At 71.0% G+C, this 115,343-nt stretch carries 77 protein-coding genes and 1 tRNA gene (2 of these 78 only partly in view); 36 read left to right on the forward strand and 42 right to left on the reverse strand.

All coding sequences use genetic code 11. The features are described 5' to 3' along the window. On the forward strand, positions 1-101 hold the end of the coding sequence (locus IPG72_13040) for a trypsin-like peptidase domain-containing protein (GenBank protein MBK6769908.1). 1,360 nt of this gene lie to the left of the window's left edge; only the last 101 of its 1,461 coding nucleotides appear in the window; its start codon lies off the left edge, out of view; it ends in the stop codon at positions 99-101. Positions 102-300: 199 nt separating this feature from the next. Here IPG72_13040 and IPG72_13045 read toward each other — a convergent pair whose 3' ends face one another. Beyond that, complete coding sequence (locus IPG72_13045) at positions 301-1,416, reverse strand: threonylcarbamoyl-AMP synthase (protein ID MBK6769909.1); 1,116 nt, start codon at positions 1,414-1,416, stop codon at positions 301-303. 42 nt (positions 1,417-1,458) lie between these two features. Here IPG72_13045 and IPG72_13050 point away from each other — a divergent pair, with 42 nt between their 5' ends. The 6 genes from IPG72_13050 (at position 1,459) to IPG72_13075 (ending at position 7,593) form a co-directional block, all read left to right on the forward strand. After that, entirely contained in the window at positions 1,459-2,079 is a 621-nt protein-coding gene (locus tag IPG72_13050) for a hypothetical protein (protein MBK6769910.1), read from the forward strand. Positions 2,080-2,258: 179 nt separating this feature from the next. Then, positions 2,259-4,334 carry an elongation factor G gene (locus IPG72_13055; protein ID MBK6769911.1) on the forward strand — a complete coding sequence of 692 codons (2,076 nt, stop codon included), beginning with the start codon at positions 2,259-2,261 and terminating at the stop codon, positions 4,332-4,334. 22 nt (positions 4,335-4,356) lie between these two features. After that, a complete protein-coding gene (locus IPG72_13060; GenBank protein ID MBK6769912.1) occupies positions 4,357-4,758 on the forward strand; it encodes a DUF2251 domain-containing protein in 402 nt (133 codons plus the stop codon). Between the two features lie 290 nt (positions 4,759-5,048). Then, complete coding sequence (locus IPG72_13065) at positions 5,049-6,212, forward strand: ATP-binding protein (GenBank protein MBK6769913.1); 1,164 nt, start codon at positions 5,049-5,051, stop codon at positions 6,210-6,212. 47 nt (positions 6,213-6,259) lie between these two features. Beyond that, positions 6,260-7,081 (forward strand): class I SAM-dependent methyltransferase, encoded by an 822-nt coding sequence (locus IPG72_13070; protein MBK6769914.1) that lies wholly within the window; start codon positions 6,260-6,262, stop codon positions 7,079-7,081. A gap of 56 nt (positions 7,082-7,137) precedes the next feature. Then, the gene (locus IPG72_13075) at positions 7,138-7,593 is read left to right on the forward strand and encodes a hypothetical protein (protein MBK6769915.1); all 456 of its coding nucleotides are present in this window, start codon (positions 7,138-7,140) and stop codon (positions 7,591-7,593) included. A gap of 50 nt (positions 7,594-7,643) precedes the next feature. Here the strand turns inward: IPG72_13075 and IPG72_13080 are convergent, their stop codons facing one another. The 13 genes from IPG72_13080 to IPG72_13140 all read right to left on the reverse strand — a co-directional run bounded on the left by IPG72_13080 (position 7,644) and on the right by IPG72_13140 (position 41,612). Further along, positions 7,644-8,849, reverse strand: coding sequence for a cation:proton antiporter (locus tag IPG72_13080; protein MBK6769916.1), 1,206 nt, complete (start codon positions 8,847-8,849; stop codon positions 7,644-7,646). Between the two features lie 5 nt (positions 8,850-8,854). After that, positions 8,855-9,343 carry a crossover junction endodeoxyribonuclease RuvC gene (gene ruvC / locus IPG72_13085; protein MBK6769917.1) on the reverse strand — a complete coding sequence of 163 codons (489 nt, stop codon included), beginning with the start codon at positions 9,341-9,343 and terminating at the stop codon, positions 8,855-8,857. A gap of 21 nt (positions 9,344-9,364) precedes the next feature. After that, the gene (locus IPG72_13090; GenBank protein ID MBK6769918.1) at positions 9,365-10,117 is read right to left on the reverse strand and encodes a YebC/PmpR family DNA-binding transcriptional regulator; all 753 of its coding nucleotides are present in this window, start codon (positions 10,115-10,117) and stop codon (positions 9,365-9,367) included. 279 nt (positions 10,118-10,396) lie between these two features. Further along, positions 10,397-12,967, reverse strand: a complete 2,571-nt coding sequence (locus IPG72_13095; protein MBK6769919.1) for a hypothetical protein — start codon at positions 12,965-12,967, stop codon at positions 10,397-10,399. Between the two features lie 16 nt (positions 12,968-12,983). Further along, the gene (locus IPG72_13100) at positions 12,984-14,327 is read right to left on the reverse strand and encodes a hypothetical protein (GenBank protein ID MBK6769920.1); all 1,344 of its coding nucleotides are present in this window, start codon (positions 14,325-14,327) and stop codon (positions 12,984-12,986) included. 66 nt (positions 14,328-14,393) lie between these two features. Further along, on the reverse strand, positions 14,394-16,661 hold the full coding sequence (locus tag IPG72_13105; GenBank protein ID MBK6769921.1) for a hypothetical protein: 2,268 nt from the start codon (positions 16,659-16,661) through the stop codon (positions 14,394-14,396). A gap of 63 nt (positions 16,662-16,724) precedes the next feature. Beyond that, positions 16,725-17,126, reverse strand: a complete 402-nt coding sequence (locus tag IPG72_13110; protein ID MBK6769922.1) for a hypothetical protein — start codon at positions 17,124-17,126, stop codon at positions 16,725-16,727. 220 nt (positions 17,127-17,346) lie between these two features. Next, on the reverse strand, positions 17,347-19,074 hold the full coding sequence (locus IPG72_13115) for a VWA domain-containing protein (GenBank protein ID MBK6769923.1): 1,728 nt from the start codon (positions 19,072-19,074) through the stop codon (positions 17,347-17,349). Positions 19,075-19,169: 95 nt separating this feature from the next. Further along, the gene (locus IPG72_13120) at positions 19,170-19,745 is read right to left on the reverse strand and encodes a GNAT family N-acetyltransferase (protein MBK6769924.1); all 576 of its coding nucleotides are present in this window, start codon (positions 19,743-19,745) and stop codon (positions 19,170-19,172) included. Positions 19,746-19,833: 88 nt separating this feature from the next. Beyond that, entirely contained in the window at positions 19,834-21,078 is a 1,245-nt protein-coding gene (gene gcvT, locus IPG72_13125) for a glycine cleavage system aminomethyltransferase GcvT (GenBank protein MBK6769925.1), read from the reverse strand. Positions 21,079-21,111: 33 nt separating this feature from the next. Beyond that, positions 21,112-28,629 carry a DUF11 domain-containing protein gene (locus IPG72_13130; GenBank protein MBK6769926.1) on the reverse strand — a complete coding sequence of 2,506 codons (7,518 nt, stop codon included), beginning with the start codon at positions 28,627-28,629 and terminating at the stop codon, positions 21,112-21,114. 410 nt (positions 28,630-29,039) lie between these two features. Beyond that, positions 29,040-39,359, reverse strand: coding sequence for a DUF11 domain-containing protein (locus IPG72_13135; protein MBK6769927.1), 10,320 nt, complete (start codon positions 39,357-39,359; stop codon positions 29,040-29,042). Between the two features lie 363 nt (positions 39,360-39,722). Then, positions 39,723-41,612, reverse strand: coding sequence for a cyclic nucleotide-binding domain-containing protein (locus tag IPG72_13140; protein ID MBK6769928.1), 1,890 nt, complete (start codon positions 41,610-41,612; stop codon positions 39,723-39,725). Positions 41,613-41,908: 296 nt separating this feature from the next. On the opposite strand from IPG72_13140, the gene IPG72_13145 reads away from it, so the two are divergent. Then, positions 41,909-43,336 (forward strand): hypothetical protein, encoded by a 1,428-nt coding sequence (locus IPG72_13145; GenBank protein ID MBK6769929.1) that lies wholly within the window; start codon positions 41,909-41,911, stop codon positions 43,334-43,336. On the opposite strand, the gene IPG72_13150 is transcribed toward IPG72_13145, so the two are convergent. From IPG72_13150 to IPG72_13175, 6 genes are all read right to left on the reverse strand, one after another. Beyond that, a complete protein-coding gene (locus tag IPG72_13150) occupies positions 43,234-43,974 on the reverse strand; it encodes an aquaporin (GenBank protein MBK6769930.1) in 741 nt (246 codons plus the stop codon). The genes IPG72_13145 and IPG72_13150 overlap by 103 nt on opposite strands. Before the next feature lie 3 nt (positions 43,975-43,977). Next, positions 43,978-44,679 carry an arsenate reductase ArsC gene (locus tag IPG72_13155; GenBank protein ID MBK6769931.1) on the reverse strand — a complete coding sequence of 234 codons (702 nt, stop codon included), beginning with the start codon at positions 44,677-44,679 and terminating at the stop codon, positions 43,978-43,980. A gap of 44 nt (positions 44,680-44,723) precedes the next feature. Further along, positions 44,724-45,419, reverse strand: coding sequence for a helix-turn-helix domain-containing protein (locus IPG72_13160; protein MBK6769932.1), 696 nt, complete (start codon positions 45,417-45,419; stop codon positions 44,724-44,726). Positions 45,420-45,451: 32 nt separating this feature from the next. Continuing rightward, positions 45,452-46,636, reverse strand: coding sequence for an ATP-binding protein (locus tag IPG72_13165; GenBank protein MBK6769933.1), 1,185 nt, complete (start codon positions 46,634-46,636; stop codon positions 45,452-45,454). A 162-nt stretch (positions 46,637-46,798) separates the two neighbouring features. Further along, the gene (gene uvrC, locus IPG72_13170) at positions 46,799-48,856 is read right to left on the reverse strand and encodes an excinuclease ABC subunit UvrC (protein MBK6769934.1); all 2,058 of its coding nucleotides are present in this window, start codon (positions 48,854-48,856) and stop codon (positions 46,799-46,801) included. Positions 48,857-48,938: 82 nt separating this feature from the next. Continuing rightward, entirely contained in the window at positions 48,939-49,382 is a 444-nt protein-coding gene (locus IPG72_13175) for a DUF4399 domain-containing protein (protein ID MBK6769935.1), read from the reverse strand. Positions 49,383-49,571: 189 nt separating this feature from the next. Between IPG72_13175 and IPG72_13180 the strand changes: the two genes are divergently transcribed. From IPG72_13180 to IPG72_13245, 14 genes are all read left to right on the forward strand, one after another. Continuing rightward, a tRNA-Val gene (locus tag IPG72_13180) sits at positions 49,572-49,645 on the forward strand. 459 nt (positions 49,646-50,104) lie between these two features. Continuing rightward, complete coding sequence (locus IPG72_13185; GenBank protein ID MBK6769936.1) at positions 50,105-51,988, forward strand: threonine--tRNA ligase; 1,884 nt, start codon at positions 50,105-50,107, stop codon at positions 51,986-51,988. Positions 51,989-52,170: 182 nt separating this feature from the next. Then, positions 52,171-53,061, forward strand: coding sequence for a translation initiation factor IF-3 (locus IPG72_13190; GenBank protein ID MBK6769937.1), 891 nt, complete (start codon positions 52,171-52,173; stop codon positions 53,059-53,061). 167 nt (positions 53,062-53,228) lie between these two features. Beyond that, complete coding sequence (gene rpmI / locus IPG72_13195) at positions 53,229-53,438, forward strand: 50S ribosomal protein L35 (protein MBK6769938.1); 210 nt, start codon at positions 53,229-53,231, stop codon at positions 53,436-53,438. A 12-nt stretch (positions 53,439-53,450) separates the two neighbouring features. Next, positions 53,451-54,122: a 50S ribosomal protein L20 gene (gene rplT, locus IPG72_13200; protein MBK6769939.1), complete on the forward strand. Its 672-nt coding sequence runs from the start codon at positions 53,451-53,453 to the stop codon at positions 54,120-54,122. 279 nt (positions 54,123-54,401) lie between these two features. Further along, complete coding sequence (locus IPG72_13205) at positions 54,402-54,974, forward strand: LemA family protein (protein ID MBK6769940.1); 573 nt, start codon at positions 54,402-54,404, stop codon at positions 54,972-54,974. Then, positions 54,971-56,005, forward strand: a complete 1,035-nt coding sequence (locus IPG72_13210) for a DUF3137 domain-containing protein (protein MBK6769941.1) — start codon at positions 54,971-54,973, stop codon at positions 56,003-56,005. The genes IPG72_13205 and IPG72_13210 overlap by 4 nt, the downstream gene beginning before the upstream one ends. A gap of 184 nt (positions 56,006-56,189) precedes the next feature. Next, positions 56,190-56,495 (forward strand): hypothetical protein, encoded by a 306-nt coding sequence (locus IPG72_13215; protein ID MBK6769942.1) that lies wholly within the window; start codon positions 56,190-56,192, stop codon positions 56,493-56,495. A gap of 75 nt (positions 56,496-56,570) precedes the next feature. Further along, positions 56,571-57,125: a DUF1697 domain-containing protein gene (locus tag IPG72_13220; GenBank protein ID MBK6769943.1), complete on the forward strand. Its 555-nt coding sequence runs from the start codon at positions 56,571-56,573 to the stop codon at positions 57,123-57,125. Positions 57,126-57,281: 156 nt separating this feature from the next. After that, complete coding sequence (locus IPG72_13225) at positions 57,282-58,631, forward strand: amino acid permease (protein MBK6769944.1); 1,350 nt, start codon at positions 57,282-57,284, stop codon at positions 58,629-58,631. Between the two features lie 17 nt (positions 58,632-58,648). Next, positions 58,649-58,894, forward strand: a complete 246-nt coding sequence (locus IPG72_13230) for a hypothetical protein (protein ID MBK6769945.1) — start codon at positions 58,649-58,651, stop codon at positions 58,892-58,894. Between the two features lie 33 nt (positions 58,895-58,927). Beyond that, positions 58,928-60,151 carry a GAF domain-containing sensor histidine kinase gene (locus tag IPG72_13235; protein MBK6769946.1) on the forward strand — a complete coding sequence of 408 codons (1,224 nt, stop codon included), beginning with the start codon at positions 58,928-58,930 and terminating at the stop codon, positions 60,149-60,151. Further along, positions 60,148-60,798: a response regulator transcription factor gene (locus IPG72_13240; protein ID MBK6769947.1), complete on the forward strand. Its 651-nt coding sequence runs from the start codon at positions 60,148-60,150 to the stop codon at positions 60,796-60,798. The genes IPG72_13235 and IPG72_13240 overlap by 4 nt, the downstream gene beginning before the upstream one ends. Before the next feature lie 119 nt (positions 60,799-60,917). After that, entirely contained in the window at positions 60,918-62,639 is a 1,722-nt protein-coding gene (locus tag IPG72_13245) for a hypothetical protein (protein ID MBK6769948.1), read from the forward strand. Positions 62,640-62,673: 34 nt separating this feature from the next. Here the strand turns inward: IPG72_13245 and IPG72_13250 are convergent, their stop codons facing one another. Both IPG72_13250 and IPG72_13255 read right to left on the reverse strand, forming a co-directional pair. Next, positions 62,674-63,030, reverse strand: a complete 357-nt coding sequence (locus IPG72_13250) for a DUF5615 family PIN-like protein (GenBank protein ID MBK6769949.1) — start codon at positions 63,028-63,030, stop codon at positions 62,674-62,676. Then, the gene (locus tag IPG72_13255; GenBank protein ID MBK6769950.1) at positions 63,031-63,279 is read right to left on the reverse strand and encodes a DUF433 domain-containing protein; all 249 of its coding nucleotides are present in this window, start codon (positions 63,277-63,279) and stop codon (positions 63,031-63,033) included. It abuts the gene before it with no gap. 208 nt (positions 63,280-63,487) lie between these two features. Between IPG72_13255 and IPG72_13260 the strand changes: the two genes are divergently transcribed. Then, positions 63,488-64,606, forward strand: a complete 1,119-nt coding sequence (locus tag IPG72_13260; protein MBK6769951.1) for a VWA domain-containing protein — start codon at positions 63,488-63,490, stop codon at positions 64,604-64,606. 19 nt (positions 64,607-64,625) lie between these two features. Here IPG72_13260 and IPG72_13265 read toward each other — a convergent pair whose 3' ends face one another. Both IPG72_13265 and IPG72_13270 read right to left on the reverse strand, forming a co-directional pair. Further along, positions 64,626-65,057 carry a PIN domain-containing protein gene (locus tag IPG72_13265; GenBank protein ID MBK6769952.1) on the reverse strand — a complete coding sequence of 144 codons (432 nt, stop codon included), beginning with the start codon at positions 65,055-65,057 and terminating at the stop codon, positions 64,626-64,628. Further along, complete coding sequence (locus tag IPG72_13270) at positions 65,038-65,310, reverse strand: CopG family transcriptional regulator (protein ID MBK6769953.1); 273 nt, start codon at positions 65,308-65,310, stop codon at positions 65,038-65,040. The genes IPG72_13265 and IPG72_13270 overlap by 20 nt, the downstream gene beginning before the upstream one ends. Before the next feature lie 193 nt (positions 65,311-65,503). Here IPG72_13270 and IPG72_13275 point away from each other — a divergent pair, with 193 nt between their 5' ends. Further along, positions 65,504-66,967: a YHYH protein gene (locus IPG72_13275; GenBank protein ID MBK6769954.1), complete on the forward strand. Its 1,464-nt coding sequence runs from the start codon at positions 65,504-65,506 to the stop codon at positions 66,965-66,967. Here the strand turns inward: IPG72_13275 and IPG72_13280 are convergent. Then, the gene (locus IPG72_13280) at positions 66,943-69,387 is read right to left on the reverse strand and encodes a hypothetical protein (protein ID MBK6769955.1); all 2,445 of its coding nucleotides are present in this window, start codon (positions 69,385-69,387) and stop codon (positions 66,943-66,945) included. The two genes, IPG72_13275 and IPG72_13280, sit on opposite strands and share 25 nt — an antisense overlap. A 384-nt stretch (positions 69,388-69,771) precedes the next feature. Here IPG72_13280 and IPG72_13285 point away from each other — a divergent pair, with 384 nt between their 5' ends. From IPG72_13285 to IPG72_13295, 3 genes are all read left to right on the forward strand, one after another. Beyond that, complete coding sequence (locus tag IPG72_13285; GenBank protein MBK6769956.1) at positions 69,772-70,446, forward strand: collagen-like protein; 675 nt, start codon at positions 69,772-69,774, stop codon at positions 70,444-70,446. A 376-nt stretch (positions 70,447-70,822) separates the two neighbouring features. Further along, positions 70,823-71,494, forward strand: coding sequence for an RNA polymerase sigma factor (locus IPG72_13290; protein ID MBK6769957.1), 672 nt, complete (start codon positions 70,823-70,825; stop codon positions 71,492-71,494). Beyond that, positions 71,491-72,543 carry a hypothetical protein gene (locus IPG72_13295; GenBank protein MBK6769958.1) on the forward strand — a complete coding sequence of 351 codons (1,053 nt, stop codon included), beginning with the start codon at positions 71,491-71,493 and terminating at the stop codon, positions 72,541-72,543. The genes IPG72_13290 and IPG72_13295 overlap by 4 nt, the downstream gene beginning before the upstream one ends. A 57-nt stretch (positions 72,544-72,600) precedes the next feature. On the opposite strand, the gene IPG72_13300 is transcribed toward IPG72_13295, so the two are convergent. Beyond that, complete coding sequence (locus tag IPG72_13300) at positions 72,601-73,836, reverse strand: hypothetical protein (GenBank protein ID MBK6769959.1); 1,236 nt, start codon at positions 73,834-73,836, stop codon at positions 72,601-72,603. Between the two features lie 96 nt (positions 73,837-73,932). Between IPG72_13300 and IPG72_13305 the strand changes: the two genes are divergently transcribed. Both IPG72_13305 and IPG72_13310 read left to right on the forward strand, forming a co-directional pair. After that, complete coding sequence (locus IPG72_13305) at positions 73,933-75,051, forward strand: ADP-ribosylglycohydrolase family protein (GenBank protein MBK6769960.1); 1,119 nt, start codon at positions 73,933-73,935, stop codon at positions 75,049-75,051. A gap of 239 nt (positions 75,052-75,290) precedes the next feature. Further along, positions 75,291-75,554 (forward strand): GlsB/YeaQ/YmgE family stress response membrane protein, encoded by a 264-nt coding sequence (locus tag IPG72_13310; protein MBK6769961.1) that lies wholly within the window; start codon positions 75,291-75,293, stop codon positions 75,552-75,554. A gap of 228 nt (positions 75,555-75,782) precedes the next feature. On the opposite strand, the gene IPG72_13315 is transcribed toward IPG72_13310, so the two are convergent. The 5 genes from IPG72_13315 to IPG72_13335 form a co-directional block, all read right to left on the reverse strand. After that, on the reverse strand, positions 75,783-76,271 hold the full coding sequence (locus IPG72_13315; GenBank protein MBK6769962.1) for a LysM peptidoglycan-binding domain-containing protein: 489 nt from the start codon (positions 76,269-76,271) through the stop codon (positions 75,783-75,785). Between the two features lie 112 nt (positions 76,272-76,383). Continuing rightward, the gene (locus IPG72_13320; GenBank protein ID MBK6769963.1) at positions 76,384-77,061 is read right to left on the reverse strand and encodes a hypothetical protein; all 678 of its coding nucleotides are present in this window, start codon (positions 77,059-77,061) and stop codon (positions 76,384-76,386) included. 98 nt (positions 77,062-77,159) lie between these two features. Continuing rightward, complete coding sequence (locus IPG72_13325) at positions 77,160-77,939, reverse strand: PIG-L family deacetylase (GenBank protein MBK6769964.1); 780 nt, start codon at positions 77,937-77,939, stop codon at positions 77,160-77,162. Between the two features lie 365 nt (positions 77,940-78,304). Beyond that, positions 78,305-79,804: an HAD-IG family 5'-nucleotidase gene (locus IPG72_13330; GenBank protein ID MBK6769965.1), complete on the reverse strand. Its 1,500-nt coding sequence runs from the start codon at positions 79,802-79,804 to the stop codon at positions 78,305-78,307. Positions 79,805-79,891: 87 nt separating this feature from the next. Beyond that, entirely contained in the window at positions 79,892-82,213 is a 2,322-nt protein-coding gene (locus tag IPG72_13335) for a VWA domain-containing protein (protein MBK6769966.1), read from the reverse strand. A gap of 213 nt (positions 82,214-82,426) precedes the next feature. On the opposite strand from IPG72_13335, the gene IPG72_13340 reads away from it, so the two are divergent. Beyond that, a complete protein-coding gene (locus IPG72_13340) occupies positions 82,427-84,907 on the forward strand; it encodes a CotH kinase family protein (GenBank protein ID MBK6769967.1) in 2,481 nt (826 codons plus the stop codon). Positions 84,908-85,192: 285 nt separating this feature from the next. Next, entirely contained in the window at positions 85,193-86,977 is a 1,785-nt protein-coding gene (locus tag IPG72_13345) for a VWA domain-containing protein (protein MBK6769968.1), read from the forward strand. Between the two features lie 81 nt (positions 86,978-87,058). On the opposite strand, the gene IPG72_13350 is transcribed toward IPG72_13345, so the two are convergent. The 3 genes from IPG72_13350 to aspS form a co-directional block, all read right to left on the reverse strand. Further along, positions 87,059-91,453: an efflux RND transporter permease subunit gene (locus IPG72_13350; GenBank protein MBK6769969.1), complete on the reverse strand. Its 4,395-nt coding sequence runs from the start codon at positions 91,451-91,453 to the stop codon at positions 87,059-87,061. 238 nt (positions 91,454-91,691) lie between these two features. Next, positions 91,692-92,693, reverse strand: coding sequence for a hypothetical protein (locus IPG72_13355; GenBank protein ID MBK6769970.1), 1,002 nt, complete (start codon positions 92,691-92,693; stop codon positions 91,692-91,694). A 107-nt stretch (positions 92,694-92,800) separates the two neighbouring features. Then, positions 92,801-94,564: an aspartate--tRNA ligase gene (gene aspS / locus IPG72_13360; GenBank protein ID MBK6769971.1), complete on the reverse strand. Its 1,764-nt coding sequence runs from the start codon at positions 94,562-94,564 to the stop codon at positions 92,801-92,803. 452 nt (positions 94,565-95,016) lie between these two features. Between aspS and IPG72_13365 the strand changes: the two genes are divergently transcribed. After that, entirely contained in the window at positions 95,017-95,436 is a 420-nt protein-coding gene (locus IPG72_13365; protein ID MBK6769972.1) for a hypothetical protein, read from the forward strand. Beyond that, entirely contained in the window at positions 95,433-96,311 is an 879-nt protein-coding gene (locus IPG72_13370) for a hypothetical protein (protein MBK6769973.1), read from the forward strand. Before IPG72_13365 ends, IPG72_13370 begins: the two co-directional genes overlap by 4 nt. 31 nt (positions 96,312-96,342) lie before the next feature. On the opposite strand, the gene IPG72_13375 is transcribed toward IPG72_13370, so the two are convergent. Together IPG72_13375 and secA are read right to left on the reverse strand one after the other, a co-directional pair. Further along, positions 96,343-99,402, reverse strand: a complete 3,060-nt coding sequence (locus tag IPG72_13375; GenBank protein MBK6769974.1) for a hypothetical protein — start codon at positions 99,400-99,402, stop codon at positions 96,343-96,345. 66 nt (positions 99,403-99,468) lie between these two features. After that, positions 99,469-102,363, reverse strand: coding sequence for a preprotein translocase subunit SecA (secA, locus tag IPG72_13380; protein MBK6769975.1), 2,895 nt, complete (start codon positions 102,361-102,363; stop codon positions 99,469-99,471). A 123-nt stretch (positions 102,364-102,486) separates the two neighbouring features. Between secA and IPG72_13385 the strand changes: the two genes are divergently transcribed. After that, positions 102,487-105,993 carry a VWA domain-containing protein gene (locus IPG72_13385; protein ID MBK6769976.1) on the forward strand — a complete coding sequence of 1,169 codons (3,507 nt, stop codon included), beginning with the start codon at positions 102,487-102,489 and terminating at the stop codon, positions 105,991-105,993. A gap of 115 nt (positions 105,994-106,108) precedes the next feature. Here the strand turns inward: IPG72_13385 and IPG72_13390 are convergent, their stop codons facing one another. The 4 genes from IPG72_13390 to IPG72_13405 all read right to left on the reverse strand — a co-directional run bounded on the left by IPG72_13390 (position 106,109) and on the right by IPG72_13405 (position 111,287). Continuing rightward, positions 106,109-108,523 (reverse strand): BACON domain-containing protein, encoded by a 2,415-nt coding sequence (locus IPG72_13390; protein ID MBK6769977.1) that lies wholly within the window; start codon positions 108,521-108,523, stop codon positions 106,109-106,111. Positions 108,524-108,724: 201 nt separating this feature from the next. Continuing rightward, positions 108,725-109,537, reverse strand: coding sequence for a polymer-forming cytoskeletal protein (locus tag IPG72_13395; GenBank protein ID MBK6769978.1), 813 nt, complete (start codon positions 109,535-109,537; stop codon positions 108,725-108,727). A gap of 100 nt (positions 109,538-109,637) precedes the next feature. Beyond that, on the reverse strand, positions 109,638-110,630 hold the full coding sequence (locus IPG72_13400) for a peptidoglycan DD-metalloendopeptidase family protein (protein MBK6769979.1): 993 nt from the start codon (positions 110,628-110,630) through the stop codon (positions 109,638-109,640). A 120-nt stretch (positions 110,631-110,750) separates the two neighbouring features. Continuing rightward, a complete protein-coding gene (locus IPG72_13405; GenBank protein MBK6769980.1) occupies positions 110,751-111,287 on the reverse strand; it encodes a DUF4446 family protein in 537 nt (178 codons plus the stop codon). Positions 111,288-111,415: 128 nt separating this feature from the next. Here IPG72_13405 and IPG72_13410 point away from each other — a divergent pair, with 128 nt between their 5' ends. Continuing rightward, positions 111,416-112,345 carry a glutaminyl-peptide cyclotransferase gene (locus tag IPG72_13410; GenBank protein MBK6769981.1) on the forward strand — a complete coding sequence of 310 codons (930 nt, stop codon included), beginning with the start codon at positions 111,416-111,418 and terminating at the stop codon, positions 112,343-112,345. After that, positions 112,342-113,352 (forward strand): glutaminyl-peptide cyclotransferase, encoded by a 1,011-nt coding sequence (locus IPG72_13415; GenBank protein MBK6769982.1) that lies wholly within the window; start codon positions 112,342-112,344, stop codon positions 113,350-113,352. The genes IPG72_13410 and IPG72_13415 overlap by 4 nt, the downstream gene beginning before the upstream one ends. Positions 113,353-113,442: 90 nt before the next feature. On the opposite strand, the gene IPG72_13420 is transcribed toward IPG72_13415, so the two are convergent. After that, positions 113,443-114,648 carry a methionine adenosyltransferase gene (locus tag IPG72_13420; GenBank protein ID MBK6769983.1) on the reverse strand — a complete coding sequence of 402 codons (1,206 nt, stop codon included), beginning with the start codon at positions 114,646-114,648 and terminating at the stop codon, positions 113,443-113,445. Positions 114,649-114,764: 116 nt separating this feature from the next. Then, positions 114,765-115,343, reverse strand: partial view of a carbohydrate kinase family protein gene (locus tag IPG72_13425; protein ID MBK6769984.1) — the 3' portion only. It continues 411 nt past the right edge of the window; 579 of the gene's 990 nt are visible here — the last part of the coding sequence; its start codon lies off the right edge, out of view; its stop codon occupies positions 114,765-114,767.

Consider the following 115,343-nt stretch of genomic DNA (forward strand, 5'->3'; position numbering starts at 1 on the left):
TGACGGTACTCCGGGGCGGCGAGCGCGTGAGCGTGCAGGTGACGCCGGGGGAGCGGCCGCAGGATGCGGGGATGCCGCGGCAGCAGCTGCAGCAGCCGTAGGTAGGTGCTGGGCCGCCGTTTGGGGTACGGCTCGGCGCGGCCGCTGGGTTCGTGCATTTCGCAGGGGGGCGCCGGCCCCCCTGCACCCTCGGCCAGGGGGCGCAGCGCCCCCCTGGACCCCCCGCATCGGAACGGATTGGGATCGTCGGAGGCGGTCAACAAGCCTTTTGCGGTTGGGAATGGCGCAGTCCAGGTCCGGTTAGGAGCGTGCCATGACGGGCGCCGCGGTGCCGTCGGCGAGGACGGTTCCACCTTGCGCCGCCCGCCGCAACCGGTCTTGCAGTGCGAGGCCGAGGTCGCGGGCGGGCCAGTCGCGGGCCAGGATCACGTCGACATCCTGCGCGTCGAGGGCGTGGAGCGCGGCGAATAGCCGGTGGGCGGCCAGCGACGGGTCGTCGAGCGGGGCGAGGCACACCGCGACGATTCGCTCGGCGTCCACAGGCACTTCGTCGCCCGCCGCGACGAGCAGGCCGACGCGCTTGCCGGCGGCGGCCAGCCGGACGGCGGCGGCGCGGATCGTCGCGACGATGTCGCCATCGTTGCCGGTCACGAGGACGAGGCGGGCACGCGGCGCGTAGTGGCGCAGCTGCGTGCCCGGGGACGGCGAGGCGGCGGCGGCAGCCGGGACGGTGCCCGGTGCGATGCCGTCCGGTGCGATGGCGTCGGGCGCGATGGCGTCGGGCGCGATAGCTCGGATCGCCTCGATCGGGATGCCGCCCGGGCGGAGCACGCGGATCGGGTCGGTCGTGCAGTCGACGACGGTCGACTCGACGCCGATCGTGCACGGACCGCCGTCGAGGACGAGGTCGACGCGGTCGCCTAGGCCGGCGATCACGTGGGCGGCGGTCGTCGGGCTCGTGCGGCCGAACGGGTTCGCGCTCGGCGCGGCGATCGGCACGCCGGCAGCGGCCAGCAGGGCGCGCGCGACGGGGTGGGCCGGGGCGCGCAAGGCGACCATGGGCAGGCCCGCGGTGACGATCGGCGGGATGGCGGGGCCGCGGGGGACGACGACGGTGAGCGGGCCCGGCCAGAACGCATCGGTCAGGCGCGCCGCGATGGGCGGCCATGCGGCCGCCAGGGAGCGATCGCTGGCGCCCGCGGCGTCGAGGACGTGGACGATGAGCGGATCGTCGGCGGGACGGCCCTTGGCGATGAAGATCCGCCCGACGGCGTCGGCATCCAGCGCGTTCGCACCCAGGCCGTAGACGGTTTCGGTCGGAAACGCGACGAGGCCGCCGGCACGGAGGATCCGCGCGGCCACGGCGATGGCGGCGGGGTCGGGGTGGGCGGCGTCGACGACGATGCAGCGGGGCATGCGCCCATTGTACGGCGCGCCGCCACGATATAATCGGCGCCGATGAACAGCATGCCGCTCACCGGACCCACCCCCGACCGCCCGCGCCGCTGGCCGTATGTGCTCGCGGGCGGCATCGGCCTCTTGGCGCTCGTCATCGCGCTGTCGTCCGGTGGCGACGAGGGACGGTACGGCGCCCGCGCCGGGGTGTACGCGCTGAACGCCGAGGATCTCGCGGCGGCGGGCCGCTGGGTGCCGAGCGCCGGTCCGGTCGATTTTGGGCGCGTCTTTTCGGCGGCGAGGGCGCTGCCGGGCGTCGCCGCGCCGGATGACCGACACGTGGCGGCCTTTCGATCGGCGGACGGTTCAGCCGAGGTCTTCCAGGTGACCTTGCTGTACGACGAGGCGGCCGACGCGGAGTCGCTCGTGCGCAGCGGCGCCGTCGCATCGCTGTCGAGCGCGTTCGGGCTGGAGAGCGAGCCGTGGGCGCTGGACGGAGCGGACGACGTCAGGCGCTGGCGCGGGCCGGGCGTCGAGGCGCTGTCGTTTCGGATGACGGGCGCGGTCGTGTTCGTCGGCGCCCTCGGCACGGGCGCGCCGCCGATCGTCGAGCTGGCGGCGGCGACGGTGCGCGACCGCCTGGCCACTGCGCCGCCGGCGACGGTGACCGCCGACACCCCCTGAATCGGACGGTGCCGCGCCGGCAAACGGGCGTTCGCGCGCCCATCGCACCCGTTCTATACTTGCGCCCGTCGTTCAACCCCCGTCCGCGCCGCGTACCGTTTGCCCGGTCCGCGCGCGTCGCGATCGGCGCATGACGGACGGAACCCCCGACGTACCTGCCAGGAGGTCAGCGGTCCCGTATGAAAGAGTACAGCGCGGACAAGATTCGCAACATCGCCTTGGTGGGGCACAGCGGCGCGGGCAAGACGCAACTCACCGAGGCGTTTTTGTACCTGACGAAGGTCACGACCCGGATGGGCCGGCCCGAAGAGGGCAACACGGTGTCGGACTTCGACGCCGAGGAGCATCGCCGCGGGATCTCGATCTCGTCGAGCGTCATCCCGGTCGAGTACGAGGGCCACAAGCTGAACTTCCTCGACACGCCCGGTTACGCCGACCTCGTCGGCAACGTGAAGAGCGCGCTCACGGCCGCCGAGACGGCGCTGCTCGTCGTCGATGCCGTCGCCGGCGTCGAGGTCGGCACGGAGTTGGCGTGGCAGATGGCGGACGAGCTCGGGCTGGCGAAGGCGGTCGTCCTGAACAAGATGGACCGCGACAACGCGAACTGGAAGGCCGTCCTCGGCCAGCTGCGGGAGAGCTTCCCCGACGCACGCTTCGTGCCGCTCCAGGTGCCGATCGGCCAGTCGGCGACGTTCAACGGCGTCTACCGGCTGATCAGCAAGACGGCCAGCATGGGCGCCGAGGGCAAGGCCGGCGACGCGCCGCCCGATGTCCTCGCCGAGGCGGACGACCTGCGCGAGCAGCTCGTCGAGGCGGCGGCCGAGGGGGACGATGCGCTGATCATGAAGTTCCTGGACGGCGAGACCCTGACGCCGGACGAGATCCGCCACGGACTGCAGGAGGGCGCCAAGGCGGGCAAGTACGTGCCGGTGTACTTCGCGGCGGCGGACAGCGGGATCGGCATCCATGCGTTGCTGCATCAGATCATCACCGCCGCACCGTCGCCCGTCGACGCGCGCCCGGTGGCGGCCGAGCGCGCCGGCAAGCCGGTCGAGCTGACGGCCGACGGGTCCGGGCCGCTGGCGGTGCGGGTGTTCAAGACGATGGCCGACCCGTACGTCGGCAAGCTGCAGTACCTGCGCGTGGTCTCGGGCACGCTCACGGCGGATTCCAAGCTCTGGAACGCGAACCAGGGCGAGGAGGAGCGGATCGGCCCGCTGTACGTCGTGCGCGGCAAAGAGCAGATGACCGTCGGGCGGCTGGTGGCGGGCGATGTCGGGGCGGTGGCCAAGCTGCACCACACGCACACGTTCGATACGCTGACGGACAAGGACGGCGCGGTCACGCTGCCCGCCATTTCGCTGCCGCAGCCGTTGTACGCCGTGGCACTCCACCCCGAGTCGCAAGCCGACGGCGGCAAGATCGGCCCGTCGCTCCAGCGGCTGGTCGAGGAGGACCCCACCTATCGGACCGAGGTGAACGCGCACACGCACGAGCTGACGCTCTCCGGGATGGGCGAGGCGCACATCGACGTCGCGGTGCGGCAGCTGAAGGACAAGTTCGGCGTCAAGGTGACGACGACCGTCCCCAAGGTGCCCTACATGGAGACGATCACGCGCACCGCCTCCGCGCAGTACCGCCACAAGAAGCAGACGGGCGGCGCCGGTCAGTTCGCCGAGGTCCACCTGCGCGTCGAGCCGGCCGAACAGGGCGCCGGCTTCAGTTACGCCAGTCAGATCGTCGGCGGGTCGATCTCGCACTCGTTCATCCCGTCCATCGAGAAGGGCATCCGCCAGGTGCTCCCGCTCGGCGTCATCGCCGCCTGCCCGGTCGTCGACGTCAAGGCGATCGTCTTCGATGGCAAGGAGCACCCGGTCGACTCGAAGGACATCGCCTTCCAGATCGCCGGCCGCGAGGCCTTCAAAGCCGCCGTCCGCGACGCCGGCCCCGTCCTGTTGGAGCCCGTGTTCGACGTCTCGGTCGTCGTCCCGTCCGCCCAGATGGGCGACATCCTGTCCGACATGAACACGCGCCGCGGCATGGTCCAGGGAACCGAGCAGATCGGCAACAAGGCCGTCGTCAATGCCCAGGTGCCGCTCGCCGAGATCCAACGCTACGCGACGGACCTTCGGTCCATGACGCAGGGCCGCGGCTACTTCACCGCCGCGTTCGCCCACTACGCCCGGATGCCGCATGGCGCGGCCGAGCTTGTGATCGCCGAGCGCAGCAAGGATCTGGTGCACCACGACGATTGAGGGGGAGCGGGCGGAGGGTCGCGTGCCGTCAGCCGTCGTTGCGGAGGTGTCGATCACCGTAGGTGTACCTGTCGTCGTCGAGGCGCCGGCACCGAGCACGCACTACGGGGCGGTGTTCGAGGACGACGGCGACACGGGGTACTTCTACGGGCTGGACTTCACCCTTGAGGACCAGCCGGTCGTGGACGCGCGCCACATCTACAACGTCGCGCAGGTCACCGACCGGGCGACGCCATCGGTGGTCCAGATCGTGTGGTCGGCGGACGGCCTGAAGACGGCGCTCATCGTCAACCGCTTCCCGCACGCGGTCATCGACTTCGCCGCCCGGCGATCGTACTGCCGGACCGAGTTCCCGCCGCCGAGCGAGGCGTGGTCGGCCAATGGGGTGGCATGGGACGACGCTGCGCTGGATCTGTTCCGCTGATTCGATTCGCGCGCTCGTCCTGGTGAATCAGCGGCTCAGAGACAAGAGCTGCGGGTCAGTGTTCGACGGCTGACGATTCGAACGCGAATCGTCTAAACGATTGTACGATTCGCGATGGATTTCGGCGCCCGACACCGAGGCATGCTCTGGAGTGCCGCTGACCGGCATTGGCAGACGAGCGGCTTCGGGCACAGGCGGCGAGGGCTATCTGGTCACGCGTACGGCGCCGACCAGCCCTCGTCCATGAAGATCTAACGGGTCGCGTTAGCTTTTCATGGTACACTTCCCTCATGATCCTGGATCGTCCCCGCCTGCTAAGCACCCTACGAGCCGCGCTCGAGCGCCGGCCGGTCGTGGTATTGACCGGGCCGCGGCAGTGCGGGAAGACCACGCTCGCGCGGCAGTTCCTCGATCCGACGGCGCCCACGTACTTCGACTTGGAAGATCCGCGTACACGTGCCCTGTTCGAGGAACCGATGACGGCGCTCGAGCGGCTCAGCGGTCTCGTGGTCATCGACGAGGTGCAACGGGCTCCGGACCTTTTCCCCCTGCTGCGCGTGCTCGCGGATCGGCGTCCGCTGCCGGCGCGCTTCCTCATCCTCGGGAGCGCGTCGGGAGAGCTGCTGCATCAGAGCTCCGAGAGCCTCGCTGGCCGCGTGGAGCACGTGCGCATGGGGGGCTTCACGCTCGACGAGATCGACCCCGGGATCTCCAACGACCTCTGGCAGCGCGGCGGCTTCCCGGAGGCTCTGCTTGCGCCGAACGAGAACGGCTCCGTCCTCTGGCGGCGCGCCTTCATCGATACCCTGGTCGAGCGCGACCTGTCGCAGTGGGGAGTGCGGGTCCCGGCCACCGCAATGCGCCGCTTCTGGACGATGGTGGCGCACTACCATGGCCAGGTGTGGAACAACGCCGATCCAGCGCGTGCCCTCGGCGTGAGCGAGCCCACGGTGCGCCGGTACCTAGATGTGCTGACCGACGCGATGGTCCTCCGCCAACTGCAGCCGTGGCATGCGAACCTGCGCAAGCGGCAAGTCAAGTCCCCCAAGGTCTACGTGCGGGACTCGGGGCTGCTCCACGAGCTCCTCGGCATCGAGGACCACGGCGCACTGCTGCACCACCCCAAGCTGGGGGCCTCGTGGGAGGGCTTCGCCATCGAGCAGGTGCTGGCCACCGAGCCCCACACGGAGGCGGCGTTCTGGGCGACCCACCAAGGCGCCGAGATCGACCTGTTGCTCCGATGCCGGGGTATGCTGTTCGGCGTCGAGTGCAAGCGCATCGACGCGCCGCGCATGACGCCGTCCATCCGGATCGCCTTGGAGGACTTAGGGCTAGATCGTGTGGCCGTAGTGTATCCCGGGGACCGGCGGTATTCCCTGGCGGACCGAGTGGAGGCCGTACCGCTGGCGACGCTCGCCCGGCCGGGGCGGCTCTTTGAGGAGGAATTCGGGTGAACGCCGACGCGCCCAGCGGCGTAAGCGGGGAATCGAGCCGCACCGAAGTGCCGCCACCGAGCCTTTGGCCCCATGCCGCCACCCCCCTCTACGACACCATCGGCCGCACCTACGCCCACCACCGCCGCCCCGACCCCCGCATCGGCGCCCGCCTGACGGCCGCCCTCGCCGGCGCCCGCTCGGTCCTCAACGTCGGCGCCGGAACGGGCTCCTACGAGCCCACCGACCGCCCCGTCGTCGCGGTCGAACCATCGACCGTCATGCTCGCCCAGCGCCCGCCCGGCACCGCCCCGGCCGTGCGCGCCCGCGCCGAGGCGCTGCCGTTCCCGGACCGGGCCTTCGACGCCGTGCTGGCCGTCCTCACGCTCCACCACTGGACGGATCGTGCGGCCGGGCTCGCCGAGTGCGCGCGCGTGGCGCGCGAGCGCGTCGTGCTACTCACGTTCGACCCGGAGGCCGGCGGCTTCTGGCTCACGCGCGACTACCTGCCGCAGTTCGCGGCGGCGGACCGGCGGGTCTTCCCGCCCATAGCGGCGTACGCCGAGGCGTTCGGCGCCGGCGTGCGTGTCGAGGTCGAGGCCGTACCGGTCCCACGTGACTGCGTCGACGGCTTCCTCGGCGCGTACTGGGCGCGGCCCGCGGCGTACCTCGACCCGGCGGTGCGGGCCGGGATCTCGTCGTTCGCGAGCCTGGGGACCGAGGCGGGCTTGGAGCGCCTGCGCGGTGATCTGGCGTCCGGGGTGTGGGAGGAGCGGCACCGGGATGTACTTGGGGTGGACGAGCTGGACATCGGGTATCGGCTGGTCGTGGCCGAACGGAGGTCTCTGGCGGACGGGGCGGCCCGGACATCCGCCAAGCCGCGGCAGTAACGGTTCGTGACGCTGCGATGGCGGGAGTCATGACCTCGGGCAAGATGGAGGGTAGGATGGCCGTCAGCTCCGCTGATACGAAGGACACACCGGAGGCCCAGCTTCGATCCCTGATCGAGAAGTTCGATCCCAAGGACCAGACGCTCATCCGCGCCGTCCGTGCCGCTGTGCGCAAGCGGCTGCCGACCGCCAACGAGCTGTTGTACGACTACAAGAGCCACTTCGTCATCGGCTATTCGCCGACGGAGCGTCCCACGGATGGAATCGCCTCCATCGCTGCGCGCGTCGACGGCGTGCGGCTGTACCTCATGCATGGACCTCAGTTGCCCGACCCGAAGAAGCTGCTGATGGGATCGGGCAAGCAAGTCCGCTTCATCCGGGTGGAGGCGTCCGGCACGTTGGCGGATCCGGACGTTGAGGCGCTGATCGCCGCTGCGATCGACCTGGCCGAGGTTCCTCTGGCAACCGAGGGGTGTGGCCGGCTCATCGTTCGGACGACTGCCGTTAAGTAGCGGACTCAGATGGGCGGCCCCGCTCGCTGCCGCCCGGCCGATCGTTGCCCTCAGACGCCCCCCGGCCGCAGGAGCCACCGCACCGCCGGCCCCGTCATCCCCGTCGTCACCACCGCCATCACCACCAGGATCGCAAAGAGCGTCGGCGACAGAATCCCGAGCGCGAGGCCGACGTCCAGGACGATGAGCTCCATCAGCCCGCGCGTGTTCATCAGCGCGCCCACCAGCGCCGCGTCGCGCCACGCCAACCCGCCCAGCCGCGCGCCGGCCAGCGCGCCGGCCACCTTGCCGGCGGTGGCGACGGCGATGACGACGGCCGTGACGAGCCAGAGGTCGGCGCCCGTCACGAGGTCGATGCGGGTGCGCATGCCGGTGGACGCAAAGAACGCCGGCAGCAGGACGCCCACGACCGCCGGCGCCAGCGCGCGCGGCAGGGCGCGCGCGGCCGGGGCGTCGTGGGGCACGACGGCGCCGATGGCGAAGGCGCCGAACAGGGCGTGGATCCCGATCGCCTCGGTCACCGCCGCGGCGGCAAGGGCGAGCGCGACGAGCACAGGGACGGCCGCGCCGTCGGACGCGTCGGCGGCGGACCGCCCCAGCCAAGCCCGCAGTGCCGGGCGGACCAGCCCGACGACCGCCGCGACGAACACGGCCGCCCCCGCCACGACCGCCAGTCCCTCGCCCGGCCGCGCCGTCGCCAGGCCGACGACGACGGCCAGCAGGCACCACGCCGCCACGTCGCCCAGCGCCGCCGCGCCGAGGGAGATCCGGCCGATGTCGGTGTCCGCCAGGCCCCGATCGGCCAGGATGCGGGCGAGGACCGGGAAGGCCGTCACGGCCAGTGCCACGCCGAGGAACAGCGCGAACGGCAGCAGCGTGACGCCGGACGGGGCGAAGCGACCGTGGAGCACCACGGCCAAGCCGGCGCCGAGGATGAACGGGACGGCCGTGCCCAGCGCCGCGACGAGCCCGGCGGCCGTCCGCTGCCGGCCACGGAGCGCACCGAGGTCGAGCTCGAGACCAACGAGGAACATGTAGAGGACGACGCCGAGCTGGGCGACGATCCCCAGCGCCGGCGCCGCTTCCGGCGGGAGGAGCCGGCCGGCGAGCGCCGCCCCGAGCACGGACGGCCCGAGGACGATCCCGGCCACGATCTCGCCGATCACGGGCGGCTGGCCGACGCGGGCGAGGAGCCGGCCGAAAACGCGGCCGACGACGAGGATCGCGGCGAGCGTGAGCAGGACGTGGAACAGGATGGACGTCAACGCGGAAGCCGCCCGAGCTGCACGTGCGCCAGCGCGATCGCGACCGCGTCGGCCGCGTCGTCCGGGCGGGGGATGCTGCTGAGCCGCAGGAGCAGCTTGACCATCTCCTGCATCTGCCGCTTGTCGGCCGCGCCGTAGCCCGTCAGCGCCTGCTTCACAACGTTCGGCTTGTACTCCGCGATGTCGAGCCCGGCCTGCGCCGCCGCCAGCAGGATCACGCCGCGCGCCTGGCCGACGGTGATGCCGGTCGTGATGTTCGACGAGAAGAACAGCTCCTCGATCGCGACGACGTCCGGGCGGAGGTCGACGATCAGCGACTCGACGGCGGCGTGGATCTCTCGCAGCCGATCGGGCATCGGCGTGGTCGGCGCCGTGCGGATGACGCCGTGTTCGACGAGGATGATCTCGTCGGGGCGCTGCGGCATGCCGTCGAGGAGGGCGTAGCCCGTCGTGGCGGTGCCGGGGTCGATGCCCAGGACGCGCATAACGCTACGGAGACGCGGGTCTCACGCCGCGTCGAACGCCATCGCCGCCTCGTCGCTGATGTTCAGGTTGGACCAAACGCGGTCGACATCGTCCAGGCTTTCGAGCTTGTCGATGAACTTCAGGATCTGGAGCGTGTCGGGCACGTCGAGCTCGACCATGACGGAAGGGATCATCGCCAGCTCGGCCTCGGTGGTGTCGTAGCCGGCAGCCGCGAGGGCATTCTTCACGCGCGCGAAGTCCTCGACCTCGGTGTAGACCGTGACGACATCGTCGTCCGCCTCGACGTCGACGGCGCCGGCGTCGATCGCCGCCATCGTCACGACCTCGGGATCGAGGCCCTCGGCCGGGATGGCGATCGTGCCGCGCTGCGCGAACTGCCAGGCGACGCTGTTGGACTCGCCGATGCTGCACGAATGGCGGGAGAAGACGCTGCGGACCTCGCCGACCGTGCGGGTGCGGTTGTCCGTCGTGCAGTCGACGAGGACGGCGACGCCGTTCATCGCATAGCCCTCGTAGATCACGCGCTCGACGATGATCGACCCGCCCTCACCGGTTCCGCGGGCGATCGCGCGGTCGATGTTGTCCTTGGGCATGTTGCCGGCCCGCGCCTTGTCCATCGCCAAGCGCAGGTTGAAGTTCATATCCGGGTTCCCGCCGCCTTCCCGGGCCGCAACGGTGATCGCACGTGCCAGCTTGGTGAAGCCGGCGCCGCGCGCCTTGTCGTTGCGCTCCTTCTTGTGCTTGATGTTCGCCCATTTGGAGTGACCGGACATGGCATGAACCTCCCGAAGAACGATCGACGGGGGATTCTACGGTGGGGGCGGGCGGATGCCAAGGCGTGGCGCGCCCAGGCTGGTACGGGTGCTTGAATCGCCAAGCGTTCATCACGCTCCGATGAAAGCTTCACTTCTCGCGGAATCACGTTGCGCGTCCCAGCGATGAAGGCTTCATCGCTGCCCTTTGAAAACCTCATCGCACTACGGAGTCGAAGGACGTTCCGGTCGGCTCCGAGCACCGCGGTGCGGACGTCACGGGCGACGCATGCGTCGCCCCTACGTGTCGTCGTTCACCCACGACAGGTCGTCGTCCCCGCCTTCCTCGTCGCCATCGCCATCCCCCCCGTCGTCGCCCCCCCGCGCCCCGAACACGCGCGGCCGTCCCCCCTGTTGTCCCCCCTGTTGCCGCCCCGCGGACGCCACGTACCCCTCCCCCGCCAGCCGCTCCATCAGCTCCTTCGCCCGGCTGAACGGCACCTTGAGCCGCCGCTGCAGGAGCGACGCGTTCACCCCGGACTCGCGCTCGGCCACGGCGACGGCGGCCTGGTAGAGGTCCTCGTCGGGGTCCTCGCCCGGGATCAGGTCGAGCCACGGCGGCAATCGGCCGGGGGCGGGCCAGGCACCGGACGACCAGAAGGCCATCAGGCGCGCCTGCTCGTCGTCGTTGATGAACGCGCCCTGGATCCGGCGCGGCCGCGGCGCGTCGGGCGCCTGGAAGAGCATGTCGCCGCGGCCGAGGAGGGCTTCGGCGCCCGGCGCGTCCAGGATGACGCGCGAGTCCGTGGCGCTGGCGACGGCGAAGGCGATGCGGGCCGGGAAGTTCGCCTTGATCGTCCCGGTCAGCACGTCGGTCGACGGGCGCTGCGTGGCGACGATCAGGTGCAGGCCGACGGCGCGCGCTTTTTGGGCGATCCGGACGAGCTCGGGTTCGACGTCGGCACCGAGCTGGAGGATGAGGTCGGCCAGCTCGTCGATGACGGTGACGATGACGGGCTCCGGCGGCGTGCCGGCGGGCAGCGCGCGGTTGTAGGCCTTGAGGTCGCGCACGCCGACGCGCGCGAGCGCCTCGTAGCGGCGCTCCATCTCCGCCACCAGCCAGCGCAGCGCCCCGACGACCTCCGGCGCGTCCGTGATCGCCGGCGCCAGCAAGTGCGGCGCCTTGCCCCAGCGCGAGAGCTCGACGCGCTTCGGGTCCACGAGCACGAGGCGGAGGCTCTCGGGCGTGTTCCGGAAGAGCAGGCACGCCAGGATCGTGTTCAGCCCGACGCTCTTGCCGCTGCCCGTCGAGCCAGCGATCAGGAGGTGCGGCAACCGCGCCAGGTCGGCGACGGCGACCGCGCCGGCGACGTCCCGCCCGAGCGCGATGAGCAGCGGGTTGTCGCGCGCCGCCTGACGGTACGTCCGGTCCTGGAGCAAGGCGCGCAGCCCGACGGCGGCCGTCTCGGCGTTCGGCACCTCGATCCCGACCATCGCCCGCCCCGGGATCGGCGCCTCGATGCGGATCGTCGGCGCGGCGAGCGCCAGCGCCAGGTCGTGTTTGAGCTGCGCGATCCGCGCCACCGGCACCCGCCGCTTCTCGCCGCCCCGCTCGACGTACCCCGGCACGACGCCGAACCGCGTCACCGTCGGCCCGACCTCGATGTCGACGACCTCGGACGGCACGCCAAGCGAGGCGAGCGTCGTCTCGATCTTGCGCGCCGTCGCCCGCAGGCCATCGGCGTCCGTCGCGACACCCGTCGCCTCGTCCAGGAGGGAGAGCTCGGGCAGCGCGTCGCCGCGAACGACACGGCGGATCCCGCTGTCCGCGGCTGCAGAGCCCATGGCGGTGCGGACCTTCAGCGGACGCGAGGGGGATGACGGTGCGGCGGTGCCCGTCGGCGGGGTCGCGGGGGAGGCGGGGCTCGTCGACGGACCGGAGGGTGTGGCGGACGGTCCGGTGCCGGTCGGCGGTGCCGCCGTCGGATGCGCCACAGTCGGATGCGCGGCAGTCGGATGCGCCGCAGTCGGCTGAACGGACGGCCCTTGGCCCGCACCGGAACGAAGCGCTGGGGCGGGTCTCAACCCCGCCCTCCTCGCCTCCTCCGCCGGCAAAGTGCCTCGCGCTTGCTGGGCCAACGTTCCGTGCGACGCGCTCCTCGACGCCGGGCCGCCGCCCGACTGAATCCCGCCGGCCGGCGGGAGGGCCACCTGTCGTCCAGCCGCCGCCGGCGGCTTGGGCGGCGTCCAATCCGCCTCGTCTTCGTCTTCGTCGTCGTCGTCGCGCCCGCCGGCGACGGTGTCCAGGTAGGCGGCCACCGCCGCGCCGCCCGAGAACGCAAGCAGCGTCGCCGCGACGCCGACGAGCATCCAGAGTGCGACGGCGCCCAGCTGGCCGGCCAGCCGGCGCGCGCCGAACAGCATCGCCCAGCCGAGGCCGCCGCCTGCCCCCCAGTCGCCCGGCACATCGCTGCCGGTGGCGGCCGACAGCAGCGCCAGCGCCGCCAGGGCACCGACCTCCGCCGCCAGCGCCCGCCCCCACGGCACGTCGATCAGCGGCGCGTTGCGGCGGCGGACGAGCCAGACGCCCGCCACGACGGCCGCCAGCGCCACCGGCAGCGCGCCGAGGCCGAAACCGACGCGCAGCGTGCGGTAGGGCGTCGTCCAGGCGGTGAACAGGGACACGAGCGGCACACCGCCGATTGCGACGAGCGCCGCGCCGAGGCATCCGAGCGCGGGCGGCCGCCCAGCGGCCTCCGGCGGGGCACCGCCCGGTGCCATCGTGCCCGGTGCACCACGGCCCGGTGCCGCCCCGCCCGGCGCGGAGCGGGGCGGTTGGACGGCCGGCGGTGTGGCGGCGGGCAGTCGCATCGTGGTCCGGCGGCGTTCAGTCGGCCTGGAAGAACATGTCGGCCAAGGCGCGGCCGAACGCACCGCTCACGAACTGCGGCGCGATGCCGAGGGCCACGATCAGCACGATGAGGACGATGACCGCGCGCTCGCCCCCGACATCGCGGCCTTCCGGGACACCGGTCGCCTCGAGCGGCGCGTCCCAGCGACGGACCGCGGTGGCGAAGAGCAGCGCGCTGGCCGAGAGGAGCGCCAGATGGGCCGGTGTGCCGAAGGGCACCTGCACCGCCGTTCCACCGGCCTCGCCGGCCAACTTCTGGAGGATTCGCCACAAGCCGGGGAAGCCGGCCAGCCCGGGCGTCCCGGCCAGCGTCAGGAGCGCAACGGCGGATGCCGCCCGCTGGAGCATGCCGGTTACACGGCGGCCGACGCCAAGCAGCACGAGCGCCAGCACCCGCGCGAACAGCATGAGCACGACGCCGAGCGCCGCCGCGCGCGACTGCGTGCCGAGACCGACGATCAACATGCCGCTGTTGGCCACGATGGCGTACACGAGCCAGTCGTCGGGGTCTTCGATGCGGGCGGAGAGGGCAAGCCATGCGCCGAGGCAGGCCGAGACGGCGCCGCCGAAGACGAGCGGCGCCGTCGCGGTGGCGGTCAGCCACTTCAGGTCCTCGAGCGTCCGCAGGAGGAGCGCGAAGCCGGCGGTCTGGACGAGCGTCAAGACGCCGAAGAGCATCGTGCGCGGCGCGCCGCTGGCCAGGGTCAGCACCCAGGCATGCATCGGGATCAGGCCGAGCAGGAGTGCGAACGCCGGGACGACGAGCGCCAGGACGAGGTGCTCCAGGTCGCCCTTGTCCACGGCGGCCGGTCGGAGCTCGGCCAGACGGTAGGCCGACAGCAGGAGCGGGATGACGAGCGCCAGGAGCGCGGCGTAGCGCAGAACCGCGCCCATTGCCGCGCCGCGCTCGCCCTCGGGCAGGCCGAACGCCCAAAGCAATGCCGCGGCAACGAACGCGATCAGGCCGATCGGCAGGCTGTTCACCAGGAGCGCGGCCGACAGACCGGCCATGCTGGTCCAGGCCACCGGCAGCCAGCGTGTGACGGTGTCCGGCGGTGCGCGGTGGAGGCCCATGACCAAGCCGAGCATCGCCAGCGCCTCGAGCTGGATGCCGAGCTGGGCGATGCGCGTCATCTCGAGCGCACGGAGGCCGACCAACGGCACGGTGGCGTCGACGACGGCCAGCGTCGCGGCCGCCACCAGGACGAGCGCAACGACGGTGCTCATCCGGAGCGCCTGCGCCGCGCGCAGCCGGACGCTCATGCCGGCCGCGGCGAGCGGCAGCAGCAGCGTGGCCACGAGGAGCAGCAGACCGGTCACGCCCCGCGCACCCGCGCCGCCGGCTGCCTGCCGGCAGGATCACCACACCACGCGCACGTGCCCAACTCACACCACCTCGGGCTGGACGCTGGCGGCCTCGCCGCGCGCAGGCTCATTCGGCGCACCGCCGGCCAGCGGCGACTGGCCGATGAAGAACGACGCCACGATCGTGAACAGGAGCTGGAGTCCGGCCAGGCCGCCCGACACGAGCAGGCCGGCATCGAGCGACGCATAGATCGCCTCGCTGCCGATCAGCGCCAGCAGCACGGAGGCCGCCAGCTGGAGGGCGCTGCCGGCGAAGACCGTTCCGATCACCCCGCCCCCCGCCAGGACGATGCCGATCCGCAGGACGCCCGCCCCGACGTAAGGCGCAAGCACGCCGGGCTGCATGCCCAACCCGACGAGCGCGACGATGGCCAGTGCCAGCGCCGGCACGAGTCGATCGCTGCGCATGCGGCCGGCCGTGCCCGTCACCTGCCGGAGCCGCCGCGCCGTCGACACGATCTGCCGATCGATCCGCCGTTCCGTCCGCCGATCCGTCTGCTGATCCAGTGGCGCCTGCAGGATCGAGAGAGACAACATCGTCACGACGATGAGGCCGACGATCAGCTTGATGGCCGCGATGACGCCCCGCGCTCCACCGTCCCCGCCGAACACGACGACGGCGCCGAGCACGTAGGCGGCGCCGAGCCCGCCGAGCGTCAGCGCCGGCGCACGGGGCAGGATCACGGTGGCGCTGATCCCGATGGCGAGCGCCAGCAGAGCGATCTGGCCAACCGGCGGCCAAGCCGGAGCCGGGCCTGCCGCATCCCCGCCCACGAGGGCGACGCTTGTGGCGACGACCGCCAGGAGCGTGAGGGCCAGCGAGCGACGCCCGGCGACGAGCCCGCTCCTGAGCTGGAGGAGCTCGCCGCTCCGGACGAGGACGCGACCGGTGGCGTTGATCGGCTCGCGGAGGCGCAGGGCACGGCGCGTGCGCTGGCTGCGGTCGCGCATCCCGGTGCGTACCTGCAGCCGACGCGCCAGCCAGCCGATCGCCGGCCCCGCGACGATGAGCAGAAGGACGCTCGGCCGAGCCGTGATCAGGCGCATCGGGTCGGGCACGTCGCCCCCTGAGGCCGCGACGATCGGGCCGAGCCAGCGAAAAGCCAAGCCGAGGCCGAGGCTGAGCGCGACGAGGACGAGCGGCACGGCGACGGCAGCGGTGGTGGCGCGGCGCGCGCGCGGGCTGGGCAGCCAGTTCGGATGGTCGGGCGCGACGAGCAGCGCGCTCATCGCCATCACCCAGATCAGCGGACCGAACGCTTGGCGTTCGACAAGCTGGTGGTAGACCGTCCAGCGGCCGACGAAACCGAGCGTCGGCGGCAGCCCGACGAGGCTTGCCCATGCGCCGAAGCGCACGAGCCGGACCGCGCGCCCGGCGCCAAGGCCCTCGGCGGCGTAGCGGGCGCCGAAGATCAGGGCCAGATCGACCATCAGGATGAACGCGACGGCCTGCCCGGCCGGATCGACGAGGCCGATCGCCAGCATGGCCAGGCCGGCATGTGCCGTGACGGTCCAGTCGAGCGCGGCGCCGCGCTCGCGGGCGAAGAACGCCAGGAGCGCGCCGAACGTCAGCGCCACAAGCCCTGGTCCGAGCGTGGCGGCCGACATCCCGGCCTCGGAGCGCGACGGGGTGATCACCTGCAGCGCCATCGCCAGGCCGGCCACGGTCGGCGCGAGGCGGATGCCGATCGCTTGCCACAGCGCTGCCGGACGGCTGCGCGGGACGGACCACCACAGCGGGTACATGCCGGCGCGGACGAGGCTGGCGGCCTCCAGGTAGAAGCGCCGCGTGCCGGTCAGGCCTGCAAGGAGCATGAACAGACCGGCCTGACCCGCCAGCAGCCCCTGCCGGCCCCCGCCGACGACGGCAAGTGTCGCGTCGAGGACGATCCAGCCGAACACGAGGCCGAGCCGCTCCGTGCCGGCCGACGCCATCAGCGCGGCGGCGGCGCAGACGGCCAGCGGCGCGGCCGCCGTGCCCTCCTCGGCCAATGCCCGCAGCGCGGCGACGAGGCCGAGCAGGCCGATCACGGTGAGCGCGATCGCCACGAGGGCGTTCGACTCGAGCGCCGGGCCGTCGCCGTCGAGCCATGGCGACAGGATGAGGCGGACGGGCGGCGCCCCGCGCAGGCCGAGCGCGGCGAGGGACAGCGCGGAACCGAGCGCCGCAGTCGCTGCCGCGACCGGCGCGAGGCGGCGCAAGCGGTCGGCCAGCGGCCACGGGAAGGCGGCGACGAGCGCGGCGATCCCGAGCAGAACCGGCGGGGCGGCGAGGAGGGCTCGGATCATCGAGGGCCGAACGTCATCCGCCGCGCGGACGGTGCACGAGCGTGGCCGGCCCCTCGCACGTCGTCACGGTGCCTCGCCGCGCATCACCATGCGGAACGTGCTCGCGGCGTGCTGCAGGGCACCGATCGCCCGCGTGAAGACGGCCTTGAAGTCCTCCGGTGGATCGACGTAGATCTCGACGGCCGCGATCGTGTCCGTCTCGTCCGGGCGGACGTACACCTTGGCCACCTTCGTCGTCGCCGTCGCGTGGTTGGCAGCGGCCTTGGCCCGCAGGAGCTCGTCCGGGTTCTCGATCGACCAGAAGTTCGGGTAGACGACGCGAAAGTACACCGCATCGTCGGCATCGACATCGATGTAGTAGAGGCCACCCTCGACCTTGAAGACGACATCGCCATCATTGTCGATGGTCGGGCGATAGCCCTCGCCGCTCAGGAAGTCCATGTACAGTTCGGCCGGTCCGCTCACCGTCAACCCTCCTCTGACAACCGATCGTCGTTCCCGCGGTCACGTCCGCACGGCCGCGTCTGCTCGACGCATGGCGCGGCGCCGGATGGCCCCGGCCGGCATCGCGACCGGATCATAGCGCGACTGCCCTCCGGCGCGGTACCCGGTGGCGGCGATCCGCTGCGCGGAGCCCGCACGCGTCGCGGGCGCAACAGGCGCATGCGCCTCCGGCCGGCCCGGCTCACCGCACTTCCGCCCACCACCCGTGCCGCCCGGGCGGGCAGCGGATCGCCGCCGCGATCACCGCGTAGATCCGGCGGAGGTCCTCGGCATCGGGGGCGTACGCGTACAGCGCCGGGTCGCTGGCGATCGCCTCGAGCAGCGCACCGTCCAGCGCACCGGGCGCGCCGACGCCGACGGTGTGGACGCGCACGCCGCCCGCGCGCACCTCGGCCGCAGCGAGGAGCACCGCTTCGGTCGTCACCCCGCTCGGCAGACCGTCCGTCAGGAGGACGACGACGTCGGCACGGCCGGCGGACGGCGGGCCGTCCGCGGTGACGGCGGCAGCGGCTTGGCGCAGCGCCAGGTCCAACCGCGTGCCGGCGTCCAGTCGCTGCGGCAAATCGTCGAGCGCCGCACCGAGCACGTCCGCATCCGCGGACAGCGCGGCGGCGGTGAAGGCGAGCTGGTTGAAGCCGACGACTGCGGCGCGGTCGCCGGGCGCACCATCGGCGCCGGGCGCCAGCTGAAGCAGCCCGACGAACGTTCGCGCCGCCTCGATGGCCGCATCGAGCTTCGTGCGGCCCCCTCGGCCGAGCTGCAGCATGCTCTGCGAGACGTCGATCGCCAGCGCGACATCGACGCGCGGCTTCGGGCAGTCCTCGCGGAGAGCGAGCGGCAGGTAGATCGGCACGGGTACGCGCGTGGCGGTGGCCGTCGGGGTGGCGGTGGCGGTGGCCGTCGGGGTCGATGTCGGCGTCGGCGTGCGGGTTCGGGTGGGCGGGCGTGTGGCGGTCGGCAAGGACGTCGCGGTGGCGGTCGGCGTGTCGGACGGCACCGGCGTCGGCGTGGCCGTCGGTGTCGGCGGCGGGGGGAGGGCCAGGGACGGGCCGATGAAGCAAAGGTGTTCGGCGTTGCCGTCATCGCTTTGCGCCACCGTGTCGTCGTCGCCGACGACGACGAGCATCTGGGCGACGGGCGTGCCGAGCGCCGCCCCGAAGCCGATCCAGCGCGTCGTGCCGTTGCCGCAGCCCTCGAATGCATCGTCGGCGGGCGATCCGCAGCGGCTCTGGTCGGCCGTCGTCGGCTCGAGACGGACGTCGACACCGATCCGATTGCCGCGCGCGTCGATGAGCCGCAGCACGGCCGCCGTGCCGCGGCCGTCCGTGCGCGTCTCGACGTCGCCGAACCAGGCGCCGAACGCGGCTGCCGGCGGCGCAAACGTGAACAGGAGCCCGTTCCGGCTGTCCGTCTCGCCGGCCGACTCGTTGTAGTACGGCGCCTTGGCCTGGTAGCGGGGCTCCGGCTTCGGCGCGCCGCCCTGCATCGTCGCCGACGTCCCCGACGCAGCTCCGCCCTGCGTCCCGGCTGCCCGCCCGACGCCGCTCGGCCGGGCCAGGTCGGCGCGCACGACATCCCGCAGCGAGAGCGTGACGCGCTCGCCCGCCGGGCCGCGCACGACGAGCGGCAGCTGCGCGTCGTCGATGTCGCCGACGATACCGACCGTCAGCCCGGCCGCGAGCGCCGCCGCGTGCCAATCGTCCGCCAGGTCCGCCACCGCCTGCCGGGACGGCTGGTTGCTGCCGGCCACCTCGGCGCTGACGAAGATGCCGGGCGGCAGGAGGGTCTGGGCGTACGCACGGGGTGCGGCGTCGGAGGGGTGCGCGAGCGCGAGGAAGGCGGCGATCGCGCTGGCGGCGCGGACGCGGCGGGCGGAGGTGCCATCGGGGCGCCGTTGGGAAGCGGTCATGTCCGGTCTCCGGGGCACCGTCGTCCTGGGGGCAACGGATCCATCGCGTGCACGAGCAGCCCCATGATGCCGCCGTCGCGCGGCGGCGGGAAGGCTCATTGCGACGCGTTGGCGACAGCTTCCCAGACCATCTCGATCACGTCGTGCGCCCCCATCTCCAGACTGAAGCGCCGCACGGTGCGCACCTTCCGGAAGCCGGCGCTGGCGAAGGCGCGTTGGGCGCGTTCGTTGCTGGGGTAGGTGAAGAGCACGATCCGCGTCAAGCCGAGGTCCTCGACGCCGTATCGGACGAGCGTGCGCACGGTGTCGCGTCCGATGCCCTGCGCCCAGCGGTCGCGCCGGCCGATGACGATGCCGAGCTCGGCGCGATGAAGGGGTGGATCGAGGCGGTAGAGGCCGGCCCGGCCGACGAGCTCGCCTTCAGCGTCGAGGATCACGAAGAGCTGCTCGTGCGGACCATTGTGACGCGGCAGCTGGGCGAGGAACAGCGCCTTGAAGTGCTCGAAATCGAGCGTCAACGGCAGCCCTCCGGCCAGCGCGAGCACCTCGTCGTCGCGCGCCCAGCCGTAGAGTGTCCGGAGCTCGTCGTCGCTGAAACCGGCGCCGTACGGGCGCAGCGTGACGTGCGCACCGCGGAGGGTGGGCGTCGGCGGGGCCGCGGGAGGGGTCACAGGACGCACGGCATCCGGATGTCGCGCCTGGGGCGGGAGGCGGTCACGGCGTGCGGGACAGGCGGCGGGGCGGCCCGGCGGGTCGGGATCAGGTGCGCGGGCGCTTGTAGAACGGACGGCGGACGATCCGCGCCGGCACCGCGCGGCCGCGGATATCGACGGCCACGACGGTGTCGACGGCGCCGTTGGCCGGCGGCACGTAGCCGAGCGCGATCGCCCGGTCGAGCGTGGGCGTCAGCGCGCCGCTCGTGACGCGGCCGACCGGCTGGCCGTCGACGAGGATGCCCATCCCATCGCGGGCGATGCCGCGGTCCTCGAGGACGAGACCGACGAGCTTGCGCGGCACCCCTTCGGCCGCTTCGCGCGCCAGCCGCTCGGCGCCGACGGCCGGCCCATCGAGTCCCTCTTTGGCGACCTTGACGAAGCGCGCGAGGCCGGCCTCGAGCGCGCTCGTCTCGTCGTCGAGTTCATGCCCGTAGAGCGGCATCGCCGCCTCGAGGCGCAGGCTGTCGCGCGCGCCGAGGCCGCAGGGCTGGATGCCGTGCGGCGCGCCGGCCGCCAGGAGCGCGTCCCAGACGGCCGGGGTGTCGTCGTTGGACAGCATGATCTCGTAGCCGTCCTCGCCGGTGTAGCCGGTGCGCGACACGAGCGCCTGGCGGCCGGCCACCGGGCCGCGGTCGAACGCGTAATAGGCCATCGTGCGCACGTCGAGGTCGGTCAGGCCGGCCAAGACGTCGGCGGCCTTGGGGCCTTGCAGGGCGATCAGGCCGTGCTCGTCGGAGCGGTCGTCCAGCTTGGCGCGGCTGCCGATGCGGCGCAGCTGGTCGAGCAGCCAGACGCGGTCCTTGTCGATGTTGCCGGCGTTCACGACGAGGATGTAGACCTCGTCCTCGAGCCGGTAGACGAGCAGATCGTCGACGGTGCCGCCCGACGCGTTCGGGAGCAGCGTGTACTGCGCCTCGCCCGCCTTGAGTTCGGCGCAGTCGTTCGTCAGCAGGCGGCGCAGCGCGGCCGTCGCGCCCTTGCCGTGCACGACGAACTCGCCCATGTGGCTGACGTCGAACAGGCCGACGGCGGTGCGGACGGCGGTGTGCTCGGCGGCGATGCCGGCGTACCACACCGGCATGTCCCAACCCCCGAACGCGGTCATCCGCGCGCCGAGCGCGACGTGCTGGGCATGGAGCGGGGTGCGCTTCACTGGGTGGGCTCCTGAGGGTGATTCGGGGCGGCAGGCGGCGGATTGTAGTCCGCGATACGGCACGTGCAATGAACCATGCAACGGCCGCGCGGATATCAGGCGACGGACGGTATGGGCGCACAGCCGTGCGCCCATACCGTGTCCGTTTCGCGAAAGACGTCCGCCCGCCTACCGCCCGGCGATCCGCTCCTTGTTCGCCACGATCGGCAGCCAGATCGTCCGTCCGTCGAGGCCCGGCACGCGGATCGTGCTGCCGCTGACGTTGGCGCCGAGGTTGCGGGCGCGGCGATCGAGCAGGCGGGCGCTCTGCAGCTGCCATGCCCCTACGAGGTCCGCCGGCTCGGCTTCCGGATCGATCGGCACGACCCGCAGCGTGGCCAGCACGACGCGCCCGCCCGCGATGGCGGCGGCAGGCTCGATGCGCGTCGCGGCCATGCGCCACTGGCTGCGGGCGCGGACGGCATCGTTCACGGCCTGGAAGCTCTCCGCGCCCCAGACGGCGCCGAGCTCGGCCTGCGCGCCGGGGACGATCGGCTGGGCGTCCAGCACCCGCACCTTGGCCGGGTCGAAGCCCAGGACGATGTCCGCGCCGTACAGGTCGTGCACGCCGGTGGCGACGATCTCGACGGCGATGCTCCCGTCGTCCTGTTGCGTGGACTGCACGCCGAAGCGGTCGTCCGGTGCGGTGGTGTCGAGCGGTTCGCGCAGCCAGCGCACGTCGTTGCTCGCGCCGCGCAGCATCAGATCGAGCATGGCCGGGTTCACCGAGGTGGCCGTCGTGCCCCATGGCGTCGGGCCGGTCTTGTCAAGGTTCGCACCGACCAGAACGAGGTCCGTCCGGTTGATCGCGGCGTCGCCGTTCACGTCCGACCAGAGGCGGTCCGGGTTCGCGGCCAGCTGGGCGGCCAGGGCGCGGGCGTCCTCGACGCTGACCTTGCCGTCGCCGTCGAGGTCCGGCGTGAACGTGCGACCGTCGTAACCGGCGGCGGCGCCGGCCAGGACGAGGTCGACGATGTCGATCTGCTGGTCCCGGTTGATGTCGCCGCCGACGAGCGCCAGGTCGGGCAACTCCGCCACCGCGCCCTCGCTGAGCGTGACGACGCGTTCGGATGGGAGGTAGCCGCTCTGCCACGCGCTGACGGTGCGTGCGCCGGAGCGCATGCCGCAGATGTGGAACGCCCCGCGCCGCTCACTGGCGCCGACGGGCAGGCCATCAATGCGCAAGACGGCGCCGTTGTGCCTCGAACGGCCCTCCATCACGAGCTGGCCATCGATGCAGGCGGTCCGGGCCGCCGGCAGCACCGACGCCATGAGCGGTTCATCGGTCCGCGCGAGCGGGATCCAAGGACCACCCCGGCTGTCGCGGGCGTTGATCCGGAAGTGGTAGGGCAGGCCCGGCGGCAGTGCCTTGGACTGCCAGCGGACGGTCTGACCCATCCCGCCCTTGCTCGTGCTGGCGACGATCTCCACCGGCACCCACGGTCCGTCGGACACACGCGCCTCGATGACGTATGCGTCCTCCACCGGCGTCCGGTCCGTCCACGACAGGGCCGCCTCGTCCTGCGGCGTCAGCGTGGCCGTCATGCCCGACTGGGCTTCCTCCGCGGCCAGGGCGATCGGGAGGATGCCGGCCGCCTGCGCCGCGGACGCAGCCAGCGGGGACCCGCCGAGCGAAATCCGCAGCACCGAGTCGATGTTGTCGACGGGGTTCGGGTCGAAGTTGTCGGCGCCGACGATGACGGTGTTGAAGATCTGCGTCAGCTCGGGCACGCCCGCGTTGACGAAGGCGGTGATCACGAAGCTGACGTCGCCGCCCGTGGGCACGTCCGGCAGCGTGCAGCTCACGACGTTGCCGACGAGGATGGCACACACGGCCGGTGCCGACGCCGAGACGAACGTGGTGAACGGGGACATGACGTCGAGCACGAAGATGCCCGTCGCCGTGCCCGGGCCCGTGTTCGATACCGTGAACGTGTAGTCGAACGGCACCCCGTTGTCCGGCAGGGGGAGCTGGGTGTCCTTGTCGATCTTCAGATCGGCGTTCGGCAGCTGCGTCGGCGTGGCCGTCGCGGTGGCCGTTTCGGTGGCGGTGGACGTGGACGTGCTCGTCGAGGTACTCGTCGTCGTCGCAGTCTCGGTCGGCGTCGATGTCGCGGTTGGGGTCGACGTCGATGTCGATGTGCCCGTTGCCGTGCTCGTTGTCGTGGCGGTCGATGTCGACGTGCCCGTCGCCGTGCTCGTCGTCGTCGAGGTGCTCGTCGGGGTCGACGTCTCGGTCGGGGTCGACGTTTGCGTCGAAGTGCCGGTCGCCGTCGAGGTCGACGTCGTCGTCGACGTCGTCGTCGGGGTCGACGTCGTCGTCGCGGTCGACGTGGTCGTCGCAGTCTCCGTGGCGGTCGATGTGGCGGTGCTCGTCGTCGTCGAGGTCGACGTCGACGTTCTGGTGGGCGTCGACGTGGCGGTGGAGGTCGGGGTCGGCGACGGCCCGTCCGTGGCCGTTGAGGTCGCGGTCGCGGTCGACGTCGAGGTCGACGTCGCCCCGTCCGTGGCCGTTGAGGTCGCCGTTGAGGTCGCCGTTTGGGTCGGCGTGCTCGTGCCCGTCGATGTAGAGGTGGTCGTCGACGTGGTGGTGACGGTCGGCGTGCTCGTGTTCGTCGGCGTCTCCGTCGGCGTCGACGTTGAGGTCGCCGTCGAGGTCGAGGTTCGCGTCGCAGTGCTCGTCTGCGTGCTCGTGGAGGTACTCGTCGAGGTGCTCGTTGGGGTGTTCGATGGCGTGAAGGTCGGCGTGCTCGTCGAGGTACTCGTGACCGTCGGTGTGCGCGTCGGCGTCGAGGTGGTCGTCGGCGTGCTCGTGTTCGTCGGCGTCGACGTCCGGGTCGGCGTGTTCGTGCTCGTCGGCGTCGGCGTCGGGTCGGTCACCTCGATGTCCTCGACGTCCGTATTGTCGGCCGGGGTCGCGTCGAAGCCGCCCGAAACGTAGGCCGTCACGGCGTTCGAGAGCACGGTGCCCGGCGGCACGCTGGGGTCGACCTGTGCCGTGAGCGTGAACGATCCGTTGCCGCCGGCGGCGATCGGACCGACGGTGCACGTGTACTGTTGCGGGTCGGACACGGACTGGACGCACGTGTCGCTGTCGGCGACGTAGTTCAGGCCGTCGGCCAGCGTGTCGACGACGACCGCCGTCGCGGCGTCCGGGCCGGCGTTGTGGACGTTGATCGTGTAGATGACGAGCGCGCCCGGCACCGGGAACGGGTTGTTGGCGGTCTTCGTCACGGAGAGGTTCGCCCGGACGAACGGCAGCGTCACCGGCACCGGGTTGACGTACGGGTCATCCGTGTTCGCCGGGTCGTAGAAGATCTTGACGCGCGCATCGAGGGCCGGATCGCACTCGGCGTCGAAGTACGGGACGATCGTGGCGACATCGGGATCCGTCGGCGCCGGCGGGTTCACGCGGTTGACCGGCGGGATAAGGCCGGACGGCGGCGCCCAGGTGTCCGCAGCGTCGATGATGTCCTGGTGGTCGATCTCCGGGATGTCGTCCTCGGAGAACGGACCGGGCGCGCTGCGGGTGCAGCCGTAGAACGCCAGCCGGCTGATCGGCGAGCGCCAGTTCATCGTCAGGAGGTACTGCTGGCCGATCGGGACGTTGATGTCCGTGAAGTGGTGCGGCACGATCTCGGTCTGATGTGTCTGCCAGCCGTCGCGCGTCCGGACGGCCTCGAGCGCGGGCAGCGACGCCGCGTCGTAGTACGTTTCGCGCAGCTCGGAGAGCAGGCGCGGCTCGTCCGTCTCCTCGATGATCGTCTCGCGCAGCGCCGCAGCCGCGGCCAGCGTGCCGACGCAGCTGTCGAATCGGTCTTGGTCGGCAAACTCGCTGGCCGGCATGCGCTCGACGTCTGTCGCGATCGTGTGCGCCGCGTTGAAGGGCGGCAGGACGCTCATCAGCGCCGGCTGTCCGCCGAGGAAGTAGCCCTGCTGGAAGAGCGAGTCCTGCGGGTTGAAGTAGTTGCCCTTCGGCACCGGGGTGCGGATCGTGAGGAAGCCGAAGAGGTCGTTGCACAGCCCGGCCGTGCCGCTGGAGTACGTCATGACGGCGACGACGTTGTACTCGTGGCCGTCGACGTAGAAGCGCTTGAGGTACCACGGGTCGCCGGGCGTCAGGTCGTGCTGGCTGGCATTGTTGTCGATCGCGCTCCAGGTGTGGCCGAGCGCACGGCCGACGGAGACCGTGGCCTGACGGAGGGTCGGGTTCACGTCCTCGACGAACAGGAACCAGGCGCCGTCGACTTGGCCAAAGTTGCTGTCGCCGGGGCTGAGCACGGTTACGCTCGTCTGGAAGCGGTCGACGATGACGAGATCGCCGATCTGGAGCGTGCGCGGGCCGCCGATCAGCTCGGGGCGGGCGTTGGCGATCGAGCCGCCGGTGAAGAAGAAGCGCATCGTGATGAGTCCGACCGGGCTGACGCTCTGGAGCGTGCCGAGGTGGTCGAGGAACATCGCACTGTCGGTTTCTGCCGTCGCCGGATCGACATCGATCACAACGCTCTGCGCGCTGAGCACGACCATCTCGTTGCCGTTGAGGGCCGTGCAGTCCTCGTCGAGCGCGTCAACGAGCGCGTCGCCGTCGAAGTCGGCGATCGGGCCGGGCAGCGGCGCCACCGGGAAGCCGGGCGGCGGCGGCGGGCGGTTGGCCTGCCACGTCGTGTCGAAGAAGTCGTTGACGGTCTGCTCGGAATGGATGACCGCCGCTTCCTGCTCACCGTCGAAGTTGGCGTCGAAGTTCGTCAGGCCGAAGCCGAACTGGCCGCCGGCCGGCAGCGAGCCGTTCGAGTTGGGCTTGGGCAGCTCGGACGCGCCCGTGCCGATCGGGAACGCGATCCGGCTCGTACCGGCCGGGACGCCGATGGGCGTGTCGAACACGTCCATCATCATGTAGGTGAACTCCTGCACGACGGCCGGGAACGTGAGGTCCCGCTCGCAGTTGTCGGCCTCCCGGATCTTCGTGACGTAGTTCGGGTCGTAGTACAGGCGGTGGTAGACCTTCTCACGCGCGTTCTGGGCGCCGTTGGAGATCTGCTGGTAGAGGAAGCGCAGGTCCTCGCCGAAGTTCTGGAACTCGTCCAGATAGGACGGGTTGAACGTGAGAGTGTCGACGTCCGGCGCATGCGGGTGCTGCGGGTTGAACGGGGCGAACGGATCGGTGTAGGGCAGCACCTCGACGGGGTAGTTCGCCCCGCCGAACGTGTCGGTGATCGCCGCGAGGTCGCCCGGGCCGAAGACGATGCCGGGGCGGTCGAGGACAGAGCCACAGCTGTCCGGGCACTCGGCGAACCCGCCGTACACCCGCACACCGCGGCCGTCGAGGGTCATCTTGCGCGCGTCGTCCGGATCGTACTGGAAGCTGACGCGCCGCGTCGCGCCGTAGCCCGTCACGGGCTCGGTGGCAGTGATGGCCTGCGTGCCCGTCAGGTCGGTCGTTAGATCGACCGGCGGGAACGGCGGGATGTTGCTGGAGACCGGGCCGTCCGGCATCGTCCACGTGCGGTAGCGCGCGGTGCGCGTCGTGAAGCCCGAGGTAACGTAGTAGTTGTCGGGATCGCAGCCAAGGCCGGCGCTGTCCGGCTGGTTGGGCAGGTAGAACTCGGTGTAGTGCCACGGCCGGGTGAAGATCTGCTCGTTGTAGAAGAAGGGGTCGACGGCGCCGAGGTCGGGCCCGGCGATGTCGTTCGTGGCGCCGACCTTCTCCTTCAACTGCCCGACGAAGCTCGGGTTCGTCGCCTCTTCGGTGTAGAACCAGCGCGTGGCGAGCAGTTCGGCCTGGCTGTCGTACGGGCCAACGGGGCGCTCCGGGAAGCGGCCGAAATACGGCAGCGGGTCCTCGGCGTTCATGATCGGCGGCACGGGGCCGATCGGGCCGCCCATGTAGAGGATGTCGGGACGCGGCAGCGGGCCGTCGGCCGGGTCGAACGGGCACGGGTCGAACGGGTCGAGCGGGTTCACGTCCTCGAGGATCGTGTGCTCGTGGTTGAACGGCGGCGGGAGCACGAGCGGCTCCTCGGGCGCGTACGGCTCGAGGCGGACGGAATGCTGTTCGATCGTCACCGCCACCTTGGGCAGCGGCGCGCGCAGCGTGATGTACTGGAACGTCGTCGGGCTGCAGCTCATGAGCGCGACGACGTTGTACTCGTGGCCGTCGACGTAGAAACGCTTGAGGAAGTACGGGCCGCCGGCCGAGAGGTTCGGCTGGTTGGCCGCGTTCTCCATCGACGCGCACGGCGCGCCGAGCGCCCGGCCGATCATGAGCGAGGCGGAGCGATCGGCCTGGTCGACGGACAGGACGTGGACGAACCACGGGCCGCCCGGCACGGTGCCGAGGTTGTTGCCGCCGACGCCGATCGAGGTGAACACGGGCCCGTTCTCGCCGGCCAGGATCGTCGAGCCGACGCCGACCGAGCGAACGCCGATCAGGCGCGGCACGAGGTCGCCGGTGTACCAGATCTCGAGTGTGGCCGAGCCGCTGCCGGCGGTGCGAACGCGGACGAAGTGATCCAGGAACTGAAGAGTCTGGCCGGGGCCGACGGACTGCGTGTCCAGCGTGAACACGGCGAGCTCGTCGCAGTTCAGCGGGATGCCGTCCGGGTTCAGGTTGTCCACGAGGCCGTCGCCGTCAAAGTCGATCGTCTGGCCGAGCTCGGCGGCGAGCGTGACCTCGGAGTGAACACGGACTTGGTCGAGCGTGCCGTCGAAGTTCGCGTCCAAGCTCGTAAGGCCGCGGCCGGTCAGCGGTCCGGCCGGGTTCAGCTGGTTGTCGAACGTGCCGACCGGGAAGATGATGCTCGTCTGTCCCGCCGTACCGCACGCCGGCCGCGGGGCGGAGTCGTCCAAGTTGGCGCCGGTGGGGTTGGCGCGGGGCAGCTCGTTGTCGAGCAGCATGTACGTCATCTCGGTCATGATCGCCGGGTACCACTCGTCGGCGTTCGTCGGGAGCGGGTTCGCCGGCGCGTCCGGGATGCCGTCGTTGTTGTTGTCCGTCAGGCAGTCGTCGCTGTTCAGGTCCTTGTCCAAGTGGGTCGGCTCGTACCAGTGGCGCAGCCAGACCTTCTCGGAGCCGTTCACGCCGCCGGCGCGGATATTCGCCACCGCCGAGATCTCGTCCGGCCCGCCGAGGCAGTTCCACTCGGCCTGCAGCGCCGGGTCATTCAACCGTTCCGAGATCCAGGCCGGGTCCCACGTGACGTAGTCGAACGGCGGCGCCTGGTCGGACAGCGGGCTGAACGGGCCGCGCGGGTCCGTGTATGGCCGGTCCTCCGGCACGTTGCCCGTGTTCGGGTCGATGACGGCGTTGTCGCCCGCCGAGGCGGCGCCGTTGCCGCCGGGGTTATTGCAGTTCGAGCAAACGCTCGTGTTGCCGTAGAGGCGCAGCGTCGACAGGTTGGACGCCTGGGCGAGGGGGGCCTGCGCGGGGGCGGCCGCCGGTGCGGCCACCGGCGCCTGGGCGGGCGCGGCCTGCACCTGGCCCGAGCGCACGCCAAGCGCCATCGCCGCGAGGACGATGAAGACGGAGACGAGGGATTGGGCGATGCGGGCGATGGGGGGGACGGCAGTGGTTGGGACGATGTGGTGCGGGACGATGCTTGGGGAAGCGTCCACAGGGCGGGGGGAGCGGTCACGGCGGTGACAAGACATCCTCGACTCCATGACGAGAGCGCTTGCAGGCGTGCCCCGTGGGGAGGGGGCGGGCTATGCAGCTGGGGCGATCAAACAGGCTGGCGGGGAAATACAGCGCAGAAACGAAGACAGCCCTGGGGTGGACGACGGATGGTACACGGTGGTATCGGGGGCGGCAAACGCCGCCTGCCGACTGGCCCAACGCCCCCCGCCGCCGAACCCGCGCCTCCCCGCGGCCGGCAGACGACCCCTTGTACCTCGAATAGGACGCGGGGCGACGGGATCTGGTTACGGTGAACGTGCCGGGCTGCCGTTGGAAGAACGAGAGGCGGGCCCGAAAGCCCGCCCCTCGTTGCTTCAACCTGTCCTCGCCATTGCCGCCACGGTCGCCGCCCGCTGCGGCCCAACCAAGGCGCCGTATTGCGGCGTCAGCGCACCGCGTGCCCGCGATAGAGCGCCGGCAACAGCGCCCGACCGACGAACGCGTTGCGGTCCAGCACCGCCTCGATCTTCTGCCCGTCGATCTTCGTCTCGATCGCGTTGCCGCTCGGATCGGCGAGCAGCGCGCTGTCGACGTTCCAGGCGCTGTCCACCGAGTCCTTCAGGACCTCGAACTGGATCGTGAAGAGCACGACGTCGCCGTACAGGCCGTTGGCCGGCCGCATCCGGGCGGCGGCGAAGCGAATCTCGCCGGCCGGGTCGACGACGTTCATCGCGACGAACGACGGCCCGTCCGTCTGCCATGCCGCGCCGGGCTTCACCTGGACGCCGCTGCCCTCGAGGGCGTCGATGACCTTGACCTTCTGGGTGTCGAAGCGGACCTTGATGTCCGCGCCGTACATGTTCCAGACGCCCTTGGCCACGACGTCGACGGCGACGGTCTCCTCGTCGACCGCCCGGACGCTGAGCGCGACGTCCGTCGGCCCATCCGGCCGCTCGGCGGGCGCACCCTCGGGCAGGCCGGTGGCGCGGAGGACGGCCGTCGGCAGCACACCGCGCAGCGCCTTGGCCACCGCACGCTCCGTTGCGGGCGCGGTCGGATCGCTGAAGAACGCGGCGCCGTTCTCCTCGCCGTTGTAGCCGAACGGCACCGCGCCGCTCCGCCCGTAGTTCGTGCCGACGAGGACGAGGTCGAACAGGTTCACCTCGTGGTCGGCGTTGCAGTCGGCGCGGATGTCGGACGGCGGCGAGGTGCGGTAGTTCGCCCCGACGCGGACGAGGTCGAAGAGGTTGATGTTCGTGTTGTTGTCCGTGTCGCCGCCGGGCAGGGACGTGAACGGCAGGTCGAACGGCTGGCCGCCCGACACCCGGAACATCTGGTCGGCGCCGAGGTAGCACGCTGCGTCGGCGCTGAGGCGATGCTCGCCCTTCGGCACGCCGCAGATGCTGAAGTAGCCGTTCGGTCCCGAGACGCCGGCCGGCACGCCGTCCACGTACACGACGGCGCCGGTGTGGTCACTGCGCCCCTGCAGGTTCATGTACCCGCGGATGCAACTCGTCTTCTCCGCCGGCTGCGGTGCCGTCGTGCAGCCGTCCGTCGGCACGCTGGCCGCCGAGACCTGACCGGTCACCGCGTCGCGGGCCGACACGCGGAACGTGTAGGACGTGTTGGCCAGGAGATCCGGCGTCTGGTAGCTGTAGGCCGTGCCGGTGCCGACCTGCGTCGTGCTCGGCACCGTGGCCAGCGGGATGTACGACGATCCGTTGAAGCTCACCTCGACGTTGAACTCCGTCTCGAAGTTCGAGCTGTCGACCCAGGTCACGCGGATCTGCGCACCACCGGGCAGGACGTTGCAGGCGGCGTTCAACGGCGGCGGCGGTGCGGCGGTGACGGTGAACGTCGCCGCCGACGTGTTGTTCGCCGCGTTCGGGTCGGGCGTCTGCGCCGCGACGTGGGCGGTGTTGGTCACCTGCATCCCAGCCGCAACGTTGGGGCCGATCCGGACAACCACCTGGAACGTGCGCGTCTGGCCGCTGTTCACCGTCCCGAGGTTGCACGTCAGGGTCTGGCCTGCGATCTGACAGCCGGTCGTGTTGCTCTCATGGGTCACCTGCGCCGGCAGCTGATCCGTGACGACGACGTTCGTCGCCGCGCCGGGGCCGGCGTTGTGAACCGTGAAGTCGTACGTCACGAGGCCGCCCTGCTGGGCCGGCGACGCGCCGTTGACCGCCTTGGTGATCCGGACGTCGGCCGCCTGCGCGACGGTGATCTGGACCAGCACGCTGTCGTTGTTGTTCGCCGGCACCGGATCCGTGGCCGGGGAGCTGACGGACGCCGAGTTCGTCACCGTGCCCGAAGCGCCTGCCCCGACGCCGGCCGTCACCTGGATCGTGGCGAAACCGCCGGCCTGGATCGACGGGATCGTGCACGTGAGCGTCTGGCCGCTGACGTTGCAGCCGGCGCTGTTGCTGACGTGCGTCAGGCCGGGCGGCAGCGTGTCCACCACCGTCACCGGACCGGTGTTGGACGGGCCGAGGTTGTCCACCTGCAGGCCGAACACCACCTGGCCGCCAGCCGTCACGATCGCCGGGTTCGCGCTCTTCTCGATGCTCAGGTCCGCCACGCGGCGCGCCGTCACGGTGTTGTTCACCTGGTTGTTGTTCGGATCCGTGTCCGGCGACGACGTCGCGACGGCGGCGGTGTTCACGAACTGCTGGCCCTGCGTGGCCGACGCCGGGATCGCGACGTTCACGTGGATCGTGCGCGACGAGTCGTCCGCGACGCTGCCGAGGTTGCACGTGAGCGTCTGCCCAGCCGCGGTGCAGCCGCCGTCGTTGTCGACGAGGCTCGTCCCGGCGGGCAGGTTGTCGGTGAGGACGACGTTGTTCGCCGTGCCTGGGCCGAGGTTCGTGACGACCAGCGTGTACTGGATCGTCGTCCCGGCCACCGGCTGCGAATCAGAGGCCGTCTTCTGCACCGCCAGGTTGACGTTCTGGCTGGGCGTCTCGACGACGAGCGCGACGGTGTCGCTGTTGTTCGCCGGCGCCGGATCGGGCGTGCCGCTCGTGACCGTCGCCGTGTTCGAGAACTGCGTGCCCGCTGCGAGCCCCGCACCGACCGTCACCGGGATCTGGATGACGACCGTCGTGCCGTTGGCGACGTTGCCGAGGTTGCACGTCACCGTGCCGGCGGCCAGGCTGCAGGCCGGCGGGAGCGTGCCCGCCGTGACCTGCGCCGGCAGCGTGTCCGCCACGACGACGTTCTGCGCGGCGGCCGGGCCGTTGTTCGTGACCTTGAGTTCGAACGTGATCGCCTCGCCCGACAGCGGCGTCGGGTCGGAGGCCGTCTTGTCGATCGCCAGGTCGGCATCGTTCGTCGGCTGGGACACGATGACGAAGGCGCTGTCGGCGTTGTCGGTGGCGTCGGGATCGGGCTCGGACGACGTCGCGCTGGCGTTGTTCGTCAGCACGGTGCCCGGCTGCACGTTCTGGCCGACCTGCGCGACGATCGTGACCGTCTTCGACTGGCCGTTCGTAAGCGGCCCGATGTTGCAGCCGGCAGCCAGCGCGGCCGCGCCGCACGTCTGGTTGTCGGAGACGTAGGTCATCCCGCTGGGCAGCGCGTCGGTGAGCGTGACGGTGGCCGCGTCGGACGGGCCGCTGTTCTTCACCTGGACGGAGAAAGTGACCTGCCCGCCGGGCGACGGCTGGACGTTCGAGGCGTCCTTGTCGACGCTGATGTCGGCGCTGCGGACGGCGTCAACGGTCACATCGTCCTGGTTGTTGCCCGGGTTCGGGTCTTCGACGAGCTCGGCGTCGGGCACGTCAGCGTCGTTGGCCGCCACCAGCGAACCGCTGAGGGCGACGCTGGCGACGTTCGTGAGCTGGGCGCCGTTCGGGACATTGGCGTTGATCAGGACGTTGATCGTGAACAGCCGCGATTGCCCGCTGTTCAGCGCACCAAGGTTGCACGTGAGCGTCTGCGGCGGGCCCTGGACACAGGCCGATGTGGCGCCCGGTCCGGCCGTGTCGCTCTGGTAGGCCATCCCTGCCGGCAGGTTGTCGGTGACGACGACGCCGGGCGCGTTCGCCGGGCCGAGGTTCTCGATAAGCAGGTTGAAAGTGTGCATCGTGCCCGGGGTGACCGTCACCGTGGGCGTGGTCTTCGTGAGTCGCAGGTCGGCGCCCAGACTGACCCCTGTCACCGTTGTCGTCGCACTGTCGCTGTTGTTGCCGGGCGTCGAGTCGACGGTGGCCGAAGAGACGGCGGCGCTGTTCACGAGCTGCGTGCCTGCGGCGACGCCGGCGTCGACGGCAACGATGATGTTGAACTGCGCCGACTGGCCGGAGAGCAGGTTGCCCAGCGCGCAAAGCCGCGTCGAGCCGCCGCCAGACGTGCAGCCGTTCGGGTTGCTCGTCGAGACGAACGTCGTGCCGAGCGGCAGGACGTCGTTCACCAGGACGCTGTTCGCCGTGTTCGGGCCGTTGTTCTCGATCGTCAGCTGGTAGGCCAACTGCTGCCCGGCCAAGATCTGGGCCGGCGCGGTCTTGTCGATCTCCAGGTCGGCCGATGTCCCGCTTGGCGGCGTGATCGTCGTCTGCGCCGAGGCGTTGTTGTTGCCCGCCACCGGGTCGGGCGTCGACGACGTGGCCGAAGCGGTGTTCGTCAACGTCGTGTTCGCCTGGCCGATCGTCGTCTGGATCGTCACGACGACGCCCGCCGAACCGCCGGAGACGATGTTGCCCATCACGCACTGCAGGTTGGACGACGCCGGCGGGTTCAGGCTGCACACGGCCGGGCTGCTGCTGATGAACGTCGTCCCGGCCGGCAGCGTGTCGTTCAGCGTCACGCCCGTCGCGGTGCTCGGGCCGGCGTTGTTCACGGCCAGCGTGTAGTTGATCGTGTTGCCGGCCTGCGTCGTCGACGGCCCGGTCTTGGTCAGCGAGAGGTCGGCCGACGAAGCGCCGCCGACGGTCGTCGTCGTCGTGCTGCTGCTGTTGCCGCCGTCCGGGTCGGGCGTGTCGCTGTCGACGGTGGCGATGTTCACAAGCTGGGTGCCCTGCGCCAGCCCGCCGACGGTCACGGTGATCGTGAACGTGCGCGTCGCGCCGGCGGCGATGTCGCCGAGCGTGCACGTGAGCGTGCCGACCGGCGCCTGGACGCAGCCACCCGTGTCGGAGACATAGGTGACGCCGGCCGGCAGCGTGTCGACGACGACGACGTTCAGCGCGTTCGACGGGCCGGCGTTGAGGACGTTGATCGTGTACACCAGCGACCCGCCGGGCACGACACTCGGCGGCGCCGACTTCGTGATCCGCAGGTCGGCGCTTGTGACGGCCACGACGGTTGCCGACGACGTGTTGTTCGCCGGCACCGGGTCGGATACGCCGGCGGCGCTGACGACGGCGGTGTTGTTCAGGCTCGCCCCCGGCGCGATGTCGGCATTGATCTTGGCCACGATGTGGAACGTGCGCGAGCCGCCAGAGGCGATGGCCCCGAGGCTGCACGTCAGCGTGCCGGGCGGAGCCTGCACGCAGCCCGCATCATCGGAGACGTACGTCATTCCGGCCGGCAGGACGTCCGTCACCTGGGCGTTCGCGACGGCGCTCGGGCCGAAGTTGGAGGCCACCAGCGTGAACGTCACGTTGCCGCCGGCGACGTAAGGGCCGGCCGAGGCCGTCTTCTCCAGCCGGAGGTCGGCCGCGGCGGCGACGATGACCGCCGCCTGCGCCTGGTTGTTGCCGAGCGTCGGATCCGGCGTGTTCGACTGGACCGCGGCGTTGTTCGTCAGGATCGTGCCGGTCAGTGCGCCCGGCGCCACCTGGACGGTGATCGCCACGCCGGCCGACGCGCCGGCGGCCAGCGTGCCGATCGTGCAGTTGATCGTGTTCGGCGGGCCCTGGACGCACGCGCCGTTCGAGGCGACGTAGATCAGCCCGACGGGCAGCGTGTCGATGATGTGGACGTTTGTGGCGTCCGAAGGCCCGTTGTTCGTGACCAGGAGCTGGAAGACCACCTGGTCGCCCGGGCGCGGCGTGATGATCGACGCGCTCTTGGCGATCGCCAGGTCGGCCGCGCGTGTCGTCGTGACGACGGCGGTGGCCGAGTTGTTCGCCAGGTTCGGGTCGAGCGTGCTCGTCGATGACACCGTGGCGGTGTTCACGAGGACCGTCCCGACCGGGATCTCCATGTCCAGCCGCACCGTGACGGTGAAGGAGCGCGTCTGGCCGACGGCGATGCTGCCGAACGTGCACGTGAGCGTCCCCACCGGACCCTCGACGCAGCCGTCCGTGTCGGAGACGTACGTCACGCCGTCGGGCAGGATGTCGCGGACCGTGACGTCGGTGACCGCGTCCGGGCCGTTGTTCGTGACCGAGATCGTGTAGACGAGCTCGCCGCCGGCCACCGGGGCCGCCGTCGAGGCCACCTTCGTGATCGAGAGGTCGGCCAGGTCGACCGGCACCGTCACGTCGCGGGTGTTGATGTAGATGTCATCCGTGTTCGCCGGGTCGTAGAAGACCTTGACGCGCGTCGGCTGACCGAGCGGGCAGGCGCCATCGAAGTAGCCGACGGTGATGTTGTCCTCGTCGTCGAAGACGTGCACCTGCGGCGGGTTCGGGTTGTTCACCGGCGGGATGATCCCGAGCGGCGGGGCCCAGGTGTCGCCGGCGGCGCTGATGTCCGTGTGGTCGAGCGCCGGCGGGTTGAACTCGTTCGGCCCCGGACCGGGGAAGAACGGACCGGGCTCGTCTCGCGTGCAGCCGTAGAACGCCAGCTTGCTCACGGGCGACGTCCAGCCGAGCGTCAGGAGGTACTTCTGGCCCTCCGGCACCCGGATGGCGGTGAAGTTCGACGGCGTGACCATGACCTGGTGCGTGTTCCAGCCGGTGCGCGTGTTCTGACCGGTCACCGCCGGCGCGAACGTCTCGCGCAGCTCGGTGTGCAGCCGCGTCTCGTCCGTCTCTTCGAGGATCGTCTCGACCATCGGCTCAGCCGCGGCGAGCTCGCCGACACAGCTCAGGTAGCCGTTCTGGAAGGCGAAGTCGATCGGCGCCAGGCGGTCGATGTCCAGCGCAAGCGTGTGCTGGAAGTTGAACGGCGGCAGGACGGACATCTCCGCCGGCAACCCGTTCAGGAAGTAGCCCTGATAGAACAGGGAGTCCTGCGGGTTGATGAAGTTGCCCTTCGGCACCGGGGTCCGGATCGTGATGAACGCGAAGTTGTCGTTGCACAGCCCGGCCGCGCCGCTGTTCTCAGTCATCAGCGCCACGACGTTGTACTCGTGGCCATCGACGTAGAAGCGCTTGAGGTACCACGGGTCGCCCGGCAGGAGGTCGTGGTTGCCGTTGCCGTCGTCGATCGCCGAGTGCGTGCCGCCGAGGGCGCGGCCCACGGTCAACGTCACGCGGTCACCGGACGGAGCGACGTCCTCGACGAAGGCGAACCACGCGCCGTCGGGCGCGATGTTCGCCTCGCCCGGGCCGACGATCGTCACGCGGTCCTGGAAGCGGTCGACGAGCACGGCGTCGCCGATGTCGAGCGTCCGGATGCCGCCGACCGCCTCGGGGCGGGCGTTGTTCGGGTTGCCGCCGGTGAAGAACAGGCGGAACTGGGCGCGCGTGTTGGGGGTGACGTTGTTGAGCGTGATGAGGTAGTCCAGGAACTGGGCGTTGTGGCCCTCGGGCGTGTTCGGATCGAGGTCGAGCGTCAGGCTCTGGACGGCGAAGACCGCCATCTCGTTCCCGTTCAGCGCCTGGCAGTCGGCGTCGAGCGCGTCCTGGACGCCATCGCCGTCGAAGTCCAGCACCGGGCCGGCGAGCGGCGTCACGGGGACGCCCGGCAATGTCGGGCGGTTGGACTGCCACTGCTGGTCCAGGTACTGGTTCAGCGTCTGCTCGGAGTGGATGTTCGACGCGTCGCTGTAGCCGTCGAAGTTCGCGTCGAACGTCGTCAAGCCGTAGCCGAACTGGCCGCCCGCCGGCAGCGTACCGTTCGGGTTGGGCGCGGGCAGATCATCGGCGCGCGAGCCGACCGGGAAGGCGATCCGGCTCGAGCCGGGCGGCACGCCGGTCGGGTTGTCGGTCGTGTCCATCATCAGGAACGTGTATTCCTGGACGATCGCCGGGAACTTCAGGTCGCGCTGGCAGTCATCCGTGAAGCGCAGCTTGTCGACCCAGTCCGGCTGGTACCACGTGCGGTGGTACACCTTCTCACGGGCGTTCTGCGCACCGTTCGAGATCTGCTGGTACAGCTCGCGGAGCGGCTCGTTGAAGTTGCGGAACTCGTCCATGTAGGCCGGGTTGAACGTCAGCGAGTCCGTGCGCGGCGCATGCGGGTGCTGCGGGTTGAACGGCGCGAACGGATCGGTGTACGGGAGCACCTCGACCGGATACGCCGCCAAGCCCGAAGTCGGGTCCGTGGCCACGCCGGTGTCGCCGGCGCCGAAGAGGATCGACGGGCGGCTGATGATGCCGTTGCACTCCAGGTCGTCGCAGACCGGGAAGCCGCCGTACAGCCGGAGGCCGTCGTTGTTCGCGGTCAGCTTGCCCTTGTTGTCGTCGGGGTCGTGGATGAAGGTAACACGGCGCGGTGAGCCGTAGCTGCCCGTGACCGGGTCGAAGACGGTCTCGTCGACCTGCAGGTCGGGCGGCGTCGGCGGCTGATCCTCGGGCACCGAGCCGTCGGGCATCCGCCACAAACGCCAGCGCGCGGTGTCGTTCGTGAAGCCGCTCGTCACCAGGTAGTTGTCCGGATCGCACGCCGGCACGCCGCCGGCCACGGGCGCCCCGGCCTGGTCGGGCAGGACGAACTCGGTGTAGCGCCACGGCTGGGTGAACACCTGCTCGTTGTAGAAGAAGCTCTGCGGGATCCCGGGCGGCTGCGGCACGCCCGGTGCCGTGTTCAGCGCGCCGTACTTCTCCCGGATCTGGCCGATGAACGGCTCGTAGCCCTCTTCCTCGGTATAGAACCAGTGGCTGGCGAAGTAATTGTCGTACGGGCCGACCGCACGCTGCGGGTCGCGGCCGGTGTAGACGAGCGCGTCGCTCTGCGCCAGGACGGGCGGCATCGGGCCCATCGGGCCGCCCATGTACAGGATCTCGGGGCGCGGGACCTCGTTGTCGCCGGGCAGGATCGGGCAGAGGTCGAAGCCCTTGAAGTCGACGACGTCCTCGAGGATCGTGTGCTCGTGGTTGAACGGCGGCGGCAGGACGAGCGGCTCGAGCACGCCGTAGCCCTCGAGGCGCACGGAGTGCTGTTCGATCGTCACGTCGACCTTCGGCAGCGGCGAGCGGAGGGTGATGTACTGGATGGCGTTCGTGGCGCACGTCATGATCGCCACGACGTTGTACTCGTGGCCGTCGACGTAGAAGCGCTTGAGCCACCACGGGCCGCCGGCCGAGCGATTGGCGACGTTCGGCGTCGATTCCATCGACGCGCACGGCGCGCCGAGCGCACGGCCGAGGACGACGGTCACCGTGCCGTCGACGGCGTCGGTGCCCTGGATGTAGACGAAGAACGGGCCGATCGGCAGCTGGCCGAGGAGGTTCGCGCCGGGCTGGACGACCTGCAGCGGGCCGACGTCGGCCGCCAGCGCCATGCCGTTGACACCGATCGAACGGACCTGGACGAGGCGCGGGCGGAGGTCGCCGTTGTACCAGACCTCGAGCACGGCGGCCTGCGACGAAACGTTGCGGACGCGCACGAAGTGGTCGAGGAACTGGACGGTGCTGCCGCTGTGGATCGTCATCGAGTCCGTCGAGAGGACGATCATCTCGTCGCACGACAGCGCGACGCCGTCCGTGTTCACGTTGTCCAGGATATTGTCGCCGTCGAAGTCGACGGTGATCCCGGTGTCGGCGGCCTGCGTGATCTCGCTGCCGACGTTCACCATGTCGTTGATGCCGTCGAAGTCGACATCGAGGCTCGTGAGGCCGTCGCCGCTGAGCGGCCCGGCCGGGTCGGTCGCGTCCAGCGACGTGCCGACGGGGAAGACGAACCGCGTCTCACCGGCGCGGCCGCAGATCGGGCGCGGCGCGCTGTCGTCCAGGCGGTCGGGGTCGGGATGGGCCACCGGCAGCTCGTTGTCGAGGAGCTGATAGGTGAACTCGGTCATGATCGCCGGGTACCACTCGTCCTGGTTGGACGGCGTCGGGTTGACGGCGGCATCCGGCGTCCCGTTGTTGTTGCTGTCCGTCAGGCAGTCGTCGGAGTTGAGGTCTTTGTCGAGGTGGGTCGGCTCGTACCAGTGGCGAAGCCAGACCTTCTCCGAGCCGTTCACACCCGACGCGCGGATGTTCGAGTCACGCGAGACCTCGTCGGCGGCGCGCAGGCAGTTCCACTGCGCCCGGAACGGGGCTTCGTTCAACCGCTCCGAGATCCAGGCCGGATCCCAGGTGACGTAGTCGAACTCGGGCGCCTCGGTCGAGAGCGGGCTGAACGGCCCCGTCGGATCCGTGTACGGCGGGTCCTCCGGCACGTTCAGCGTGTTCGGGTCGAGGATGGTGTTCGAACCCGCCGTCGCCGGCCGGTTGCCCTCCCCGATGATGCACGAGTTGCAGACCGTGGTGTAGCCGTACAAGCGCAGCGTGTCGATCCGCTCGGTGATATCGGCCAGCGGAGCGGCGGCGGGTGCGGCGGCGGGGGCTGCGGCAGGCGCCGCACCGGCCATGCCGGCACCCAAGCCGAGGCCGCCCGCCAGGGCGACGGTCACGGCCATGCAGGCACGCCAGATGACCGCGCTCCGCGAGCGCGCCTCCGGACTGCGGTCGGTTTCCAGACGGGTGGACTGCGAGCGGGACTGACTCATCTGTGGCTCCTCCGGTTCGAAGAAGGCCCGTCTGGCCCTGGGGGGGACGGATCGGGGCGGGACCTCAAGCACGCACAAAACACGGCCGGCTGATCGGGACGGTCAGCCGGCGCTCCGGTGCACGCCCACGATGGGCGTCGCCGAAACGGGGTCGGAAGGGTGGTTACAATTCGATTAAGGGCCATTGTAACGCATGGCGGAGGGGAATGCAAGCCCCTCCTTAATGAGAAGCTAACCGCATGGGGAGATTGGGGGGTGCGATGACTTCCAGACGGCCATGGGCCGCACGTGGCGGCTCGCGATACGCACTGCATGACGCACGAAACGCGGCGTGGGTCACGGTGAATCGCAAATCGGTGACGGTCACTTCGCCGGCGGCGGACCTTGATCGGTCGTCATGCCGTGGTAGGCGGCCAGCCAGCGGACCATCTCATCGGCCCGCTTCTGCTCCGCTTCCACCTCGAGCCGCGCGCGCCGATCGTTGATGCGCTCGAAGATCAGCCCTTGAACGCGCGCCGGGTTGGCGATATCGGTGAAGCTGAAGTTGCCGGTATCCGCGGCGGTCTGGATCGTAACGGTGCCGTAACGAAGCACCATCGCCACCGGGTTGGGGATGCTGTAGCGAACGTCCTGCACGGCATCGAGGGAAGCCTGGCGCTGCTCCTTGAACAGACCGAGCGGCAACGACTCGATGTCGAGCACGTGGTTGGCCGTCAGGATGTACTGGTCGTTCCGCCAGTCCTCGTAGCGCCACCACAACCAGCCGTACGCCCCCACGGCCAGCCCGACGGCCGCGCGGGTCGCCCATCGGCTCTCGTCGGCGGCGACGGCGATGCCGCTCGCCAAGAGCCACGTCGCTGCCGCGGCCAGCGCCAGCGGCATCGCCGTCGCGCGGAGCAGGATCCACCAGTGCTTGCGCCAGACGTACGTCGTGCCCTGCCGCTCCTCGGGGCGGGGCAGGAAGTAGAGGATCAGCCGACCGATCGACCCGAACCAAGTCGGTGGCGCCGTCTGGCGAACCTCACCCGACGGCACCGCTGGTCGGTCCGCGGCGCCGTCCGACGGCGCTTCGGCGCTCGCCAGACGCCCATCCCCGATCGCCTTGCGGAGCTGCTCGTCGATCCAGCTCCGTCGCTCCGCTTGGGCGCGGTCGCGGGCACGGTGCATTTGATCGAACAGCACGGCTCGCAGCGCGTCGGGCCGTCCGGCCATGTGCCAGACGATCTTGCCGGCGTTCGACGCCGTGTTGATCGTCACGGTGCCGTAGTCGAACAGCCGCGCCATAATGGAAGGCGACCGGGCCTGGACGTCCTGGACGCGGGCCATGAGCGCCTCGCGGCGGGCGGCGGTGATGAACGGCCGCGTCTCGATCATGATCACCCGCTGGTTCGTGACGATCAGCCGATCCTCGCTCCAGTTCAGCCACGACCACCACGCGCCGGCGGCCGGCACGCCGAGCCCGATGACGGCCCATGCCAGGATCGCCACGGGGTCCGCGGTCACCGCCGCAGCCCCGGCTCCGACGACGAGCGCGACGACGAGCAGGCCGGCCGGCAGCACCATGCCGCGGATGAGCGCCAGGACGTGGCGCCGATAGACCCTGACCTCGTACTCGCCCTCGGTGGTCTCCTCTTCCCGCCGCGCCTCCATGTTCGCCCGCGCATCGTCGGGCAGGACCAACAGATCGTCGATCTCCGGGTCGGCGCGCAGCAGCCGCAGCACGTCGTCGCGGTCGGCCGCCAGCAGCCAGGCGTCCGTCTCGGCCACGACGCTGCTCGGCCGCGGCACGTCGGTGAAGACGCCGCGGATGCCGACGACGGAGCCGTACTCGCGGTGGCCCATCGCTTCCGTCTCGCCGTCGGCGGCGATGCGCTCGAGCACGAGCGTCCCACCGATGAGCACCCAGAGCGTCGTGTCGACCGTTCCCTGGCGCGCGATGACCTCGCCGGCGCGGACGCGCGTGGCGCGAAAGAGCGGCGCGAGCTGTCGGAGCGCGGGCGCGGGGAGGAGCTGGAAGACCTCGGTGCCGAGCAGGTGGAGGGCGACGTCGGCGTCGGTGAGGCCGTCGGTGCGGGGTTCGGAGGCGTCGGTAGCGACGTCGACAGTGACGTCGGTCGCGCCGTCGGTCCCGACCGCGCCCGCGGCCGACGAGACGCGCGCGCGGTCGTTGCCCGCGGCGCCGGGGATCGCGACCGGACCGGTGACGGCGGTCGGATCGATCGGCGGCGAATCGTCGGGCGGCGTGGGGGGCACGGGCGATGCCTGGGGTGAGCCGGCGCGCGAACGGGATGCCGGCAAGGATGGTGGCCCGATCATGGTCGGACGACAGCGCCGCGCCGGATCGCCGAGGGGCGACACGTCAAACGACATGAACTGCAGCAATGGTCGGCGCGGCCGCCAGCACGGTCAAGCGCGGTGAACCGCGACCGGGCGCTGACGAGATCACGAGGGCGCAACCGCCCCGTGCCGGATGTCGTACTTCCCGGCCAAATGCATCGCCGTCGCACGCCGTCACACGACACGCCGCACATCACCAGGAGCTGCCGCCCATGCCGGAAATCGTCCCCACCAACTTGGCCGATCCAATGCCGGCACCCGCGCCGCCGGACGTCCTGGCCGACCCGCTGCCGCCGCCCGCGCTGCCGACGCGCCCAACCGACGACCTCGTCAGCCACGCGCTGACCGACGGCTGGCGTTCGCTCCGAGCGTCGCCGTCGCGGTTGGTGGTCTGGCGGCTGGCGACGTGGCTCGTCGAGGCGATCCCGTGGATTGTGTGGGGAGCCGCCTACTTCCGCCTCGTCACGGACACGTTCAGCGCGCTCGGCGACGGGCGGGCCGAGGCCGGCTTCTTCCGCGGGGTCGGTCCAGCGTCCCTGCAGCTGGCGTCGGTGGGACTTGTGCTCTGGGTGATCACCCACCTGGCCCGCGGCGTCTACACGGCGGTCGCCCTCGACGCTCAGCGAGGCACCAAGCGCGCATTGGGCGGCTGGTTCATGCGGCGCGGGCCGGCCCTCCTGGGCTGGGGCCTGATCGACGCCGGCCTGTTGGCAGCCGCGGCCGCGCTGACGACGATCGCCGTGACCCGCCTGCGTCCACTGCTGGACACCGCCTGGCTTGCCGCCGGCTTCCCCGCCCGCGGCGCAACGGCGCAAGCGCCAGCGCTCCCGTCGTTGCCGTGGGGCGCCGCCATCGGCGTGTCCGTGCTCACGACGGTCGCGGCGGCCGTGCTCATCACGCTGCCCTTTGTGGCGATTTGGGCCACGTGGGCGCGCCTCCAGCTCATCCCATGGCGCCTCGCCGACGATGCCACCGGGCTCCGGGCCGCCGTTGCCGACAGTTGGCGCTGGATGCCGGGCCACCGGACGGCCTGGTGGGCGATGTTCGTCGGCTGGGGGGCCGTTTGGACCGCCGTGGTCTGGATCCCGGTGCTCGGCGCGCTGGCGGCGTCGCTGCTGGGCTGGAGCTGGACGGCCGCCTTCTACGAACGCGTTCGCGTTGCGTCGCTCGACACCCATCTGAGCGCGCCGATCGCCGTACCCGCCGCCCCGGCCCGATGGCCATGGCTGGATGCGACGCTCGTCGGGATCGCGGCCGCGTGGTTTCCGTTCGCCGGCGCCTCGGTCGCCGCGATCGCGTCGGGCACCGTCTTCGTGGCCCGCGCGGCGACGCTGGCCAAGGAGTTGCCGTACGCCATCGGCCTGCCGGGCGTCCTCTACGCGTTGTCGCTGCCCGTTGCGGCGATCGTTTGCGGCACGATCCTGTGGCGCTGCCTCGGCCGGTCGGCCGTGTGGCCCGGCCGCCACGGCTGGTCGCGCAACCGCGTGATCACCGGGCTGGTGGCGGTGATCGTCGGCTTGCAGATCGGGTACGTGCTCTACGGCTGGGGCGGCGGCATCGCGGGCTGGTTCGATACGGCGCGCAGCCAGTCATACACGGGGGCGGCGACGAGCGCGCCGGCCACAGGGCCAACCCAATAGATCCAGTGCTGCGCCCACTCGCCGGTGATCAGCGCCGGGCCGAACGAGCGTGCCGGGTTCATCGAGGCGCCGGTCAAGGCGCCGCCGAGGAGCGCATCGAAGGCGACGGTGGCGCCGATCGCCAGGGGGGCGAGGCCGGCGGGGGCGCGGGCATCGGTGGCCATGGCCAGGATGACGAACATCAGGGCGAACGTGAGCACGAACTCGACGAGCAGGCCAAGCGCCGGGCCGACGTGGGAAGTCGTCACGCCGAGCGAGAGCGGCAGGGACGGCGCGATCGACGAGGACGGTGCGTTCGGCGCGGCCGGTTGCGCCCCGGACAGTTGCGCCCGGAGGACGGCCAGGCAGGCGGACGCTGCCACCGCCCCGGTGAGCTGCGCGCTGAGATAGGCGGGCACCGAGCCGGCGGGAAATCGTCCGGTCGACCACAGGCCGATCGTCACCGCGGGGTTGAGATGGGCGCCCGAGAGGTGCCTGGTCGCGTGGATCATGCCCATCACCACCAGGCCGAAGGCCAAGGCGATGCCCACCGGGCCGATCGCGCCGTCGAGGTGATCGTCGGCCATGATCGTGCCGGTGCCGACGAGCACGAGGAAGAACGTGCCCATAGCCTCGGCGGCCGCCCGCCGAACGTTCATCGTTCAGCGCGTGTCGAGGTGGGTGAGCAGCACCTTGACGCGCTGTTCCAAGTCATCGCGAATGGCGCGCACGGCGTCCAGGCCGACGCCGGCCGGATCGTCGACGACCCAGTCCTCGTACTTCTTGCCCGGGTAGATCGGGCAGGCATCCCCGCAACCCATCGTGATGACGACATCGGCGGCCTGCACGACCTCGTCCGTCCACGGCTTCGGGAACTGCTTGCCGATGTCGATGCCGCGCTCCTTCATGGCCGCGACGGCGTTCTCGTTCACCTCTCCATCGGGGACCGATCCACCGGACATCACCTTGACGCGATCGCCCGCCAGGTGGTCCAGCCAGCCGGCGGCCATCTGGGATCGGCCGGCGTTGTGCACGCACAGGAATAGGACGACGGGCATGTCCGTTATCAGCTTGCCTTCCGCCTTGGCGAGTGACCACAGGCGGTCGTGGGCGAAGCGCTCGGCGAACAGCGGGATGAAGGCGCGCACCCGGGCGCGGGCGAGGATCTCGTCGAGCGACTCGTCCAAGAAGCGCTCGATCGTTTCGGCGCTGAAGTAGCTGGCGAACTCCGCCGTCAGGCGCTGGGCGGCGCTGCGCAGCAAAGGCCGAAACTCGAGCGGGATCTCGTCGAGGCTGGGCGCCGAAGTTCGGGCAACGGACGCGGGCGATGGGGATGGGGATGGGGATGGGGATGGCTGGGACACGGTCGATCCTCCTGGTGTGGGGTCGGCCCTCGGTTCGGCGCCGGTCAGGCGGCCGGCGGCGGGACGACGAACGGTGCGAGCCGATGAATTCGCCGGGCGATCTCGTCGAAGGCCGCATCGAACGCCCCGCTGTCGGACCGCGCGCCCGGGTCCGGCACGGACCAGTGCAGGCGCCGCGCATCGTCGAACGGGACGGCATCCTCGAACGCCAGGTCGCACACGCTGACGACGAGGCCCGGCACGCGGCTCAGCTGGTCGTAGCCGCGCGGCACTTGGCCTGTCAGATCCAATCCTCGACGCGCCGAGGCCTGAACCGCCAGCGGGTGCACCCGTGCGGCCGGTTGGAGACCGGCCGACGCGGCGGGGATCGCGGAGTGCTGTCGCCAGCACACTTCGGCGAACTGCGAGCGCGCCGAATTGTGATGACACACGAACAGGACGTCCGACGCCTCGACCCGGTCGGATCGGAACGGGTGCACCGGCGCGTCGGACGCCAATCGCACATAGCGCCGCCGGCCGTCGCCCGCCGAGCGGGTGCGGCAGATCAAGCCGACCGCCTCGAGCGCATCCAGGTGGTGCGCGAGGAGGTTGGAGGGGATCCCGAGGCGGGCCTCGAGGTCGGACGGCGAGGCATCGGTGAGGGCGAGGGCCTCGACGATGGCCAGGCGGTTCGGGTCGCCGAGCGCTGCGAAGACGGCGGCGCGGCGTTGGAGGTCGGGATCGCGCGCTGGATCGCTCATTGACTCAATGATGGTTGAGTAATCTACGGACGTCAATCCCAGGCGTTCAGCGGCATCTCCGCCCACGGCACGACGGCCACGTCGCTTCGATCCTGCGCCCTGTCGCCGCCGAACACCACGCGTGCCTCGACCGGCCGCCTGTCGCCCTCGCCCGCGGCCGTGACCGCAGCGGCGAGGCGCGCCAGCCGGGTGATCGCATCCGTCGACGCGGTGGCGCCGGACTTGGCCTCGACCAGCACCAGCCGCTCGCCGCCCTCGACCACGAGGTCGATTTCGTCGCCGCGGGCAGCACGCAGGTGGTGAAGGGCGGGCGGCAAGCCCTGATGAACGCGCTGCTTGTACACCTCTGATGCGACCCAGCTCTCGAAGATCGCGCCGCGAAGCGGGTGGGTGGCCAGCTGCTCGGGGTCGCGGATGCCCAGCAGGTAACAGACCAGGCCCGTATCCACGAAGTGCAGCTTGGCCGATTTCACAAGGCGCTTGCGCAGGTTCCGATGCCACGCCGGTACGCGGAAGCACAGGTAGCTCGACTCCAGCACCGAGAGCCAGGCCCGCGCGGTCACATGCGACACCCCGGCATCCGCTCCGACGTCCGTCAGGTTCGACTCCTGCGCGGTCCGCCCGGCGCACAGGCGGATGAAGATCGCGAAGGTCGACAGGTCGCCGACGCGCAGCACTTGGCGCACGTCCCGTTCGACGTACGTGGTCACGTAGTCGGCCAGCCAACGCTGCGCCGGAATGCCGCGATCGAAGATCCGCGGGTAGCTGCCAGACCACAGCGTCGTGAACAGATCGGACGGTGCGGTCGGGAAGCGCCGCAACTCCTCCAAGGATGGGGGCAGCAGTTCGAGCATGCCCGCGCGACCCGCTAACGACTGGCTGACCGTATGTGACAGGCCGAAATGTTGCGAGCCGGTCAGGATGAAGCGCCCCGCCGTCGGGTTGTCGTCAACGTCCGCCTGCAGGTAGCTCAACAGGTCGGGGGCGTTCTGGACCTCGTCGATGACGGCTCCCGCCCCGTACTGTCGAAGGAAACCACGGGGATCGGTCCGCGCGAATTCGCGCGCATCCAGCGGTTCCAGCGACACGTACGGCAGGTCGGGAAACGTCGCCCGGCAGAGTGTGGTTTTGCCGGACTGGCGCGGTCCGGTCACGACGACCACCGGATAGAGGTCGGCTATCGCGCGCAGTTTGGGGGCGAGTGTGCGCTGGATCATGCGAGGTTTCCCGGCCATGAGGTGGATCGGAGTTGCGCGGATTGTAAGTTGTACTTTCAATCCGTGCAATGCGGATCGTGTTGTCGAGCCATGCGGAGGCGATCGTCCAATCCCGGGGGGAGCGGGCTTGTGGGTTGGGATGGGAAGATGAGGGGTGGGGTACTAGAGGTACGCCTTCACCTGTTCCGCCGCCCGTCGCGTCATCCCGTGCACGGCCGCGATGTCGTCGATGCTGGCCATGCGGATGTGCTCGAGCGAGCCGAAGTGGGTCAGGAGCGCGCGGCGGCGCTTCGGGCCGATGCCCGGGATCTCGTCCAGGCTGCTCCGCAGGCCGCTGTCCTGGCGCAGCTTGCGGTTGTACGTGATCGCGAAGCGGTGCGCCTCGTCGCGGGCGCGTTGGACAAGGAACAGCGCCTGGCTCTCGCGGGGGAGGTAGACCGAGCCCTTCTGCCCGGGGCGAAACAGCTCCTCGTGGCGCTTGGCCAGCGACGCCAGCGGCAGATCGTCCAGGCCGAGCTCCTGCAGGACCTTCACAGCGACGCCGAGCTGCCCCTTGCCGCCGTCGACGAGGATAAGGTCCGGCTCGCGCTCGAACGCGCCCCGGGCGGCGTCGGCGCGGGTGAGCGTGTCGGCGCCGTCGGCGGCCGTGGTGTCGGCGACCGCGACGACGACATCGACCGCTTCGTCGTCCGCTATCTCCACGACGATCTCGTCGTCGAATGACGCTTCGAGGGGGCGAGGATCGACGACATCGGGCGCCGCGGCGTCGATGGCCGCATCGAGCACCACCGCATCGACCGCCGCTCCATCGACCGCCTCCCCTTCCCGCGCCGCCCGCGCCGCCGCCAGCCGCCGGAACCGGCGCGTGAGCATCTCGCCCATCGCCGCGAAGTCGTCGCCGCCGCCCGTCTCCTTCATCCGGAAGTGGCGGTAGTCGGCGCGGTAGGGCACGGCGTCCTCGAAGACGACCATCGAGCCGACGGTGTGCGTGCCCTGCAGGTTCGAGACGTCGTAGCACTCGATCCGCCGCGGCGGGCGGGGCAGGCCGAGGGCGTCCTGCAGCTCGGCGATCGCGCGGCGGGCGACGTCGGACTTGCTCTCCAGGGCGTGCGCCACCCGGAGGGCGCGCAGCGTCTCGTGCGCGTTGTCGACGGCGACGTTGACGAGGTCACGCTTGTGGCCGCGCTGCGGGACGTGGAGCTTGACCTTCGTGCCGCGCTTCTCGCCCAGCCAGCGTTCGATGATCTCGGACTCCACCAGGTGCTCGGGCACCACGATCTCGCCCGGTACCTGCGGGCCGCTGTCGTAGAACTGCTGGATGAACTGGGCCAGGACGGTCTCGTCCGGCTCGTCGCCCGTGCCCTCGAGCGGGAAGTGCTCGCTGCCCATCAGCTTGCCGTTGCGCACGAAGAACACCTGGGCGATCGCCGAGCCGTCCTCGCGCGCCACCGCGATGACGTCCTGGTCGGCCAGCGTCGGCGCGATGACGCGCTGGCGCTCGATGAGCTGCTCGATCGCGCTGATCCGATCCCGCAACCGCGCCGCCTGCTCGAACTCGAGCGCCGCCGCGTGGGCGCGCATCCGCTCCGCCAGGTCGTCGACGACCTCGGACGTATGACCCTCCAGGAAGCGGCACAGACGGGCGATCATCGCCCGGTACTCGTCCTTGCTGACGGCGCCGATGCACGGGGCGAGGCACAGGCCGATATCGTGGAACAGGCAGGCGCGCGGATCCCTGCCCGTGATCTCGCGGTCGCAATCCAGGTACGGGAAGACCTTGCGCAGCGCGGCGATCGTGTCCCGCATGGACTGCACGGAGACGTACGGTCCGAAGTAGCGCGCGCCGTCGTCCAGCACGCGGCGCGTCGAGACGATCGTCGGAAAGGCGTCGCGCAGCGTCACCTTGAGGTACGGGTAGCGCTTGTCGTCCTTGAGGAGGATGTTGTAGTGCGGCCGGTGGCGCTTGATCAGGTTCATCTCGAGGAGGAGCGCCTCGAGATCGGATGCCGTGATCGTCCACTCGATGTGGGCGATCCTGCTCACGAGCCGGATCGTCTTGCCGCTGTGCGCCGCGCTCTGCTGGAAGTACGACCGCACGCGGCTGCGCAGGTTGACGGCCTTGCCGACGTAGAGCAACCCGCCATCGACGTCGTAGTATCGGTAGACGCCGGGCTTGGTGGGGAGGGTATCGAGCAAGGGTTTCAGGTCGGGGCGGGTCATCTGTCGTTCACGGCCGACTGTCGTGGGGGCGAACCGCGCCCCCACGACATTATATCGTCGGCGTTAGGACAGGTCGTCGGCGCTACTGCGTGACCTCGACCTCGACGCTCGTCATCAGCGACGGCGAAAGCGTCATGTGCGCGCCATCCGCCACGATGGCCGTCAGCGTGTGCTCGCCGGCAGGGAGCTCGATGTCCTTGCAGGCCGCGCCGTCGCCCATGTGGATGTGCGTGTCGTCGGCCGGGATCACGGATCCGGCCTGCTCGAACGTGGCCAGCTCCTCCTCGGACGCGTCGACGACGATGTGATGGTGCCCGGAGCCCGGCTTCACGGCGCCCTTGGGCTCGATCGCGATGTCCACGGCCGACAGACAGATGTTGACCGGGCTCGTGACTTCGTCGCCGTCCTTGAGGGTGTCGAACATCACGCTCGGACCCATGTCGTCGCCGCCGACCTCAACACCGCTGCACGCCGCAGCGGCGAGACCAACGGCGCCGATCGCCAGGATCGTGACCCAGGTTCGCATCGCGCATCTCCTCTGGTGGTCGCCATCGGCCGATTGTCCGGCCGGACGTTGTGACGGGGCGCAGGCCGGCCCGTCGGCGGTGGAGTATACGTGCGGCCGCGAAGGGACCGCCAGTCGAGGGCAGCCGTCGTCGCCGACGTCAAGGGTTGGCGTGCCAAGGCGACCTTCGGTATACTCCTGCGTCTGTTCGGGCGGTTAGCTCAGTTGGCTAGAGCGCCACGTTGACATCGTGGAGGTCACAAGTTCGAGTCTTGTACCGCCCACTCGAACGCGACCCGGTCGCGCTCGTGCACGAAAAACTGCATCGCCAGAGGCTGTAACGAGGACGAGTAGGCCCGCCGCGCGCGCCAGAGAACGGGTGTCACCGGCTGCAAGCACCCCCCGCTGTCCGACGGGTCGAACACCCCCTCCGAGCCGACGCCCGAACCCGCCGGGCGGCCCTCCGACCGACGTCGCCCATCGCCACGTCGCCCAACGAAGAGGCCGCCGGTCCAGTAGGTCCGTCCGGGTAGCGCCGTTATCGGCTATGAAGAGGTCGACGTCGACCTGCTCGCCCCAGGATCGCCATGGGATCTCCGCCAGAGGGATCTGCAACGGGGCAGTTCGCCGACGTCGTCGAACTCAGGTGGAACCGCGAAGCCCCCTCGCCCTGAAGAGCGTGGGGGCTTTTCGTTCGTCGGCGACGTGCCCGTCGTCGGCCCGAACACGCGGGAGGTTCGATCATGTCCGAGTCCGAACTGTCCGACCGTCTCTACCGCCTGCGACACTCCATGGCCCACGTCATGGCCCAGGCGGTCCGCGACCTCCACCCCGACGTCCGCTTCGCGATCGGCCCACCGATCGACGACGGCTTCTACTACGACTTCGATCTCGGCATGGGACCCGACGGCCGCCCCACGACGTTCTCGCCCGAGGACTTGGCGGCAATCGAGAAGCGCATGCGGCAGATCATCGCCGGCAAACACCCGTTCCAGTATCGGGAGGTTTCGGCCGACGAAGCGCGCGCGCTGTTCGCCGGACAGCCGTACAAGCTCGAGCTGATCGAGGGGCTGGCCAAGGGCGACGTCGACGAGTACGGCGTCGAGCGCGACGACGCCGACGGGGACGGCAGCGGGGCGCCGGGGGACGCGGGCGATGCAGCGCGGGCCGGCGCGCACGCCGTCGTGATCTCGACGTATCGCCAGGACGCCTTCGAAGATCTCTGCAAGGGTCCGCACGTGGAGCACACGGGCCAGCTGCCGGCGGACGCCTTCAAGCTTCTCTCCGTGGCCGGCGCGTACTGGCGGGGCGACGAGCACAATCCGATGCTCCAGCGGATCTACGGCACGGCCTGGCTGAACAAGAAGGACCTCGCAGCGCACCTGCTGATGCTCGAGGAGGCCAAGAAGCGCGACCACCGCAAGCTCGGCCGCGAGCTCGACATCTTCACGTTCGACGACGAGGTCGGGCCGGGGCTGCCGCTGTGGCTGCCGAACGGCGGGATCCTCATCGAGGAGATCGAGCGGCTGGCCAAGGAGGCCGAGGCGCGGCACGGCTACCAGCGCGTCCGGACGCCCAACCTGGCCAAGGAGGACCTCTTCCTCCACTCCGGCCACCTGCCGTACTACGCCGAGAGCATGTACCCGCCGATGGAGCTCGAGGGCGTTCGCTACTACGTCAAGCCGATGAACTGCCCGATGCACCACAAGATCTTCGCCAGCCGCCCGCGCAGCTACCGCGACCTGCCGCTCCGGTTGGCCGAGTACGGGACGTGCTACCGCTTCGAGAAGAGCGGCGAGCTGATCGGCCTGCTGCGCGTTCGCTCGCTCCAGATGAACGACGCCCACATCTACTGCTCGGCCGAGCAGTTCGAGGTCGAGTTCCTGGACGTCATCGCGATGTACCTCGAGTACTTCGCGCTCTTCGGCATCGAACGCTACGTCATGCGCTTCAGCACGCACCACAAGCGCGGGCTCGGCAAGAAGTACGTCGACAACGCGCCGCTCTGGCTGCACACGGAGGACATGGTCCGCCGGGCGATGCACAGCGGCAACATCCCGTTCGTCGAGGTGCCGGACGAGGCGGCGTTCTACGGGCCCAAGATCGACGTCCAGATCTGGAGCGCCACGGGCCGCGAGTTCACGCTGGCCACGAACCAGGTCGACTTCGCCCAGCCCGAGCGCTTCGACCTCACGTACACGTCGGCCGGCGGCGGCGCCGAGCGGCCGCTGTGCATCCACCGCGCGCCGCTCAGCACGCATGAGCGCCTGATCGGCTTCCTGATCGAGCACTACGCCGGCGCCTTCCCGGTCTGGCTGGCGCCCGAGCAGGCCCGCGTGATCCCGATCACCGAGGATCACAACGGCTATGCGGAGCGCGTCGCCGCTGAGTTGCGCGCCGCCGGGCTGCGCGTCGCGGCCGACCTCGGCGCGGACCGGATGAACGCCAAGATCCGCGACGCCCAGCTCATGAAGGTGCCCTACATGCTCGTCGTCGGCGACCAGGAGATGGCGGACGGCACGGTGGCCATCCGCCGGCGCGACGGCAGTCGTGGCGAGCCGGCGTCGGTGGGCACATTCGCGGCCGACGTGGTCGAGCGGGTGCGCGCGCGCGCGGCGACGCTTTGAACGTGGGTCGGCGTGATGGCGTGGCGGACGGGCGCGTCGCCTTGTCCGTGGGTCGGCGTGATGGGACGTGGATCGGGGCAGGCACGGGGACCTGCCCCCACAATCCCTTGACGGGGCGGGCCCGGGGTCGTTATACTTGAGGGCCGTTGCGTCCCCGTCGGCGTGGCCACGCCCGCCGGGCGATGCAACCATTTTGTGTTTCAGGCGATTTCGCCGCCCCAGGTCCCGACCACCGTGTCGTCCGAACACAGCGAGGTGCAGCAATCAGCAGAGGACAGCCCGAGCCGCCGCCACAGCTCAAGCAACGGATCAACGAGGCCATCACGACCTCGCACGTCCGCTTGATCGGTCCCGCCGGTGAGCAGATCGGCGTCGTTCCCATGCGGGAGGCGCTGAACATGGCCCGCGAAGCGGGGCTCGACTTGGTCGAGGTCGCAGCCGGAGCTGATCCTCCGGTGTGCAAGATTCTCGACCACGGCAAGTGGCAGTACGTTCAGATGAAGAAGCAGCGCGAAGCGCGCAAGATGCAGAAGGTCGTCGAGATCAAGGAGATCCGGCTCCGGCCGAAGACCCACGAGCACGACACCGGCGTCAAGATCAAGCGCGCGATCAAGTTCCTCGAGGAAGGGATGAAGGTCAAGGTCCGGATCCAGTTCCGCGGCCGCGAGATCACCCACCCCGAGATTGCGCTCGAGCTGCTGACCGAAGTCGCTGAACAACTGGCGGTTGCGGGGGAGGTCGAACAACAACCCAGCCTCGAGGGGCGTTCGATGCTGATGGTCGTCGGGCCGCGTCGGGATGCCGGCAAGACGGACGGACGACCGGTGCGAACCGCGCCCGTGCGCCTCGTCGCGCCGCCGATGCCGGCCGTTGAAGCGCCGGCCCCGCGCGGCGGCGCAGGCAAGGGAGCCAAGGCGGCCGGCCCGGTCGCGGCGGAGGCCGGATCGGAAGCCGCCGCTGAGGCGGTGCCGGAAGCGGTGGCCGTTGCGGATGTGCTGACGGCCGCGGATTCCACCCCTGTGGCTCCGGCCGCGGCGAAGGACGGAAAGGTCGGGACGGCCGACGGCGAGTGAGCGGCGGCGCACGACAGCGGCGCACGACAGAGGCAGAAGAGACAGAACAGAGGGATCGGCTTTCGGCCTGGCGGTGACGCCTTGTCCGGCAACGATAACAACGAGATCGATCGCCATCGCGTCGCCGCACGTTCGGGCAGCGCGATGTGGCAAGCAGGAGGGGTCCGATGCCCAAGATGAAGACGCACAAGTCGACGAAGCGCCGCTTCAAGGTGACCGGCACCGGCAAGCTCATGCGCACCAAGATCGGCAAGAGCCACCTCCGTCGCAAGAAGCCTTCGCGCACGCGGCGGCTGTTCGACGAGTACTTGGTGGTCACCGACAAGGCAACGATCAAGCGAGTCCGGCGCCTGGCGCCGATTCTCTGGAAGCGGTAAGAGGAGCTTACGATGGCCCGCGTTAAGGGAGGGATCGTCACCACACGTCGCCACCGCAAGATCTTGCGGATGGCCCGTGGCTACCAGCAGGGGCGGCATCGCCTGTTCCGCCGCGCCAACGAGGCGGTCACCAAGGCGCTCGAGCATGCCTACGTCGACCGCCGCAAGCGCAAGCGCGACTTCCGCAAGCTCTGGATCCAGCGCATCAACGCTGCAGCCCGGATGTACGGCTACAGCTACAGCACGTTCATCCACGGCCTGGGCGTCGCCGGCATCAACATGGACCGCAAGATGCTCGCCGACGTGGCCGCGCGCGACATCACCGCCTTCGGGACGATCGTCGAAGCCGTCAAGGCGGCGGGCATTGCGCCGAACCACGTGCCGACCGCCACGACCGGCGAGCTGGCACCGGTGACGCCGCAAGTCCACAAGCCGGCGAAGGCGCCCCGCGCGGCGCGCGTGGCTGCGGCCACGTCTGCGGCCGCGGCGGCGGCCGATGTCGAGAGCTCGACGTCGTTCGACGAGACCGAGCCCGATGTCGAGATCGTGGCGGCGGAGGCCGAGCCGGAGGTCGTCGCGGTCGCGATGTCCGACGCTGGCGGCGATGATGCCGCGGGCGGCTCGATCGACGCCGACGCGATCGACGCCGAGTCGGGCGACGACGGGGCGGACGCGGCAGGCTGAGCCTCCCGAGACGGCGCGGGGACTTGCGGGTACCGGCGCAAACACCCCGATGCGCGTGATGTGCTCGTACGAATCCGTCAGAAAGAAAGGGGCGCCCAGACTTGGGCGCCCCTTTCTTTCGTTGCTCTCGTTGGAGCCGACCCGCGGTGCGACCCGCACGGGTGCACCGTCGTATACTCCGCCCGGCGTCGCGATCTGCCGCGACGCGTCACCGTCCCCATCCCAAGGAGGTAGAGTGATCCGGCCCGCGCCTCACGGCGCACCCGGATCGCGCCTGTCATGAACGCACTCTGGATCGCGCTTGCCCTGTTCGCCGTGGCCGTCCTGGCCTACTTCGTCCTGTACAACGGCCTGATCCGCCGCCGGAACAACGTCGACCAATCGCTCTCGACCGTCGACGTCATGCTCAAGAAGCGATTCGACCTGATCCCGAACCTCGTCGCCGCGGTCGAGGCGTACATGGGGCACGAGAAGAGCACGCTGACGGAGCTGACCGCGCTGCGGACGCGCGCCCTGTCCGGCGATCTGAGCGACGTCGAGCGCGCCGACCTCGACCGGAAGGTCAGCGGGGCGCTCGGCCAGCTGCGGGTGGCCGTCGAGAGCTACCCGGATCTCAAGGCAAGCGCGAACTTCGTCCAGCTGCAGGGCGCCCTGAACGAGGTCGAGGAGCAGCTCTCGGCGGCGCGACGGGCTTACAATGCGGCCGTGACGGCGTTCAACACCGCCATCCAGACCGTACCGGGCAACCTCATCGCCGGGACGATGGGCCTGACGCTGCGCCCGCTCTTCGAGGCCGCCGAAGCCGAGCGCGCGAACGTCGACGTCGGCGCGCTGTTCAGCGGCGGCGCATGACCGTCTCGCACGCACCGACGCTCCTGGCCGCCCTCGGCGCCGACCTCGGCGAGATCGAGGCGCTCCACGGCGCCGTCCACGCCAAGGCCGTCCGTGCGGCGGCACTGGCCGTCGGCGGCGCCGTCGCGATCGGCCTCGGCGCGTTCGCGTTCCTTGCGCCGCTGACGCGCTGGTGGCCCGCCGCGCCGGTCGCGGCGGTGATCATCGGTGCAATCGGCTACGGCATCACGGTTTCGCCGGCGGCGAGCGCGTACAAGGCGGCGTTCAAGACGAAGGTCGTCGGCCGTCTCGTCGCGCTGCGCTTCCCGGCGGCACGCTACGCGCCGTTCGAGGGGATCGGCGAGGCGGACTTCCGCGCATCGAGGCTGTTCGAGCAAGGCATCGACCGCTACGGCTGCGAGGACCTCATCGAAGGGATGTTCGGCGCAACCCACCTGCGCATCAGCGAGGTCCACGCCGAGTACAAGACGCAGACCACGAACAGCAAGGGCCAGACGACGACGCACTGGCACACGATCTTTCGCGGATGGTTCGCCATCGCGGACTTCAACAAGCACTTCAACGGCGTGACGATCGTCCGGCCGGACAGCGCGGAGTCCATGCTCGGCGCGTTCGGGCAGCGCCTGCAGAGCCTTGGCCGGGCGATGAGCGACGCCAAGCTCGTGGCGCTCGAGGATCCCGAGTTCGAGCAGGCGTTCGCCGTGTACGGCACCGACCAGGTGGAGGCGCGCTACCTCCTGTCGACGAGCCTCATGCGCCGCCTCCTTGAATACCGGAACCGCGTCGGCGGACAGGTCCACGTCTCATTCGTCGACAGCCACGTCGTCCTGGCGATCCCGAGCGGCAAGGACGCGTTCGAACCACCGTCGATCTGGGCGGCCAAGGCAACCGTTTCGGAGGGCGACGTCGCCGGCATCGTCGAGCAGATCGAGCTGGCCGAGGGGATCGTCGAGGCGCTGAACCTTAACACGCGGATCTGGGGGAAGCCGCCGTCATCCCCACCGCCATCCTCATCGACGATGTCGTCGTAGGGCAACGCGGCGACATCGCTCGTGAAACGTTCGCGGCAGCGCCGGGAGATCATCGCCGCGATCCGCACCGCGTACGGGTTGGGGCCACCCGATGCCCGCTGACCCGGTGCCGCTCGACGCCTTCTTCGCCCACCACGCACCGTCGCGCCCGCTCTTCGACGCCGTCCGCGCGGCCGTCGAGGCGATCGGGCCGTCCGAGGTTCGGGTGTCGAAGAGCCAGGTGGCGTTCCGGCGTCGCCGGGTATTTGCCTGGGCGTGGCTCCCGGGCCAGTACCTGCACGGCCCACATGCCCCGCTCGTGCTGACGGTGGCCCTCCGGCGGCGCGACCCGTCGCCGCGCTGGAAGGAGGTCGTCGAGCCGGCGCCCGGCCGGTTCACGCACCACCTCGAGGTCCGTACGGTCGCCGAGATCGACGACGATGTCCGCGGCTGGCTGCGGGAGGCATGGCAGCAGGCGGGCGCATCCGTCGGGGCGGCGGAGTCGCCCTGACAGTCGTGTCGCAGTCGTGTCGCAGTCGTGTCACTGCCGCGGTGCGTCGCACCGCACGATCGAAGGACGGTCCCGATGACGAACATGACCAAGACGATCGCCTTCCTGCGCGCGATCAACGTCGGCGGCCACAACGTGAAGATGGAGGCGCTGCGGGCGCTGTTCGAGCAGCTCGGCTTCGACGCCGTCGAGACGTTCATCGCCAGCGGCAACGTCGTCTTCGAGACGGACGCAGCGCCCGACACGGCGCTCGAAGCGGCCATCGAGGCCCACCTGAAGGCGGCGCTCGGCTACGAGGTGGCGACGTTCCTGCGCACCGTCGCCGAGCTGGAGGCCGTCGCGGCGTACGAGCCGCTGCCGGCGGTCGCGATGGCGTCGATCGTCGCGTTCAACGTCGGCTTCCTGGCATCGCCGCTGAACGCCGACGAGATCGCGATCCTCAGCGGGTTCAACAACGACATCGACGACTTCCACTGCCACGGCCGCGAGGTCTACTGGCTGTGCCGCACGAAGCAAAGCGACTCGAAGTTCAACAACAACGCCTTCGAGCGCGCGCTGCGCCGCCGGGCGACGTTCCGCGGGCGGAACACGGTGCAGCGGCTGGCGGCGAAGTACCCGGCGACGGGCTAGCCCGAGGGCATCGAGGCCGAACGGAAGGGCGTTCGAGAGCGCCGCAGAGCAGCGGCGTCCGGTTTCGTCGCGCCCTGGTTGCAACGTCGGCGCTGGCTGCTGCATGTGGCATCATCCCGCCGCGCGCCGCCGATCACCACCGAAGGTTGACCGTCGATGACCATTGGCACGACCGCCCACCCCACGCTCGAACGCCGCCTCGGCCTCCGGGCCGCAATCGCCATCGTCGTCGGCGAGGTGATCGGCGTCGGGATCTTCCTGACGCCGGCGGAGATGGCCAAAGGGCTCGGATCGCCGCTCTGGCTGCTCATCGTCTGGCTCGTCATGGGGACGATGGCGCTGTGCGGCGCGCTGTGCTTCGGCGAGCTGGCGGCGCGCTGGCCGGAGGCCGGCGGCCAGTACGTCTACCTGCGCGAGACGTACGGCCTGCGCTGGGCGTTCCTGTACGGCTGGATGGCGATGCTCGTCATGGACCCCGGGATCACGGCCGCGCTGGCCGTCGGCTTCGCGCAGTACGCCGGCTACGCGGTGCCGATGGGCCCGCTGGCCGCCAAGGGCGCGGCGATGGCCGCGATCATCGTCCTCGCCGCGCTGAACATCGTCGGCCTCCGGCAGAGCGCCGGCGTCGTGCGGGCGCTGACCGTGCTGAAGGTGGGCTTCCTGGCCTTCCTCGCCGTCTGGGCGTTCGGCGGCCAGCTCGGCGACATGGGCCACTTCGCGCCGTTCGCGACCCGGCCGGCCGACGCCGGCCCGCTCTTCGGGGCACTGGCCGGTGGGCTCGTCGGCGCGTTCTTCGCGTTCGGCGGCTGGTGGGACCTGAGCAAGCTCGGCGGCGAGGTGAAGGACGCGCGGCGGACGTTGCCGCGGGCGATGATCTGGGGCGTCGGCATCGTGACCGCGGTCTACATCGTCACGAGCGCGGCGTTCATCTACCTCGTCCCGTTGACGGCTGTCGGCGATGGGGAAGCGTTCGTCGCCCGCGTCGGCGAGGTGCTCTTCGGCACGGCGGGCGGGCGGTTGTTCGCCGGCATCGTCATCGTCTCGGTCCTCGGCAGCCTGGCCGGGCTGCTCATGGCCGCGCCGCGCGTCTACTACGCCATGGCCGAGGACGGCGTCTTCTTCCGCGCCCTCGGCGCCGTCGACCCCCGCTGGCACACGCCGGCGCGCGCGATCGCCGTCCAGGCTGTCCTCGGTTGCGTGCTCGTCGCCCTCGGCACGTTCGACGCAATCCTGGCCTACTTCATCTTCACCGTCGTCCTCTTCCTGGCCGGCACCGCGGCGGCCGTCATCGTGCAGCGCCGCCGCAGCGGCCCGCCGGAGGGGTTCGCGATGCCGTTGTATCCATTGCCGCCGATCGTCTTCCTCGTCCTCACCGCGGTCATGCTCTTCCTCTTCCTCGGCGGCGGCCCGATGCAGGCGCTCGCCGGCCTCGCGGTCACGGCGCTCGGGCTGCCGGTATACGAGGTCGTGCGGCGTGCCCGGGACAATGTCCCACGCACGTCGTGACACCGGCCCCATGACCGGTGCTCCTGCTCGGATTCGCGCTCGGCGCGATCGGCCTCGTCTCGGCCTACGGCATCTGGCAGAACCAGCGCTGGGGCATCATCCTGACGATCGTCGTCCGGGCGTTGGACGGGCTGTCCGCCGCGCCCGGCATCCTCTTCGCCCCGGACCCGATGCTGAAGACGATGGCCGGCCTCGGCGTCGTCATCTCGATCGTCGTCATCGCCCTGCTCCTCTGGCCGAAGCCGCGGCCGGTGACGGCCTGAGTCGATCGGGCGCACAAGGGATTCGATCCGATCGTGCGGCGCCACCCGTCCGTCGAGGCCTGGCTGAGCGGCCTGCTGCTCTACCTCCTGCTCGGCGCCTATGTCTTCGTCGTCTACGTCGTCGTCCTGGCGTTCGGCGGGATCGACAACGACTACGTTCAGGTGCCGTGGTGGCTGAACGCGATCAGCCTGCCGATCATCATCCTGACCGTCCGCCCGGTCCGCAACTGGCTGCGCAAGGGCATCCACGGCGTCGTCTACGGCCAGCACGACGACCCATATGCCGTCCTGGCCGAGGTCCACGAGCGTGTCGACGCCGACCCGGCCCCGGCGGCGATGGTGCCGGCGATCGCGGCGGCGATCGCCCAGAGCCTCAAGCTGCCGTACGTGGCGATCGAAACGAACCTCGGCGAGGCGCCGCTGACGGCGGTAAGCGGCGCCCGCATCGACGGCGCCGAGACGACGACGATCCCGCTGGCCTACCACGACACGACCGTCGGCGCGCTGCTCGTCTCGGCGCGCCGGCCGGGCGAGCCGTTGTCCGAAGCGGACACGAAGCTCCTGCGGGATCTCGCCCGCCAGGTCGGGATCACGCTGCACGCCGCCCAGCTGACCGAGGCGCTCCAGGCGTCCCGACGCCAGATCGTCACGGCGCGGGAGGAGGAGCGGCGGCGGATCCGGCGCGATCTGCACGACGGCCTAGGCCCGACGCTGGCCTCGCTGCGGCTCCAGCTCAGCGCCCTCCGCCATGCGCTGCAGGACGATCCGGCGGCCACAGCGCTCATCGACAGCCTGCGCGACGACGTCCGCGCCGCGACGGCCGACATCCGTCACCTGGTGTACGACCTTCGTCCGCCGATGCTTGACGAGTTCGGCCTGGCCGGCGCGCTGCGCAACCTCGGTGCGGCCGGCGCGGGCGCCGGTACGACGCGAACCGTCGACGTCCCGGACGCGCTGCCGTCGCTGCCGGCCGCCGTCGAGGTCGCGCTCTACCGCATCGCCGCCGAAGCGCTGCACAATGTCGACCGGCACGCGAACGCGGCGCAATGCTCGGTCCAGCTCGACGTATCCGCGTCGGCCCTCACGTTGACGGTCGCCGACGACGGCGTCGGTCTCGGCGACGGCTGCCGGGCGGGCGTCGGCTTCGTCTCGATGCGCGAGCGGGCGGCCGAGCTCGGGGGGACGCTCTCCCGGACGTCGGCGCCCGGTGCCGGCACCGTCGTCACGGCCACGATTCCGTTCGGAGGACCGGCATGACCCCGACCGAACCGCTCCGGCTGATCATCGTCGACGACCACCCCCTGTTCCGCAAGGGCCTGCGCGCGCTGCTGGCCACGGTGCCGGGCATCGCGGTCGTCGGCGAGGCGGCGGGCGGCGACGAGGCCGTGCGGCTGGCGGGCGAGCTCGCGCCTCACGTCGTGCTGATGGACCTCCAGATGCCCAACGGCGATGGCCTCTCGGCCGTCCGCCGGATCGCGGCCGCCCACCCGGAGATCCGCATCCTCGTCGTCACGATGTTCGAGGACGACGACTCCGTCTTCGCGGCGCTGCGGGCCGGTGCGCGCGGTTATGTCCTCAAGGACATGGACGACGACGAGATGACCCGCGCCATCCTGGCCGTCGGCCACGGCGAGGCGATCTTCAGCCCGGCGATCGCCGAGCGGATGATCGCGTTCTTCAGCACGCCGCCAGTGGCGCCCTCGCCGACGTTCCCCGAGCTGACGGACAGCGAGCGGAACGTCCTGCGGCTCATGGCGCGCGGCCTGAAGAACGACGCGATCGCCGTCCAGCTGTCTCTCAGCCCGAAGACCGTGCGCAATTACATCAGCACGATCTTCAGCAAGCTGCAGGTGGACGATCGGGGGCAGGCGATCGTGCGGGCGCGGGATGCGCGGTTGTCGTAGGGGTGCCCCTACGTTGGGCAACGGACGTTGGAACCGAATGTGGTTTATCCTTCCGGCACGGCTGCGGCGCCCGCAGGCGCTCGATCCAAGGCGACCGCGCCTCACCGAGGATGGATGACGTGACGGTTCCGAACATGCGACGCTGGCTCGGTTGGACGATGCTCGGTGCGGCGACGACCGCCGCCGTCGGTTGGGGCGCGGCGCTGGCCGCGCCGGGCGACGGCAGCGCCACGGGCCTCACGGCCGCCGCCGACTTCGGCGCACCCGCGTCCGCGCTCTCGGCCGCGATGTGCCTCGCCAGCCCCGGCGCCGCCGGCCACGTGCCGATGCTGCGCGGGTTCACGCATGCCCAGCAGGCCGGCGCGTACCGCGATGCGGTTGCGCTCGACGCGATCGCCCGCGCCGCTTCGGCGAGCGCCGACGCCGCCGGTCCGGGACTGGCCTTCCTCCCGCTCACGTTCCGTCTGTCCGCCGGCTTCGCCACGCTGCCGACCGCCGTCCCGCCGACGCCCGCCCCACCGTCGCCCGTGCCCGCGACGGCCGCACCGACATCACCGCCCGAGCCGACGGACGCGCCCGCCCCGCCCACCGCCGTCCCGCCGCCCGCCGCGTCCCCGACGACGCCCTCCGCCCTCACGTACTGGCGCGACGTCCGCCCGATCCTGAACGCCGAGTGCGCCACGTGCCACGTGGCGGGCGGCATCGGGCCGTTCGCGCTCGAGGCGTACGCAGACGCGGTGGCGCATGCGGCCGAGATGGCCTATGTGATCGAGCGCAAGATTATGCCGCCGCTGCCGGCGATCCCGGACGGCGAGACGCCGCTGGACGACCCGCGCGTGATGTCGGCGGGCGACCGCGCCAAGGTGCTCGAGTGGCTGGCGGCCGGCCTGCCCGAGGGCGACCCGTCGACGGCGCCGCCGGACGGCCCGAAGCCGGAGGACCACGGCGCCCCCGACCTCACGCTCGACATCGGGGCGCAGTACACCACCAAGGCGGGCAAGCTGGACGACTACCGCTGCTTCGTCATCGATCCCGGCTTCCGCCGGGACACCGAGGTCCGGATGGTGGACGTGATGCCGACGAACAGCCGAATCTACCACCACGGCATCCTCTACCTGGCCCTGGCCGGCGACGCCGCCAAGCTCAAGCAGCTGGAGGCCGAGGACCGCGAGCCCGGCTACGAGTGCTTCGGCGGCCCCGGCGCCGGGACGGGCGAGTGGATCGTCGGCGAGGCGGTCGGGCGGCTGACGCGGCCGTACCCGGACGGGACGGCCAAGGTGATCCCGGCCGGCGCCAAGTTCGTCCTCCAGCTCCACTACAACACGCTGAACGGCCACGGGAGCGATCGCTCCAAGGTCCTGCTCTGGACGGCGCCCCGCCCGGTGAACCGCGCGCCTGTCGACGTCCGGCTCGTGAACTTCCTGTTCAACCTCCCGCCCGGCAACCCGAAGGTCAGCGTCACCGCCGAGGCGAACGTCGTGGCCGACGGCCAGGACGGCGGCCTGCTGCGCGTCACGGCGCCCGAGGGCAAGCTCTGGCAGGTCTGGGGCCACATGCACATGCTCGGCAGCATGTTCACGCTCGACCTCATCCAGCCGAACGGCACGAAGCGCCGCCTGCTGGACATCCCGGACTGGGCCTTCAACTGGCAGGGTGTCTACGACCTCGTCACGCCCATCGACCTGAAGGCCGGCGACCGGATCCTCATGACGTGCACCTGGGACAACTCCCAGGCGAACCAGCCGTACGTGGACGGCAAGCAGCAGGCGCCGCGGGTGGTGCGGTGGGGGGAGGGGACGTTGGATGAGATGTGTTTGGGGGGGGTGACGGTCACGCGATAAGAGGCATTGGCGGGTCCGATTCGCACACCGCGAACTACGGCACAGGACGGCCGAAGCGGACCCGCCCCTCGGCCACCACGACGAACTGTTCCGGCAAGCGATCCGAATGCTCGTGCAGCAAGGATCGAAGCGTCGCGATCTTGACCTCCGCCCGCTCGTCACCCAAGCGGAGCAGTACGACGCCGTGGTGCGGATAACGTTCCCGGTAGATCTTTTCGCCGAAGTCCTTGTCGTTCGTGATCAGGATTCGACGACCATCGAAGGCGCGCCGAATCACGTCATCGTCGATGAGACCCCGTGCATCGTCGAAGACCGAGTACACGTCGTGGCCTTGCTCGCGCAGCCATCGGGCCACCATTGGTCCCGTGCTTTCATCGACCATGAAGCGCACCTACGCCGTCTCCGTCACGAGGGGCATGTAGGTGGTGTCCTCGAGCGCGCGTGACGCGAAGAGCAGGCACGCCAGCACATCGTCCGCATGGATGCCTTCGTACTCGGCCAGGATGTCGGCCACCGACGATCCGTGTGCCAGCCGCTTGAGAATGTACTCGACCGCCAGACGTGTTCCCTTGATCACCGGCTTTCCTGCCAGGACGCGGGGATCAACCGTGATCCGCTCCACCAACTCGCGATCGTCCATGGACGTCTCCTTCGCCTGTCCTTCGGATCATCCGCGGACGGACGCCAATGATAGACCCGCCGCGCTCGAACGATCGATCGGCCGATCGTCTGTGTCCACCCGCACCACGGCGCGTGTTCTATCCCCACACGCGAGCGTCCCCCCGCGATGATCCCAACGATCATCACCCAGCCCCTACAGCCTCGCGCATCACGCCGAGGCCACGCCCATGCCCCGCCGAACTGCCATCGCCGCCCTCGCCATCGCCGCCGCCCTCGTCGCCGTCGCCCTCGCGCCGCCGCGCCCCGGCGCCCCCGCGCGGGCCGCCGCCCGTGCGACGTCGACGGGTCCGGCGCCGACGCCGCGCGGCACGGACGTCGCGCCGCCGTGCGACGTCGCTGCCGCCCGACGCGTCGAGCCGGCGATGTTGCTGTTGGGCGAAATGGTGGACGTGACGATGACGGTGACCGCGCAGTGCATCGGCCCGGTCTGGCCGCTGCACATCGTCGTGGCGATCGAGGCATCCGCCGCGATGGCGGGCGACCTCGGCCACGACGTAGAGTCGGCGGCGGCGGACCTCGTCCGGCGGTTGGACCTGTCCAGGAATGCGGCGACGCGTGTCGCTGTGGTCGGATTCGACGATCGTGTCCGTGTGAAGTGCATGCTCCAGAACGACCGCGGTCGCGTCATGCGATGCGTGGACCGAGTCGGTGCGCCGCAAGGGAGCGCGCGCTTGGACCTGGCGCTGGTTGAGAGCCGGCGCCAGCTCCTCTTGGGGCGCGGCGACTACAGGACGCCTGACGTGATCCGCGAGGTCGTCGTGCTGTTCGCAACGCGTCCAAGCGGCGGCTGTGCGCGGCCACAGCGTGAGGCGTCGCGATTGAAGGCCGAGGGCATCCTGGTCATCACGTTGTGCGCAGGCGCGGACTGCGATGCGGCATGCCTCCGGACGGTGGCCACGTCACCTCGCTACCATTTTGAATGGCGGCAGCGCATGCAGTTGGCGAACATCTTCGACACCGTTCGCAGGACGTACCAATACATCCTCCTGAAGTCGTTGACGATCACCGACCAGCTCCCAACCGCCCTGCAGATCGTGACCGATACCGCCCAGCCCGCGCCGAACGACATAGATGTCGGGCACGGCCGCATCGGTTGGACCCAGACGCACATCCCGCGCGAAGGCGTCACCGTGACGTATCGTGCTCGCGCTGTCGCGCCGGGCAGCCAGCCGTCCACGCTGGGCGCGGCGGCCACCTTTGTCGACGGCGGCAACCACCGCGATACCGTCACCTTTCCGTCTTCCTTGATCACCGTCCTCGGCTTCGCACCCGGCCGGCCCCCCTGATCCGGAACGATCGAGACCGCTATTCAGGCGCCGGCAACAACTCGAACGCCGCCCGATGCCGCGGCCGTACGATCCCGAAGTGCCGGTGATCCAGCGTCAGGATCGTGCCGATGTTCAGGCGCTCGGCGACGGCAACGATGACGGCATCGACGAAGTCGACGCCGCTGTCACCATACTTGGCCATGATCTCAGCAGATCGGAGATAGTCCGCGGGTATCGCATCGAGCAAGGCGAACGCCGCATCCGGTCGCGCAAGACCGGCCACGAACTCCGCATCCACACGCGCGCCTCGCCGATGATGGAGCAGCGAGCAGACCTCGACCATCGCAACGGTCGGCAGCCAAGGCCTTGTTCGCAGCGCGCGGGCGGCCATCGCGATGCGGGAATGATGCGGATCATCTTGATTCATGAGACCGACGACAAAGCTCGTGTCAACGATGCTCGTTGTCACGACGGATCCTCTCCTGCTTCTCGAGGACAATCCGGCCGAACTCTTCCTCGACGTCCGCTGCCCACGGACCGTCGGACCATGCATACATCCCGATCAACGCCTCCATCGGCGACCCCTCCGTCTCGCCCGACTCCGCCACGTACGTCCCCACCGCCTCCCGGATGAGCAGCGACGTCGTCGTCCCTCGGCGCCGTGCAAGCTCCTGCAGGCGCGCGTACATCTCCTCGTCGAACATGACCGTAGTGCGTTTCATCGTGTCCTCCTCGTCGATCGTGTGGATATGATGCCATATATGGCGCTAGCGGAGAAGCTGGCACGTCACCTCCCAATCGCCGCCCGCTTCGCCGCCCGCACCGCTCAACGCACGCCCGGCGCGCGTATCATCGTTGACCGACGAGCCACGGCACCGCCGTCGAGCGGCCACCCGACCCAACCCGGAGCTCGCCATGACACGGCACCGAACGCGCCCGATCTGCAGCGCCCTCGCCCTCGCCCTCTCCACCGCCTTCGCCATCGCGTTGTCCCTCGCCGTCGCCCTGCCCGCCGCCCGCGTCGCCCACGCCCACGGCCCCGATGCGCACGACCTCGACGTGCGCGACGTCGCAGTTCACGACATCGACATCCACGCCAGCGACGCCCAGGCCGCCGACCCACCGATCCCCGCCACGACGTCCCTCGCGACGTGGCGCTACAACCACGACGCCCACCGCGGCGCCTACCGCCTGTCGAGCGGCGCCACCGGCACGAACCTGGCCGATGTCCAACTGCTCTGGTTCGACGCCGCCAGCATCTTCGTCCGCGCCACCGGCATCCCGGCGTACGACATCGGCCCGTTCGCCGACGGCAACCCGAACGTGCCGGGCGAGCAGGACTACGTCTACCGCCTGCCGCTCGACGCCGCCCTGGAGACCGGCACGCCCCGCGCCACCGGGCTCGGCAGCATCGGGACGTTCGTGAACGGCGTGCCGATCTACAACGCGCTCGACGACTGGTCGTACGTCGCCGCGGCCGGGCGCGACGCGCCGAACATGGGCGGCATGGGCGGCCAGCGCGGCGACGCCGTCTGGAACCGCAATGCCGCACTGGCCGAGCGCCGCGGCTTCGACGCCTGCCTCGGCCACCCCGCCCGCGGCCGGGCGCAGGGCGCGGGGGCCGCAAACGGCCGCTACCACCACCACATCGACCCCACGTGCCTGCGCGCCGCCCTCGGCGACGACGACGTGATGCGCCACTCCCCGATCATCGGCTGGGCATTCGACGGGTTCCCGCTCTACGGCCCGTACGGCTACGGCGACCCGAACGACCCGTCGAGCACCGTGCGGCGCATGCGGTCCAGCTACCGCACGCGCGACATCGCGACCCGCACGACGCTGCCCGACGGCTCGGCCGTCCCGGCGGCGCAGGCCGGCCCGCCCGTCGGCGGTGCGTTCCCGCTCGGCTGGTACGTCGAAGACTTCACGTTCGCGGCGGGTTCGGGCGACCTCGATGCCCACAACGGGCGCTGGACGCGCACGCCCGAGTTCCCGGACGGCATCTACGCCTACTTCACGACGCTCGACGACGCCGGCCAGCCCGCCTACCCCTACCTCGTCGGCCCTCGCTACCGCGGCCGCGTGGCTGCCGACAACATCGGGCCGGGCGGGCGCGTGGTGGTACCGACGGGTGCCGCGCCGTACATTCCGCCGGTCGCGACCGACGTGCCCCACATCGCGACGGCGGGCCCGAGCCCGTCGTCGACCGGTGCGCCGTCCGCCGAGTCGACGCCGACGAAGATGCCGACGACGGCGCCCACCTCCGCCATCCCAACGTCGACGGCCACCCCGCTCGCCGCCCGCTGCTACCTGCCGTGGGCCGGACGGCTATCGTCGGACCGTGCTGCGGCGCGCTACCGCTCCGCCGCGATCAGGTAAGCCCCGCTCACCGGATCCCGTCCCACCGCAATCATCGCCCGCCGGATCGCCGACGTCACCGTGCCGCCGGCCGACAGCTCGGCCACGAGCTCGAGCGTGGCCCGATCCGTGTGGCCGGCCGAGACCTCATCGCTCCAGCCGATGACCGCCCGCGCCCCGCGGGCCAGGAATGCCTCGCTCATCGCCACGCCGCGCAGGCTGTCGCAGCCCATCAGGACCACCACGGCGTCGTCACGGAACGAGCCGTCGAGGTGGTCGCGGATGAACGTCGCGCCGAGGCCGTTGAAGGGCCGCGGGTCCGCGCCGACGGTGCGCCGAACGGGCACGAGGGCGCCGATCTCGGCCGGCGTCAGGCGAGTCTTCGGTGGGTTCGACCCCGTCCCCGGTGACGCGGGCAGCATCGACCACGATGGCGACGGACCCTGGACCAAGCCCGTCACGGCGAAGCGGCTCAGATCGACCGGCTCGTTCGTGAACAGCGCCACGTCGTCCGTCCAGCGGCCGCCGTCCACGATCAGCGCCGAGTGGACCCGCAGCACGAGGAGCGAAGCGCCGTCCGCCGGCAGCGACTGGAAACGGCCGACCGTCGCCTCGTCCGGCGGGACGACCCGCAGGCCGCTGCCCGCGCCCCCGATCACCGCCGCGAGGTCGCGCTGGAACCGCGAGCCCGGCTGGATCGCGCCGAGCTGATCCACAAGAAGTACCCGCGGCGAGGGTGACGAACGCTCATGCCGCGCCCCGGCGAACTGCGCAACGACACCTTGCAGCCGCCTGATCAGCGTCTCCCCACCCACCGCCAGCGGCACGAGCGCGCCCATGGACACCCCGCCCACCATCACGGGCGGGTCATGCGGCGGGCCGTGGCGCGCCGGCGGGTCGGTGGGGCCGAAGGGCGGTCCGGGGACGATCGGCACGCACCGCGGTGGGCAGCGCGGTGTGCTCGTCGGCGTCGGCGTCGGGGATGGGGTCAAGGTGACCGTCGGTGTGCGTGTCGGCGTCCGCGTGGCCGTCGGCGTCCGCGTTGCGGTCGACGTCCGCGTCGTCGTGGCGGTCCGCGTAGCGGTCGACGTGCGGGACGCAGTTGGCGTGAACGTCGGCGTGGCCGTCGGCGTCAGGGTACGGGTGGCGGTCGGCGTCCGCGTCGGCGTGGCGGTCCGCGTGGCGGTCGGGGTGCGCGTGAGGGTTGGCGTCGACGTGGGCGTGACGGTTGGCGACAAGGTGGGCGTTCGCGTCGGGGTGATGGTTGGGGTCGGCGTCCGCGTCGGTGTGCTGGACGGCGTCGGCGTCAGCGTCCGTGTCGGCGTCGACGTGGACGTGCGCGTCACCGTCGGCGACAGGGTTGGCGTGCGCGTCGGCGTCCGGGTGGCGGTCGACGTCGGCGTGCGCGTCGCGGTGGCGGTGGCCGTGGGCGTGCGCGTTGCGGTCGGGGTAAGAGTGGACGTCGGGGTCGGCGTGGGCGTCGGCGTGCGCGTTGTGGTGGCGGTGGCCGTGGCGGTGCGCGTGGGCGTCGGGGTGAGGGTGGACGTCGGCGTCCGTGTCGGAGTCGGCGTAAGGGTAGGCGTTGCGGTGTTCGTCGGCGTGTCCGTCGGGGTCGGCGACCACGACGGGGTTGCCGAAGGGGTGAACGTCTGCGTCGGCGTGAGGGTGTTCGTCGGCGTCGGCGTTCGCGTCGGGGTGTTCGACGGCGTCGGCGTGGACGACGGGGTCAGCGACGGGGTGGGCGACGGCGTCGGGAGTTGGAGGACGATGCAGTTGCCGTCGTCGATGCGGTCGCAGTCGGGCGCCTGATCGAGGTTGTTATCGTGGAAGTCGGTCGCCCACATCACCCGAAACAGGAGCGGGCTGCCGAGCGCGCTTCGCCGGACGTACATGTCGACGTTCGTCCCGGTGATCTCGTAACCGATGTCGAGGTTCCCCTCGGCCGCCTGCGGACCACCGACCCCGGCCGTGCCCGTGCCGAGCACGCGGCTCCACAGCGTGCTGGCCGGCGCGTTCGTCGTGTACCCCGGCGGGCTCCCGCCGCCCCAGCGCGCCATGAAGCCGACGTTGGACAGATCGTCCATCAACGTCAGCTCGCCAAGTTGGTCGCGGCCGAGCGTCGGGTCGGGCGGCACCGTCAGGTCCTCGAGCATGAGCAGGTACTCGGCGTCGACCATGTTGCCGCCGGACGTCACGCCGTCGCCGTTCACGTCAAAGAACCACTTGTAGCGCGCCTCTCCGGTCGGGCCGGTGTTCGGCCAGCCGGCCGGAGAAACGTTCTGAAGCCGCAGGTAGAGGTATTCGGCGTCGACGGCGGCGTAGGCGCGGAAGACGTTGCGATGGTCGCCGCAACCCGGCTCGTCGGGGTCGGTGCCGATGGACGTCCAGATGACCGGCCACCCGACGAACTGCTGACGAGCGGCGCTGGACGGCTTCGCCAACCGAGCATTCGCTAAGCCGATCATGGCAGCAACCACGGAAGCGCAGGCGATGACCCCCCCGGCGAGACCGATCCTACGGTGCACGACGCGTTCCCCCATGTCGAGCACCCCGGGACAGCAGGGCGATCGTGTCGCCATCATAACACAATAATAACCGCAAGCGCAAGGGGTCATCCAAGCCGATTCCAACGCACGCCCGGATCGCCCGTGGCGATCGCAGGTGACCGGCCACGCGTTGGCCACGGCCACACCAATCATCACCGCCCAGTCACGCGTATCACCCCCGAATCACCCATGCGGCTTCCGACTCGCCGGACCGGCCGCACCCTACAGTGACGACACATTCGGAGGATTGCCATGCGCAGGTTCGGATTCGTTGTGGTCTTGACGGCTCTCTTTGTGTCCGGTTTGGCCAGCACCGCATTTGCCCAGGGCGGCGGACGGGGCGGGCCTGGCGGCGGCGGCGGCCGCGGCCCGCGCCAGCCCGACGCCTGCGCCAGCATCGCCAAGGCCGTGCACGACGCCTGTCCGTGCAACGGCACCGACGGCAGCGGCTGGGCGGACCACGCCAGCTACGTAACGTGCGTCCAGAACGCCGCCGCGGCGGCCGTTGCTGCCGGCGGCACGCAGGCGTGCGCCGACAAGATCATCGAGCGCGCCGACAAGAGCCCCATCGGCACCGAGGGCTTCACGTGCCCGACGGCACCGAGCGGCCCCGGCGAGCGCCCCGGCCGGCCCGGCCAGCCCGGCCGCCCCGGCCATCCCGGTCGCCCGGGTGAGCCCGGCGCGCCGCGCCCGGCGGAGGCGTGCCTCGTCGTCGCCAAGGCCGTCCACGCGGCATGCCCGTGCAACGGCGTCGACGGCAACGGGTGGACGGACCACGCCGCGTACACGGAATGCGTCCGGAACGCGGCAGCGGCGGCGGTCGCGGCCGGCGGTTCGCAGGAATGCGCCGACAAGGCGATCGAGCGAGCCGACAAGAGCCCCATCGGCACGGAAGGTTCCCAGTGCCCGGCAGAGGGTGGTCGCGGTCCCCGCAAGCCAGGCGGCGGCCAGTAGGCCTCGGCGCCACGCGGCGGAACGGTTCGTCCGCAGCAAGCAGCCTCCGGCGTGATGCCGGAGGCTGCTTGTTCGTTCAGCCTGCCGACCCCGCGCGGCCGCTTCCCCGAACCCCGAACACCCCACCATCCCGCTCCTGACGCTTGGCCGTGCGCCAAGCGTCGCCGCGTACCGCCGAACCTGCCTCGCCTACCCTGTGCGCACAGCACGACGTTAAGCTCCGTACCCCCGGGCCGGCCGGGCCCCGGTGCCGTGCCGAACTTGTCACCCCGTCCTCCCACCGGCCCCCGGCGCCGCACGGACGGTCGCGGACCGGGGGCGCGGCGGGCCAATCATTCGGCACGCACCATGCGTACCATCTGTGAGCATGCGCGACATGCAGCCTTCCGATCAGCCGGACATCCAGCACCTGATCACGCGCGCCAAGCAAGGCGACGAGGCGGCGCTGCGCTGGCTGTACGAGACATACAGGACGCGCATCCACCGCCTTGCCGTCACCCTGCTGGGGGATGGGGACGAGGCCGACGACGTCGTGCAGGACGTGATGATCTACGCGCTACGGAACCTCGACCGCTACCAGAGCGAACGCGCCGCGTTCGGGACGTGGCTGCACACCGTGACGGTGAGCAGGTGCCGCGACCGCGGCCGGCGCGCCCGTCGCGCCGCCACCGGCCTCCGCGCGTGGTGGTCGAGCAATGGCGAGGAAGCGGTCGACCCGGAGGACAGCGTGGGGCGGATCGACGCGCGCGGCGCCCTCGGGCCCGCGCTGGCCAGCCTGACGCCGCTCCAACGGGAGGCGTTGGCGCTGCGCGCGGTGTCCGATCTCAGCTTCCAGGAGATCGGCGACGCCCTCGGCATCCCGCTGCGGACGGCCCAGACGCGCGTCACCGGCGCGCTCGCGGCGCTTCGCCGCGCACTGTCAGCGCACTCTGCCCCACCCGCGGCCGCCAGCGTCGCACCCCCAGCTACCCGGCCGCCTGAGCCGTCCGCTTTCCGCGGCCACAGCGCCCGCATGCCCGAGCCCGTCCGGCCGGAAGACGCCCGATGAGCGCACCCTCTGCGGCGCACCTCACGGACGATCAGGCGCAGGACTACGTCTTCGGAGCGCTCGACAATCGCGCCCGCGCCGATGTGGCCACCCACGTGGCCCGGTGCGCCGCGTGTGCGGCGACCGTCGCCCGGTTCGACCGCGAGCAGGCGGCGCTGTTCGAGCTGATGCGAGTCGCCGCCAACGCCCGCCCGCCCGGCCGTGCCACGGAGTGGTCAGCCGTTCGTGATCGGATCGTCGCGCCGCGGAAGCGCTTCGCGTGGGCATGGGGCTGGGCGGCCGGCACGATCGGTGGGCTATCGGCACCCTTCCTCTTCGCGGTGGGCGTCGCCTCGGCCGCCGGCGTCAGCTACGCCGCGCTGCCCCCGGTCCGCCACGCCGTCGACCGTGTGCTCGGGATCGCGGCGGCGACGCCCGCCCCGACGCTCGCGCCCACGACGGAGCCGGCGGCTGTCGGGGGCGATCCGGCCACGGCGACGCCGACAGCCTCCCCGACGCCGACGCCGGCCGGCGACGTCGCCGCGCCGCCCGTGGACGATGCGCACCGCGACGACGAGTCCCCGTCCGACCGCGAGGTTGCCGGATCGCCGACCGCGCCGCCCGCGCTCACGCCAGTCCCGACCGCCGGGGCCTCCCCCACCTGGGCAGCAACGAGCGCCGCCGCTGACCCGGCGATCGGCTCCGGCGGCGCGCCCGCTGCGGCGACATCCGTCCCGACGGCCCCCGCACCCAACCCGACCCCGGGCGTCCAAGTACCGCCCGACGGGCCGACGCCGCCGGTTCGGCCCACGCCCGACCGTGATGGGCGGGGCGGGCGCGGCGGACCGGGTGGCGGCCGCCTGCCGCTCCCACCGCCTCCGGGCGGTCAACCAGGGCCGGGACCCGGCCCTGGCCCGCGCCCGACCGAAGGCGGCGGCCCCCCGCCCGGTCCGACGCCGAGCGCCAACGAGACGCCGGGCCGGCGCGACCGGGGGCCGGGCCACCGCGGGCACGAACGTCCGCCCGATGGGACGCGCGGCGAACGAACGCCGGCGCCGGATCGTCCGTAGCCAGCGGCGAGGGCCCGAGGACGCTGATCGCCCCTCCGACCCACCCACCGCAACCCCCTACCGCACACGCCCGTCCCGCCGCGCAACCGGCAGGTAGACGACCGATGTCGCCGCCGCGTCCGGCGTCGGTGCACCCGTCGGCGGGGTCGCGATCGGAGTCGGTTCCGGCGTGGCGGGGTCATCGGTGGACGTCGGCGGCACGGGGGACGGCGGCGGCGAGGTCGTCGGCGTCGATGTCCGCGAGGGAGTCGGCGTCGAAGACGGGGCGATCGGCAGCGGCACTGTCGGATCCCCGCCCGGCTGGCGCGCCTGCCCCGAGTTCGGGTCGATCATCAGGCCCGAGGCGTCGACGGCCTCGAATGCGCTGCCCGGGATCTGGCGCAGGCGATGGAGGACGTCGTTGTCCCATCGCTCGTCGGGCACGCCGGACAGGAACCACGGGCTGCCGTTGTCGGCATTGATCATGCCGTAGCGCTTGAGGGCGCGCAGGATCACCTGCAGCTCGGGCGGGTAGGCGCGGATGTCGAAGCTGGCCTTGAGGCGCATCCGCAGCGCCATCGGCGGCAGGTTGGGGTCGGACGATCGGCTGGCGAAGTGGCGACCCGGCCAGAGGTAGAGGCGCTGCGTCTGCGGCACGGTGAAGCGGATCGCATGCCCGATTTCGCCTGATGCGACCTCGTCGTAGCGCACGAGGCCGGGCAGGATCGGCAGGCCGGCGGCATCGGCCGACGTCCACCCGTCCGGTCGGAGGGCGTGGCTGGAGAGATCGAAGATCGCCCCCGAGCCCGCCTTCCAGCTGCCGTCCGGCTGCGGATGGGCGGCGTACAACTCGTAGAGCATGCACCGGTCGCGGTCGAGCATGAGGATGTGCCGATCGCCGTCAGCGTTCGGCCCGCCCTCGATCGGCGCGTTGCGCGGCACGGGGTACGGCCCGGGGTCGCTCTCGTCGCCGTACTCGAACGCCACCGGCACGCGCGCCTGATCGCCCGGCACGATCACATACGGGATGCCGATCGGGCCGCCGTTCCAGAGACCGCTGCCGAAATCGGCCTTCAGTTTGGCCTCGGCCCCGATCGCGCGCACCCACGCATCCGAGCTGCGGTGCACCGGCAGCGTGTCGACGGGGGTGTTCCAGATGTTGTCGCCCGGCAGCATCGGGCAGCCGGCGATGATTGGCGGGGCGGCGACGGCCGTCGTGGGGCGCACGAGCGCCACGGCGAGGGCGACGAGTGCCGCCAGGGCGCCGAGCGCGGCGTGCGGGCGGACCGGAACGGTGGGGCGGGCGCAGGCCATCGGCGGCTCCTGTGGGGTGTGGGGGGATAATAGGAGGACGCACTTCGTTCGTCACCGATGCGCCGCTCGGCCGCGCACCACCGATCCGGATCCCCGATGCCCGCCTCCAACCCCGCGTTTCTTGAAACGATCTTCCGCGCCCATGACATCGATCTGGCCCGCGGCCCGATCTTCGACCGTGCGCCCGGTCCGACGTCGCCCGACCCGGCGTTCGACCGCGCCGCCGGCATGCTGCTCGGGCTGGCGATCGGCGACGCCCTCGGCCACCCGGTGGCCGCGACGCCGCCGGCCGAACGCGCCTCCCGGTGGGGCGAGGTGCGCGACTACGTGCCGAACGTCCACGCCGGCGGCGCCGCGCTCGGCCTGCCGTCGTCGTTGACGCAGTTGGCGTTCTGGATGCTCGAGAGCGTCGTGGCCGCCGGCCGCTTCCATCCGAAGCGCGTCGTGGATCGCTGGAGCGAGCGGCCCCTGTTCGGCGCCGGCACCACGGTCCGCGATGCGCTGCGCGAGGTGCGGGGCGGCGTGCCGTGGCACCGCTGCGGCCGCAAGTCGGCCAGCGCCGGCCCGGCGGCGCGGATCGCCCCGCTGCTCCTGCCCCACCTCGCCGGCCAGGACGCCGACGTCTGGGCGGATGTCGCCCTGTGCACGCTGGCGACGCACAACGACTCGGCCGCGCTGGCGGGCGCACTCGGCATCACGGCCGTGCTGCACGGCTGCCTTGCGTCCGGTGGCGCCGAAGCCGGGCCGGCGCGTCCCCCGGCCGAGTGGTGGGCCGACACGTTCGTCGACGCCATCCGCGGCGTCGAAGTCGAGCCGTTCTACACGGTCGCCGTCCCAGGCGAGGCGGTGTGGACCGGCCAGCTCGGTCAGCGCGTCGGCGCCACCGTGCCCGCCGGCCTGGGCGACGGCCTCCCCGTCGCCGGCGCCGCCGCACGCTGGGGCAGCGGCGCGTACGCGCTCGAGGCGATCCCGATCGCCCTGTTCATCCTGGCCCGCCATGCGGACGATCCCGAGACCGCCCTCGTCCGCGCCGTGAACGACGCCGCGGCGAGCGACGTCGTCGGCGCGATCGTCGGCGCGTGCGTTGGGGCGCTGCACGGTGCGGGGGCGTGGCCGGAGCGGTGGGTGGCGGGGCTGAGCGGACGGACGGCCGCGGCGGACGACGGGCGCGTGTTCGCGACCATCGATGCGGCGAGGGGGCGGTGGGGAGCGTAGTCCCCCGCCACTGGTCATGCCTGGGGTGCCCGGCAGAGTACGGAGGCCGGAGATGCTGCCGTGGCGGGGTACTGACCGCAAGTGCCGCGAGGGCAGTTGCGTTCAGGGGCACGGCCATCCACCCCTGGTCGCCGCCGGCGCAGTCTCCTGCTGGCGCGGCAACGCACGATCTGGCAACATCCCGGCGACCGACCTGTCGCAGGTCGTGGTGGGAACGTCAATGCACAAGGAGCGTTCGAATGCCCGGGATGTGGATTCTCGCGTGGGTCGTCGTTGGCGCGATCGGGGGCTGGCTGGCCGGATACCTCACCACGAGGAACATGAAGTTCGACTGGGTCGACGTCGTGCTCGGCATGGTCGGGGCGGTCGTCGGCGGCTGGCTGCTCAGCTTCGCCGGGATCGAGAGCGAGGGCCTCAGCGCCGGCTCCCTGCTGGCCGCGCTCGTCGGCGCTCTGCTGATCACGTGGCTCTACAACAAGTTCGGGAAGAAGCAGATCCAGTAGCCTGCGCCTGGCCCGGACCCACGCGCAGGGTTCGACGCCCGGGCCACATGCGCACCACAGCGAACACGCCAAACGGCGGCTGGCAGATGAACATGCCCGCCGCCGTTTGATCGTGGTCGCGTCGTCGCGACAGGTACGCTAGTACTCCACCACTGTGGATTCTAGCACTGTGGATTCTAGGGGTTCCCTACTCTGGTGGCCGCCACGAGCATGTTCAGTGGTGGAGTACTAGCGCGGCGGGATCGTGATCACCTGGCCCGGGTAGATCAGGTTGGCGTTCGGGATCTGCGCCTTGTTGGCGGCATGGATCTCCGGCCAGCGCGCGGCATTGCCGAGGAACCGCTTGGCGATGCCCGACAGCGTGTCGCCGCGCACGATCGTGTACGTCGTCTCGGCGGTCTCGACGTGCTTGGCGGCCTGCCTTGCCAGCTCGGCCTCGTACTTCCGCCGCACCTCGGCCAGCTCGGCCTGCTGCTTGACCAGCGCGGCCTTCTCGTCGGCCGTGGCCTTGGCGACCGCCGCCCGGATCTCCGCATCGCGCTTGTGCATTTCGGCCTGCAGATCCGGTGCCTTGGCCCGGCCGTCGACCGGGCCGAGGGGGGCGTTCGGCTTGGCGGGCGCGTCCTTGGCCGCGGCGGTTTTCGGCTTGCGGCGCGTGCCGGGCACGGTCTTGTTGAGTAGGTCCCTGACGTGCTCGAAGATGCTCTTGTCTGCCATGTTCCGCTCCTGGTGGATCACCGTGGGGGGATTTGCGCTGCAGATGCGCCACGGTCACATTGCACGGTGTGGAGGATACCGCAATCAGGGCTGCGGTGAGAACCACACCTTGTCATCCAACGGCAGCCGCACGATCGTGTGGGCGCGGTAAGGGTCGTTCGCCGCAGCAACGTCCTGGTATGTACGCAGGTCGTAGGCGCGCATGATGAGCGCGCCCGTCGGCCGTGAAGCGCGGCTCGCGGTAGGCGCGCAGGCCATCCGTAACGGCAACCGCCATGGCGCCGACGGCGACGTCGCACACGTTCCAGCCCCCGACGTCGATGGCGCACCCGAAGAGGATCCGCCGGCTGGTCGCGTCGAACACGGGCGTGTCCACGCCGTGGACGGCCAGCGGTCCGAACGCGATCGTCTCCGTCGTCGTGCCGCCCACCGGCAGGAAGGCGCGCCGGATCGAACCGCCGATGGCGGCCTTGACGACGATCACGCCAGCAGCCCGCGCGGCGACATAGACCCGGCCGGCGACCTGCACGACAGCGGCGGGCAGTGCGTCTGCGGGGTGACCGCTGACGCCGGGCAAGGCCACCGCTGCCATCCACTGCGGTGCCGCCGGCTCACGAACGTCGGCGAGCCGCAGGCCGCCGCCCGGACACGCGAGGTACGCCGTGCCATCGGCGACAGCGACGGCCAGGATGCGATCGGACGTCTCCAGCGTCGCGCGAATCGTGCGCGTCGACGCATCGGTGTCTCCTGTACGCCGCGCGGCCGTGCGGCCGTCGGTCGATGCGCACAAGATACACCCGGTGATGGTCATCCGTTCCAGTGGATCCGGACCTATGGGTCCGGACCCATGCCGCTCCGCAATCGGACGGTTCGAGGCCGGTCCAACCCTCAGTCCGCCGTCGCCACCACGTCCGCCGCCGCGTGCGTCGCCCCTTGCTTCGCCCAGTCCTCGTCCCCCGTCACTGTGAACACGCGGAACGACTCGGAGTGGGACATCGCCTGGATCTGGGCGTCGTCCGGGTGCGCTTCCTTGGCCCGCTTGGCGTCGCCGCCTGCCCATTCGCGGATCCGCTCGGGCAGATCCGTCCAGCTGCCGAGCTGGCTCGGGTGTGCCTGGAGCGCCGCGATCTTGCGGTCGATCGTTTGGCTGATGTCCGAGAAGACGTTGCCTTCGCCGAAGCCGATCACGTAGAGCTTGCGGATCTTGTGCGGGCGGAGGCCCTCGCCGGCGAGCTCCTCGAAGAGGTGCGGCTGGCCCGAGGACGGGAAGATGGCATCGACGGCCGCGAGCGCGGCGGCGCGGTGGTCGGGGTGGTTGATCCAGCCGCCGGGCGTGAAGACGAGGTACGGATCGCCGGCGATGACGACCTCCGGCCGGAAGCGCCGGATCTCGCGCACGAGCCGCTTGCGCAGCAGCATCGTCGCCTCGAGCATGCCGTCCGGCTCGCGCAGGAAGACGATCTCCGTCACCCCGACCGCCGCCGCCGCCGCGCGCTGCTCGGCCTCGCGGATCCGGATCGCCCGCGCCCGCGTCATCCCTTCCTCCGCGATGCCGACGTCCCCGCTCGTGCAGAGCACGTAGCACACCTCGCAGCCGGCCTGGACCCAGCGGGCGATCGTGCCTGAACAGCTGAACTCGGCGTCATCCGGGTGGGCGACGATGACCATCGCGCGCTGCGGGACGAAGGTGTCGTACACGGGTGGAACTCCTGCGCTTGGAGCGCGGCTGGGTTGTAGCCGAGTTAATTGTTGCGTGCGCAATCATAGCCGGAGGCGCCGCCGGACGTCAACGCAAACGGCCGGCCGCCCGAAGGCGACCGGCCGCATGCCGTGCGAGGAGCACAATCGACCACGTCCCGAGGTGGAGGCCTCGTCACCGACGCCCCAAGGAGGGGGGGACTCACCGGGGGGAACGGCGGGCGTCGGTGTTGCGAGCAGTGTACGGGTTCGGGCGCGCGGTTGCCGGTCGCTCACCCGACGGAAAACCTACGGTTGCCCGACGGGCTGGCCGACGGGGAAACCGTCGCAGGGCGTCACGACACGGCCGGTCCCGGATCGTGCGGCAACGATCCGTACGGCGCTCGAAAGTAGGCGAACGGGGTCGCCAGCTGGAAGTTGGAGACGCGCGCCGTATATACGTCGGCGTGGCGCTCGAGCTGGCGGGCGAGGTAGCTCTTGTCGGCGCCGGTGCGCAGCGTCGGGCCCCAGCGGGCGTTGCCGAGCTGCTCGGCGGCTCGGGCCAGCGGGTCGATCTCGGCGTCGAGGGCGAGGATCGCGTCGCGCAGCGCCTTGACGCGCGCCTCGGCGGCGGCGAGGTGCGGCGGCGAGGCGGCGGCCGCCGCCCGGTCGCGGTGGAGGTCGAGGCGGAGGCGCGAGATCTGATGTTCGAGCCGCTCCTTGTCCGCCACACGGTCCATCAGCAGCCGCTGCGTCGGGCGGAAGCGGGTCAACGCCAGGATCTCGTCCTCGAGTTCGCGCAGGATCAAGGCGGTGCGCCAGCGTCGGATCGCCTTGGACACCGTCACGTCGCCGTACATATGGTCGCCGACGAAGAGGATCTCGCTGCCGTCGAGCCCGAGGTGGCGCTCGACCATCGCGGCGTGGCCGCCGAGGAACACGCCATCGGACGGGATGCCGCTCGGGCAGCGGCGGAGCAGGCCGTCCTCCGTTACGACCTCGAAGATCGGCAGGCGGTCCGTGCCAAAGAAGTCGGGCTTGCGGGCCGAGACGATGACGAGTCGGAACAGGTCGCGCCACGTCATCCCATCCGGCAGGAAGCGGTCGAACGCGTACGCCATCATGAACTCGGTGTAGGCGTAGTCGCTGTTCGTGATGAGCAGGAGGGTGTGGCCGGCCAGCTGCTGCTCGAACAGCGTCTGCGGGACGGCCGGGTCGAGCTCGACGTAGCGCTCGGGGTGGGCCATGATCTCGGCCTTCAGCTCGCCCTCGATGTGCGCCCGGTCGAGCGCCCGGCGGACGCCGTCGTACAGATCGGCGAAGCCCATGACCTCGGGCAGCAGGCGGGCGTCGAGCAGCTCGGTGGTCTGGGCGAACATCACGCCTTCCGAGATCGAGAACAGCGTGTCGAGCAGCCGGAAGCGATCGTCGGCCGGCGAGACGACGGTTCGTGCGTACAGCTTGTTCTTCTCGGCCGTCGACAGGCGACGAAGCCCGTGCGAGGCGTGCTTCACGTAGCCGAAGCGGTTCGCCTTGATGAGGTTGCCGAGGTCGCGATCGACCATCAGACCGCGGATGACGAGCGTCGGGTCGAACGCCAGGTGGTCGACCGGCCAGCCGCGCGCGCTGAGCTTGCGCTGCATGTGCTCATAGGCCGCGCGCTCCCAGGCTTCGACGTTGTAGTGGACCAGCGTGTAGTCCATGTCGTAGCCGATCGCCCGGACCTTGCGCAGGTTCAGCGTGCGATTGCAGAACACGCGCCGCTCGATCGGCGGCAGGCCGAGCGGCGCCCCGTTGCCATCGGCCGCCGCGTCGTCGATCGGCAGCGCGGGCAGTTCGATGTCGCTGTCGGTCATGGCCACGCGGCCGCGCTCATGACCACGCGGCGGCCCTCCGCGTCCGCTTCGGTGAGCAGACGTGGAGGGCCGCCGCGACGGGCGATGCTAGCGTCGACCCCACAAGCCCTCGACGGGGCACGGGATCTGACGCGCGATCGTGACGTAGATCGCGGCCAGGTCCTCGTTGCGAGGCGACAGGAAGACCCGTGCCGAGTCGGCGGTGAGGAGTTGCAGGTATGGTGCGTCGACGTCGGTGCCGAGGCCGACGGCGAAGAGGGCGACGTTGAGGCCGCGCAGGCTGGCCGCCCGCTCCTCCGGCAGCGTCGGCTCGGCCGATTGGCGGCCGTCCGTCAAGAGCACGACGGCGGCGCTGCGCGTCGGCGGCAGGCCGGTGGCGCGCAGCAGCGTCTCGGCCTCGGCCAAACCGGTGTCGATCCGCGTGCCGGGCGAGGTCACGATGCCGTCGATGGCGGCGCGGAGGGCGACGGGATCGCCCGACAGCGGGCTGGCGACCACGGCGGCGCTGTTGAACGCGACGACCCCGACGCGATCGTCCGGCAGGTTGAGCGCGCCGACGAAGGCGTGGGCGGCGGCCTTGGCGGCCACCAGCTTGTCGCCGGCCATGCTCACCGACGCGTCGATCACGAGGACGACGTCGGCGTCGATCGTCACCGGATCGCACTGCTCCTTGATCGCGATCGGCAGGAAGATCGGGCCGGGCGTGCGCGTCGGCGTCACGGTCGGGTCGACCGGGGTGTTCGTGGGCGTCGGGGTGTCCGTCGGGCCGACCGGTGTGTCGGTGGGCACGTCCGGCGGCGTGTCGGTCGGCGTCGGCGTGTCGGTCGGCGTGTCGGTGGGCAGCGGCGTGGCGGTCGGCGGCACGTATTCCGCGCAGTCGGCGCACAGGATCTCGAGGTCCCCCAGGCTGGCGACGTCGCGGTAGTACAGGAGGTACGTCGTGAAGTTGTAGTCGAACCACGGCCCGTGCGCCGACACCGGGTTCGTCGAGCGCAGCCGGCTCAGCGGGACGATGCTCCCGGGCTGGCCGAGGCTCTCCTCCGACGTCTTCTTGCCGGTGCCGAGCTCGTACCAGTAGACGCCCTCCTCGCCGAGCGTCTTCTCGGACGGCGCCCGTGCGACACCGTACGAGGTCGAGGCGATGCCGGCCGCGTCGACACCGCATGCCAGCCCGCCGAGGGCGCTCTCGCCGTGGCGGATCGCGTTCTCGTCGTCGAAGCGCTCCGGATCCGTGCCGACGTCGAAGCCGGCGTCCGTCCGCGCACCGTACAGGATGTCGCCGAAGCCCATCGCGTTCTCGGCCACCAGGTAGGTGAACTCTTCCTTCGTGCGGTCCGGCGTCGGAACGCCCTGATGGACGACGGTGGCGGTCACCGTGGCGAGCTCTTCCTCCACCCACTGCGTGTTCATGTCCCAGTAGCGGTCGCGCAGCGCGACGGAGATCCCGCCGTCCGCCGTGACGAGCAGGTCGGTCAACATCGGCTGCGGGACGTGCAGCCGGTCCCGCGCCTTCGGGATGTCGGCCAGCTGGTCGGACCACGGGCCCCATGTCACGGTCGAGCCCGAGATGCGGCGGAGGATCACGCGGTCGCGGGTGTAGCGCAGCGGGAAGCTGGCGACCTCGGTCATGTCCGTGCCGTCGGGCAGCGAGCGGTAGACCTTGGCCAGGAACGCCGCGCCCGGCCCGCGCGCGTTCACGAGGCCGTGGTAGACGAAGCCGCCGGCGAATTCGAGCGCGAAGGGCCGGGCGTCGCGCGCCCACTCCTCGTTCAACGCGCCGTGCGGGAACGTGCCGATCAGCGCCCCGGTGGCGACGTCGTAGCGGTAGATCAGCCGGTCGTTCAGGTTAACGACGAACAGCTCGGTGCCGTCGTCGTTCAGGTCCAGATCGCCGAGCGCCACCTTGCCGACGTTGCGCGCCGTGCCGGAGTCGTGCTCGAACGAGCCGTTGGTGAACGTCCCGGCGCGCTGGCGCGAGCCGGCGTTCGGCACGACGGCGAACGTCGTGACCGCATCCGTGGCGAGGTCGATCCGGTAGATGCCGCCCGGGCCTTCGGGTCCGTACGGCAGGCCGCGCTTGTGGTACGTCGACGCGAAGACCGCGTTTTGGCCGGCGTGGTAGGCGAGGCCCCAGACGGCGCCGGTCTGCTGGAACGTGGCCAGCTCGTAGTGCGCCGTCTCGTCCTTGGTGTCCTGGAAGACGATGACGGACGCCGATCCGGGGCCGGGCTGCTGGTTCGTGCCGCGCTGCGCCCGGTAGGACGAGACGGCGTAGAACGGCTGGCCGGTGTCACAGAGCGCTTCGAAGTCCGGCAGTTCCTCGCGCGTGGCCAGCGAGAAGATGACGGCGATCAGCGGTGCGGTGACGAGGGACGTTGCGAAGAGGAGAAGGGGTTTGGGAAGGCGCATCCCAGTCATGTCGGCCTCGCATTGGGTTCGATCGGTGTTGTGCAGGATGAATCGGTCCCCAATGAATTCGGTTGAAAACGGTCCCCGATGAACGGTTCGGTACGGAATGCGGCACATGATAGACCTGTCCTACCATATGGAACACCCGTTATACCCGCCAGCGGACACCGCGTTGCGTGTCCACCCGCTCGGCGTTGACGCAGGAGTCCGATGATGCCCACCCGACGACGCCCCCGCCCGTCCTCCGCCACCGCCCCGTTCGCCGTGGTCGCGGCGCCCGTGGTGCTGCTCGTCGCCGTGGCGCTCGTGCTGCCCACGCCGGCCCGCGGCGCGCAGCCGTGGCATGCGGCGGTCGACGCGCATCGTGCCGCCGGTCCGGCGACGGCACAGCAAACCGCCGCGATCGACCCGTTCGATCTTGCGACCGTCCATGACTACAAGCTCACGTTCGACCGCGCCGACTGGGAGAGCGCGCTGGCGGCGGATCAGACCGTCCAAGCGGACATCGAGGTCGACGGCGTGGCGCTCGCCGACGTGGCGGTGGCCTACAAGGGCAACAGCTCGCAGCGCGGCGCCGGGCGGAAGAAACCGCTGAACATCACGTTCGACGCGAACGTCGCCGGCCAGACGGTCGGCGGGCACGACGTGATCAACTTCAACAACGGCTTCTCCGACCCGACGTTCGTCCGCGAGGCGCTGACGAGCAAGTCGCTCTCGCCGTTCATGCCGATGCCGCGCATCGGCTGGGCGCGGGTTCATGTCAACGGCGCGTACTTCGGGTTCTACGTGGCGGTCGAGCAGATCGAGGGGACGTTCATCAAGCATTGGTTCCGCTCGAACAACGGCTGGCGCTTCAAGGCCGATCCGCCGGAGGCGGCGGCGCCGGATATCGCGGCGGGCGACGACGACGCCCTATCGCCCGACCAGCGCCCCGGAGGAGGAGGCTTCGGCGCGTCTCTCGCCTGGCTGGGCGAGGACCTGGCGCTCTACAAGTCCCGCTACGAGCTCAAGACACCGGACGCCGGCGACACGGCTTGGACGGGCCTGCGCGAGCTGACCCGCGCCCTCGACGCGCCGACCGGCGCGGGCGGAGCGGCGGAGGCCGATCTACCGGCGGCGCTGGCCGACCACCTCGACGTCGACCGGGTGCTGTGGTACGTCGCCGCGATGAACCTGTTCGCGAACTTCGACAGCTACTACGTCGGCCACAACTACTTCCTGTGGCGGGCCGACGAGGATGAGCGCTTCCACATCCTGGCCTGGGACATCAACGAGAGCTTCGGTACGTTCCCCGGCGGCGGCGTGGACACCGCGGACACGGCGGCCCTGGCCCGCGTCGACCCGTTCCACATGACGTCCGGCAGCGGCGCGGGACCGCTCCTGCGCCGCGTGGTCACGAATCCGGCTTGGCGCGCCGACTACCTGGCCCACTACCGCACCCTGCTGAGCGCCGCCTTCGCCCCGGCCGGCATCGAGCGCGACGGCACGGCGATGCAGGCCGTCATCGCCGCGAGCGTGAAGAGCGACCCGAACCCACTGTACGGGACGTCGTTCTTCGAGGCCGGGCTGCTGGACGATGTGCGCCTGGCGGGCGGCGGTGGCGGAGGCGGGGGCGGAGGTCGGCCCGCGCCGGGCATCGTCAAGCTGGTGACGCTCCGCACGCAGCACCTGGCGGCGCTGCCCGACCTCCAGCCGCCCGCCGGCAACGTGTACGACGCGACGCGCGACCAGACGCCCGGCGCGCCGACGTCGGCCGACGACGTCCTGATCGGCCTGCGCTGGGACGGCGCGTTCCTCGGCGAGCCGCCGTCGACCGTTTCCTTGCGCTACGCCGTCGACGGCGGCCGAACCGTCGAGCTGCCGATGCCGAGCGCGGTCGAGGGCGGCCTCCAACAGTGGAGGGCCACGATCCCCCAACAACCGGCCGGCACCGATGTGACGTACTACCTGCGCGCCGTCTGGCCCGACGGCAAGGTGGTCTTCGTCCCCGCCGCCAACCTGACCCGCCCGAGCACCTACACCGTCGCCGGCGTCCAGCTCCCGCCCGCCGCGGACAGCGACCTCGTGATCAACGAGGTCCTGGCCGACAACGGCGTCGGCGACGTGGACGAGGCGGGCGAGCACGAGGACTGGGTCGAGCTCTTCAACAAGGGCACGGCGCCCATCGACCTCGCCGGCTACTTCCTGTCCGACGACCCGACGAAGCCCGACGCCTGGCAGCTGCCGGACGTCACGCTGGCCCCCGGCGCGTTCCTCGCGATCTGGTGCGACGAGGACGGTTCGCAAGGACCGCTCCACGCGAACTTCAAGCTGAGCAAGGCGGGTGAGCTGGTGCAGCTGGCGACGAGGGATGCCGTCGTGGACAGCGTGACGTTCGGGGCGCAGACGACGGACGTGAGCTGGGCGCGGCAGCCGGACGGCACGGGGGCGTGGGCATCGTGCGCGTCGCCGACGATCGGGCGGGCGAACGTCTGCGGGGGCGGGACGGGGGGGACGGCGACGGCGACGGGCGTCGCCAGCGCAACACCGACGGTCTCGGCGACGCCGTCCATGCCGGCGATCACGCAGACGGCGACGGCGACGGGCACGCGACCCATTGTCGACGTCGGAACGCCAACGCCGACGCCGACGCCGACGATTTGGCGCGACTGGATGGAGCGGTTGTACTTGCCGATCGGCTATCGGCTGAAATAGCCCGCCGGCCGCCAAACGCAGAAACGCAGATCGGGCCCTCTCTCCCGGGGGGGATGGAGAAGGCCCGACCTGCTGCACAAGGAGGTGTATTTCCGCTCGGTTGTGGCACAAGGATACGGTCGGTGGATGAGATCGGGATGAGGCGACGGGAATGGCTGGCTGAGCGCCGCTTGCTGCCCCTGGTACGATAATTGCTCCCCCACCCACTTCCCTCATCCCATCGCCATCCCAACGCCCCCATCCCGACGCCACCCCCGCCGTTATCCACCCCACGGAGGTGATCCCATGGCACCGTCCCCCCGCCCCGCCCCGCCGCGAACGCGCCGCCCGCACTTCTCCCTCCCCGTCGTCGCTGCCTTCGCCGCCCTGTCCACCCTCATCCTCCTCGCCCCACACCCAACGCGCACCCTCGCCGCCCCCCAATCCCCCGCCGCCCCCACCGGCGTCTGCACCACCACCACCACCATGACCGCCACCCCCCAACGCGTCCCCCTCGGCGACACGGTGGACGTCACGCTCAACGTCACCGGCACGTGCCCGCCCAGCGGCGGCGACGTCGCCCCCGCCGACATCGTCCTCCTCCTCGACCGCTCCGCCTCCATGCGGGACAACAACCTCTTCGCCCCGGCCGTCGAGGCCATCCGAACGTTCGTCCAGCTGACGGACTTCAGCGTCCATCAGGTGGCGGTGATCTCGTTCCTCACGCCGGCGCTCAGCCTCGAGTCACGGGTGGTGGTCCACCAGCCGCTGTCGGGCGATCAGGCCGCCGTCCTCGCGGCCGTCAACGCCATCCCGATCCCGCCCGTCTACACGATGTGGACGGACATCACGGCCGCCATCGACGGCGGGCAGGCCGAGCTCGTCTCGGCGCGCCACCGCCCCAACGCCAAGCCTGTCCTCGTCCTCGTCACGGACGGCGAGCACAACGCGGCCACCGCCGAGGAGCCCACCGAGGCCGCCGCCCGCGCCCGCGCCGCCGGCACGACGATCTTCACGATCGGCATCGGCGTCCAATCCACGGCGCGGATCCAGCTCGAGCAGATCGCCGGCGATCCGAGCCGCTACTTCGACTCGCCGACCGCCGATGACCTCCGCAACGCCTATCGGGCGATCGCCGGCAGCCTCAGCGCGCCCGGCGAGATCCGGGATCTGCAGGTCAGCGTCCTCATGCCCGCCGCCCTGTCCTACATCCCCGGCTCGGCCAGCCCGCCGCCCGCCACCGAGGGCAGCGCCTCCCTCCTTTGGCGGATCGACCGGCTCCCGCCCGGCGGCTGGACGGCGACGTACAAGCTGCGGGCCAACCAGCTCGGCCACCACGACGTCAGCAAGCTTGCTTATGTCGATTACCTGGATGCAGACGGCACCGTCGCCTCGCGCCCGTTCGACGTCCCGGCGGTCGACGTCGTCGCGCCCGGCACGCCTGCCCCGACCGCCGAGCCCACGCCGACGCGCGTCCCGCCGACGGCCGACGCCCGGATCCATGTCTACCTGCCCGTCGCCTACCGCAACCACTGCATCCCGAGCCGGCCGTTCGACGTCGTCCTGGCCATCGACACGTCGTCCAGCATGGCGGGCGAGAAGCTCGCGCGCAGCGTAGAGGCGGCGCGCGACTTCGTCGGCTACCTGTCCTTCCCGCCGTCGCGGGCGGCGATCGTGACGTTCAACAGCACAGCCGACGTCGTCAAGACATGGTCGGACGATCGGGCCTCCCTCCTGGCCGGCCTCGACCGCCTCACCTCCGGCGAGGGCACACGGATCGACCTCGCGCTCCGCAAGGCCCGCGTCCTCTTCGAGAGCCGCGAGGCGTCCGCGGACCGCGAGGCCGTCCTCATCCTCCTCACGGACGGCAAGCACGCCGGCTCGCCCGTCCAGGACGTCTATGACGCCGCCGCCGCGTTCCGCCGCGGCGAAGTCCAGGCGACGGTCTTCACGGTCTCGATCGGCGCCGACGCCGAGACCGCGCTCCTGGAGTACATCGCCGGCGACCCGACACGGCATTTCAACGCGCCGGCGCCGGCGGATCTCCTGCGGATCTACCGCGGGATCGCGGGGGCGCTGCCGTGTGATTGAGGCCGACCGCCGGCCCCGGATAGACCAGACCGTCCTCCCCATCCCGCGATGGGGAGGACAGGCGCGCCCAGTGACAGAGGACTAGCTCCCCGGCTCCACCCCCGCCGGCGCATCCGCATCCGCCACCCCGCCCCGACTGGACCACGACACCTCCGGCCCTTCATACGGCCGCCGGGATGGCGGCGTCGGCGGCACATCGCTGGACGGCGGCGGCGGCACGGCGGGTGTCGTGGCCCCGCCGGTCAGCAACGGATCCGGCACCGCGCCGCCCGTCGGCTGGCCGGTCGGCGGCGGGGTCGTCGGCGTCGACGGGGGGAACAGGGCCGGCGGGATCGGGGCGTCCGGCCGCGGGCCGGGCGACGGGATCGCCGGCACCGGCCCTGCCGGCATCGGCGGCGGGCTCTGTGGCCGCCCGCCGCCGGACGGGCCGTCGCCCGAGCCGTTCGGCGGCGGCATCATCGCCGCCGAATCGCCGGCGACGCCGGCGAACAGGCTGTAGAGAACGGGCACGACGACAAGCGTGAGGAGCGTGCTCGTCGTCAGGCCGCCGATCACGGTCGTCGCGAGCTCGCTGGCCAGCAGCGCACCCTCGGTGAAGCCGAGCGCCTGCGGGATGAGCGCGATCACGGTGGCGACGGCCGTCATCATGATCGGCCGGACGCGCGTCCGCCCGCCCTCGATGAGCGCGTCGTGGACGTTGTAGCCGCGCTTGCGCAACTGCTGGACGAAGTCGAGCAGCACGATCGCGTTCGTCACGACGATGCCGATGAGCATCAGCATCCCGATCAGGCTGGAGAGCGACAGCGCGCGTCCGGTGGCGGCGAGCGCGATGAACGCACCCGTCGCCGCGAACGGCAGGCTGAACAGGATGGCGAACGGCACGGACAGCGAGCCGAACTCCAGGACCATGATCAGGTAAACGATCAGGATCGAGATCGGCAGCGCCAGCAGGAGGTCGTTGAAGCTGTCCTGCTGTTCGCTCGAGCTGACGCCGCTGCCCACGCTGACGGGCGGCTCCTCGTCCTCGTTGTCGGGGTCGCCGAACAGGTCGTCGTGGTCATCGATCACGCGGTCGATGATCGCCATCGCGCTGGCCTGCACGCCAAACGTGTCCGTGTCCGTGATCTCACCGGAGATGAGCGCAGCGCGCTCGCCGTTCACGCGGGTGATCTCGACCGCGCCCGCTTGGAGCGTGACGTCGGCGATGTCGCCGAGCCGCACTTTGCCGCCGCCGGGGGCCTCGAGCATGTGGTTCTCGAGGGCCGCCTTGTCCGTGATCAGGTCGTCCGGGTAGACGGCCAGCACGTCGAGCTTCAACACGTCGTCCCCGTCCGCCACTTCGATCGCGCCGACGTCCTGGCCCTCGAAGATGTTCCGCAGCGCCAGCGCCACCTGGACCGTCGAGAGGCTCTCGGCTTGCGCCTTGGCCGGGTCGACCGCAACTGTCAGCGTCTGACGCGCCTCGGACAGGTTGTTCTTCAGGTTGATGATCGGCAGGCCGTCGACGTTGGTGCTGTCCTCGTCTTCATCGTCCGTGTCGACGTCGTAGCCTTCCTCGTCCCACTCGTCGGGATCCGTCAGGGCGGTCATGATCAGCGCCGTCGCGCGACGGACCTTGCGCTCGTCGTCGCCGCGAACCTGCAGGTCGTACACCCCGGCCGGCGGGCCGCCGCCGGAACCGACGCTGACCGCGTAGTCGAAGACCCGGTTCGCCTTGCCGTCCTCGATGTTGGCCGCGGCCAGGACGGTCCGCAGTTGCGCCATCTCGGCGTCGGCGGTGTCCTCGTCCGCGTCCTGAAGGCGCGCCTTGACCTCATCGATGTCGTTCAGGTCGTCCAGCTCGGAGCGCAGGCGGTCCGCGACGTCCGCGGGGTCCTCGCGGTCGCTCGACTCGAACCACGACAACATGGACGACGAATCTTCTTCCTCATCCTCGTCCTCGTCGTCGCTGTTGCCCGTCCCGTCCTCGCTCAGCGTGGCCAGGATGGACGCCTTGGCCGGGTCGCCGCCGCTGAACAGACCGAAGCCGGACGAGCCGGCGCCGATCGTCGTCTCGATATCGTCGATCGCGTCGTCGTCCTCCAGAATATCCTCGACGAGCTGCACGATCGAGTCCGTCGTCTCGAGCGATGCGCCGGTCGGCAGCGACACCGTCACGCCGATCGTCGGCTCGCCGAAGCCGCCGAGGAAGGTCTGCGGGATGTAGCGGATCAGGCCGAGGCTCATGGCGAAGATCGCCGTCGCGATCAGGAGGGTCACGAGGCGGTGGCCGAGCGCCCAGCGCAGGATCGGCGTGTACACCCGCTGGAGCGTCGTCTCGTGCTCGACGGGCAGCTTGTCGGCCGAGAGCCACCAGCTGGCAAGGAGCGGGATGACGGTCAGCGCCGTGATCAGGCTGGCGAGCAGGGCGTACGTCACGGTCTGCCCGAAGGGCAGGAAGAACTCGCGCGTCAGGCCGCCCACGAAGCCGAGCGGCAGGAAGACCGCCACCGTCACGAGCGTGGCAGCCGTGATCGCCGTGGCCACCTCACCCGCGCCCTGCAGGATCGCCTGCCGGCGCGGGACGCCGTGCTGCAGGTTGCGGTACGTGTTCTCGATGACGACGATCGCGTCGTCGACGACGCGCCCGATGGCGATCGTCAGCCCGGACAGCGTGAGCAAATTCAGCGACAGTCCCTGCACGCGCATGAGGACGAGGGCCGCCAACACGGACAGCGGGATGCTGACCGCGATGATCAACGTCGAGCGGATGCTCCGCAGGAACCACAGGATCACGAGGACGGCGAACAGGCCGCCGAGGATGCCCTCGTTCCGGACGCCGTTCAGCGACTCCGTGATGAACGACGCCTGCTCGAACACGAGGTTGACGTCGAGATCGCCGAGGTCGTCGTTGTCGTCCTGCAGCTCGTCGATCCGCGCCTTGACGTCGTTGACGACCTTGACGGTGTTCGTGCCCCGCTCCTTGTACACCAGCAGCCCGAGGCTGCCCTGGCCGTTCGAGCGGCTGATGCTGCTGGCGGCCTCGGGCTCGCGGACGACCTCGGCGATGTCGCCGAGCCGCACTTGGTCGCTCGCCCCGCCGTCCCCCGCCGCGTCGTCTTCGCCGCCCGGTGCAGGGGTGGCCGTCGCGGAGGCCATCGCGACGTAGACCAGATCGCCCGGCTCGATGCTCGTTGCCGGCTCGCCGTCGTCGTTCCGCACGGCCGCGGCGTCGACGCCCAGCCGGTCGGCAATGCGCTCCACGGTGTCGCCGGGCTTGACGACGACGACCTGGACCACGCCGCCTGATGCAGCGCCATCGTCGGCGCCGGCGGCCGAGTCGTCGCTCGCCTCGCCTTGTTGCAGCGCCGCGGCTTGGATGTCGGCCGGCAGCGCGGCCAGGACATCCGCCGGCAACGCCGCGGCCCCGCCGGGCGGCAGGCTGTCGAAGATCTGGGTTGCCGCGTCGCGGAGCACGTCAGGCGCCAGGAGCTCGAGCTGATCGATCAGCTCGGGCGTCAGATCGTCCGTCGTCTCGAGCGTCAGGTCGAACGGCAGGGACTCGGCGAGTTGTTGGACGGATTCGGGGATCGGGAACGGGCCTGTTGGTGGGACGGACGCGGCATCCGCATCGTCGCCGGCATTGGTGGTGCCCCCGGCGGCGGCCGAACCGCCGCCGGACGGCCCGTCGCTCGACGCCGTGCTCGAACCGCCACTCGGCGGCCCTGAAGGCGGCCCGCCGTTGCCGCCCGAGCCACCGCCGATGACGAGGTCCTCGAGCGCGGCGGTCGTCGTGATGCGATGGCTGACCTGAAGCGGCGTGAGCAGACCGTCCGTTTCGAGGCTGCCGGCCGGGAACGAGAGGTCGTTCGCCGCCAGCGCACCCTTCACGGCATCGATCGAAACGCCCTTCTCCGACATCGCGTCGGGGTCGAGCTTGAGGTAGATCTTGTCCTCACGCACCCCCGCCAGATCGACCCGGCTGACACCCGCAATGGCCTCGAGTTCGGGCACGAGATCATTCTGGACCAGCTGCTGCAGGTCGGCTTCGTCGATGTCCCCGGAAATGCTGCCCTGGATCGCCGGGATGTCGGCAAAGCTGAAGAGGATGATCTCGGGATCGTTCGCATCTTCCGGCAGATCGACGGTGGCCAGCTGATCCTCGATCTCGGACCGGATGTCATCCTGCTTCGTGCCGTACTCAGCCTGCAGCGTGATCGCCGCGAAGCTCTCGGACGCCGTCGCGGTCACGTCGAGGACGTCGATGTCCGTGATCGCGTCCAGCGCCGTCTCGATCGGCTTGATGACCGAGTTCGTCACCTCGTCCGCGGACGCGCCGGGATAGATGACGATAACGGTGGCCGTCGGCGGCTCGATGTCCGGGATCAGCTCGCGGCCAAGCCCGCGCGCCGCCCAGAGGCCGCCGCCGACGAGTGCCAGCATGAGCAGGATGGTGATGGACGGCCGGTCGAGGGCCCAACGGGTCAAACGTGTCATCGGTCGATCTCCCGGTGCTTCGTGGCAGGGATCGCCCGAGCGGGGAGAGGGTGGGGTTCTCCGCCGCAGCTCGGTCGGTCGAGCGCGGTCTTAACTAGATTGTAACCGGCCGTCATTGTACGGGCGATCCGGCTGACGTCAACCCCCAGCGCGATATCGGACCGCCGGAGGTTCCGCAACGGCCGGCCGAGAGGGCATCCGGGTCGGGCAGGGCGGGGTTGGAGCCCCGCCCCCTGCATCATCGCGGATCGCGTGATCGACGTCGGGTCGCGCCGATGCCACCGAGCAGGCCGAGCACGCTCGCGAGCGCGGCCAGCGTGCCCGGTCCGAAGAGATCTGCCAAACCGCCGTCGGGCATCGTCGCCGGCCCACCGGAGGTCGCCGCCGCCGCCGCCACGACGCCGTCCATCGCATCGCCGCCGGCTGCCGTCGTCGTCGACGCGTCGACCGCGGCCGTCGTCGTGATGCCCTCGGTGCCGGCCGCGGTCGTGGACGTCGTCGCCGTCGTCGCGCCGCCGGTCTGGCGACCGCCCTTGCTGGACGGGCGCATGGCCTCCGTCGTGGCGGACGTCGTCGTCACATCCGTGGTCGCCGTCATGGCTGCCGTTGCGGTCAGCGCCCCGGTGTCGTCGGCCGCCGTCGATGCCGTTACGGTGTCCGTCGCGGCAACCATGGGGTCGGCGGCGCCGGGCAGCGCGTTCGGCAGCGCGTTCGGCAGGGCCGCTTGGACGGCCGAGACGGCCTTGGCCAGCGCCTCGGCCAGCAGGCCGACCTCGGACGCATCGAGGCCGAAGCTCACGCCCGAGAGCGTCTCACCCGCCACGGGCAGCGCGTCGTAGCCCGGGACGTCGAGCCCATCGGCGGTGCCGAGGAGGACGGCCAGCGCCGACGTGTCGATCGCCACGTCATAGCTGCCGGCGCCGAGAGCGGTGAACTGGTAGAGGCCACGGCTGTCCGTGGCCGCCGTGTCGACGCCCTCCGGACCGAGCAGACGGATCGGCACACCGGCCACCGCCGACTCGCTCGGGCTGAACGCGCCGTCGCCGTCGGCATCGAAGTAGACGTAGCCCTGGATCGCGCCGCCGGCACCGGCCGTCGACGTGTCGGTGGCGGCCGACTGGCCCTTCTGGGCGTGGACCGCCGCCGGCGTGGCGACGGCAGCGAGGGCGAGAGCCGCGATGAGCGCGGCGCGGGTGGCGCAGCGGGTGCGCAAGTCAATGTGGACCGCAAGCGGATGCATCAGACGCTCCTCGTCGTACACGGTGCCACCGACAACAGGATGTCGGCGGCGAGACGGAACGCCAGCGGCTGGGGTGGGGTCCCCGGGTGAGCGGCGACGGCTCGGCTTCAGGTGCGCGGGGCGACCTTGAGGCCGAGCAGGTCCAGGTTGGCCGAGGGAACCGTCGCGGGCGCACCCGTCAGCGGGTCCGTGCCGGCCACGGTCTTCGGGAAGGCGATGACCTCGCGGATCGACGACTCGCCGGCCAGGATCATGACCGTCCGATCGAAACCCCAGGCGATCCCGCCGTGCGGCGGCGCGCCGTACTGGAAGGCGTCGAGCAGATGGCCGAACTCGGTCCTTGCCTGCGCCTCGTCGATGCCGAGGAGCGCGAACACCTGTTGCTGCACCGCTGAATCATGGATCCGAATCGATCCGCCGGCCACTTCGACGCCGTTGAGCACCGCGTCATAGGCCATTGCGCGGACCGCACCCGGGTCGCTGGCCAGGCGCGTGACGTCATCGGGATGGGGGGCGGTGAAGGGATGGTGGACGGAATCCCATCGCTGCTCGTCGTCGTTCCACTCGAACAGCGGCGGGGCGACGAGCCAGAGGAAGGCCAGCTCGTTGGGATCGATCAAGCCGAGCGATTCGCCGAGATGGAGCCGCAGCCGCCCGAGGCTGTCCTCGGCCACCTTGCGCGCGGCGGCGACGATGAACACGGTGTGGCCGTCGGCGGCGCCGAGCCGCTCGCGCAGCGCCGGCTCGGCGTCGGCCACCCACTTGGCCACCGAGCCGCGCGTTTCGCCGTTCTCGAACGCCACCCACGCCAGTCCGCCCGCGCCGAACGCCTTGACGATCTCCTCGAGCTCACCGACTTCCTTGCGGCTGAAGAGACGCGGAACGCAAATCGCTTTGATCGCGCCGCCGGAATCGACGGTCGAACGGAATACGGCGAATTCGCTCGTGGCGAACAGATCGCCCAAGTCCTCCATCGTCATCCCGAAACGGAGGTCCGGCTTGTCGTTGCCGTACCGGCGCATCGCCTCGGCGTACGTCATGCGCGGGAAGGGCACCTGGCGGATCGGCCGATCGGGCACGACCGTCCGGCAGAGATCGATGAACAGCTGCTCGTTCAGCGCCATGACGTCATCTTCGTCCACGAAGCTCATCTCGACGTCGACCTGGGTGAACTCGAACTGACGGTCGGCACGCAGGTCCTCGTCGCGGAAGCAGCGGGCGATCTGGTAGTAGCGGTCCATGCCGGCCACCATGAGGAGCTGCTTCATCTGCTGCGGGCTCTGCGGCAGCGCGTAGAACGTGCCCGGGTTCAGCCGGCTGGGCACGAGAAAGTCGCGCGCGCCCTCTGGTGTGCTGCGGGTCAGGATCGGGGTCTCGATCTCGATGAAGCCGTGCTCGTTCAGCGCATGGCGGACGAAGGCCGTGACGCGGTGGCGGAGGTCCATGTTCCGTGCCATGCGCTCGCGCCGCAGATCGAGGTAGCGATAGCGAAGGCGCTGCGCCTCGTCCAGGTTGAGGTCGCGGGCGATCTCGAACGGCGGCACCTTGGACGCGTTCACGACGCGCACTGCAGCCGCACGCACCTCGATCTCACCCGTCGGCAGGTCCGGGTTCCGCTCGAACCGCGCCGCGACGTCCCCTTCGACCTGGACGACCCACTCGTTGCCGATCTCGGCCGCCTGCGCGTACGCGTCGGGCGCCGCCGCCTGATCGCACACCACTTGGGTCAGACCATGCCGATCGCGTACGTCCACGAAGATCAGCCCGCCATGCTCGCGCCGCCGGTGGACCCAGCCGGCCAGCATCACCGTCTGGCCGACGTGCTCGCGGCGCAACTGGCCGCAGGTGTGGGTGCGATAAGCGGTTTGCATCGGAGGGGTGCCCCTGCATGGGAACATCGACCATGGGAACGTCGACGCTGTCACGAGGCCGGACATGGTGATCGGCCCGGAAAAGCACCGCGGGGGCCCACAAGGAGCCCCCACGGTTCGGTGGCATCCACCGAAGGATCGCTAGGCGATCGCCTCGGTGGTGCCGTTCTGACGCGCACTATTATCCATTCGACACCACCTCCCTTCCTTATAGGATTGCGGATGAATCCGGATGAAAGGAACACAGGAACCGAAACCTGCGCGCGTCCAGGAGGTGGGTGCCGGCAAGTATGGCAGACGCGCGGCGGATGGGTCAAGCTTCGCCTTGTCGTTTTCGTCGCACTGTGCCCGGCGGTATACTCGTCCTCCCTGAGCGCGCCCCGACCCCGTCGTCGGTCCGCCCGACGCGCCTGAGGCCCGATTCAACAGCCTGTCAGTGGAGGACGTGAGAGATGCGCAGCCCTTGCACCCACCGCACGCGCGCCGCCGGCCTGCTCGTCTTGGCCCTCGGCTTGGCCGCGTGCTCGAGCCCGACGCCCAACCGCCCCCAGGACGCCGCCCCGGGCGGCGAGAGCGGGGGCGGATCCGCCGAGACGCCGGCCGCACCGTCATCGAGCGGCAGCTTCCGCACGGACCCGATCAGCGGCGGCCCCGAGGTCTGGGACGAACTGTACGGCACCGCGCCGCCCGATGAGGGCTACCCGCCGAAGCGCTTCGAGGCGCCGACCCAGGAATCGCCCTATCCGGGGCCGGACGGCGACCCGGGCGACGCGGACGAGGGAGCGTCCGGCACGGCAGCAGCAACGGCCGAAGGCGCCCCGCCTGTGGGCTCCGCCACCCCAACGGCCACACCCACGAAGTCGGGGGGGTGACCGCGGAAGAGGACGTCCGCGGCGGCACCGCCGCGGACGCCGGTGACGTTGCCGGTGCCGCCGCGCCGGCCGCGCCATCGGTGACCACGGACGACTGTGAGGAGCGGCTCCGCGCGGACGGCCTGGACGCCCCCGGCTTCCAGCGCGCGGTGTTGGACGGCCTGCGCGCCGTCGATGGCCTGACCATCGCCGACGTCCGCCCGTTCGTCGTTCGATTGCGCTACGGCGAACAGCCGTACGTCATCCAGCTCGATGCCGTGTTCAAGCGCTATCGGCACGGTGAACTCGATGTCGGCGATGCGGTCGAGGAGTTGAAGGCCGCCCTCGGCGTGCCGGGCGCCGCGATCGATGCCGCCGGCCCGTACCCGCGGCTGGCTCGGTACGGCGCCGTCCCAGCCGGCGCGTACAACGTGCCTTGCCCGTTCGACCCCGACCTTGCCGTCTTCTTCGTCCGCGTCCTGCCGAACGGCCATATCCCGCTCGCGCCGAGCGATGTCGCACGCGACTGGCACGGCGACGGCACGTCGCTCATGGCGGCCGCGCTTGGCCAGCTTGCCGAACGGACACAAGGCATTCCAGCCGACGGTTTCGGCGAAGGCGATCAGGTCGTCCTGGCCTGGCACACCGGCGACGGCCTCGATGCCGCGCCGGCCCTACTGGATGACCTCCTCGACGCGCTGTCCGAGTGGGTGCCGGGCACGCTGCACATCGGTGTGCCGTCGCGCGACGTGCTCCTGGCGTGCGGCGACGCCGATGCGACGCACCTGGCGACCGTGGCCGACGACGTGCGCGCGACGTTCGAGCAGGCGGGGGACGAGGCGGTCAGCGGGCGAATGTATCGGTGGGCGGGGGGGCGACTGGTCGTTGCGGTGTGATCGGCCGTGCTCCGCCGATGAGATCTGACGATCAGCGCCGGGACATGCGGCTCAGTCCGTGAAACAGGTGGCCGAACCACACCGCGCCGTCGCCCACGCCGATCGAGACGACGTTCACGTCCCCAAGGCCGTCCGCGAGGCCCCAGACGTCGAGCGCGCCGTCGGAACGGCGGCGTGCGGCACCGTCCGATGTCCCGATCCAAAGATCGCCGCCGGGGCCGATCTCGAGCGTCTCGACCCCGCTGTCCGGCAGTCCGTCCTCGGCCCCGAGCGACGACCACTCGCCAGCGGGACTGCGCCGGCTGATCCCACCCTGGCCCCCGACGAAGATCTCGCCGTCGGCCGCCACCACGATGCTCGATGTCCAGTCGTCCAATAGGCCATCGCCCGCCGTGAACGTCGTCCACGTGCCGTCGCCGGCGCGCCGGCTGACGCCGCCGCCGAGCGTGTCGCCGAACTCGTCGGTTTCGGGCTCGGTTGCCGCCCACAACACCCCGCCCGGCCCGAGCGCGACGTCGCGGACGCGGTTGGACGCGAGGCCGTCCCGGCGCGTCCAGTGCTCCCAGGTGTCGTCCGATCCGAGCCGGGCCACACCGCCGCCGGTGGGCGCCGATCCGTCGACCGGCTCGGTCTGCGTGAGCCCAAGCCAGACGCTGCCCTCGGCGTCGACCTGCAGCGCATCGATCACGCCGTCCGGCAGCCCTTCCGTCGCGGACCACATGCGCCACACGCCGTTTCGCGCGCGCCGCGCCAGACCGATCGGGCTGCCGAACCAGACGTTGCCGAGGGCGTCGGTCGCCGCCGCGCCGACATCGAGCAGGTGCAGGCCGGCGAACGCGCTCCGGCGCGCCCCGTCCGCGGCCTGCCAGATGATGTGCCGGGGCGCACCAAAGACGATCCCGCCCGCGGGGTTGCGGGCGATCCCGCCGACGTGGATCGGCGTCGCCGCGGCACCAAGTGTGGTCGGGACGGTCCGCCAGTCCCCACCCGGAGGGCGGTGCACGACAAGTCGTGGCCGCTCGTTCGGGTCACCGTCGCTCGGTGCGGCGACGCTCGCCCATACCCCGCCGTCCGCGGCGACGGCCACGTCGATGACCTGGCCCGCCGGCAGCCCGTCGGCGGCGACGGCGCTCGACCATCGGCCCGCGGCGTCCATGTGGCTGAGGCCGGCCTCGGTGGCGAACCACGTGCCCCCGTCGCGGTCGAAGTCGATGCCCGTGATCCACTCGTTCGTCAGGAGACCGTCGTCAACGGTGTACTGCGTCCAGATGTCGTGATCGAGCATCGCGACGCCGCCACCATCGTACTGGCCGGTCAGCTGGTTGAACAGCCCGGTCGTCCCGACCCAGACGCGGCCCTTGGCATCGGCGGCGATGCTCGTCACGAGGTTGGAGGGCAGGTCGTCGGACGCGCTGTAATGGCCCGTTGTGCGGCCGTCGCGGTCGAGGCGATAGAGGCCGCTGGTCGAGCCGAGCCAGACCGCACCGGCGGCGTCGATCTCGATGGCCATGAAATCCGAGATCGGCGCGCCGGTGAGCGGATGGGTGACGAGACGGGACCGCCACGCCCCGTCGGCGCCCAGCCAGGCGACGTTCGCGTCCGTGACCATCCCCGGTCCTGAGGCAATCCAAGGTCGGCCGTCGGGGTCGAGGGCCACGCTTGCGACGTAGGAGAACGGCAACCGTGCTTCGAGGTGGTGCAGCCTCTGCGCGCCGGACGGGGCGATCTCGATCAGCCCGAAGCCCGTCGCCAGCCAGACGCGGCCGTCGGACGCGACGTCCATGTCGTAGAAGAACGTCTGGGAGTCATCCGCCGTCGCTGTGAGACCGTGCCACTCGCCGTCGCCGTCGCGATTCGCGACGCCGCTGGCCGTGCCGAACCAGACGCCGTCTTCGCCGAGCGCGATGGCCTTCACTTGGGCGTCGGGTACGACATCGGGCGTCAGCCGCTCGCTCCATACGCCGTTGGACGCGCGATGCGCGAGCGTGGTCTCGGCGCCGACCCAGAGCTCGCCGTCCGCCGTCGCGGCCACCGCCGTGGCGCCGAACACCTCGTCGTCGCGGCTGTACACCGCCTCGCTCGCGCCGCGCGGCAGATGGAGGAGGTTGTTGCCGGCAGCGAGCCATACGTCGCCGGCAGGCGCCACGGTCACCGCGGCGACCCGCTCGATCGGGCCACGGCCATCCTCACCGCGTGCCTGGCGGACGACGGTCCATCCGCCGACCGCGTCGCGGCGTGCGAGTCCGTTCTGCATCCCGACCCAGATTCCGCCCGTGCCGTCCGCCGCCAAGCTGAGGACGTCGGCATCCGGCAGGCCGTCGGCGAGGCCGAACACGCGCCAACCGCCGTCCGGCGCACGCCGGACGAGCCCGGCACCGTCGGCGCCGAACCATAGGTTGCCGGCCGCGTCGCGCAGCGCGCAGGTGATCGGCTGATCGATGAGCACCGCCGGCGTGTGCACGACGTCGAACGTGCCGTCGGCCGCCCGCTGAACCAGCCCGCTCCGCGTTCCGAACCACGTCCCCCCCGCCCCATCGGCGACGATCGCGGTCACCTCGAGGCCGTACAGCATCGCCGCGTCGCGCAGCGCCTGCCAGCGGCGGCCCCCATCGTCGGACAGGCTGACACCAAGGTCGTGCCCCACCCAGACGCGGCCAAGCGGGTCGACGTGGACGGCCGTGATCTCGTTGCTCAGCAGACCCTCGGCCACGGTGAACTTCTGCGGGGTGGCGGAGCGCAGGTCCCACGTCACCAGCCCCGACGTCGTCCCGACCCACATGCGCTGTCCGGCGGCGTCCATGTACAGCGATGTGACGTGCCGGCTCAGGGTGAAGTTGGACCACTCCGAGGCGCCGGGAACCGGTGATCGGGGCGTTGCGGTCGGGCGCGGCGCCGCGGCCGTCGGCGCACCCGCTTCCACCGGAGGAACGAGATCGTTGCGGGCGTAGAAGCCGACCAGCGGGAGGTAGGCCCGCCCCTGGTCCGCCGCAGAGCGCGCCGAGCCCTCGACGGCGGCCTGCAGATCACGTGCGGCTGAGCCACACAGCACGAGCGCGGAAGACACGAACAGCACGGTGATTCGTCGTGACATCGTGAGCACGGTGGCCTCCCTGGCGATGATGAGATGCAAGGTTGTGAGAAGCGAACATGCTGCGGGTTAGCGCACCCCCACCCCCGTCAGATCCTCCCGCATGTGGCAGCTCTTGTACTTCCGCCCGCTGCCGCACCAGCACGGGTCGTTGCGACCGACCTTGGGCTGGGCGCGGACCGGGCCGCCGGGGGCGCCGGCGGTTGCGGCGGCCTGGGCGCGGGCGAAGAGCGAGTCCCGCGGCGCGGCCACCTGCCCGCCGACACGGCCGCGCTGCGCCGCCGACGACCCGTTGGCACCGTCCGTCGCGCGGCCGTCGCCGTCGGGCGCGGGGCGGGGCGGGGCGGGGCGGGGCGCCTCGGCCGGCTCGGCCAGGAAGACGCCGCGGACGATGTTCTCGCGGATGATCGTGAGCAGGGACTGGAACATTGCGAAGCCGTCGCGCTTGAAGGCCACCAGCGGCTTCTCCTGGCCGACGCCGCGCAGGCCGATGCCGGTGCGCAGCTCGTCGAGCGCCGTCAGGTGATGGATCCAGGCGTTGTCGATCGTCCGAAGCAATACGTGGCGCTCGAGCTGGTGCATGAGGTCGGGCCCGAGGCGGGCGGTCTTGGCGTCGTACAGTTCCTCCGCCAGCGCCAGCAAGTGGTTGCGGATGGCGTCGGGCGACCAGGAGCGCCAGTCCTCGTGGTGCTCGTCGTCCGGGATCGGGAAGATCGAGCGGACGACGGTGTGCAGGCCGGCAAGGTCCCATTCGTCCCGCTCGCCGGCGGTGTAGAGATCGACGAGCGCGGCGACCTCCTCCTCGAGCATCGTCCAGAAGATCGGACGGTATTCTTCGCGCCTCAGGATCTCGGCGCGCTGGCCGTAGATGAGCTTGCGCTGCTCGTTGATCACCTCGTCATACTCGAGGAGGTGCTTGCGGACGTCGAAGTTGTAGCCCTCGACCTTCACCTGCGCGCCCTCGATCTGGCGGCTGACGAGGGTGCTCTCGATCTCCTGGCTCTCGTCGACCCCGAAGCGCTCCATCAGGCGCTTCACCCGGTCGCCGCCGAAGCGGAGCATCAGGTCGTCTTCCATGGCCACGAAGAAGCGGCTCTCGCCCGGATCGCCCTGGCGACCCGCCCGCCCGCGCAGCTGGTTGTCGATCCGCCGCGCCTCGTGCCGCTCGGTGCCGAGGACGAAGAGCCCGCCGAGCGCGATCACCTCATCGCGCTCGCGCGCGCAGCGATGCCAGGCGTCCGAGAGCGTCTTGGCCCACTCCGTCGGGAAGCGCTCGGTGGGGTCCCCGCCGGAGCGGAGGATGCTGACGGCCTCGTCCCAGTCCAGCGCCGAGAGCGTCGTGAGATCGGCGCCGCGCTTGCGGAGGTCGGCGCGGGCGGTGCCTTCGGCGTTGCCGCCGAGCAGGATGTCGACGCCGCGGCCGGCCATGTTCGTGGCGATCGTGACGGCGTTCTTGTGCCCCGCCTGCGCGATGATCTCGGCCTCGCGCTCATGGTTCTTGGCGTTCAGGACCTCGTGCGGGACCTTGCGCTTCTCGAGCAGCTGGGAGAGGCGCTCGCTCGTCTCGACGGCCACGGTGCCGACCAGGATCGGCTGCCCCGTGGCGTGGCGCTCCACGATCTCCTCGACGACGGCCTTCCACTTGGCGCCGACCGCGGTGTAGACGAGGTCCGGGCGGTCGATGCGCTTGATGTCGCGGTGGGTCGGGATGATCGTGACGTCCAGGTCGTAGATCCGCTGGAGCTCCTCGCGCTCCGTCCAGGCCGTACCGGTCATGCCCGAGAGCTTGTCGTACATCCGGAAGTAGTTCTGGAACGTGATCGTCGCCAACGTGACGCTCTCGCGCTGGACGCGCACGCCCTCCTTGGCCTCGATCGCCTGATGCAGGCCTTCGGAAAAGCGCCGGCCGTGCATGAGCCGCCCGGTGAACTCGTCGACGATGACGACCTCGCCGTCGTCCGTGACGATGTACTCCTTGTCGCGCTCGTACATGACCCGCGCCTTCAGCGCGTTCTCGAAATAGGGCGTGAGCTGGTAGTGCTCCGGGCTGTAGAGGTTGTCGATCCCGAGGGAGCGCTCGAGCTTCTCGATGCCGTCGTCCGTCGGGGTGACGACCTTCAGCTTGATGTCGACCGTGAAGTCCTCGTCGGGCGTCATCCGGCTGACGAGGTCGGCGAAGCGGACGTACCAGTCCGTGGCCTCCTCGGCCGGGCCCGAGATGATGAGCGGGGTGCGCGCCTCGTCGATGAGGATGTTGTCGACCTCGTCGACGATCGCGAAGTAGAGGTCGCGCTGGACGCGCTGGCTGAGGTCCCAGACCATGTTGTCGCGGAGGTAGTCGAACCCGAACTCGTTGTTCGTGCCGTACGTGATGTCGGCCGCGTACGCGTCGCGGCGGTGGACGGGCCGGAGGTGCTGGTAGCGGTCGTCGGCGGCCTGGAAGTCCGGGTCGTAGAGGAACGACGACATCTCCGGGTTGTGGCCCATGTTCTGGATGACGCCGGCCGACAGGCCGAGGGCGTGGTAGATCGGACCCATCCACTGGACGCCGTGCTTGGAGAGGTAGTCGTTGGGCGTGATCAGGTGGACGCCGCGGCCGGTGAGCGCGTTCAGATACAGCGGCAGCGTGCCGACGAGCGTCTTGCCTTCCCCGGTGCGCATCTCCGCCACCCCACCCTGGTGCAGCACCGTGCCGCCGATGATCTGGACGTCGAAGTGCCGCATGCCGAGCGTCCGCTTCGAGGCCTCGCGCACCGCGGCAAACGCCTCGGGCAGCAGATCGTCCAAGTCCTCGCCGTCCGCCAGGCGCGCCTTGAACTCGGCGGTCTTCATGCGCAACTCGTCGTCCGACAGCTGAACGTACTCAGGCTCGAGCGCGTTCACCGCCCGGACGATTGGCTGGATGCGCTTGACCGTCTTGGCATTCGGATCGCCGACGATCTTGGTCACGAGGGATTGGATCATGTGGGGGTCTCGCAGGGTGGGGTTGACCGGTCGATTATAGCGCCCCCCGAGAGGCCCGCGCGTTAGCGTTGCATTGGAGGAGTATCATCCGGCGACCGACTCCTTGCGACACGGAGTGGATCGATGCGCATCCTGCCCGCCCGCCGACACGACGAAGGCGACCCCGCCCACGGCACCCCTTCCGTCGCCCCCGTCGTCGCCCTCCTCACCGCCTCGTCCCTCGCCCTCGCCCTGTCCGCCGGCGGCGCCCCGGCGCGGGCACAGTCGCCCGTCCCCGCCCCCGGCAGCTTCGTCCGCTCGGCCACCTGGACCGAGTCGGCCGGCGTCGTGCCGGGTCGGTTGTGGATCGAGCCGGTCGGCATCGACCGGCTGCCGGATGGCCGGATCGTCACATCCGACGCGCGCTTGGGCCGCGTCGAGGTGCTCGGAGCCGACGGCGCGCCGCAGCTCGCCTTCGGCCGCGGCGGCGCGTCGCCCCTCGGCTCGGCCGGCCACGTGGCGGCCGACGCGGGCCGCAACCGACTCTACGTGGCCGACGCACACGACGGGGCGATCGCCGTCTTCGACCTCGCCGGCAACCGTGTGGCCGCATGGAGCGGCCTCAACCCTTCCGGGGTCGCCGTCGCACCCGACGGGCGGGTGTTCGCCAGCGACGCCAACGGTGATCGCGTCCGCGTCTTCGACCCATCGGGCACGGAAGGCGCGCCGTTCGGCGGCACGGGCGACGGGCCGGCGCAGCTCGACGGCCCGGCCGGCCTGGACGTCGCGCCCGATGGCCGCATCTTCGTCGCCGACCGCGGCAACGCCCGCGTCGTCATCTTCGAGAGCGATGGCAAGGCCGCCGGCACGATCAAGCTCGCCGGCACGCCCATTGTCGGCGAGCCGCTCGACGTCGCCGTTGCCGTCGACGAGGTCTGGGTGGCCACCGGCGCGGAACTGGCGCGCCTGAACATCGACACCGGACGCGTCACCGGCCGATTCGAGACGACACCGGCCGTCGCCGTGGCCGCCGCGCCCGGCGAAGGCGTCTGGGCCGCCGTCGCGACGTCCGGGGGCGGCACGGCGGGCGGCGGCGCGCAGGCCGGCGTGTTGGCCTTCCGCGACCGCCAGGCCAGCGGCGAGCCGACGAGCCGATGGGCCAGCCCCGATCTGGCCGTCGGGCTGTTCGACGGGCTCGAGACGCTGTCGTTCGGCGCCGACGGCAAGGCGTACCTCGTCGACGTGCCGCCGCGCGTGCAGCGCTTGTCGGGCGCCGGCATCGCCGAGGCCCAGATGGCCGGCTACGACGTCGTCGATGCCGACGGGGACGCCGCAGGCATCGTCTTTGCCGCCGACGGCGCTGCGGTCGTTTCGTTTGCGGCCGACGGCAGCGAGCGCTGGCGCACGAGGCTGCCTTCGGCGGCGGGCGGCGCGCACGACGTCGTCGCCGTGAACTGGGACGCGGCCAAGGGACAGGTCGTCGTCGTCGACGGCGGGACGGCGATGGCGTACCGCTTCGACGGAGCCGGCGAAGTCGTCGGCTCGGAGGCGCTGCGCGGGTCGAGCGGCCGCACGGCGGTCTGGACGGATGGAGCCGTTGCGGCCGACGGCACGTCGTTCGCGCTCGACGGCGGGAGCGGGATCGTCACGGGCTGGGATGCGAACGGCACGCCGGTGGTCGGATTCGACCTGCCGCCGAGCGCCCGTCGTGCCACGCGCCTCGACGTCCTGCCCGACGGCACGCTCGTCGTTCTCGGGCGCGACGGCTGGGCGCACCGGCTCGGGCGGGACGGTACGGTCGTCGCCGCCTGGATCGTCGCCCGGCCCGACCTCGGGCCGTCGCAGCCGAGCGACATCGCCGCCGATGCGGCCGGCGATGTGTACGTCGTCGACCGCAGCGCGGACGTCGTGACGGCGTACCACTGGGACCCGGCCGCGCCCGGGATGCGGCCGCCGACCGTGGAGAAGGGCTGCCAGATCGTGGGCGACAAGACCGCCGCGCCGGGACGCGTGACGATCGGCGACGAGGTCGAGATCACGCTCACGGTCCGCGGTGCGTGCGCCGGCTCGCAGCTGGCGGCCGACATCGCGCTCGTCCTCGACCAGTCGATGAGCCGGAACGCGTTCCGCAGCGTCCAGCGCTCCGTGGATGCGTTGCTCGACGGGATCGACCCGACGACGGACCAGGTCGTCGTCCAGCCGGGCAGCGGCGGGCGGTTGACGAACAACGTCCAGCTGCTCCGGCGCAGCCTCAGGCGCCTCGAGGCCGGCGATGCCGCCTGGAGCTTGCGCACCGCCATCGAGGACACCGAGCGTGAGCTGTTCTCCCCGCGCGGCCGGCGCGATGCGCGCAAGGTGGTCATCTACCTCCTGGCCAGCGAGGGCATCCCGGTCGACAAGGACACCCAACCGTGGCAGATCGAGTACTTCCGCAACGCGATCGAGCGGGCCGGCGGGCAGCTCAAGCGGCGGGTCGACGAGGCGTTCGGGATCTGGGTCGGCACGGCGGCCGACAGCGGCCGAAAGATCCTCGGGCAGAGCGGCCAAGGTGAGCGGATGCTCCGCCAGCTCGTGACGGACGACAGCCACTTCCTCAAAAACCGCTCCGAGGCGCAGCTGCCGCTGCTGTACGGACAGATCGTGCAGCGGATCAAGCCGACGACGCTCCTGCGCTCCCTCGAAATCGTCGACCTCCTGCCCGAGAACATGCCCTACGTCCCGTCCTCGGCCGAACCGCCGGCCGTCGTCGCGGGCCAGAACGTCACGTGGCGACTGCAGAACGTCCCGCTGACCGGCGCCGGCGTCCGCTTCCGGGTCCGCCCGAGCGCCATCGGCCGCTGGCCGACGAACACCGAGGCGTATGCCGACTACGTCGACTTCAGCGGCGCGCCGGGCCGGGTCGTCTTCCCGGTGCCCGCAGTCGACGTCGTCGCCCTCCCGACCGAGACGCCGACCGTCGAGCCGACGTTGACGATCGGCCATACGGCCTCGCCCACCCGCACATCGACGCCGACCGCCACCTCGACGCCGACCCCGGCCGACCTCTACCTCCCGGTCGTGCTGAACGAGCGCTGCGACCCGAGCCAGGTGCGGCTCGACGCCGTCCTCCTGATCGACGCCTCGACGAGCATGGACGGCGCCAAGATCGACGCCGCAAAGGCCGCCGCCCGCAGCTTCATCGGCCTCCTCAGCCTGCCGGAAGATCAGGTTGGCATCGTGGCGTTCAACCACGACGCCGCGCTCATGTCGCCCCTCGTCGGCGACGCGGCCCAGGCCGGCGCCGCCCTCGACGCGATCGCACTCGACTCCGGCACCCGGATCGACCTCGGCCTGCAGCTGGCGGTGGCCGAGCTCGGCAGCCCGCGCCACCGCGCGGGCGCAGCGCCGCTCATCATCCTGGTCACGGACGGCCAGCAGGACGATCAGCCCGAACGCGCCCTGCAAGCCGCCGCCGCCGCCCGACTGGCCGGCGCGATGATCTTCGCGATCGGACTCGGCGGCGACGTCGACGGCACGTTCCTGACCCAGATCGCCGGCGCAAGCGAGCGCTACCTGCCCGCACCGACGCCGGCCGACCTCGCCGCGATCTACGCCCAGGTGGCCGTGACGGTGCGGCGATGTCCGGCGGAGGCGTTTTGGGGGCGGCGTTAGACAGGACCCACAACCCCGGATGTCTTGAAGGGGCAGGTCCCCGTGCCTGCCCCGCAAGCCGTTGCCCCGTACCCGCCGCGCCCGTCACGAAGTCGGGATGGGCGCGGCGGGTGGTTTACCGCCCGGCCAACCGCACGGCGTACGGCATGTACGCCCGCCCCGGATCCTCGTTGACCGGTTCGCCCGTCACCGTCACCGTGACGCGTTGCGGGCTGTCGCTGATCGTCGAATCGTCGCTGGCGATCGTCAACGTGCCGGTCGCGTCGCCGGAGGGGAGCCGCCGGGGGTCGATGGTCAGCGTGACGACGGCCGGGAAGGCGCCGCCGGCTGGGGTGGCGGACAGCCACGGCACGTCGGCCGTGGCGGTGAAGGCGGCGCAACGCGCGTCGTCGGGCACGTGGCCGACGAGGATCTGCAGCGGCGTGAGGGCGGCGCGATCGACGGTCAGCGCGGTGGGGGTGACGGCCAGGCGGGCGGACAGCGGCTCGGGCTGCGGGCCGGCGTCCGCGGCATCGATCGGCGTGCCGAGGTAGGCCGAAGCGATGTCGGGCGGCGCGTCGGCAAGATCGAGCCAAGCCGGGCGGCGGAGCTCGACCATCGCCGCCACCGCGCCCTCCAGGACGCGCACGACGGCCGCGTCGGCGCCGTGGGCCACGCCGGGCAGGTCGCGGACGTCGACGAGGATCCGCTGGCGGGCGTCGATCGTCCGCAGCAGCGTGCCGGCGTAGCCGCAAGCGGGCGCGTAGGTATCGATCGCGATGCGCGCGGTTTGCGTCAACGGGTTCTGGACGGCGATCCGGCCGCCGAACGTGTCCGTCATCGTGCCCGTCAGGGCGATCGGGGCGGCCGCCGGGTCGTCGGGCGAGGCGACGGCCGGGCCGCCGAGGTCGGGCAGGCCGATGAAGCGCGGCGCGGTCGAGGTCCAATCGGCCCAGTCGAACGACCAGGTGCGCACGCCCCAGCCCTCGATCGGCACGGGCACGTCGCGCGCCTCGCGCCAGCTGTGGACGGCGATGGACAGCGGCAGCGCCAGCGGCACCGCCGCGAACATCTCGCCCCAGCCGTCGCCGCCGGGCTTGCCGAGTCCGAAGCCGGGCTGGAGGACGGTCTGCACCCGCGGCACCAGCGGGTAGCCGAACTCGCGCCGCGGCTCGCCCTCGGCCTGCATCCGGTTCGCCAACTCCAGGCGCTCGGTGTACGGGTTGAAGACCGGGATGCTCGTCTCCCAGCCTTGGGCGCGGTCGAGCGGCTCCTGGGCGGGCGCGAACACGATGTCGGGGTTGACCGACAGGCGTCCGCCCGGCTCTCCACCCGGCGACCGCAGACGCGACATGGCCGCATCGGCGGCGAAGCTGACCTTCTCCTGGTAGCCGAGCGGCATGAGCTGGCGCAGCCCGGGCGACGGGAGCGGGGCGGTGGGCATGCGGATGGCGGGGACGGTGTAGCTGAGGTTGCGACCCCCGTCGGGGCCGACGACGGTGAGGGCGGCGGCGAGCGGGCGATCGCTCACGAGACGAACAGTGGCCGAGCCGTTCACGTCGGCAAAGGCCTCGACGCTGTCGAGATCGAAGCCGTCGAGCGCGCCCGCTTTGAGGGTATGGGTGTACACGCCGCGCAGGCCGTTGCTCGTCCGATAGGCCGAGACGACGACCGTCGCACAGTCGCCCGCCGGGTTGAACAGGCGGACGGCACTCGACAGCCCGTCCGGGCTCCGGATCCAGGCGCCTGGAAGATCGTAGACGAAGCGCGCGCGCGGTCCGCCGTCTTCCGGCGGCGGTGCCCAGCCCGTGTCCGCGAGGCCGAGCGCTTCGAAATGATCCACCGATCCTCCGCCGGCGGAGCGCGCCGCGCCCAGCTGCTCGATCACGCCGCCGATCGGCTCGCCGCGCGCCATGGCCGCGTCGAGGCCGTTCGGTAGGGCGTCGGATGCACCGCCGCGCACGAACGCGTCCATGAACGCCGTACCCGGACACGCCGGCGCACCGGCCGATGGTCGCCAGCGTGCCATGTGCGCGCAGACGACGTCGGCGACGGTCGCATCGGTCCCCAAGCCTTCCGCGACGGCCGCATCGACCCATGCCGCGTCGACGTCCGCTGCGCGACGCTCGCTGAGGCTAAGGACGGCAACGGTCGCCGAAACGCGCCACGTGGCGCCGGGCGCCAGCGTGCCGCTGCACAGCGTCCGCGTGAGGAAACAGCGCTCGCATGACCCCACATCGGAAGCGAACGGCCACGCGTCGAGCGAGAGCAACCGCGTCGGCTCATCGCCGAGGTTCTGCGCGACGAGACCGCCCTGTCCGCGCTTCACGATCTGTGTAATGGTGATCCCGTCACGAACCTTGGCGACCCAAATGTCCGGCGGGCCGGGATCGAACAAGACGCGCCCGGCCGCAGCCGGCACCGCCTGCGCCAGAGGCGCTGCGACCACGGCGTCCCCGCCCCGTCGCGCACCGAGGGTGGCCAACGCGCTGCCGGCCATGGCGAGGACGGTGAGGGCGACGCTGGCCGCCACGAACTTGGATGCGTTCATCTCGTTCTCCTTGATGCGCCGACGTCACGGCGACGCCGAACCGCCCGCAGTCGGTCGGGCGATCGTCAGGTCGGAGCGGGTGCTCCTCGGTCCCGGGAAGGGGCGGGGTGCCCCGGTGGTTTCCTGTCGTCTGGGGAACGATGACACGCGGCGGCGCGAATCGGATACCGCGTCCGGACGATCCCGCCCGCCGGCGCAACGTCAGCGCCGCCGGCCCCCGCCCGGTCGCCGGTTGCGGCGTGCGCCGTCCGCACCGACCGCCGCACCCGCGGGCTGGTGGGCGGCGCCGGAGGCCGAGCCGGCAGCGGTGTCGGGGATGATGGGCTCGATGTCGAGGGCGAAGTCCAGCGCCGGCTCGACGCGCGGCGCGGACGGGGCCGCCGTCGACGCGGAGCGCGGCGGGCCGCCGGCCTTCACGTCGGTGGGGGGCGTGCGCTCGGCGGCGGGTGGGGCCACGCGGCGCACCGGAGGCGGGGCGGGCGACGTGGGCTCCGAAGGCGCCGGGGCCGGCGGGTCGACCGCCCGGTCGGTTGTCGGCGCGGGGCCGAGGTCGATGATCACGTCGTCGACCCCCGGCGAGGCGTCCGCGCCCCCCGCGTCGCCGGACGCAAGGTGCGGCGGCTGGGCGGCGGGCGGCGGAAGCACGGGCATGGCGGAGCGCATCCGGCTGGCGCCCTGGAACACACCGCCCTGGTCGATCATGATCGCGTCCGCCACGATGTCGCCCACGACCTGACCGGTCGCCAGGATCTCGAGCCGCCCGCCGCACTCGACGTTGCCGGTGACGGTGCCGCCGACGGTGATGTTGCGGGCACGAAGGACGTCGACCTGAACGACGCCCGACTCGCCGACGACGACGTTGCCGGCGACGTCGATGTGGCCCTCGAAGTGGCCGTCGATGCGGACCCCGCCGTCGCTCCGGATCACGCCGGACAGGGACGTGCTGACCCCGACCGCGCTCTCGAGCAGTTCGCCGCGCCGGGTGGTCCGGTCACCGCGTGTGAACCACGCCATATCGTTCTCCCTCAGGTGGCCACAGCTAGTACTCTGTCACTGGACACGCTTCGGACATCCGACAGAGGTAGCTATCCGTAGACTCTGCAGTTACAGTGTACTAGTGCGCCGCTTCCGGCGCGCCGTGGTCCATGAACGGTCGGGGGTCGAGCGCGGTCCCGTTGTGCCAGATTTCGTAGTGGAGGTGCGGTCCGGTCGAGTTGCCGCTGCTCCCGGACAGGCCAACCGCTGCGCCCGGCGTGACGGCGTCGCCCAGCTGGGCAAGCGTGCTCGAGAGGTGGGCGTACAGCGTGGCGTAGCCCTGGCCGTGCTGGACGAGCACACACCAGCCGTAGCCCGGCTGCCAGCCGCTGCCGACGACCGTCCCGTCGCCGGTGGCGGCCACCGGTGAGCCGTACGGCATGCCGATGTCGATGCCCGAGTGGTGGTTCGGCTTGCCGCGGAACTCCCGCCAGCCGAACGGGCTCGTCACTTCGCCGCGGACCGGCCAGTTGGCGGGCAGGCGACCGCCATCCGGCGGGGGCGGCATGCCGCGCGTCGCCGCCTGGCGCCACGCTCCACCCTTGGACTGGCCCCAGAGCGCGTACACATCGGACAGCGCCCAGCCGAGGCGTTCGCGGGCCAGCGCCAGCCGGTCCTCCAACGTCACGGAAGCGTCGAACGGACCGCCTTCGGCGCCGGTGGACGGGGACGAGAAGCCGGGCAGCGAAGGCCCGCCGGCCGACGGGGGCGTCGGCGTCGGCGTCGGGAGGCCGAGCTCAGCGCGCATCTGGTCGTGCAGGAAGGCGATGCCGTCGAGCTGCATCTCCACGGCATCGACCTGCTGGCGCAGCGTGTTCGTCTCGCCCTCGGCCTCGTACAGCTCCTTGTTCTTGCGCGCAGCGGCGCCGGTCAAGAGCTGCACGCGCGCCTCCGTCGTGTCGCGCTGCAGCGTGAGGTTGGCCACCTCCTGCCTGAGCGCACGGTTGGCCTGCGAGACGTTGATCAATCCCGCCACCAGCGCGAAGGCCGCCAAGCCGAGCACGGGGACGAGGACACGCGGGACGGCCACCATGACCGCCGCGTGGGCGGTGGGACCGTTCGGATTCGCCACGTTCAAACACCCATTTCCGGGGCAGCCAAGCGACGACACGAGGGTGGTCGCCGCAGTCGAGATAGCCGCGACAGTATACGGGTCGGGGCGCAGGGTGCCAAGAGGGTCAGCCCGTGGGCGTCAATCGCCCTCTCCTCGCCCGATTGCCCGCTGCTCCTCCGCCGACAGCGCATACGGCGACCCGCCGCCCTGCACCGGCTTGGCGTACACGCGCAGCCCGCTGCGCGTGTAGAGCGCCGTGAGCACGATCCCGTTGTCGGCCGCGTCGAGCAGCGCCAGCGAGAAGCTCTGCTGGTTGTCGCTGGCATCCACGGCGCTGTAGCGCTCGAGGCAAACGTGTTGAACGGCCTGATTCAGCCGGGTCGACGTCGCCCGCCCCTGGTCGCCGACCTGTGAGCTGCGCCGCTCGACGGCGTTCAGCCGTTCGACGTACGACTCGACGGCGCGCGTCAGGCTCTGCCCCTCGACGCCGCGCATGAGCGTGCCGTAGTGCCGGACCATCCGACGCGCGCGCACCCACGTCATCGTCGCGAACACGAACGTGAGCAGCGCCAGCACGAGCGCCGTGAGGGCGATGGCGGCCACGGCGGCGGGGTCGAGGCGACCGAGGGGCGCGAGCCAGTCGGGGATCGTCCATTGCGGGGCGGTGGGCGGCATGTGGGCATCCGGTGGTTGGGGAGGGCGCGGGCGCGCATTCTAGCCCCTATTCCATCGGGCCGCCGCCCGACAGCCCGGCGGACGACCTATAATCCCCCACCCCATCCAGCATCATCGTGGAGGCCCTCATGGCGGTCCCGTTCGCTCGATGCGCAGCGCCGGCGGTAGCGGCCGGATTGGCGCTTGCGCTTGCCGGTTGTCTGTCGACGCGTTCATCGACGCTGCCGCCGGGTGCGGCTTCGCCTGCTGCCGCCGACGGCGCCTCGACGCCGGCCGAGGTCGCCGATGCCGTCCCGGCCGGGACGGCCCCACCCGCCAACCGCCTCGTCCCGATCGTCCTCGCCGCCTACCCCCACGACCCCGGCGCGTTCACACAGGGGCTCCTCCTCGACGGCGACACGCTCTTCGAGAGCACGGGCCTCGAGGGCCAATCGACGCTGCGCGAGGTCGAGCTCGAGAGCGGCAGCGTCGTGCGGCGCTACGACGTCCCGCCCGACGTGTTTGCGGAGGGTCTGGCCCTGGTCGACGACACGCTGTACCAACTGTCGTGGCAGGAGGAGCGCGCGTTTGCGTACGATCGGTCGACGTTCGCGCTGAAGAAGGAGCTCAGCTACGACGGCGAGGGCTGGGGGCTGTGCCACGACGGGCAGCAGCTGGTCATGTCGGACGGCTCCGACCACCTGACGTTTCGCGACCCGGCATCGTTTGCGCCGACCGGCAACGTCGCCGTCACGCTCGACGGCACGGCGCTGCCGATGCTCAACGAGCTGGAGTGCGTCGGTGACCGCGTGTACGCCAACGTCTGGCAGACGAATCTCATCGTGGCGATCGACCCGTCCGACGGCCGCGTCACGGACGTGATCGACGCGTCGTCGCTGCAGCACGAACTGACGGACCGCGACGTGACGCTGCCGATCGATGTCCTGAACGGCATCGCGTTCGACCCGGCGGACGAGACGTTCCTGCTCACCGGCAAGCTCTGGCCGAAGATCTTCCGCGTGCGCTTCGCTCCGGCGGTGGCGCCGATCGTTCCAACGCCGGGTGCGCTGGCGCCATGAGCCGCCCGGTCGTTGCTGCCGGCCGCGCCGCCGCCATTCGCACGGCCGCCGCACGCAGCGCCGCGATCGGCGCGCTCCTCTTCACGGCGCACGCCGCCGCAGCACCGAAGCCCACACTCGCCGCACCGACCCGGCCGAGCCGCGCCGCCCAGTTCCCGACCCCCCGGGCCATGACGATCGAGGTGCTGGCGACGCATCCACACGACCGGGCGGCCTACACGCAAGGGTTGGTGTGGGAAGACGGCACGCTGTGGGAGAGCACCGGGCTGAACGGCCAGTCGTCCCTGCGGCGCGTCGAGCCGGCGACGGGCGCCGTGCTGCAGCAGCGCGACATCGGCGCGGCACACTTCGCCGAAGGGCTGGCGCGCGTCGGCGACCGGCTGATTCAGCTGACGTGGCGGACGGGCAGGGCGTTCATCTGGGACAAGCGTTCGTTCGAGCCGCTCGGCGAGATCGCCTACGGCGGCGAGGGCTGGGGCCTGTGCCACAACGGCACGGACCTCATCATGAGCGACGGCTCCGACACGCTCTTCATCCGCGACGCGACGACGTTCGCCATCAAGGACCGCGTGCCGGTGCAGATCGCCGGCGAGCCGCTGGCCAACCTCAACGAGCTCGAGTGCTTCGGCGATGCGGTGTACGCGAACGTCTGGCGCGAGACGTTCATCGTCCGGATCGATCTGGCAACCGGCGACGTGATCGAGCGCATCGACGGCGCGCCGCTCGACAACGCGATCCGCGTCAAGTACGGCTTCAACGACCCTTACGACTGCCTGAACGGCATCGCCCACGTCCCCGAGGGTGATCGCTTCCTCGTCACGGGCAAGCATTGGCCCGAGCTGTACGAGGTGCGGTTTCGGGCAACGGGCGGCGAGCCGACGGGAACGCCATCGCCGAGCGGAACGTCGAGCGCGACGTCGTTGCCGACCGCAACGGCAACCGCGACGCCGACATCGCTACACCGCTGGGTGATCTACCTGCCTTGGTCCAACCGATCCCGTCGGTAGGGGCACGGCATGCCGTGCCCCTACCGACGGGGAAGGTGCGGGCCGGAGCGGGTGGTTGGTTGCGGCGGCGAACACGGAATCGGGTTCGGATTACAGCCCCGCCGCCCGCCGCAACGCGTCCGCCCGGTCCGTGTTCTCCCACGGCAGGTCGATGTCCGGGCGGCCGAAGTGGCCGTAGGCGGCCGTCTGGCGGTAGATCGGGCGGCGCAGGTTCAGGTCGCGCAGGATCGCGCCGGGGCGGAGGTCGAAGTGCTCGGCCACGAGGGCGTCGATCCGTTCGGGGGCGATTCGGGCCGTGCCGTACGTGTCGACGTTCAGGCTGACGGGCTCGGCGACGCCGATCGCATAGGCCACCTGGATCATCACGCGCTCGGCGATCCCGGCGGCGACGAGGTTCTTGGCCACCCAGCGCGCCGCGTACGCGCCCGAGCGGTCCACCTTGGTGGGGTCCTTACCGGAGAACGCCCCGCCGCCGTGGCTGGCCATGCCGCCATACGTGTCGACGATGATCTTGCGACCCGTCAGCCCGGCGTCCCCGACCGGGCCGCCGATGACGAAGCGGCCACTCGGGTTCACGAGGAAGCGCGTGCCGTCGAGATACTCCGGCGGCACAACCGCCTTGATGACGTCCTCGATGACGTCCTCGGTGATCTGCTCGAGCGTGGCATCGGCGCTGTGCTGCGTGCTGACAAGGACGGTCCCGACGCGCGCGGGCTTGCCGCGGTTGTACTCCACCGTGACCTGGCTCTTGCCGTCGGGCCGGAGATACGGCACGCGCCCGCTCTTGCGGACCTCGGCCAGCTTGCGCGTGATGCCGTGCGCCAGGGCGATCGGCAGCGGCATGAGCTCGGCCGTCTCCGTACAGGCGTAGCCGAACATCATCCCCTGGTCGCCCGCTCCGAGCGACGTGACCTCGTCGTCCGACACGCCGCCGCGCGTCTCGAGCGCGTGGTCGACGCCGCCGGCGATGTCGACGGACTGGGCCTTGATGAGCGTGAGGATGCCGCAGGCACGGTAGTCCAGCCCGGCGGCCTCGTCGTCGTAGCCGATGTCGCGGATCACTTCGCGCGCCGTCTTCACGTAGTCGATTTCGCCGTTCGCCGTGATCTCGCCGGTCACGAAGACGATGCCTCCCGAGGCCGCCGTCTCGCACGCCACGCGGGCGCGGGGGTCCTGCGCCAGAAACCCGTCGAGCACGGCGTCGCTGATCTGATCGCACACCTTGTCGGGATGGCCCTCGGTAACGGACTCGCTGGTGAAGAGGTAGTTCGGATGGTCGGAGAAGGCGGTGGACATCGTGGACTCCTTGAATCCGGATCGGCGGCTGCCGGGGATGGGGGGTGGATGTGCGGCGGGTACGAATGGTGGGTACGTGCGGCGGACACGAACGACGGCAGCGGAGCGCCGCCCGCTCAGGCAGGCGATCGCTGTGCGAGCAGCGTCGCGAGCCCGTCGGGCACCGCGCCGAAGTGGGTGGCATAGCGGTCGGCAAACGCTTCGCGGGTGAACGTATGGCGCTGCGTGCCCAGCGCCTCGAGCGCGTACGTGGCGCACAGCGCACCCACGCGGCCGGCGACCGGCCACGGCAGGTCGTGGAGCAAGCCGAGGACGACGCCGGCGCGGTAGGCGTCCCCGACGCCCGTCGGATCGACCTCGGCCGAGGGCGGGACGATGCCGATATCGAACCGCTCGCCGTTCGACCAGATCTGGGAGCCCTTCTCGCCGTGCGTGATGACGAGCGTGCCGGTCATGCGGCGGACGTCGTCCGCCTCGAGGCCCGTCTTCTCACGGATGAGCTCGAACTCGTATTCGTTGGCGATCATCACCAAGCTGCCGGCAATGCCGGCGCGCAGGTCATCGCCGGACAGGCGGACGATTTGCTGGCTCGGGTCGTAGACGTACGGCACGCCGAGCGCCTTGCACTCCGCCACAAGGCTGACCATCGCCTCTGGCGCGTTCGGGGCGATGACGACGGCGGCGATGTCCTGCGC

The sequence above is a fragment of the Candidatus Avedoeria danica genome (genome assembly GCA_016703025.1).
Lineage (GTDB): Bacteria > Chloroflexota > Anaerolineae > Epilineales > Epilineaceae > Avedoeria > Avedoeria danica.

Coding starts and splice junctions, on each gene's coding strand:
- IPG72_13045 (MBK6769909.1), bottom strand. CDS start 1,416: ATGCCCCGCTGCATCGTCGTCGACGCCGCCCACCCCGACCCCGCCGCC.
- IPG72_13050 (MBK6769910.1), top strand. CDS start 1,459: ATGAACAGCATGCCGCTCACCGGACCCACCCCCGACCGCCCGCGCCGC.
- IPG72_13055 (MBK6769911.1), top strand. CDS start 2,259: ATGAAAGAGTACAGCGCGGACAAGATTCGCAACATCGCCTTGGTGGGG.
- IPG72_13065 (MBK6769913.1), top strand. CDS start 5,049: ATGATCCTGGATCGTCCCCGCCTGCTAAGCACCCTACGAGCCGCGCTC.
- IPG72_13075 (MBK6769915.1), top strand. CDS start 7,138: ATGGCCGTCAGCTCCGCTGATACGAAGGACACACCGGAGGCCCAGCTT.
- ruvC (MBK6769917.1), bottom strand. CDS start 9,343: ATGCGCGTCCTGGGCATCGACCCCGGCACCGCCACGACGGGCTACGCC.
- IPG72_13090 (MBK6769918.1), bottom strand. CDS start 10,117: ATGTCCGGTCACTCCAAATGGGCGAACATCAAGCACAAGAAGGAGCGC.
- IPG72_13095 (MBK6769919.1), bottom strand. CDS start 12,967: ATGCGACTGCCCGCCGCCACACCGCCGGCCGTCCAACCGCCCCGCTCC.
- IPG72_13105 (MBK6769921.1), bottom strand. CDS start 16,661: ATGATCCGAGCCCTCCTCGCCGCCCCGCCGGTTCTGCTCGGGATCGCC.
- IPG72_13115 (MBK6769923.1), bottom strand. CDS start 19,074: ATGACCGCTTCCCAACGGCGCCCCGATGGCACCTCCGCCCGCCGCGTC.
- gcvT (MBK6769925.1), bottom strand. CDS start 21,078: ATGGGCGCACGGCTGTGCGCCCATACCGTCCGTCGCCTGATATCCGCG.
- IPG72_13130 (MBK6769926.1), bottom strand. CDS start 28,629: ATGTCTTGTCACCGCCGTGACCGCTCCCCCCGCCCTGTGGACGCTTCC.
- IPG72_13135 (MBK6769927.1), bottom strand. CDS start 39,359: ATGAGTCAGTCCCGCTCGCAGTCCACCCGTCTGGAAACCGACCGCAGT.
- IPG72_13145 (MBK6769929.1), top strand. CDS start 41,909: ATGCCGGAAATCGTCCCCACCAACTTGGCCGATCCAATGCCGGCACCC.
- IPG72_13150 (MBK6769930.1), bottom strand. CDS start 43,974: ATGAACGTTCGGCGGGCGGCCGCCGAGGCTATGGGCACGTTCTTCCTC.
- IPG72_13160 (MBK6769932.1), bottom strand. CDS start 45,419: ATGAGCGATCCAGCGCGCGATCCCGACCTCCAACGCCGCGCCGCCGTC.
- IPG72_13165 (MBK6769933.1), bottom strand. CDS start 46,636: ATGATCCAGCGCACACTCGCCCCCAAACTGCGCGCGATAGCCGACCTC.
- uvrC (MBK6769934.1), bottom strand. CDS start 48,856: ATGACCCGCCCCGACCTGAAACCCTTGCTCGATACCCTCCCCACCAAG.
- IPG72_13175 (MBK6769935.1), bottom strand. CDS start 49,382: ATGCGAACCTGGGTCACGATCCTGGCGATCGGCGCCGTTGGTCTCGCC.
- IPG72_13185 (MBK6769936.1), top strand. CDS start 50,105: ATGTCCGAGTCCGAACTGTCCGACCGTCTCTACCGCCTGCGACACTCC.
- IPG72_13190 (MBK6769937.1), top strand. CDS start 52,171: ATGCAACCATTTTGTGTTTCAGGCGATTTCGCCGCCCCAGGTCCCGAC.
- rpmI (MBK6769938.1), top strand. CDS start 53,229: ATGCCCAAGATGAAGACGCACAAGTCGACGAAGCGCCGCTTCAAGGTG.
- rplT (MBK6769939.1), top strand. CDS start 53,451: ATGGCCCGCGTTAAGGGAGGGATCGTCACCACACGTCGCCACCGCAAG.
- IPG72_13205 (MBK6769940.1), top strand. CDS start 54,402: ATGAACGCACTCTGGATCGCGCTTGCCCTGTTCGCCGTGGCCGTCCTG.
- IPG72_13210 (MBK6769941.1), top strand. CDS start 54,971: ATGACCGTCTCGCACGCACCGACGCTCCTGGCCGCCCTCGGCGCCGAC.
- IPG72_13220 (MBK6769943.1), top strand. CDS start 56,571: ATGACGAACATGACCAAGACGATCGCCTTCCTGCGCGCGATCAACGTC.
- IPG72_13225 (MBK6769944.1), top strand. CDS start 57,282: ATGACCATTGGCACGACCGCCCACCCCACGCTCGAACGCCGCCTCGGC.
- IPG72_13240 (MBK6769947.1), top strand. CDS start 60,148: ATGACCCCGACCGAACCGCTCCGGCTGATCATCGTCGACGACCACCCC.
- IPG72_13255 (MBK6769950.1), bottom strand. CDS start 63,279: ATGGACGATCGCGAGTTGGTGGAGCGGATCACGGTTGATCCCCGCGTC.
- IPG72_13260 (MBK6769951.1), top strand. CDS start 63,488: ATGCCCCGCCGAACTGCCATCGCCGCCCTCGCCATCGCCGCCGCCCTC.
- IPG72_13270 (MBK6769953.1), bottom strand. CDS start 65,310: ATGAAACGCACTACGGTCATGTTCGACGAGGAGATGTACGCGCGCCTG.
- IPG72_13275 (MBK6769954.1), top strand. CDS start 65,504: ATGACACGGCACCGAACGCGCCCGATCTGCAGCGCCCTCGCCCTCGCC.
- IPG72_13290 (MBK6769957.1), top strand. CDS start 70,823: ATGCAGCCTTCCGATCAGCCGGACATCCAGCACCTGATCACGCGCGCC.
- IPG72_13295 (MBK6769958.1), top strand. CDS start 71,491: ATGAGCGCACCCTCTGCGGCGCACCTCACGGACGATCAGGCGCAGGAC.
- IPG72_13300 (MBK6769959.1), bottom strand. CDS start 73,836: ATGGCCTGCGCCCGCCCCACCGTTCCGGTCCGCCCGCACGCCGCGCTC.
- IPG72_13305 (MBK6769960.1), top strand. CDS start 73,933: ATGCCCGCCTCCAACCCCGCGTTTCTTGAAACGATCTTCCGCGCCCAT.
- IPG72_13310 (MBK6769961.1), top strand. CDS start 75,291: ATGCCCGGGATGTGGATTCTCGCGTGGGTCGTCGTTGGCGCGATCGGG.
- IPG72_13315 (MBK6769962.1), bottom strand. CDS start 76,271: ATGGCAGACAAGAGCATCTTCGAGCACGTCAGGGACCTACTCAACAAG.
- IPG72_13325 (MBK6769964.1), bottom strand. CDS start 77,939: ATGGTCATCGTCGCCCACCCGGATGACGCCGAGTTCAGCTGTTCAGGC.
- IPG72_13330 (MBK6769965.1), bottom strand. CDS start 79,804: ATGACCGACAGCGACATCGAACTGCCCGCGCTGCCGATCGACGACGCG.
- IPG72_13335 (MBK6769966.1), bottom strand. CDS start 82,213: ATGCGCCTTCCCAAACCCCTTCTCCTCTTCGCAACGTCCCTCGTCACC.
- IPG72_13340 (MBK6769967.1), top strand. CDS start 82,427: ATGCCCACCCGACGACGCCCCCGCCCGTCCTCCGCCACCGCCCCGTTC.
- IPG72_13345 (MBK6769968.1), top strand. CDS start 85,193: ATGGCACCGTCCCCCCGCCCCGCCCCGCCGCGAACGCGCCGCCCGCAC.
- IPG72_13350 (MBK6769969.1), bottom strand. CDS start 91,453: ATGACACGTTTGACCCGTTGGGCCCTCGACCGGCCGTCCATCACCATC.
- IPG72_13355 (MBK6769970.1), bottom strand. CDS start 92,693: ATGCATCCGCTTGCGGTCCACATTGACTTGCGCACCCGCTGCGCCACC.
- aspS (MBK6769971.1), bottom strand. CDS start 94,564: ATGCAAACCGCTTATCGCACCCACACCTGCGGCCAGTTGCGCCGCGAG.
- IPG72_13365 (MBK6769972.1), top strand. CDS start 95,017: ATGCGCAGCCCTTGCACCCACCGCACGCGCGCCGCCGGCCTGCTCGTC.
- IPG72_13375 (MBK6769974.1), bottom strand. CDS start 99,402: ATGTCACGACGAATCACCGTGCTGTTCGTGTCTTCCGCGCTCGTGCTG.
- secA (MBK6769975.1), bottom strand. CDS start 102,363: ATGATCCAATCCCTCGTGACCAAGATCGTCGGCGATCCGAATGCCAAG.
- IPG72_13385 (MBK6769976.1), top strand. CDS start 102,487: ATGCGCATCCTGCCCGCCCGCCGACACGACGAAGGCGACCCCGCCCAC.
- IPG72_13390 (MBK6769977.1), bottom strand. CDS start 108,523: ATGAACGCATCCAAGTTCGTGGCGGCCAGCGTCGCCCTCACCGTCCTC.
- IPG72_13395 (MBK6769978.1), bottom strand. CDS start 109,537: ATGGCGTGGTTCACACGCGGTGACCGGACCACCCGGCGCGGCGAACTG.
- IPG72_13405 (MBK6769980.1), bottom strand. CDS start 111,287: ATGCCGCCCACCGCCCCGCAATGGACGATCCCCGACTGGCTCGCGCCC.
- IPG72_13410 (MBK6769981.1), top strand. CDS start 111,416: ATGGCGGTCCCGTTCGCTCGATGCGCAGCGCCGGCGGTAGCGGCCGGA.
- IPG72_13415 (MBK6769982.1), top strand. CDS start 112,342: ATGAGCCGCCCGGTCGTTGCTGCCGGCCGCGCCGCCGCCATTCGCACG.
- IPG72_13420 (MBK6769983.1), bottom strand. CDS start 114,648: ATGTCCACCGCCTTCTCCGACCATCCGAACTACCTCTTCACCAGCGAG.